Genomic DNA, 115,343 nt, shown 5'->3' on the forward strand with positions numbered 1-115,343 from the left:
ATTTCAGACGGCATTTTGTTTGATGGATGGAGAAGGTATGTCGGTTGGGCATTATGAAAATTTTCCCGTCGGTTCGCTGATTTTGCCGCGCAGGTTGAGGAAGCCGGTTCATGCGGTGTATGCGTTTGCACGGACGGCGGACGATATGGCGGACGAGGGCAGTATGCCGTCTGAAGCCAGGTTGGCGGGGTTGGATGCTTTGCGGCGCGAGTTGGACGTGTTGGCATCGGGCGGCCGGTCGGCGCATCCTTTGATTGCACGATTGGATGCCGAGGCGGTTGTGCCGTTCGGTTTGGATTTGCAGCCGTTTTATGATTTGCTTTCGGCGTTTTCGCAGGACGTGGTTAAAACGCGGTACGCGCATTTCGGCGAACTGGCCGATTACTGCCGGCGTTCCGCCAACCCTGTCGGACGCATTATGCTGGCTTTGTACGGGAAAACGGATGCGGTGTGCGTGGCGCAAAGCGACGGCATCTGTACGGCTTTGCAACTGGTGAATTTTTGGCAGGATGTGGCTGTGGATTGGCAAAAGGGCAGGGTTTATATTCCGCAGGACGATTTGTTGAAATTCGGTGTTTCCGAAGGACAGATTGCGGAGGGTAGGGCGGATGCGGCGTTTCAGCGGCTGATGGCGTATGAGTGCCGGCGCGCATTTCGTATGCTGAAGGCGGGTTCGCCTTTGGCGCGCGAATTGAAAGGGCGTATCGGTTTGGAACTCCGTATGATTGTGTTGGGGGCGCAGTTGATTTTGCAGAAACTGGACGCGTGCCGATACGATGTGTTTGCACAACGCCCCGTTTTGGATAAGAAGGATTGGTTGATTATGCTGAAACGCGCGTTGTGGAAATGATGGGGGAAATGCATGCCGTCTGAAAGGGGTTGTTCCGCTTCAGACGGCATTTTGCAGGCGGTTGGTATGGTCAGGCGATTTCATGCGGGTTCAATCTGGCTTGATCTTCTGCACCCAAGCCGATGAGTTTGCGCAGTCGGGTCATGTAGAAATTGACATCCAAACCGGTGCCGTAGCGTTGCGCCGTCCACAGTGTTTCCGCCAGTGCCTCCATCATTTCGTGTTCGGCTTCCAGCCAGCCGCGTTTGGCGCACAGGGTGTCGTGGATTGCGCGTATGCCGTGCGGCTGGTCTATGCCCGCCTGTTCTTGGACGGACAAATGCAGCGACATATGCAGGAAGGGGTTGCTTTCGCCGTTTTCGGGTAGCCAGTCGGTGTCCAGATGGTCTTCGATGCGTTCGAGATAACGGTGGTATTCGGGATGGGCTTCGATAATGCGGAGGGCTTTCTGTTCCAGTGCGCTCAGTTGCAGCGGATTGAGCCGCTGCTGCCACACGCGGGCGAAAAAGCGGCGGACATCGTGGGTATTGACATCGTACATGGCGGGTTCGATAAGATGTTTATGGAAATAGGTTCGGATAATGGCGGGTTTTACATAAATTAAATCCCACCGTCAACCTTACCATTTATAATGCAGACAAATTATTTGTCTGAAACGGATTCGATTATGAAAAAACTGATTTGCCTGTTCGCCGTATTTTTGATGTTGTGCGGACGAGCTTTCGCGCTGGATGCGAACGATCTGCTGCCGCCGGAAAAGGCATTCGTGCCGGAGCTTGCCGTTGCCGACGACGGTGTGAACGTCCGTTTCAGGATTGCCGACGGATACTATATGTATCAGGCGAAAATCGTCGGCAAGACCGATCCGGCGGATTTGTTGGGACAGCCTTCTTTCAGCAAGGGCGAAGAGAAGGAAGACGAGTTTTTCGGCAGGCAGACGGTTTACCATCACGAAGCGCAGGTTGCCTTTCCTTATGCAAAGGCTGTCGGCGAACCGTATAAATTGGTTTTGACCTATCAGGGCTGTGCCGAAGCCGGCGTGTGCTATCCGCCCGTGGATACCGAGTTTGATATTTCCGGCAACGGCACTTACCATCCGCAAACCGACGAACCGGCATCCGCCAAAGACCGCTTTTTGCAGCCTTCCTCTCAAAACGGCAGCGGGGCGCTGCCGCCCCCGAAGGGGGATGAGGGCGGCGACAGCCGTTTCAAGCTGTCTTGGGATACGCTCAACGCCAATCTTTTGGCGTTTTTTCTCGCCGGTTTGGGTCTGAGTTTTACCGCCTGTATGTATCCCCTGTTGCCGATTGTTTCCAGTATTGTGGTCGGTGACAAAAAGGCGGGCAAGGCGCGGGCGTTTGTGCTGTCCGTCGTTTATGTTCAGGGTTTGTCTCTGACTTATACGCTGGTCGGCATTGTTGCCGGACTGACGGGCGCGCTGCTGACCGTATGGTTGCAGCAGGCTTGGGTGGTGTTGGCGGCATCGGCTTTAATGGTCGTCTTGGCACTGTCTATGTTCGGGCTGTTCAACATCCAGCTTCCCAACGCCGTGCAGTCGTATTTTCAGAATCAAAGCAGCAGGCTTTCAGGCGGTAAAATCGTTTCCGTCTTTATTATGGGCATATTGTCCGCGCTGATTGTCGGGCCGTGTGTCGCCCCGCCGCTGGCATTTGCTTTGGGCTACATCGGTCAGACGGGCGATGCGGTTTTAGGCGGTTTGGCACTTTACACTTTGGCGTTGGGCACTGGCGTTCCGCTGATTGCCATCGGCACGTTCGGCGGGCATATCCTGCCTAGGGCAGGCGATTGGATGAATGCCGTCAAATACGCTTTCGGCTTTATCCTGCTTGCCGTCGCCGTTTACCTCGCCACGCCGCACTTGCCCTATTATCTCGTCGTCGCGCTGTACACGCTGCTGATGCTGGTTCCTGCCTGTATGCTGCTGGTCAACGGACGCAGGCAGAAACGCCGTCCGAAAGCTGTGGCATTCGCATTGGGCGGCATATTGCTGATAGGCGGCGCGTGGTTCGGCTGGCAGGGCGCAAACGGCAAAACGACCGCGCTGCACCATTTCCTGACCCTCAATCCGCCGGCCGAAGCAGGCAAATCTTCGGAACACGGAAAAATGTTTGCCGATACTGCCGCGCTGAAGGCAGCGATGGATACGGCGTTGAAAGAACATCCCGACAAACCCGTCGTTTTGGATTTTTATGCCGACTGGTGCATTTCCTGCAAAGAAATGGCGGCTTACACGCTCAATCAGCCGGAAGTGCATCAGGCAGTCGATATGGAACGCTTTTTCCAAATCGACGTAACCGCCAACACGCCCGAACATCAGGCGTTGTTGAAAGAATACGGTCTGTTCGGGCCGCCGGGCGTGTTTGTCGTCCGCTCCGACGGCAGCCGCAGCGAGCCGCTGCTGGGTTTTGTCAAAGCAGACAAGTTTATCGAGTGGTATGAACAAAACCGCTGATTCCGATGTTTCAAATGCCGTCTGAAGTTCTCAGACGGCATTTTTGTCAGAAAGGAAAACGGCAATATCCACTATACACACGGAAGCAGTCTAAAGATGTGAAAACCGTGTGTATAAGTTAGTTTGCGTATTGAAATTAAAAGATAAAAATACGATGATTAAAAAATAGGCATAAGAAAAGATAAACACAGCCGGTGTTTGCCGGTGTGTGTATCTTTTGTGGAAAAACATCTTAATGTCATGTATTTTATGGAAAATAATAACATGATTAAAAAATAGTCAATCATTAAGGTTCAGGTAGTCGGCTGCAACCGTCAATGTCTGAAAAGAGGCAGTGCTGTTTAAGCATGGAAAGCCGGATAAAAAACTGCCTCCATTTCCGGAGGCAGTTCGTGTGCGGATAAAACCTTACAGACCGCTCAAACGGGCAGTGTCGTGGGCAATCATCAGCTCTTCGTTGGTCGGAATGACCACGGCAACGGCTTTGCTGTCGGCAGTGGTAATCACGCCGGCGTTGCCGAAGCGGGCTTTCAGGTTGGCTTCTTGGTCGATGTTCAGACCGAGGAAGCCCAAGTAGCCGATCACGCGTTCGCGGATGATGTCGGAGTTTTCGCCGATGCCGCCGGTAAAGACCAGTGCGTCCAAACCGCCTGCGGCAACCGCCATACTGCCGATGTATTTGGCAAGGCGGTAGATAAACATATCCAAGGCCAATTTCGCGCCTTTATGCCCCTTGGCGGCTTCTTCTTCAATGGTGCGGCAGTCGTTGGACAGGCCGGAAATGCCGAGCAGACCGGATTTTTTGTTCAGCATTTCAGTGATTTGGGCGATGGTCATATTGGCGTTTTCGGCGAGGAAGCCGAATACGGAAGGATCGATGTCGCCGCTGCGCGTACCCATTACCAGCCCTTCCAGCGGGGTCAGGCCCATACTGGTGTCGCGCGATTCGCCGTTGGCGACGGCGGTAATGGACGCGCCGTTGCCCAAGTGGGCAATGACCATACGCAGGTCTTTTTTGTCTTTGCCGAGGAAGCGCGCGGTTTCGTCGGCGACGAAGCGGTAGCTGGTACCGTGCGCGCCGTAACGGCGCAGGCCGTATTTTTCATACAACTCCTGCGGAACGGCGTATTTGTAGGCGACTTCGGGCATGGTTTGGTGGAAGGAGGTATCGAATACGACGACGTTGGGCAGGTCTTTGAAAATGCTTTGCGCGGCACGCAGGCCCAAGAGGTGGGCGGGGTTGTGCAGGGGGGCGAGCGGGATGCATTTTTCGATGCCGGCAATGACTTCGTCGTCAACGAGGATGGATTCGCTGTACAGTTCGCCGCCGCTGACGACGCGGTGGCCGATGGCGCCGATGCGGCTGTCGAGGCCGTGGGCTTTGAGTTCTTCCATCAGGGCTTCGACCGCGCCGGTGTGGTCGGGATGTGCGGACAGATCGACTTTGTGTTTTTCGCCGTTTACTTTGAATGTGATGTAGGCATCGGGCAGGTTGAGTTTTTCGGCAAGGCAGCTGAGCAGGACTTCGCCGCTGCCGTTATCCAGGACCGCGCCTTTGAGGGACGAGCTGCCGCAGTTCAAAACCAAGATCAATTTTTGGGACATTTTCTTACTCCGGAAAGTTTCAGACGGCATTGGAATCGGACACGGATACTAACCGGATTCGTGCCGAATCCGTTTTGCCTTCCTGGGCGGGAAAGTAGTGGGGCCGTCTGAAAAGGTTGATAAAAGAAGCAGGCTATTCTAGCAAAAAATCTTTGCAATTGCTTGGCTTAATCGGGCGTTTGCGTGAAAATGGCGGAAGTCGGGCATTTTGACGGAAAAAAGGGGGATATGCGGTTTGCCGGTGTTTTCGGCTGGGGGAGGGAGAATTTCTTTGCATTCTTCCCGTCCAAACTGGTACATTCGCCCTGTTTTTAGTTGGTGTCGTCTGAAAAAAGGCGGGTGGGAAATTTATGCATTATTTCAGTATTCATGACCAATCGGGACGGCATATAGGCTTTTTCATCCTGCTTGCCGACGACGAATCGGAAGCACGGCCGCAAAGCGGGCGTTTTGCCGTCAAACTTGAAGGCGGAATGGAAAATCATGTCCTGTCGCCGTTCGGTCAGACGGAAATCCCCCAATATTGGCGCGTGGTCAAAGACCGTATCGAGCTGTTTTTTGACGAAGCTCCCGTCGGAACTTTGCGTAACGAATATCTGACCGTGTCGGGGCAGACTTTTGTTTTGAACGATTTGACAGGGAATATGTGATGGAAAGCATGTTTATATTGGTGCCCATCAGCATTATTTTGGCGTTTGTCATCGGCTGGTTTTTTTGGTGGTCGGGCAAAAACGGGCAGTTTGACGACTTGGAAGGGCCGGCGCACCGCATCCTGATGGATGATGATTCGACAAGTAAACTGATTGAAAAAGAGAGGGAAAACGATGTACGCTAAAAAAGGCGGTTTGGGACTGGTTAAAAGCCGCCGTTTCGCACCTCTTTTCGCTACGCAGTTTCTCGGCGCGTTCAACGACAATGTGTTCAAAACCGCGCTGTTTGTGATGATTGGGTTTTACGGTTTGGGGCAAAACGGCTTCCTGCCTGCCGGACAGATGTTGAACTTGGGCGCGTTGCTGTTTATTTTGCCGTATTTCCTGTTTTCCTCGCTGTCGGGGCAGTTGGGTAACAAATTCGACAAGGCCGTTTTGGCGCGTTGGGCCAAGGTGCTGGAAATGATCATTATGGCGGTGGCGGCATACGGGTTTTATATCCGGTCTGCCCCGCTGCTTTTGGCGTGTCTGTTTTGCATGGGCGCGCAATCGACGCTGTTCGGGCCGCTGAAATACGCCATCCTGCCCGATTATCTCGACGACAAAGAGTTGATGATGGGCAACAGCCTGATTGAATCGGGTACGTTTGTCGCCATCCTGTTCGGTCAGATACTGGGGACTGCGGTGGCAGGTGTACCGCCTTATATTGTCGGGATACTGGTTTTGCTGGTCGCCGTAGGAGGCACGGTCGGCAGCCTGTTTATGCCGTCCGTACCCGCCAAGGCTGCCGATACACAAATTGAGTGGAATATTGTCCGGGGTACAAAATCCCTGCTGCGTGAAACGGTGCGGCACAAGCCCGTTTTTACCGCCATTATCGGTATTTCGTGGTTTTGGTTTGTCGGCGCGGTTTATACCACGCAACTGCCGACCTTTACCCAAATCCATCTAGGCGGCAACGACAATGTTTTCAACCTGATGCTTGCCCTGTTTTCCATCGGTATTGCCGCCGGTTCGGTACTGTGTGCCAAGTTCAGCAGGGAACGGCTGAGGTTGGCTTGGGTAACGGTTGGTGCGTTGGGTTTGACGGTTTGCGGCTTGGTTTTGGTGTGGCTGACGCACGGACACCGTTTTGAAGGGCTGAACGGCATTTTTTGGTTTTTATCGCAAGGATGGGCATATCCCGTGATGGCGGTGATGACGCTGATCGGCTTTTTCGGCGGATTTTTCTCCGTTCCGCTCTATACCTAGCTGCAAACCGCCAGTAGCGAGACTTTCCGCGCCCGCGCCGTTGCCGCCAACAATATCGTTAACGGTATTTTTATGGTTTCCGCTGCCGTTTTGAGCGCGGTGTTGCTGTTTTTGTTTGACAGCATTTCCTTGTTGTATCTGATTGTCGCTTTGGGCAATATTCCGTTGTCGGTATTTTTGATTAAGCGCGAAAGGCGGTTTTTAGGCGCGGCGGCAATCAGGAAAAAACCTTGAATGCCGTCTGAAAAAATTGTCCCCAAAATACACAATCCGCCTGCCCAATGTTGTGAACACACTGTGAATAAGTGGGTTTGTGCATTGAAATGAAAACAGAAAAATACATTGCTTAAAAAATAAGCAATTTACGAAGATAGAAGAAAGACACCGATATGACGACACGCCAAATCATCCTCGATACCGAAACCACCGGTCTGTATGCCGACGGCGGCGACCGCTTGGTCGAGTTTGCCGGTCTGGAAATGGTCAACCGCCAAATGACCGACAAAAACCTGCACCTCTATGTCCACCCCGAGCGCGATATGCCCGAAGAGGCGGCGAGGGTGCACGGTCTGACGATAGAGGTTTTGGAAGGGAAAAACGCGCCGCCGTTTGCAGAGGTCGGCAGGCAGATTGCCGATTTCCTGCGCGGTGCGGAACTGATTATCCACAATGCCAAATTCGACGTGGGCTTCCTCAATATGGAGTTCCGCCGGATGGGGTTGCCGACCGTTGAGGAACTCGGCTGTACCGTTACCGATACCCTGGCGATGGCGCGCGAAATGTTCCCCGGGCAGAAAGCCAGTCTAGATGCCCTGTGCAACCGTTTTTCCGTCGACCGCAGCAAGCGCGTCCTGCACGGCGCATTGATCGACTGCGAACTTTTGGGCGAAGTCTATCTTGCTATGACGCGGCGGCAGTTCGACCTGATGGGGGAGGCCGAGGAGGAAGAGCCGGCAGCCAAACCTGTTGCATCTGCCGAAATGAAACTCGGTGCCAAACTGAAAGTGATTAAGGCGGATGAAGCCGAACTGGCGGCGCACGGGCAATATTTGGACGGCTTGGGCGAAGCCTGTATCTGGCGCAAGGAAGTCGTGCCGTCTGAAAACGGCGGGACGGACGCATGAAGCGCAAAAATATCGCGCTGATTCCCGCCGCCGGCATCGGGGCGCGTTTCGGTGCGGACAAACCCAAGCAATATGTCGAAATCGGAAGCAAAACCGTTTTAGAACATACGATTGGGATTTTTGAACGGCATGAGGCCGTCGATTTGACCGTCGTTGTCGTCTCGCCCGAAGACACGTTTGCCGATAAGGTTCAGACGGCATTTCCACAGGTTCGGGTGTGGAAAAACGGCGGACAGACCCGCGCCGAAACTGTCCGCAACGGTGTGGCAAAATTGTTGGAAACCGGTTTGGCGGCGGAAACCGACAATATTCTGGTACACGATGCCGCGCGTTGCTGCCTGCCGTCTGAAGCTTTGACGCGGTTGATAGAACAGGCGGGCAACGCTGCCGAAGGTGGGATTTTGGCAATTCCCGTTGCCGATACGCTCAAGTGCGCGGACGGTGGGAACATTAGTGCAACCGTCGAGCGGACGAGCCTTTGGCAGGCGCAAACGCCGCAGCTTTTCCGCGCCGGGCTGCTGCACCGCGCATTGGCTGCGGAAAACTTGGACGGCATTACCGATGAAGCGTCCGCCGTGGAAAAATTGGGCATCCGCCCTTTGCTGGTGCAGGGCGACGCGCGCAATTTGAAACTGACGCAGCCGCAGGACGCATACATCGTCAGGCTGCTGCTCGATGCCGTCTGAACTTCAATTCAAACCATCAGGAACACAAACGATGACGAACATCCGTATCGGACAGGGCTACGATGTCCACCAACTGACCGAAGGCAGAAAGCTGATACTTGGCGGAGTTGAAATCCCATTTGAAAAAGGGCTGCTCGGACACTCCGATGCCGATGCGCTGCTGCACGCCGTTACCGACGCGCTGCTCGGTGCGGCAGGTTTGGGCGATATCGGCAGCCATTTCCCCGACACCGCCGCAGAGTTCAAAGATGCGGACAGCCGCGTCCTTTTGCGTGCGGCGTATCAAAGCGTTCAGGCGCAGGGTTGGCAGGCGGTCAATGTCGATACGACCGTGATTGCACAGAAACCCAAACTCGCGCCGCATATTCCGCAAATGCGTGCCAACATCGCCGCCGATTTGGGCATAGACATTTCGTGCGTCAACATCAAAGGCAAAACCAACGAAAAACTCGGTTATCTCGGGCGCATGGAAGGCATAGAGTCGCAGGCGGCGGTATTGCTGGTAAGGATTTGAACGCGGCGGGCAGGACGTGCAAAAAAATGTTAAGATGGCGGCTGTTTGTTGATACGGTTTCCCAAAGGACAAAAATATGACGACACAAGACGAACTCAAGCGCATCGCCGCCGAAAAAGCAGTCGAATTCGTACCCGAAAACGAATACATCGGCATCGGTACCGGTTCGACCATCAACTTTTTCATCGAAGCCTTGGGTAAGAGCGGCAAAAAAATCAAAGGCGCGGTATCTACTTCCAAAAAATCCAGTGAACTGCTTGCCCAATATGATATTCCCGTCGTTTCCCTGAACGAAGTATCGGGGTTGGCGGTCTATATTGACGGTGCGGATGAAGTGAACCACGCCCTGCAAATGATTAAAGGCGGCGGCGGCGCACACCTCAACGAAAAAATCGTCGCCAGCGCATCCGAAAAATTCGTCTGCATTGCGGATGAAAGCAAATATGTTTCACGTTTGGGCAAATTCCCTCTGCCTGTGGAAGTCGTCGAAAGCGCGCGCTCTCTTGTTTCGCGCAAACTGCTCGCTATGGGCGGACAGCCCGAACTGCGTATCGGCTACACCACGTTTTACGGCAACCAAATCGTCGATGTCCACGGCTTGAATATCGATCAGCCGCTGACGATGGAAGACGAAATCAACAAAATCACCGGCGTGCTCGAAAACGGCATATTCGCCCGCGATGCCGCCGATGTGTTGATTTTGGGGACGGAAGAGGGTGCGAAAGTCATCTATCCCTGCCAAGGGTAATCCTGACGTTAAGATGCCGTCTGAAATCCGATTCCGATATGTTCAGACGGCATCGGCATTTGAAAAATATGCAGATTAAAAAAATCATGAAATGGCTTCCCGTCGCCTTGTCGCTTTTGGGTGCGTTGGGTTATACGGGGTACGGCAGCGAGGCGGTGCGGACGGCGGTTGCCGTACTCGACGTACTCGGCGCGGCAGGGGACGCGGGTTCCGACGCGCCCGCCCGCCGCCGAGCATCGGCGAAATCCGGCCACCGCTACACAGGCACGGTGTCCAAAGTCTATGACGGCGACACCCTTCACGTTATCGACGGCGACGGCGCGAAACACAAAATCCGGATGGCGTATATCGACGCGCCGGAGATGAAACAGGCTTACGGCACGCGTTCGCGCGACAACCTGCGCGCGGCGGCGGAAGGCAGGAAAGTCAGCGTCCGCGTGTTCGACACCGACCGCTACCAGCGCGAAGTGGCGCAGGTTTCTGTCGGCAAAACCGATTTGAACCTGATGCAGGTGCAGGACGGGGCGGCGTGGCATTATAAAAGTTATGCTAAAGAACAGCAGGATAAGGCGGATTTTGCCGATTATGCCGACGCTCAAATTCAGGCGGAAAGGGAACGCAAAGGATTGTGGAAAGCTAAAAATCCGCAAGCGCCGTGGGCGTACCGCCGGGCAGGCAGGAGCGGCGGGGGCAATAAGGATTGGATGGATGCCGTGGGCGAATGGTTGGGCATTTGGTAAAGACACCGCACGGCTTTGAACGGCAAATGCCGTCTGAAAACCGCGCGCCCTGCATTTTTGCGGAGACGCGCAACCGCCGTCTGCCGCGATAAAAAAGTTCAGGCGGCGGTTTTTACGGTAAAATGGCGGATTATTTTGCAACGGCGGCAGTTCCGCCGGTTTTTGATACGGACGGTTTATGGATTTTCGTTTTGACATTATTTACGAATACCGCTGGATGTTTCTTTACGGCGCACTGACGACCTTGGGGCTGACGGTCGTGGCGACGGCGGGCGGTTCGGTATTGGGTCTGTTGTTGGCGTTGGCGCGCCTGATTCACTTGGAAAAAGCCGGTGCGCCGATGCGCGTGCTGGCGTGGGCGTTGCGTAAGGTTTCGCTGCTGTATGTTACGCTGTTCCGGGGTACGCCGCTGTTTGTGCAGATTGTGATTTGGGCGTATGTGTGGTTTCCGTTTTTCGTCCATCCTTCAGACGGCATTTTGGTTAGCGGCGAGGCGGCAATCGCGCTGCGTCGCGGATACGGGCCGCTGATTGCCGGTTCTTTGGCACTGATCGCCAACTCGGGGGCGTATATCTGTGAGATTTTCCGCGCGGGCATCCAGTCTATAGACAAAGGACAGATGGAGGCGGCGCGTTCTTTGGGGCTGACCTATCCGCAGGCGATGCGCTATGTGATTCTGCCGCAGGCATTGCGCCGTATGCTGCCGCCTTTGGCGAGCGAGTTCATCACGCTCTTGAAAGACAGCTCGCTGCTGTCGGTCATTGCTGTGGCGGAGTTGGCGTATGTTCAGAATACGATTACGGGCCGGTATTCGGTTTATGAAGAACCGCTTTACACCGTCGCCCTGATTTATCTGTTGATGACGACTTTCTTAGGCTGGATATTCCTGCGTTTGGAAAAACGTTACAATCCGCAACACCGCTGATTGGAGTCATATCAACAAAAAGCTGCCCGGGTATTCATTTGAGGCAGCTTTTTTGTGGTAAATTTATCGTGGATTAACAAAAACCAGTACGGCGTTGCCTCGCCTTAGCTCAAAGAGAACGATTCTCTAAGGTGCTGAAGCACCAAGTGAATCGGTTCCGTACTATTTGTACTGTCTGCGGCTTCGTCGCCTGTCCTGATTTTTGTTAATCCACTATAAATTCAAAGAGAAAAAGCTATGCCGTCTGAAAGTCTTTCAGACGGCATCTGTCAGCCTCACGCAAGAGGGAATCCCATCTGTTTGGTTTCAATTTTTTGGGTGATGTATGAGCCGTCATTCCCGCGCAGGCGGGAATCCTGTCCGTTCGGTTTCCGTTGTTTTTGAGTTTCGGTTTTCCCGATAAATTTTTGTGGTTTCCGGTTCCGGATTCCCGCTTTCGCGGGAACGACGAATCCATCCATACGGAAACCTGCACCACGTCATTCCTACGAACCTACATCCCGTCATTCCCACAAGGACAGAAAACCAAAATCAGAAACCTAAAATCCCGTCATTCCCGCGCAGGCGGGAATCTAGGTCTGTCGGTGCGGAAACTTATCGGGTAAAACGGTTTCTTTAGATTCCACGTTCTAGATTCCCGCCTGCGCGGGAATGACGGCTGCAGATGCCCGACGGTCTTTATAGTGGATTAACAAAAATCAGGACAAGGCGACGAAGCCGCAGACAGTACAAATAGTACGGAACCGATTCACTTGGTGCTTCAGCACCTTAGAGAATCGTTCTCTTTGAGCTAAGGCGAGGCAACGCCGTACTGGTTTTTGTTAATCCACTATACAAAGCAATTTATCGGAGATGATGAAAAAAGTGGGCTTGAAGGGTCGGTCTGTCTGCAAAATGCCGTCTGAAGGCTGTTGGTGCGTTCAGACGGCATTGTTGTTATTTGATTTTGAAGTTCAGCCAGGCGACGTGCCCCTGTTTGAGGTAGCGGAAGGTTTCATTGAGGTTGCCGACGGGCGGCGGATGGTCGCCGACGATGATGACTTCCACGCCTTTCATTTCGGGGCGTTGGATTAAATCCGCCAGTTGGTCGAAGAATTGGGTGTGCAGGCTGAAGTTGCGGCAGAGGTCGGTTTCGGCGGGTAGGCCGTATTCGGTGCATTTGAGCCTGTGGTTGAAAATGTCGGATTCGGGATAGTCGGCGTGGCTGGTCAGCGTCATCCAGTAAAACAGTCCCTTGTCGTGTTTTTTGAAAAATGCCGACACTTCGCCGAACAGCTCGCTGTCGCACACGCCGCCGAAAATGGCACAGGTTTTTTTACCGATCAGGTTTTCGGCGGTTTTGATTTCTTGAAAGCCCGCCCTCGGATACCAGCTGAAGCGGTCGTAAAGCGAACTGCCCGCGCCGTGCATCGCAAAGGTGGCATAACCTTCTTGTTTCAAACGGTTGGGGAGGCAGCGGGCAAATTTTTCGTCGGGCGCGCGGCGCAGTGCGAACCCGCGCAAACCGCCGTAGGCGCACAATTCGCGCATTTCGCCTTCGACCGTCGCGCCGATGAAGGGAAAACTGCCGCTTTCCCAAACCGAAAAACGGTCTTTTTGCGCCAGCAGTTTGGCAAAAGTGGCGTTTTGAAGTTCGGGATTGGCCGGCAGCCCCCAAGATTCGGCGACGATAAAGAGGATTTTTTGAGATTTCGGCTCGTTCAGATGCGTGGCGGCACGCTGCTGATTGCCCAAGGGGAGGAAGACGGGATCGACCAGGCCGGCGGTAATAAAGTCGGCATTCTGGCTAACGGTGTAGAGCATCGCCTGACTTTTGGCGTAATAGAAGTTGTTTGCGCCGAAGATATTGGCCATCCGCCCCCGGTCGTAGTAACTCAAATGGCCGGTGAAATAGCCGGCTGCCGCCACAACGGCGGCGCAGACGGCAATGTGCCGGAAGTCGGTTTTGGCGGCGGCTTTCTGCAACACAAACGGCATCGCCAGCATATACAGCAGCAACAGCCCGGTCATTATCTGATAAGGGGTGGGGGCGGTCAGGATGAAGGGGACGAGGTTGATGGCGCCGATGAGGTCCATAAAAGGGAAAAGCTGGATCACCATCATCAGCCCGTCAAACAAAACCGCCAGCCAAAACGCCAATACGCCGGCAATTTTGACGAAACGCCAAGGCAGGGCGATCAGCAGCGCGGCGGGAAGGTAGTCCAAATTGACAATCGGGCGGGCGGTGGCGGTCAGCAGTGCCAAAACCCAAAACACCGCATTGGGGGCAAGCAGTATCAGCAGGGACAGCAGCAGCCGTTTCGGCAGGAATGGCGGCAGCGTCCATTGTTTGGAGAGCAGGGCGTGAATATTCATCGTATTTCCTTTTCGGTTGAAACCCCGCCACTCGGACATCTGTCCTTCGGGGCGGCAGGATCAGGCTTTATTTGGGAGGCGTAACCCCTTCCAAATCAGGGCAACATATAGGGCGGTGCTTTATGTGTCGTCCTGTGTGTTGAAACATCTGCAATTTCTTTCTGAAACAGGGGTATTTAAAACAGAGAACCGGATGACAGACCGATGCCGTCCGAGCGCGAAAGTGCGGCACGGTGCGGCAGGGGGTGCGCACGCGTGTTGAGGGAAGGAAAACAGGGAAAGGAGGCGGGCTGAAACCCTGCCTGGAGAAAAGGCGGGTTTGAGGGGCGGAAAAAGGGGAATGCGCCGCGCGGAAAGTGCGTGCGTCGGCAGAAAGGGGGTTATAATTTTTGCTTGCTTGCTTGCTTGCTTGCTTGCTTGCTTGCTTGCTTGCTTGGCGTTTGTCTGTTTCGCATTTTGGGAGGGGCGGCGGATACGGTGTATCGCGCCGCTTTTTTCAGATTCGGATAAGGATGGCGAGGCTGTTGTCCGCAATCGGGCGGTGCGGTTTTACATTACGTCCAACACATCGATGCCCAGCAAATCCAAGCCTTGTTTCAGCGTGTCGCCGGTGAGTTTTGCCAGTTGCAGGCGGCTGTTGCGGCTTGCGCCTTCGGCTTTGAGTATCGGACAGGCTTCGTAGAAGCGGCTGAACAGGGTCGCAATTTGATAGAGGTAGGCGGCGAGGTAGTGCGGATACGCCGTGTCCGCCACGCTTTGCAGTACGTCTTCAAATTTCAGCAGCTCGGCGGCAAGCTGTTTTTCCAGCGGTTCGGTCAAAACGGTTGGCGCATTTGCATCCCATTCGCCTGCTTTGCGGAACACGCTTTGCACGCGGGTGTAGGCGTATTGCAGATAGGGGGCGGTGTTGCCTTCAAACGAGAGCATGGCGTCCCAGTCGAACACATAATCGCTGGTGCGGTTTTTGCTCAAATCGGCGTATTTGATTGAGCCGATGCCGACGGTTTTACCGATTTTGGTGGCTTCGTCCGCGCCCAATTCGGGATTTTTCTCTTTCACCAAAGCGGTGGCGCGCTCGACGGCTTCGGTCAGCAAATCAACCAGTTTCACGGTGTCGCCGCTGCGCGTTTTAAACGGCTTGCCGTCTTTGCCCATCATCGTGCCGAAGCCGACAAATGCCGCGCCGACGTTTTCCGGCAGATAGCCGGCTTTGCGTGAAGTGGTAAAGAGTTGCTCAAAGTGCAGGGCTTGGCGGTGGTCGACGACGTACAGCAGGCGGTCGGCTTTCAGACGGCCTATGCGGTAGCGCAGGCACGCCAAATCGGTGGAGGCGTAGAGGAAGCCGCCGCCTTGTTTTTGCACGATAAATGCGGCGGGTTCGCCTTCTTTGTTTTTAAACTCGTCCAAGAACACGACTTTCGCGCTGTCGTCTTCGACCGCCAGACCTTTTTGAACCAAATCATCGACCACAGGCTGCAAATCGTCGTTGTATTTCGATTCGCCCGCCACATCTTCGGGGCGCAGTTTCAAGCCCAGCGTGTCATAAACGGCTTGGGCGTGCGAGAGCGAAATATCAACAAACTGTTTCCACAACGCTAACACGGTTTCATCGCCGCCTTGCAGCTTCACAACGTATTCACGCGCGGTGTCGGCAAAGGCGGCATCTTCGTCAAAGCGCACTTTGGCGGCGCGGTAAAACTGCTCCAAATCCGCCAGTTCAAACGCGGCATTGTCTTTTTGCTGCTCGACCAAATAAGCGACCAACATGCCAAACTGGGTACCCCAGTCGCCGACGTGGTTTTGACGGATGACGGTGTTGCCCATAAATGCCAACACGCGCGAAATGCTGTCGCCGATAATGCTGGAACGCAGGTGGCCGACGTGCATTTCTTTTGCCAGATTGGGCGAAGAATAGTCGATAACGACGGTTTGCGGTTTGTCGGTTTTTGCCACGCCGAAACGCGCGTCGTTCAAGGCCGTCTGAATGTTTTGCGCGAGAAATTCGGGGCGCAGGCGCAGGTTGATGAAGCCCGGGCCGGCGACTTCTGCGCTTTCGATGACGGCGTTGCCTGCCAATGCGTCGGCGACCTTTTGCGCCAGTTCGCGCGGGTTTTGTTTGGCTTTTTTCGCCGCACCCATCACGCCGTTGATTTGGAAATCGCCGTGTTCGGCATTTTTGGTCGGCTGCAAAACAACGGGACTGTCGGCGATGCCTGCGGCGGCAAAGGCGGCGGCGGCTTCGTGTTCGACGGTTTGATGTAGGTTCATGAAGTTCGGTCTTTCGGTTAAATTCAAATCAGGCGGTATTTTAAAAGATTTTATGCGGCAGAAACAGGAATTGTGCGCTTTTTCTGCCGGTTTACGGCGTTTCGGGTTCGGGTACGTCGAACACTTGGCGCAGGTAGGCGAGGAAGGTGCTGTTGTTGGTCATGGTTTTGCCCGGAGAGTCGGACAGCTTGGCGACGGACTGCCCGTTGCATTCGACCAGTTTCAAGACGATATTCAAGGGCGTATGCCCCATATCGTTGGTGAGGTTGGTGCCGATGCCGAAGCCGGTTTTGAAGCGGTCTTTGAAATATTGGTGCAATGCCCAAGAGCGTTCGATGTCCAGCCCGTCGGAGAAGGTCAGCATTTTGGTGCGGCTGTCGATTTTGAGCTTTTGATAGTGGGCGTAGGCTTTGTCGCCCCAAACGTAAGGGTCGCCGCTGTCGTGGCGCAGCCCGTCGAAAAGTTTGGCGAAATAGAGGTCGAAATCGCGCAGGAAGGCATCCATACCGACAACGTCGGTCAGGGCAACGCCCAAATCGCCCCGGTATTCGTGCACCCAGCTTTCGAGCGCGGCCTTTTGGAAATTCCGCAGGCGTACGTCGAGGGCCTGGAAGGCTTGGAGGAATTCGTGCGCCATGGTGCCGATGGGGGTAATGCCGAGTTTTTTGGCGAGAAAGACATTGCTGGTGCCGCGCACGATGCTTGGGGCGGCTTCGAGCAGGGTGCGGATGACGTGTTCCTGCCACGCGAGCTTGTAGCGGCGGCGCGTGCCGAAGTCGGAAATCAGGAAGGGCGGATCGTCGGGGTTTTGTGCGGCGGCGATTTCTTTGAGGCGCGCGGCTTTGGCTTGAAGCCGGCGTTCACCTTCTTCGATAACGGCAGGGGTTTCCAGCCGGCGGAAGTAAAGTTCGTTGACAATGGCGAGGATGAAGATTTCAAAGAACATCGCCTGTATCATCGGGCCTTCGATACGGATGTTCAGACGGCCTTTATCGTCTGTGCCGACTTCGACAAAGCGGCGTTGGAGCTGGAAGAGTTCGAGATAATCGACAAAGTCGCTTTTGATGAAACGCAGGGAGCGCAGATAGCCGAGTTCGTCGTGGGTGAAGCGCAGCCGGCAGAGCGCGTCGAGTTCGGCTTCCAAGTCTTCCTTGATGTCGGCAAGCGGATAGACGGTCGAGGCGTTGCGGCAGCGGAATTCGTAAAGGCTGTGCGTCTGCGGAAACTGGTGCAGAACCACTTGCAGCATAGTGAATTTGTAGAGGTCGGTGTCAAGCAGCGAATGTATGATGCCGGTCATATGGCGTGTCTCCCGATTTTTGGTGGCGGCTTGGGGCGTATTAGAACACATCGCGCCCGCCTCGTGTGCCGGAAATGCCGTCTGAATGCGCCCCCTCATGATTGAGGCTGATTCGGATTTCTCCGAAACCGACTTCCTGCACGATTCTGACCAATCCTTCTTTGGCAAGCTCCAACAGTGAGATGAAGTTGACGACCACGTAAGCCGCGCCCTGTTCGGGATTGAACAGGTCGTGAAACCTGCATATCCCGTGTCCGTTCAAACGGCGCAGGATTGCCGTCATTTGCGCGCGCACGGAGATGGTTTCTTTGATAACTTCGTGGCTGCGCGTATGTTTTGCCCGAGACAAAATACCCAGCCACGCTTGCGTCAAGTCGGTAATATAGACTTCGGGCAGCTTGGCTTCGACGGCAATTTCCAGAGGTAGGTACGCCCATGCGAAATCCCGGCCCGCACGAGGAAGCGCATCCAACCCTTGTGCCGCCAGCTTCATCTGCTCGTAAGCCAGCAGGCGGCGCACCAACTCGGCACGCGGGTCGGCTTCTTCGTCTTCGACGGCTTCGGTACGCGGCAGCAGCAGGCGCGATTTGATTTCAATCAGCATTGCTGCCATCAAAAGATATTCCGCCGCCAAATCAAACTGATAGGTTTCTATTTGGGCGATGTAGTGCAGATACTGCTCGGTAATCTTCACCATCGGAATATCGAGAACATCGATGTTCTGCTTGCGGATCAGATACAGCAGTAGATCCAAAGGGCCTTGAAAACTGCCCAATACGACTTTCAGCGCGTCGGGTGGGATAAACAAATCCTGCGGCAAATCGGTAACGGGTTGGCCGAATACCCATGCGACAGTGTGCTCGGATGGTGCGGATGGGGCAGGGATGGGCGGCATGGCGTGAATCGGTAAGTGGATTTTAATATAAGTTTACAAAAGAAAACAATCTGCCGACATTCACGTATAATGTGGTCGGGCAAATGTTCAGACGGCATTATAACGGCTTTTAAATGCAAATGTTTTGAAAAGGAGCAGGTTGTGAATACGGTTTTAGGCGTGCCGATGTTGGTTTTTCTGAACCGACAGCTTGATTGCCGCGTTTGTTCAAATGCCGTCTGAATCCTGTTTCAGACGGCATTGCTTATTTTTTGCCTGCGATGTGTTCCACCGCTGCTTGTGCACAATATAGCCCGAACGAAGCGGTAACGAGCATGCTTGCACCGTAGCCGGCGCACGACAAGCCCTGCGGTGCGGCATCGGCAGAACACGCCACGCCCGATTGCGGCGGCGTGATGTTTTCGGTTGAGAACACGCACGGCACGCGCATATTTGCTTTCGTATCGCGGCTGAATCCGTAGCGTTTCCGCAAGGTGTAGCGCAGGTTGGCAAGCAGCGGGTCGTGGGTTACGCGGCTCAAATCGGCGGTTTGGATTAACGCCGGATTTTTTTGTCCGCCCGCGCCGCCGCTGAGGACAAACGGTTGTTTACGTTCCACAAAATAAGCCGCCATTGCTGCTTTGACGCGCACTTGGTCGATCGCGTCGATGACGAAATCAAAACCTTTTCCGAAGTATTCCGGCAAATTGTCTTCGGTAACGAAATCTTCAATTTCAAACACTTCGCATTGCGGATTGATTTGTGTAATGCGTTCGCGCAAGGCGGTAACTTTTGCTTTGCCGAAGTCTCCGGTCAGGGCGTGCAGCTGGCGGTTGACATTGGATTCGGCAACGTTGTCCAAATCAATCAAAGTCAAACGTCCGATGCCCGTCCGCGCCAAAGCCTCGACCGCCCACGAGCCGACACCGCCCACGCCGACTACGCAGACGTGTGCCTGTGAAAAGTGCGCCAAGGCGGAGTCTCCGTAGAGTCTGGCGATGCCGCCGAAGCGTCGCGAAGAGGTCAAAGCGTTGTCGGACATGGTCGAATCCTGCAAGATTGCGTCAAATCAAAAAGTGAACGAAAGCCGGCAAAAAATGCCTGACTGCACGGAAGCGGCATATTATACTGGAAAGCGGTCGGGCTGTTCGGCTGTTGTATAAAGCCCGACGGCGGGTCTATAATGAAACGGCGCAAACTGTCCCTGCGCCCATCCGACAAGAGGGCACCGCGAGGCGGTGCAAAAGGAGAATACGATATGTACAAACATCTGGTTGTTGCCGTTGACGGCAGTGAAACGTCCATCAATGCCCTGAAACATGCCGCCGAGCTTGCCGGGGTCAACGGTGCGCGTCTGACTTTGGTACACGTTGCCAATCCTGCCGAATATATGGCGCTCGCCCCCGAATTTTTGCAACACGAGAGTTACGAGGCAGCCGCCATTGCACAAGGTAACGAGGTTTTGGATGCCGCCGAGCGCACCGCCCGGGAACTGGGTGTGGAAAATACCGTCAAACACCTGCTGGTTGCCAATAAGGGTGCGCGCGAAATGGCGCAGGATTTGGTTGATTATGCCGATGAAAACGGTGCCGACCTGCTGGTGTTGGGTACGCACGGACGTACCGGGCTGATGCACCTTTTAATGGGCAGTTTTGCCGAAACGGTAATGCGCCAAAGCCACCTGCCGCTTTTGATTATCCGCAGCAAAGCCGAAGAGGCGTAGAAATTTTCAGTTTGAAGGCCTTAAATGTGATTTTTCATATTTAAGGCTTTTTAATTTATCTGTTTTTAACGGGAGGGCAGTATGCCTGATTACATCCGCATCTCGCGCGCCGCCGACAGCCTGCGCGATATCAAAATCACCCCTCATTTCCTGCCGCATACGGACGGTTCGTGCCTTATTGAATGCGGCAATACCAAAGTGATTTGTACCGCTTCCATAGATGAAAACGTCCCGCCGTTTCTGCGCGGTAAAAACCAAGGCTGGGTAACGGCGGAATACGGGATGCTGCCTGCCTCAACTGCTTCCCGGATGCGCCGCGAAGCTTCGGCGGGCAAACAGTCCGGGCGCACACAAGAAATCCAACGCCTTATCGGGCGTTCGCTGCGCGCGGTCGTGGATATGGAAAAACTCGGCGAACGCCAAATCTTGATTGACTGCGACGTGATTCAGGCAGACGGCGGTACGCGCACGGCTTCGATTACCGGTGCGTTTGTCGCGCTGCAAATCGCCGTCGGCAAACTGGTTTCAGACGGCATTTTGAGTGAAAACCCCATCCGCGAAGCCGTTGCCGCTGTGTCAGTAGGCGTAGTGAACGGCGTGCCGCTTTTGGATTTGGATTATCCCGAAGACTCCGGTTGCGACAGTGATGTGAATATCGTCATGACCGCATCGGGAAAAATCATCGAAATCCAAGGTACGGCGGAAGACGCGCCGTTCAGTTTGGACGAATTGGGCAAACTGGTTGCACTGGCGCAAAAAGGCATAGGCGAACTGCTGCAACACCAGCAAAATGCGTTGTCCGCCGCCTGATTGTCGTCCGGATGCCGTCTGAAAACCGTTCAGACGGCATTTTGTCAACAATCTGAAAGAACAGGTTTTTCGCTGACCGCTGTCAAACGGCAGGCGGGAAAGCGCAGTCCGTTCTTGAACTTCATGTAAAAAATAGTAATAATAGCCGCTTTTCCAGCAAACCATGCTGCCCGACCAATCCCACACAAGAAAGCACGAAACATGGCGTTAATCGTACACAAATACGGCGGCACATCCGTAGGCTCGCCCGAACGCATTAAAAACGTGGCCAAACGTGTCGCCAAAGCCCGCGCCGAAGGACACGACATCGTCGTCGTCGTATCCGCCATGAGCGGTGAAACCAACCGCCTGGTCGCGTTGGCGCACGAAATGCAGGAGCATCCCGATCCGCGCGAATTGGACGTGGTTTTGTCCACCGGCGAACAAGTAACCATCGGCCTTTTGGCGATGGCATTGAAAGACATCGGCGTGGATGCCAAAAGCTACACAGGCTGGCAGGTCGCCCTCAAAACCGATACCGCCCACACCAAAGCCCGCATCGAAAGCATTGATGACGAAAAAATGCGTGCCGACCTTACCGCCGGCAAAGTCGTCATCGTTGCCGGCTTCCAAGGCATCAGCAGTGAAGGCGATATTTCCACGCTCGGACGCGGCGGTTCCGACACTTCCGCCGTTGCGCTTGCCGCAGCCCTCAAAGCGGACGAATGCCAAATCTATACCGACGTGGACGGCGTGTACACCACCGATCCGCGCGTCGTACCCGAAGCGCGCCGCATGGATACGGTTACATTTGAAGAAATGATCGAATTGGCAAGCCTCGGCTCGAAAGTCTTGCAAATCCGTTCAGTAGAATTCGCCGGAAAGTACAAAGTGCGCCTGCGCGTACTGAGCAGCCTGCAAGACGGCGGCAATGGCACCTTAATTACCTTTGAAGAGGACGACAACATGGAAAGAGCTGCCGTAACCGGTATCGCATTCGACAAAAACCAAGCCCGCATCAACGTGCGCGGCGTACCCGACAAACCCGGTGTCGCCTATCAGATTTTGGGCGCGGTCGCCGATGCCAACATCGAAGTCGATATGATTATCCAAAATGTCGGCAGCGAAGGCACAACCGATTTTTCCTTTACCGTACCGCGCGGCGATTACAAGCAGACTTTGGAAATCCTGTCGGAACGCCAAGACAGTATCGGCGCGGCTTCTATTGATGGCGACGACACCGTGTGCAAAGTCTCCGCAGTCGGTTTGGGTATGCGTTCGCACGTCGGCGTAGCCGCCAAAATCTTCCGCACGCTCGCCGAAGAGGGTATCAACATCCAAATGATTTCCACCTCCGAAATCAAAGTTTCCGTATTGATTGATGAAAAATACATGGAACTGGCAACCAGGGTATTGCATAAAGCCTTTAATTTGGGCTGATGTTTCACGGTTTGAAACGGACAACGGCACTGCCTTTATCGGGCAGTGCCGTTTTGTCTGCCGCCCGAATGTTCGGACGGCATATTTTGACTTTGGAACAAAAAATATAGTGGATTAAATTTATAGTGGATTAACAAAAATCAGGACAAGGCGACGAAGCCGCAGACAGTACAAATAGTACGGAACCGATTCACTTGGTGCAGCACCTTAGAGAATCGTTCTCTTTGAGCTAAGGCGAGGCAACGCTGTACTGGTTTTTGTTAATCCACTATACATCCCGTCATTCCCACGAAAGTGGGAATCTAGAAATTTAATGTTGCGGCACTAGCCAAAAAAACCGAAACTGAATGGACTAGATTCCCGCCTGCGCGGGAATGACGAATTTTAGGTTGGGGGGCATTTATTGGGAAAAACAGCAACCGCTCCGCCGTCATTCCCACGAAAGAGGGAATCCAGTTTTTTGAGTTTCAGTCATTTCCGATAAATTGCCTTAGCATTGAATGTCTAGATTCCCGCCTGCGCGGGAATGACGAATCCATCCATACGGAAACCTGCACCACGTCATTCCCACGAAAGTGGGAATCCAGTTTTTTGAGTTTCAGTCATTTCCGATAAATTGCCTTAGCGTTGAATGTCTAGATTCCCGCCTGCGCGGGAATGACGAATCCATCCGTACGGAAACCTGCACTACGTCATTCCCACGAAAGTGGGAATCCAGTTTTTTGAGTTTCAGTCATTTCCGATAAATTGCCTTAGCATTGAATGGACTAGATTCCCGCCTGCGCGGGAATGACGGATTTTAGGTTGGGGGCATTTATTGGGAAAAGCAGAAACCGCTCCGCCGTCATTCCCACGAAAGTGGGAATCTAGAAATTTAATGTTGCGGCACTAGCCAAAACAACCGAAACCGAACGGACTAGATTCCCGCCTGCGCGGGAATGACGAATCCATCCGTACGGAAACCTGCACCACGTCATTCCCACGAAAGCGGGAATCCAGTTTTTTGAGTTTCAGTCACTCCCGATAAATTGCCTTAGCATTGAATGTCTAGATTCCCGCCTGCGCGGGAATGACGGATTTTAGGTTGGGGGCATTTATTGGGAAAAGCAGAAACCGCTCCGCCGTCATTCCCACGAAAGTGGGAATCTAGAAATTTAATGTTGCGGCACTAGCCAAAAAAACCGAAACCGAACGGACTAGATTCCCGCCTGCGCGGGAATGACGGGATTTGAGATTGCGGCATTTATCGGGAGCAACAGAAGCCGCTCTGCCGTCATTCCCACGAAAGTGGGAATCCAGTTTTTTGAGTTTCAGTCATTTCCGATAAATTGCCTTAGCGTTGAATGTCTAGATTCCCGCCTGCGCGGGAATGACGAATCCATCCATACGGAAACCTGCACCGCGTCATTCCCACGAAAGTGGGAATCCAGTTTTTTGAGTTTCAGTCATTCCCGATAAATTGCCTTAGCATTGAATGTCTAGATTCCCGCCTGCGCGGGAATGACGAATCTATCCGTACGGAAACCTGCACCGCGTCATTCCCACGAAAGAGGGAATCCAGTTTTTTGAGTTTCAGTCATTTCCGATAAATTGCCTTAGCGTTGAATGTCTAGATTCCCGCCTGCGCGGGAATGACGACTCATAAATTACCCGAAACAACCAAAAATAACCGAAATCAAAAACCGGCTTCCCTGCGTGGGAATGAAATGGATTTTTCTTTGAGTTGCCGATGCGATAAAACGGATTGGCATAGGCTTGCGGCAGGATGATGCGTTTGGGGAAACAAATGCCGTCTGAAGGGCTTTCAGACGGCATTGCGGTTTTCTACAAAACGCGGGCTGCCTTTAAAACTTGTAGCTCATCGTCATCAAAAAGGTGCGTCCGCGTGCAAAATTGGTCAATACGCTTTTGCTTGTGCCACCATATTTGCCGTTGCACAAGCCATCATCATTACACGTTACGTCTTCGTCCTTGTCTTTCGGGTCGAACGAGCTGTAATAACGCTGCGTTGCCGCATCATTGCCCGCATCGAGCGGATCGATATAACGCCTGTCGAACAGATTTTTGACTTCGGCGCGGAAAATAAGGTTTTTCTTCGGCTCGTAAGCGGCGTAAAAATCAAAAATCAAAGGCTGGCGGGCAAGGGTTTCGGTTTGTTTGATGGAACGCTTGCCCAGTTGCCGGACATTGCTGGTATTTCCCCCGTTGGTGCCGTCGATATAGCGTTCTTCAGCCGTCGCGCGGATGCTCTTGCCGAAATAGCGCATCGCGCCGCCCAAAGTCAGTTTGTTGCCCAACCAGCGCGTACCGACTTCCAAACGTCCGTAATCTCGCGGCAGGGCGGAAACCCTGCTCAACCCATAACCTTGTTTGAGTTGGTCTTCTTTGGACGCATTGTTGGGCGATTCGCTCGCATCGCTGAAGTTGGTCGGTTGCGTGCTTTTTTGATAGGCGTAAGAAAGGTTGGTGAAAAAACGCCCATAATCGTAATTCAGCTCCAACTCAAAACCGTGTTTGTGCACTTTGTCTTTGAAATTGCGATGTTGGATGGTGTAGGCAAGCCCGGTGCTGCTGACCCAGCTCGGAATATTCCCGTTCAAATCCCACCATTTCCCGTAAACGTTGTGGATGTAGTTGTCGATGCGGCTGCGGTAGCCGACCAGTTTTAATCCTAATGTATCATCTTGTTTTAACAGTCCTTTTTTATAGGTATTGAAGCCAAATTGCCAAGTGTTTGCGCGCTCTGGTTTTAAGGCGGTGTGAACGCCGGAGTCGCCGATTTGGGAAAAATACATTTCTTGGATGTTGGGCATACGGTGTGTGCGCGAATAGCTGGCGAACGGCATGAAATAATCGCCGAAGTCCGCACTAATGCTGACCGAATGGTTGTTGGCGCGCTTTTTGCCGTATTTTTTCAATACGGGTTCATAAATCCCGCAGCTCCTGTTGCAATGTTCCCTGTATGTCGGCGAGTTTTCTCCGAATGCCCGCTTAAATTCGTCATCCGAGCCGTAATAGCCCGTATATTCGCCGCCGAAACGGTAGCCGACGGTATTGGTGCTGTAGTTTAAGCGGTAAATGTCTTTTTTGAGCGCGGCATCGAAGTAGAACGTGTTGAAATATTGGCTGCCGGCCGGTTGGACGATGGTTGATTTTTGGGGCAGCAGCCCTTTATCGCCCTTAAACCGCCCCAAATAGGAATAAAGCCCGTTGTCCTGATCAGGACCGTCGAAAAACAGCCCCAATTCTTCAGGAAAGCGGTTTTTGCCGTATTCGTTGTGGAAATAATTGAAGCCCAAAGTGGTTTGCAACTCGGTTTCACGGGGCAGCCGGAAGGTGGAGGTGTTGTTGAGGTCGAGGATTTTTGCGTTGTTGTAGGTTTCAAAATCTTTTAAAAGCCCCCAGCCTGTAAACTTCGACCCTTTCGGATATTTCTGCCTGCCCGAATTGTAGGCTGCGGTCAGATTGAGGTTGGTATACGGGTTCAAAGACAAACCGTAATTGAATTGATAATTGCGGTTGATGATTTTGCGGCTGCCGATTTTGGTGTTTAAATCGCGAAATTGCGCCGTGTATTTATTGAATACGCCGTCGTATTCCAATTTAAACAGGTTGCCTGCCGACTGCTGCTTCAGGCTGGACGGATCGATGGGGGTGATGTCGTATTGCGGCGCCAGGTTTTCCCGCCAGCTTTTATCATGACCTTCGATGTATTTTTGCAGTTCTTGGGGGGCATCGTATTTTTGATACCACTTGGTTTTCCAGTACGACTTTTGGAAATCCCGCTCCCATTTTCCGCTGTTGGAATTGAATTTCAACCCGCCTTCTTGCTCAAAATATCGTTGCTTGCGTCGTTCCAGATATTCCGCGCCAAAATTTCCGATGTGCTGCCCGCCGCCGCCCACGCGGTAATTTTGCGCCACGCTGCGCCTGCTGTGCCCGTAAAGCACACCGACAGATGCTCCGCTTTCCAGCCATTTGCGCGCACCTATCGCCGCCATCGCATTACCTTTGGTTGAATTGGTGCCGGTCAGACCTTTTAGCAGCAGGCCGTAGGTATTATTGCCCTGAACGACATCATCCACGCCTAAAGTCCGCAGATTCGCCGAACCGGCAAGGCTGTTGATGCCTGCCGAGCCGCTGAAGCTGCCTTTGACGACATCCAGTCCGGCAATAAAATTGCTGTCGACAGATGCACCGAATTGAGATGAACCGCCTGCCCTGCCCGCATCGGTAGAAGTCGAATAAAAGGTCTGCGTGATGCCGTCCACCATCGTATTGACCCGCCCGAACCCGCTGTCGCCGCGAATATTCAAAGACACAATGCCCGAGCTTTTATCTTGCTGTGTAAACGCACCGGGGATGCTGCGTACGATGTTGTCGAGGTTTTCGCTGGATTTGAATATATCCTGACGGGTCGATACGGCACGCGCATCGGTAAACACTTTTTTGTCTTTCGGTACGCGCTTCGCCTTGACGTGCACATCTTCCAAAACCTGTATCTGCGCCTCGCTGCCCGCGCGCCCTGCATCTTCGGCATAACTATGATGATATAGCATAACACCCATAAGATAAAAACAAATCGGCTTCAACCGGAAAGAAGATCTCATATTTTCCTCAACAATAAACAGTCAGACAATTAGGAAATATATTAGCATTTTTTTCAGGCGGCATAAACATTAAAAAAGTGTAAATTTGATATACCGTCTGAAGATTTCAATTGGATATTTATAGTGGATTAACAAAAACTGGTACGGCGTTGCCTCGCCTTAGCTCAAAGAGAACGATTCTCTAAGGTGCTGAAGCACCAAGTGAATCGGTTCCGTACTATTTGTACTGTCTGCGGCTTCGTCGCCTTGTCCTGATTTTTGTTAATCTACTATAAAGACCGTCGGGCATCTGCAGCCGTCATTCCCGCGCAGGCGGGAATCTAGTCGGTTCGGTTTCAGTTATTTCCGATAAATGCCTGTTGCTTTTCATTTCTAGATTCCCACTTTCGTGGGAATGACGGTTCAGTTGCTACGGTTACTGTCAAGTTTCGGTTATGTTGGAATTTCGGGAAACTTATGAATCGTCATTCCCGCGCAGGCGGGAATCTAGTCTGTTCGGTACGGAAACTTATCGGATAAAACGGTTTCTTCAGATTTTACGTTCTGGATTCCCACTTTCGTGGGAATGACGGGATGTAGGTTCGTAGGAATGACGTGGTGCAGGTTTCCGTGCGGATGGATTCGTCATTCCCGCGCAGGCGGGAATCTAGACCTTAGAACAACAGCAATATTCAAAGATTGAGACCTTTGCAATAACATAGGTTACTAAAATTTTATGCTCAATCTCATTTTCAAAATGCAAAACTTTTCTGATTTTTCCTACTTTTTGCTCAATATTAGGAAAGTTTTAGGCAATTGAAAATTTTTTGGCGCATTTTTATGCGTCAAATTTCGTTAACAGACTATTTTTGCAAAGGTCTCAGATTATCTGAAAGTCCGAGATTCTAGATTCCCGCGTTCGCGGGAATGACGGAAAGTGGCGGGAATGACGGTTCGGGCATTCCTTAAATTACCCGTGTATCGCTGTAAATCTTAGAGATGGCGGAATATAGCGGATTAACAAAAACCAGTACGGCGTTGTCTCGCCTTAGCTCAAAGAGAACGATTCTCTGTTGCTACGGTTACTGTCAGGTTTCGGTTATGTTGGAATTTCGGGAAACTTATGAATCGTCATTCCCGCGCACGCGGGAATCTAGACCTTAGAACAACAGCAATATTCAAAGATTATCTGAAAGTCCGAGATTCTAGATTCCCGCCTGCGCGGGAATGACGAAAAGTGGCGGGAATGACGAAAAGTTGCGGGAATGACGAAAAGTTGCGGGAATGACGGTTCGGGCATTCCTTAAATCACCCGTGTATCGCTGTAAATCTTAGAGATGGCGGAATATAGCGGATTAACAAAAACCAGTACGGCGTTGTCTCGCCTTAGCTCAAAGAGAACGATTCTCTAAGGTGCTGAAGCACCAAGTGAATCGGTTCCGTACTATTTGTACTGTCTGCGGCTTCGTCGCCTTGTCCTGATTTTTGTTAATCCACTATATTATAAAAATTCCGTCTGAAGCGGCGTTCAGACGGAATTTGTTTCAAGCAGGCTTAACAGCAGCGTCCGCCGTTTGCGCCGCAGCGGCGTTTGCGGCAATAGTCTTGAAACTGCAGCTTGGTCATCACGGGGGCGTTGGGATTATGTTTGCGCTGCTGTGCAACGTAGTTTTCATAATCGGGCACGCCCGCCATCAAGTTTGCCGTCAGCTTGATGGTTTTCCACCAAGACGCGAGCTTATGCTTCACTTTGTGCCTCCGGCTGTTTGCCGTCGCGGTACACCGCCGGGATTTCTTTGGCGGTCGGCCAGCCGACTTTGCGTGCTTTGAGGGCGGTACGCAAACCGTACGCGGCGACAATCACGACAACCGACAAGAAGAGGATGGTCAGACCGGCATTAATCTTGTCGTTGAAGATGATTTGCGCCATTTCGCCGATGTCTTTGGCAGGCGCAAGGACTTCGTTTTTAGCCAATGCGTCGCTGTATTTGCCGGTGTGGGCAAGGAAGCTGATGCGCGGATCGCTGTGGAACAGTTTTTGCAGGCCGGCGTAGCAGGTTACGAACAGTACGCCGACGGCGGGAACGAGTACCACCCAAACATAACGGTCGCGTTTCATCTTAATCAGCACCACGGCACACATAATCAAGGCCACGCCCGCCAGCATTTGGTTGGCGATGCCGAACAAAGGCCAGAGCGAGTTGATGCCGCCCAGCGGGTCGGTTACGCCGGTGTAGAGAAAGTAGCCCCACAATGCCACGGCGAAGAAGGTCGCAATCAGGTTGGCGGGGATGGAGTCGGTGTTGCCGAAAGGTTTGTAGAAGATGCTGCCCAAGTCTTGAATCATAAAACGTGCGACGCGCGTACCGGCATCGACGGCGGTCAGGATGAACAAGGCTTCAAACAATAGGGCGAAGTGATACCAGAACGCCATCATCGCCTCGCCCGGAATCAGGCGGCTCATAATGTGCGCCATACCGACTGCGAGGGTTGGCGCACCGCCTGCACGGGAAAGGATGGTGTTTTCGCCCACTTCCTTAGCGGTATGCAACAGGGTTGCCGCATCGACAGGGAATTGCAGCTTGGTGGTAATCACTTCGGCGGCGGTGTTGGCATCCGTACCGATCAGGGCGGCAGGGCTGTTCATGGCGAAGTACACGCCGGGATCAAGCGATGCGGCGGCGGCAAGCGCCATAATGGCTACGAAACTTTCCATCAACATACCACCGTAACCAACCATACGGACGTGGGTTTCGTTTTCCAGCATTTTCGGCGTGGTGCCGGAGGAAATCAGCGCGTGGAAGCCCGAAACCGCACCGCAGGCGATGGTGATGAAGAGGAACGGGAACAATGCGCCTGAGAATACCGGACCCGAACCGTCGATAAAGTGGGTTACGGCAGGCATTTGCAAAGTGGGATTGACGATGACGATGCCCAAAGCCAAGGCCGCAATCGTACCGATTTTCAGGAAGGTGGAGAGATAGTCGCGCGGAGTGAGCAGCAACCATACGGGCAATACGGAGGCGACAAAGCCGTAAATCATAATCGCCCAAGTGAGCTGGATGCCGTCAAGGTCGAACCAATGTCCGATGGAACTTTTCGCCACATCTTCGCCGTAAATTACCGCCAGCATCAGCAAAATAAAGCCGACGATGGAAATCTCGCCGATTTTGCCCGGACGGATATAGCGCGTGTAAATACCCATAAACAGGGCAATCGGCATAGTGGCGGCGATGGTAAACGTACCCCAAGGGCTGTGAACAAGTGCTTTTACGACAATCAACGCCAACACCGCCATAATGATGACCATAATCATCAAAATACCGATGGAGGCAATCACGCCGGGGACAGTGCCGAGTTCCTGTTTCACAATATCGCCCAAAGACTTACCGTCGCGGCGCATAGAGACGAACAAGACTATCATATCCTGTACCGCGCCGGCAAACACCACGCCGAAGATAATCCACAAAGTACCGGGCAGGTAACCCATTTGCGCCGCCAAAACCGGGCCGACCAAGGGGCCCGCGCCGGCAATCGCGGCAAAGTGGTGTCCGAACAATACGCCCTTGTGCGTCGGAACGTAGTCCAAGCCGTCGTTGTGGCGTTCTGCCGGAGTCAGGCGGTTAGGATCGAGCCGCATTACGCGGTTGGCGATGTAGAGGCTGTAAAAACGGTAGGCGATGCAGTAAACGGATATGGCGGCGGTAACCATCCATACCGCGCTGACCTGTTCGCCTCGGCTGAGAGCCAGAGTGGTAAAGGATGCTAAGCCGACCAGTACCACTATGCCCCAAATGAGGAAGGTTTTGAGTGATTTCATCGAATAAATCCTTATCTCACACTGTCGGAATATGCCTGAACGGCGGGAAACGGATGACCGCCTGCCGGCACGGGCACAAACCGGAGTCTGAATGATTGACGAAGTATGAAACAGTGCGCTTGTCGGGATTTGTGCCTTATGCCCGCATCAAACAGTGCAGGGATGCGGGCGCACAAAACGTTAAACGCCGAATAGGATTTTAATGCAAATTAGCACACTGATAGCGGTTTTTACTTGGAATTTGGAAAAAATTTACATTCCTTCGGGCGGACAGGCGGGTTTGGACGGCATCGTCAGGCAAAAGGCGGCGCCGGAAGACGGGTAAAGAAGGGGCGCGCAATCCGGATTATTGATTCATCGCGGGTAAATTCCGGTTATCGGGCTTGTGTGTTTGCGCGTCCGTTTATAGTATGGCGTTGCCGCAGCTTGGAATCAGGGCGGTTGTTTCATATCTTATTTTTATTGGGGAGCTTTTATGAATATCAGGTTTTTCGCGCTGACCGTACCGGTTTTGTCTTTGGCGGCCTGTGCCGTGCCGGAGGCGTATGATGACGGCGGACGAGGGCATATGCCGCCCGTTCAAAACCAAGCCGGCACGGCAGATTTTCGGGCATTTTCCTGCGAGAACGGTTTGTCTGTGCACGTCCGCCGTTTGGACGGCGGCAGAATCGCGTTGCGGTTGGACGGCAGGCGTGCCGTCCTCTCTTCCGACGTTGCCGCATCCGGCGAACGCTATACCGCCGAACACGGTTTGTTCGGAAACGGAACCGAGTGGCATCAGAAAGGCGGCGAAGCCTTTTTCGGCTTTACCGATGCCTACGGCAATTCGGTCGAAACCTCCTGCCGCGCCCGCTAAACGGGGCAGCCTGTTTGAACCGCCGTCCGGATTTTTCGGGCGGTTTTTTGTACCGGTTTTGTTTTGGCCGTCGGCTGGTTCCGGCGGTTTTCGGGCGTGGCGGATTATTTTTCGTTTTGTTCCGGGTTTATTCTATCGGCAGCGGCTCAATGCCAACTTTAAACCTGCTCCGATTTCTTCAGGGCTGTTATCCAATGATAAAATATAGTGGATTAACAAAAATCAGGACAAGGCGACGAAGCCGCAGACAGTACAGATAGTACGGAACCGATTCACTTGGTGCTTCAGCACCTTAGAGAATCGTTCTCTTTGAGCTAAGGCGAGGCAACGCTGTACTGGTTTTTGTTAATCCACTATAATGTTCGGATTTTTGCCATACTCTACCACACGTTGCAACTGCAATCTTTGCTCCTTATATATTGCACCCCATCAAAGGGCTGCATTACTTTTCTTTCTAAAGATTACTATCGTATAAAAAATATTTTTCTTAAACGACAGGGATTGCGCCCGCGCCATATTCAGACACCGCCCGGATGTTGCGCTGCCCGATCGGATGCTTCAGACGGCATCGGAAGGGTTTGCAGTTTTGGAATATGAAGATGATAATGTCCGCGAGATTGACGGCATTTGAAAGCGGTTATTCCGCATACCGGAGGATACGAAATGAACGAATATTCCCAATTAATCAAGCATCCCGATATTTCCCTTTCCCCGATTTCAGACGGCATCGGGGTCGGCAATCCGGCAACGGGCGAAATTTTGGCGTATGTCCGCAATACGGGTTCGGACAAACTGAAAAACCTGATTCAAAAGGCGGCGGCAGCGCAAAAATTATGGGCGGCGAAAACTGCTTTGGAACGCGCCGACATATTGTGGCGTTGGTATTTTTTAGTTAAAGAAAACAAAGAAGCACTGGCGCGCCTGATGACGATGGAGCAGGGCAAAAGCCTGACCGAGTCGCGCGGCGAAATCGATTATGCGGCTTCGTTTGTGCGCTGGTTTGCCGAAGAAGCGCGGCGGATTGACGGCGATGTGTTAACGAGTGTAAAAGCGTCGCAAAAACTGATTGTGTTGAAACAGCCTGTCGGCGTTACCGCCGCGATTACGCCGTGGAACTTCCCATCTGCAATGATTGCGCGCAAGGCTGCGCCTGCTTTGGCGGTGGGCTGCGCGATGATCGTCAAACCCGCATCGCTCACGCCTTTGAGTGCGTATGCGTTGGTCGTGCTGGCTTATGAAGCGGGCGTACCACAGGATTTGTTGCCCGTCGTCAGCGGTCGCGCATCGGAAATCGGCCGTGAATTTGCCACGAACCCGATTATCCGCAAAATCAGCTTCACCGGCTCTACCGAAGTCGGTGCGAAAATTTTTGCCGACAGCGCGGCGGACATTAAAAAACTCAGTTTGGAGCTGGGCGGCAACGCGCCGTTTATCGTGTTTGACGATGCCGATTTGGACAAAGCCGTCGAAGGTGCGCTCGCCAGCAAGTTCCGCAACAGCGGTCAGACCTGCGTCTGCACCAACCGCGTTTACGCCCAATCGGGCATTTACGACGCATTTTGCCGCAAATTGAGTGAAAAAGCAGCCGCGCTCAAATTGGGCAACGGCTTGGAGGATGGCGTAAACCAAGGGCCGCTGATTGAGGAAAAAGCGGTAGAAAAAGTCGAGCAGCACATCGCCGACGCGCTCTCAAAAGGCGCGGTCTGTCTGACCGGCGGCAAACGCAGCGCGTTGGGCGGAACGTTTTTTGAGCCGACTGTTTTAAGCGGCGTAACGGCGCAAATGGCGGTGGCACGCGAAGAAACCTTCGGGCCGTTGTGTCCGGTATTCCGTTTTGAAACCGAAGCCGAGGTCATCGAGGCTGCGAACAATACGGAATACGGTTTGGCAGCTTACCTTTTCACCGCCGACACCGCCCGCCAATGGCGCGTCGGCGAAGCCTTGGAATACGGTATGGTCGGCATCAATACGGGCTTAATCAGCAATGAAGCGGCACCGTTCGGCGGCGTGAAACGTAGCGGTTTGGGACGTGAAGGCAGCAAATACGGTGCGGACGAATATCTAGAATTGAAATATCTGTGTATGGATGTCGGGTGACGGATGCCGTCTGAACGGCAGGATTTCAGACGGCGCCGCATTTTAAGCAGTCTCTATCTGTTGTACAATGCGCCCTGTTTTTACGGTTATTTTTGATTTGAACAAGATATGATGGAAAACGGAAAAACAGTCCCGAGATGGCGTTTTGCCTTGAAAAGTGCGGGCTGGCACCTCTTAATCAGCCTGTCGGTTGCAGGGCTGGCGGCATTGCTGGTTTTTAAGGTTTGGTATCCTTATCCTTATGCCGAGCTGACGGGAGGGCTGTCGCTTTATCAGCTGGTGGTGGCTGTCGATATTGTATGTGGTCCGCTGCTGACTTTAATTTTGGCAAGCCCGAAGAAAAAGACAAAGGCACGCATGGTCGATTTTTCCATGGTCGGCATCATCCAGCTGGCGGCTTTGGTGTACGGTCTGCACAGCGTTTCGCTGGCGCGTCCTGTGGTGGAAGCGTTTGAACAGGATCGTATGACCATTGTTACGGCGGCGGAAGTCGTGGTCGAAGATTTGCACAAAGCCCCCGAAGGGCTGCAAAGCCTGTCGTGGTTCGGCATCCGCCGCATTGCATTGAAAGAACCTGAGGATGCGGATGAGAAGAACAAGACGCTGGATTTGTCCCTGAAAGGTATCGAGCCGAGTATGCGTCCCGACCAGTGGCTGCCGTATTCCGACAAGGAAGCAGAAGAAATCCGCAAACATCTGAAACCGCTGAAAGTCTTGGCGGATGCGAGAAAAACGACGGTTGCGGACATTCTGAAACAGGCAGGTCTCGCCGAAGGGGAGGAGCTGTATTACCTGCCGTTTACCAGCAGCAGGCAGAAAGAGTGGATAGTCATTACCGATAAAGAGGGCAACACCAAAGGCTACGCGCCGATAGACGGCTTCATCATCACCCCTTAAGCGTTGGGACTCCGTCCGCACTCGAACATCCGTTCTTCGCGGCGGTAGAATCAGACTGTATTTGAGAGGGGCGCAACCCCTCAATCAGGGCAACACATAGGGGAAGGCTTTATGTGCCGTCCGTGTGTTGAAACATTTCAAAATAAGCTCATGCCGTCCGAACATCCTTTCAGACGGTATGGCATTTTGCCATTGCCCCGATAAGCTGTTAAACTATTTAAATTATTTCGACCGAAGGTACACGCACATGCAAGACCCCGAGCAGAGCAGCAAGCCCGCCCGCCGTTTTTTGTGCGTACCGTCTGTTCAGGCAGCTTGAGCGCTTCAGGCTGCCTTTTCGCGTTTGAACTTGAGGAATACGAAAATCATGGATTTCAGTTGGTTGGCAGAACCGCATACCTGGATAGGTTTTGCCACGCTTTTGGTGTTGGAAGTTGTATTGGGGATAGACAATCTTGTCTTTGTGGCGATTTTGGCAAACAAGGTCCAGCCCGCACGGCGCGACCGCGCACGGATTATCGGGCTGGGGCTGGCAGTCGTCATCCGCATCATTATGCTTGCTTTTATGGCGCACATCATCACGCTGACCGAGCCGCTGTTCCAAATCGGCGGCCTCGCCGTTTCCGGCAAGGACATGATTATGCTCGCGGGCGGTATTTTCCTGCTTTACAAAGCCACCACCGAACTGCATGAACGCCTCGAAGGGCACAACCGTTTTACCGTTGCCGACAACCAAAAAAAACACGCGCCGTTTTGGGGCGTGGTCGCGCAAATCCTGATACTGGATGCCGTGTTTTCCATCGATTCGGTCATTACTGCGGTGGCGATGGTCGATCATATCGTCGTGGCGATGGGTGCGGTCGTCGTCGCGATGGCGGTGATGATTTCCGCCAGCAAACTCTTGACCGAATTTGTAGACAGACACCCTACCGTCGTGATGCTCTGCCTTGGTTTTTTGTTGATGATCGGTTTCAGCCTGATTGCCGAAGCCTTCCATTTCCACATTCCCAAAGGCTACCTCTACGCCGCCATCGGCTTCTCGATTTTAATCGAACTGTTTAACCAGATTTCCCAGCGCAACAGCCGCAAAAACGACTACATCGGCAGCTCGTGGCGCAAGCGCACCGCCGAAAACGTTTTGGGTATGATGGGCATACGCGAAAGCGTGCTTGCCGATGCGGGCGGCGAATCCGGGGACGACGCGCATTTTGAAGAAAACGAAAAATCGATGATACGCAGCGTGCTGACGCTTGCCGAACGCCCGATTATGGGGGTGATGATCCCACGCCGCGACATCGAACGGCTGGACATTTCCCAAAGCCGCGAAGAACAGTGTGCCCAACTGCAAAACACGCCTTACAGCCGCCTGCTCGTTGTCGGTAAGGCGGGCGTGGACGAACCTTTGGGCTACATCAACAAAAAAGACCTGCTGTCCCAACTGCTGGAAACAGGCGGTCTCGACATTCAGACGGCATTGCGCCAGCCACTCGTCCTGCCCGACAGCACCACCGCGCTGGGCGCAATCGAACTCTTCCGCCAAAGCAGCGCGGATTATGCTTTGGTGGTGGACGAGTTCGGCGCGGTATTGGGCATGGTAACCATGAAAGACCTGCTCGAAACCATCGCAGGCGAGTTCCCCGAAGAATTTGAGCGCGAAGAAGAACCAGCCGTTCAGGGGAATCCCGATGAAAGCCTGACGGTGGAAGGCGCGTTGGAATATGTGGAACTCGCACCGCAACTCAACCTGCCGCAGCAGGAGGAAGATGCCGATTTCCATACGGTTGCCGGGCTGATTATGGAAGAATTGCAAACCATCCCCGATGTCGGCGATTTTGCCGATTTCCACGGCTGGCGGTTTGAAGTGGTCGAAAAAGAAGGGCAGCGCATCGAGCGGGTCAAAATCACCAAATTGCCCGAAGAATAAGCATTCAGGATAGAAAATGAACGTTTTGATTTCCAACGACGACGGCTACCTCTCCGAAGGTATTGCCGTTTTGGCGCGCGTTACGGCGGAATTTGCCAACGTCAGGGTGGTTGCGCCCGAACGCGACAGGAGCGGGGTCAGCAATTCGCTGACGCTGGAACGCCCTTTGCAGTTGAAACAGGCGCAAAACGGGTTCTACTATGTCAACGGCACGCCGACCGACTGTATCCACATCGGGCAGTCTGTATTTTCGGATTTTCAGGCCGATTTTGTCTTTTCGGGCATCAACCGGGGCGCGAATATGGGGGACGACACGCTTTATTCGGGGACGGTTGCGGCGGCAACCGAAGCCTACCTTATGGGCATACCCGCTGTGGCGTTTTCCTTAAACGACGCTTCCGGACGCTATTGGGCAACCGCAGAAAAGGCACTGTGGACATTGTTGGCGCATTTTTTCAAAAACCCCCCGCAGTCCCCTATTTTGTGGAACATCAATATCCCCGCCGTCGAGCCGGAAGATGTGCGGGGCATTAAAATCGCCCGTTTGGGCAGGAGGCATCACGGTCAGAACGTCATCCCCGCGCGCAATCCGCGCGGCGAACAGATTTATTGGATAGGCCCGGTAGGCAGGGTTTCCGACAAAGAAGAGGGAACGGATTTCGGTGAATGCGGCGCAGGTTTCATTACCGTAACGCCGCTGCAAATCGACCTGACCGCCTATCCGGACATGGCGGAAACAGCGGCGTTCTGGCATGCGGACTGACCGTTTCATCAAATATAGTGGATTAACAAAAACCAGTACGGCGTTGCCTCGCCTTAGCTCAAAGAGAACGATTCTCTAAGGTGCTGAAGCACCAAGTGAATCGGTTCCGTACTATTTGTACTGTCTGCGGCTTCGTCGCCTTGTCCTGATTTTTGTTAATCCACTATACCGTCGGGCTTTGCGCTTGAGAAGAACGCGCATTTTTATTATGATATACCGCATTCAGGCTATATATCGGAACATGAAGGTTATCTTATGTTGAAACAAACGACACTTTTGGCGGCTTGCGCCTCCTTTGCCGCACTGTTGGGCGGTTGTGCTACCCAGCAGCCTGCCCCCGTCATTGCAGGCAATTCAGGTATGCAGGACGCGCCGTCTTCGGCAGTTTACAACAACCCCTATGGAGCAACGCCGTACAGCCCGGCTCCTGCCGGCGATGCGCCTTATGTGCCGCCGGTGCAAAGCGCGCCGGTTTATACGCCTCCTGCTTATGTTCCGCCGTCTGCACCTGCCGTTTCGGGTACATACGTTCCTTCTTACGCACCCGTCGACATCAACGCGGCGACGCATACTATTGTGCGCGGCGACACGGTGTACAACATTTCCAAACGCTACCATATCTCTCAAGACGATTTCCGTGCGTGGAACGGCATGACCGACAATACGTTGAGCATCGGTCAGATTGTTAAAGTCAAACCGGCAGGATATGCCGCACCGAAAGCCGCAGCCGTAAAAAGCAGGCCCGCCGTACCGGCTGCCGCGCAACCGCCCGTACAGTCCGCACCCGTCGACATCAACGCGGCGACGCATACTATTGTGCGCGGCGACACGGTGTACAACATTTCCAAACGCTACCATATCTCTCAAGACGATTTCCGTGCGTGGAACGGCATGACCGACAATACGTTGAGCATCGGTCAGATTGTTAAAGTCAAACCGGCAGGATATGCCGCACCGAAAACCTCAGCCGTAGAAAGCAGGCCCGCCGTACCGGCTGCCGTGCAAACCCCTGTGAAACCCGCCGCGCAACCGCCTGTGCAGTCCGCGCCGCAACCTGCCGCGCCCGCTGCGGAAAATAAAGCGGTTCCCGCGCCCGCCCCGCAATCTCCTGCCGCTTCGCCTTCCGGCACGCGTTCGGTCGGCGGCATTGTTTGGCAGCGTCCGACGCAAGGTAAAGTGGTTGCCGATTTCGGCGGCAACAACAAGGGTGTCGATATTGCCGGTAATGCGGGACAGCCCGTTTTGGCGGCGGCTGACGGCAAAGTGGTTTATGCAGGTTCCGGTTTGAGGGGATACGGCAATCTGGTCATCATCCAGCATAATTCTTCCTTCCTGACCGCATACGGGCACAACCAAAAATTGCTGGTCGGTGAAGGCCAGCAGGTCAAACGCGGGCAGCAGGTCGCTTTGATGGGCAATACCGACGCTTCCAGAACGCAGCTTCATTTCGAGGTGCGGCAAAACGGCAAACCGGTTAACCCGAACAGCTATATCGCGTTCTGACTTTCTGCCTGAAATCAAATTGGAAATGCCGTCTGAAAGGTTTTCAGACGGCATTTTTGTTTTTGGCGGCTGTGTTTTCAAATTATTCGGAAGGGATGGGGCATATAAATTTGTTTGACTGTGTTTGGGTATAGTGGATTAACAAAAATCAGGACAAGGCGACGAAGCCGCAGACAGTACAGATAGTACGGAACCGATTCACTTGGTGCTTCAGCACCTTAGAGAATCGTTCTCTTTGAGCTAAGGCGAGGCAACGCCGTACTGGTTTGAATTTAATCCACTATATTTGCTTGATTTCATCCGTTTGCAATGGAAACGGATGGCGCGATGTGCCTGTCTTTCAGACGGCATAGTCCGCCGTCAGCAGCCGCAGGACATGTCTTCAGAGGCTTGCAGGCTGATGTCTCTGCGTTTTTTGGCTTTTTCGTAGCGGCAGCGTTGGCGGTCGGTCAGGATTTCCAGCGGAGGGACAGGGACGGGTTTGCCGTCTTTGACCGCAACCATCGTGAAGTAGCAGCTGTTGGTATGGCGGATTTCGCCGGTGCGGATGTTTTGTGCTTCGACACGGATGCCGATTTCCATCGAGGTGCGTCCCGTGTAGTTGACAGCGGCGTAAAAGGTAACCAAATCGCCGATGTGGATGGGTTCTTTAAACAGGACTTTGTCAACCGACAGGGTAACGCAATAATTGCCGCTGTAACGGCTGGCGCAGGAATAGGCGACTTGGTCGAGCAGGAGCAGGAGTTCGCCGCCGTGTACGTTGCCGCTGAAATTGGCGGTGTCCGGCATCATCAGTTCGGACATAATGAGTTCGTGGGAAGGCAGTTGGCGTTGTTGTGTCATAGTGTACCTGTTTTAAGAAAGGGTGTTTTGAAATGGGTGCGGGGAAATTTTAGGGAATGGGGAAGTGGAATTCAAGCTAAAAAAAGCTATGATGGGATAGTCTGCCGAAATGGACCGCCGATGCCGTCTGAAGCCTTCAGACGGCATTTTGTTTAGGAAAGCCAAAAACGGAAGACCAGGAAAAACACGAGTGCCAATACGCCCGCCCAAACGACGAGCATGAATCCAGCAACTGCCCGTCCCATACGGTAAACCGGGTTTTTGCGTTCGTCTTCGATGGGGGAGGTGTGGTGTTTTTCGGGTTGTCCGGACATTTTGTTCTCAATCGGAAAAGTTGGAAACGGGCGTAAGGTTATGTTGCCGTGCAAAAAGATTCAAGAAGGAAGGTCAGCAGCCGTCTTCCCAATTTTCGTCCCAAGCGTGTTTCAATGCCGTCTGAACGGTATCGGCATCGAATCCGCGATAGGCGAGGAAACGCGCCTGTTTTTGTTTTTCTTTGAGGTCGGCGGCGGGGTGTTTGAATTTTTTACGCAACACGGCTATGGCGGCCAGTTTTTCGCTTGAGCGGTCGGGAAGCAGGTTGCGGCTGGTTTCTTCATCTATGCCCTGTTGCGCCAAAGCCTGTTTCAGCCTCAATGAACCGTGTTTGCGGCTTTTGCTGCGGATATAGGCTTCGGCATAGCGCAAATCCGACTGCCAGTTGCGTTCGGCAAATTCGTTTAACACGTTTTCCAACTCCTCTTCGCTTTCGGCGTGCGGTGCAAGTTTGCGTTTCAGACCGATGCGGCTGAGTTCTTGGCGCGAGAGGATGTCCATCGCGCGGGCGCGTAGGGATTTTTGCGGTTTCATGGCGGCGGTTTCGGCGTGGGGCAGGTTTCAGACGGCATAGCGGCGCAAACCGGAGCCGTCCGAATGCCTACTCTTCTTTGTTTTTCTGAGGTTGCAGGTTTTCGTAAATTTCGGGCAGCGAGCCGATAATCCAGTCGGGGCGGGTCGCATCGTCTTGCGAGAGCAGCGTCATATCGCCGTAACCGAAGGTAACGCCGACGCTCAGGCAGCCGGCGGCTTTGGCGGCGATGATGTCGTTGCGCGAGTCGCCGACCATAACCATGTTTGCAACATCGATACCCAAAACTTCGGCGGCGTGCCGCAGCGGCAGGGGGCTGGGTTTTTTCTCGGGCAGGCTGTCGCCGCCGAGTATCAGGCTGAAGTAGTCGGCAAGTCCGAGCTGTTTCAACAGTTCGACGGCAAGGATTTCGTTTTTATTGGTAATGACTGCCAGCGGGATGCCCAAAGATTTGAGCAATGCCAGCCCGGTTGCGGTTTCGGGATAGGGGCGGGTGAAGACGCTCAAATGGTCGCGGTAGTATTTCATATAGGATACGAAACCTTTTTCCCACAGTTCGGAATCGGCTTCGCGGTCGCGGTCGTTGGTGAGGACGCGGTGAACCAGTTTGCCGATGCCGTCGCCCACATAGCTTTCGACCACTTTGGCGGGCAGCGGTTTCATACCGAGTTGTTCCAACATCGCTTCTGCGGCGGCGGCAAGGTCGGGGACGGAATCGCACAGTGTGCCGTCCAAATCGAAGGCGACGGCTTGGACGTGTTCGATGGCTGCATTCATAATCTGATTTCCTGTCGGGTTGAAAGGGTTTATTTTAACATCGTTTGCACAGGGCTTCTAATGTATAGATTGTTAACAATCGCAACAGGTTTTGCAGGCGGTGTTTTCGGATTTCGGGGCGGAATCGGGCAAGGGTTTGAAATCCCAGCGATGTTCCAATTAAATTTTTAAAAAATAAAAGGATGCCTATATCTTTATTTAATTGGACATTTATTTTTCGGATGCGCGCGCTGCTTTTTCAGGCGGAGTCCGGGCTGATTCCGTGCGGCTTGAAAAATAAAATCATATATAGATTAATCAAATCGGGCTTATGCCGACTACACGCTATTACATTTTGTCGGGAAATTGGTTATAGTAATGAGCGAAATGCACGCCCCTGAAAATCTTTTTGTGAAAAGGAAGCAAAATGTCTGAAGCCCTTGCAAAAGAAACCCTCAATCCGTTTGAAATCGCGCGCAAACAGGTCAAAACCGCCTGCGACCGGCTGAAAACCGATCCGGCCGTTTATGAAATCCTGAAGAGTCCGACCCGCGTGTTGGAAGTCAATTTCCCCGTCAAACTCGACGACGGCACGGTCAAAACCTTCACGGGCTACCGTTCGCAACACAACAACGCCGTCGGCCCCTATAAAGGCGGCGTGCGCTTCCATCCCGGTGTGAATCTGGACGAAGTCAAAGCCTTGTCAATTTGGATGACCATCAAATGCTGCGTTGCGGGTATTCCTTATGGCGGCGGCAAAGGCGGCATTACCTTGGATCCGCGCGATTATTCCGAGGCGGAACTGGAACGCATCGCCCGCGCTTATTCCGAAGCCATTTCTCCGCTGATCGGCGAGAAAATCGATATTCCCGCCCCCGATGTGAACACCAACGGCAAAATCATGTCTTGGATGGTTGATGCCTATGAAAACGTGGTGAAACATTCTGCACCGGGCGTATTTACCGGTAAACCGGTTGAGTTCGGCGGCTCTTTGGCGCGTACCGAAGCCACGGGTTACGGCGTGAACCTCGCCGCCGTCCAAGCCTTGGAAAAACTGGGCAAAGACGTGAAGGGTGCCACTTACGCCATTCAAGGTTTCGGTAATGTCGGTTACCACACAGGTTATTACGCGCATCAATCCGGCGCGAAAGTCGTTGCGGTTTCTACTGTTGACGTTGCCATTTACAACGAAAACGGCTTGGATATGGAAGCTTTGTTTAAAGAGTTCCAAGAAAAAGGCTTCATCACCAACGAAGCCGGTTACGGCAAGGAAATTACCAACGCCGAACTTTTGGCTTTGGATGTGGACGTACTCGCCCCTTGCGCGCTGGAAAATCAACTGACTTCTGAAAACGCCGGTAAAGTCCGCGCGAAAATCGTGGTCGAAGGCGCGAACGGCCCGACTACGCCCGAAGCCGACGTTATCCTGCGTCAAAACGGCGTATTGGTCGTGCCCGATATTTTGGCGAACTGCGGCGGCGTGGTGGTATCTTATTTTGAATGGGTACAAAATCTGCAAGGCTATTATTGGGAGTTTGACGAAGTTCAGGAAAAAGAAACCGTCGTCCTGCGCCGTGCGTTCCGCGATATATGGAACTTGGCGCAAGAGTATGATGTCGATTTGCGAACCGCGTCTTACATGATGAGTATCCGCCGTGTTGAAAAAGCGATGAAACTGCGCGGTTGGTATTGATGTTTGAACAAAAAATGCCGTCTGAAGCCTTCAGGCGGCATTTTTGTGCGGGCGGGATTAATGGTGAGAATGGCCGATTTGGAAGGTTAAAGTTGAGTAGTTCGCCTGTTTTTGGCACACGCTTTGATCGGGGAAGTCGGCTTTGTGTTCGACACTGGCTTTCCAAAAGCCTTGGCGCAAGGGGATGATGTCCACTTCGCCTTTGCCGTCGGTGGTGTCGGAGAAAGCCTGTGCTTCGGTTTTGTGCGTTTTGCTGCGGTCGCTGGTGTCGAAGCCGTCAAAGGTGGCGGTAACGGTGGCATTGGGCAGCGGTTCGCCACGGAACAGAACGCGGACTTTGAAGCGTTCGCCTACGTGAATGTTGGCGGGATTGTCCAGCGGGACGATTTCCAAGTTTTGTCCGACCGGTTTGGTGATGATGGCGGTGTCCGCGCTTTCGTGTCCGACGTTGACGATGTTTTTGCCGAACATTCGGGTTTGTTCGCAATAGCTTGCGTCAGGCATTTGTTTGATGCCCGCCTGTTTCCAGCCTGCTTTGTTTTTTGACCAGAAAGTAGGCTGATATTCGGCGATGACGAGGTAACTGCCGTCCTTAACGGGACGGTTGCTTCGGTACTGGTAGTTGTATGTGCCGCGTTGAATCATGTTTTCCTTGCCTTTTTCGGTAACCAGCTGCATCGGTTTGCTGAAGATGTGCAGGCGGTCTTTGGCGATGGGTTCGAGTTCGGGAAATTCGCCGTAGCCCAAGTCGGCTTTAAGGTATTCGCCGCCGTGCGTGTGGGCGGTTTCGACCCAGACGCGGTGGGCGTGGGCGGATGCGGCAAATAGGGCGGAAACGGCGAGCAGTGTCAATGTTTTCTTCATGGTGCAGCCTTTGTCTCGTGTGGGTTAAAGATTTTGTTATGTTATAACAAAATAGGTATCGTGTGAAGACGGATTTGCTGTCTGAAAACTGTCTTTTTGTATAGTGGATTAACAAAAACCGGTACGGCGTTGCCTCGCCTTAGCTCAAAGAGAACGATTCTCTAAGGTGCTGAAGCACCAAGTGAATCGGTTCCGTACTGTTTGTACTGTCTGCGGCTTCGTCGCCTTGTCCTGATTTTTGTTAATCCACTATATCGATTTGAATTTTTCAGAAAATGAAGCGGACGTTTGGGCGGAGGCAACTTGTTTGATAAGATAGCAATATTTCAAAACGGAGAAAGATCATGCCTTATGTCAATATTAAAGTAACCGGCGGCAAGGAAGCACCGACTGCCGCGCAAAAAGCGGAACTGATCGGCGGCGTAACCGAATTGCTGGCACGCGTGCTGGGCAAAAATCCCGAAACAACGGTTGTCGTGATTGACGAAGTGGATACCGATAACTGGGGAATAGGCGGCAAAAGCGTCAGCGAACGGCGCAAAGAGGGCAGGTAAAAAGCCTGAAAATCTCGGTTTGATGCTTTAAATTCCGCGTGAAAAAGAGTACATTCCCACCCATTGCCCAAAATTTACGGAACACATCATGGATAAATTTCCCAAGTCTGCAAAGCTCGATCACGTCTGTTACGACATACGCGGGCCGGTTCACAAAAAAGCCCTTCAGTTGGAAGAGGAGGGCAATAAAATCCTTAAACTCAATATCGGCAACCCTGCGCCGTTCGGCTTTGAAGCCCCTGATGAAATCTTGGTCGATGTCATCCGCAACCTGCCGACTTCGCAAGGCTATTGCGATTCTAAAGGGCTGTATTCCGCCCGCAAAGCCATTGTTCACTACTATCAGACCAAAGGTTTGCGCGATATTACGGTTGATGATGTCTATATCGGCAACGGCGTGTCCGAGCTGATTACGATGTCTATGCAGGCATTGCTCGACGACGGCGACGAAATCCTGATTCCCGCGCCCGACTACCCTTTGTGGACGGCGGCGGCAACGCTTGCGGGCGGTACGGTACGCCATTATCTGTGCGACGAAGAAAACGGCTGGTTCCCCAACCTTGCCGATATGGAAGCCAAAATCACGCCCAAAACCAAAGCCATCGTCGTCATCAATCCCAATAATCCGACAGGCGCGGTGTACAGCAGGGAAATCCTGTTGGAAATCGCCGAACTGGCGCGCAAGCACGGTTTGATTATTTTCGCCGACGAGATTTACGATAAAATCCTTTATGACGGAGCGGTTCACCACCACATCGCCGCGCTTGCCCCCGACCTTTTGACGGTAACGTTCAACGGTTTGTCCAAATCCTACCGCGTCGCCGGCTTCCGCCAAGGCTGGATGGTGCTCAACGGGCCGAAACATCACGCAAAAGGTTACATCGAGGGTTTGGATATGCTCTCGTCCATGCGCTTGTGTGCCAATACGCCGATGCAGCACGCGATTCAGACGGCATTGGGCGGCTATCAGAGCATTAACGAATTTATCCTGCCGGGCGGGCGGCTTTTGGAACAGCGCAACAGGGCGTGGGAACTGGTCAGCCAAATCCCCGGCGTGTCCTGCGTCAAACCGATGGGCGCGATGTATATGTTCCCGAAAATCGATACCGAAATGTACCGCATCCGCGATGACATGAAATTCGTTTACGATTTGCTGGTGCGCGAAAAAGTCTTGCTGGTACAGGGAACGGGGTTTAATTGGATCAAGCCCGACCATTTCCGCATTGTTACGCTGCCTTACGTCCATCAGATTGAAGAGGCGATGGGCAGGCTGGCAAGATTCCTGCAAACCTACCGCCAATAAGGGGACGGTTTGTCTGCCGAGGATAAAAAATGCCGTCTGAAACGGAGATTCCCGTTTCAGACGGCATTTTCAACAGCAGGAACGAATCAGGCAAATTTCAGTCTGTCGCCGTCGGCTTCCACCCTGATTTCGCTTTCGGGCGCATAGTTTCCGGCAAGCAGGGCTTTTGCCAGCGGGTTTTCGATTTCCGACTGGATGGCGCGTTTGAGCGGACGTGCGCCGTAAATCGGGTCGAAACCGGCTTTGGCGATGATGTCCAGTGCGGCATCGGAAACAGCCAGGCGCAGGTTTTGTTTTTCCAAACGTTTTTCCAAACCTTTGAGCTGGATTTTCGCAATGCTGCGGATGTTTGCCTGATCCAAACCGTGGAACACGACCACTTCGTCGATGCGGTTGATCATTTCAGGACGGAAATGTTCTTTCACATCCTCCATCACAACTTCTTTTACCGCTTCGTAATCCTGAATGCCCATTTGTTGGATGTGCTGGCTGCCGATGTTGGAAGTCATCACAATCACGGTATTTTTAAAATCTACCGTCCTGCCTTGCCCGTCGGTCAAACGACCGTCATCCAATACTTGCAGCAGGATGTTGAACACATCGGGATGGGCTTTTTCCACTTCGTCCAGCAGAATCACGCTGTACGGTTTGCGGCGCACTTGTTCGGTCAGGTAGCCGCCTTCTTCGTAGCCGACATAACCCGGAGGCGCGCCGATTAAGCGGGCAACGGCGTGTTTTTCCATATATTCGGACATATCGATGCGAATCAGATGATCTTCGCTGTCGAACAGAAAGCCTGCCAGGGCTTTACACAACTCGGTTTTACCCACGCCGGTCGGGCCCAAGAACAGGAAGCTGCCGTAAGGCTTGTTCGGATCGGCAAGACCGGAGCGGCTGCGGCGGATAGCGTCGGACACGGCACGCACGGCTTCGTCCTGTCCGACCACGCGGCGGTGCAATACTTCTTCCATTTTCAGCAGTTTGTCGCGTTCGCCTTCCATCATTTTGGATACGGGAATGCCGGTCATACGGGAAACCACCTCTGCGATTTCCTCTGCGCCGACATTATTACGCAAGAGTTTGTTTGCCGGTTTTGTGCTGTCCGTATCTGCCCGTTCGGCGGCTGCACGCTGTTTTTCCAAATGCTCCAAATCTTCATACATCAATTTTGAAGCCAGTGCCAAATCGCCTTGCCGTTTTGCCTGTTCGATTTTAATTTTGACTTCGTCAATTTGTTTCTTAATATTAGCAGCACCGTCTGAAATTGCTTTTTCGGCTTTCCAGATTTCGTCTAAATCGGCGTATTCTTTTTGCAGACCGTTGATTTCCTCGTCTATCAGTTCCAAACGTTTTTTGCTGGCATCGTCTTTTTCTTTTTCAACGTGCGCCTTTTCCATCCGAAGCTGAATTAGACGGCGGTCGATTTTGTCCATTGCTTCCGGCTTGGTTTCTTTTTCCATCTTGACACGGCTGGCGGCTTCGTCAATCAAATCAATCGCTTTATCAGGCAGGAAGCGGTCGGTAATGTAGCGGTCGCTCAACTCCGCTGCGGCAACGATAGCAGGGTCGGTAATATCGATACCGTGGTGGATTTCATAACGCTCCTGTAAACCGCGCAAGATAGCGATGGTGTCTTCTACACTTGGCTCGCCGACCAATACTTTTTGGAAGCGGCGTTCGAGTGCCGCGTCTTTTTCGATGTATTGGCGGTATTCGTCCAAGGTGGTCGCGCCGATACAGTGCAATTCGCCACGTGCCAAAGCCGGTTTCAGCATATTGCCCGCATCCATCGCACCGTCGGTTTTGCCTGCGCCGACCAAAGTATGGATTTCGTCGATGAAAATCAGAGTGTTGCCATCGTCTTTCGCCAAATCGTTCAATACGCCTTTCAAGCGTTCTTCAAATTCGCCGCGGTATTTCGCGCCGGCAATCAAAGCCGCCAAGTCCAGAACCAAAAGGCGTTTGTTGCGCAGGGATTCAGGCACTTCGCCGTTGACGATACGTTGCGCCAAGCCTTCAACAATGGCGGTTTTACCCACGCCCGGTTCGCCAATCAGCACGGGGTTGTTTTTGGTGCGGCGTTGCAATACCTGAATTGCACGGCGGATTTCGTCGTCACGACCGATAACGGGGTCGAGCTTACCGTCTCGGGCGCGTTGGGTCAGATCGAGCGTGTATTTTTTCAGCGCATCGCGTTGGTCTTCGGCATTGGCATCGTTCACGTTTTGTCCTCCTCGTACCGCGTCAATCGCGGCATTGATGTTTTGTTCGGTCGCGCCGGCTTCTTTCAAGATTTTGCCGGTCGCATCGTTCTGCTGCACCAAGGCGAGCAGGAAAAGTTCGCTGGCGATATAGGCATCGCCGCGTTTGGTTGCGGCTTTGTCCATCAGGTTCAACACCGCCTGCAATTCGCGGCTGGGCAGAATGTCGCCGCCCTGGCCGGACACTTTCGGCAGGCTGTTCAAATGCTGCTGCAAACGCTGTTTCACCTGCGGCACGTTCACGCCCGAATGCGCCAGCAACGCGGCGGCTCCGCTGTTTTGGTCGTCAAGCAGGGCTTTTAACACAAAGCCTGCTTCCAGATAGCTGCCGTCCGCAGCCAACGCCAAACTCTGAGCTTCTGCAAGGGCTTGTTGGAATTTGGCGGTTAATTTGTCGTATCGCATTTTTGTTTCCTTTTCAAAATGTCCGCTGTCGAAGCCTATATGTGCATAATTGTGGATAACTCAAGTTCTGGTTTCTGTTTTTCTATATTTAATTCGATATATCATTGAATTTAAAGTATATAAAAATGTATAATAATGTGTATAACTATATCTTCTTAATATGGAAAAGTCTGTTGTCGGCTGGATGTAGGTGGCAAATCGGGTATAATCGGCACATCTTTTTCCCTTTCAGACGGCATTGATGCCGCAAGGACATTTTATGAGCAAAAAACGAGTTCTGACCGGCGTAACCACCACCGGCATCCCGCATCTGGGCAACTACGTCGGTGCCATTCGCCCCGCCGTCCGCGCGGCGCAAAACCCCGATACCGAATCCTTCCTCTTCCTCGCCGATTACCACGGCATCATCAAATGCCACGAGCCGGAGATGATTCACCAATCCACCCAAGCCGTTGCCGCCACTTGGCTTGCCTGCGGACTCGACCCCGAGCGCACCACCTTCTACCGTCAAAGCGACATTCCCGAAGTGATGGAATTGAACTGGATTCTGACCTGCATTACCGCCAAAGGCCTGATGAACCGCGCCCACGCTTACAAAGCCGCAGTACAGGCAAATACCGAAAACGGTCAAGAGGATCCGGATCACGGCGTGGAAATGGGTCTGTACAGCTACCCTATCCTCATGACTGCCGACATTCTCATGTTCAATGCCCATGAAGTTCCAGTCGGTCGCGACCAAATCCAACACGTTGAAATGGCACGCGATATTGCCGGCCGCTTCAACCACCGCTTCCGGGAACTCTTCACACTGCCCGAAGTGAAAATCGACGAAAACGTCGAACTCTTGGTTGGTTTGGACGGACGCAAAATGTCCAAATCCTACGGCAACACCATTCCGCTTTGGGAAAACGACAAAAAAACCCAAAAATCGGTCAACAAAATCATCACCAATATGAAAGAGCCGGGCGAGCCGAAGAAGCCCGACGAAAGCCCTCTGTTTGAAATCTACAAAGCTTTCTCCACGCCGTCTGAAACGGCAGAATTTACGAAAATGCTTGCCGACGGCTTGGCTTGGGGCGAGGCAAAAAAACTTTTGGCGGCGAAAATCAACGCCGAACTCGCCGAACCGCGCGAACGCTACAACGAGCTGACCGCCGACCCTTCGCAAATCGAAGAGATTTTGCAGGCAGGCGCGCAAAAAGCGCGTAAAGAAGCACGCGAATTATTGGGCAAAGTACGTGATGCGGTCGGTATCCGCCCGTTGAAATAAACCCAATGCCGTCCGAACCTCTTAAAGGCTTGCCGGAACAAAACGTCGTCCGGCTGACCGGCAAGCATCCCAACGACTTGGAAGCCGTCGTCGGCAAATGTATGGAAACCGACGGAAAGGGCGCGCCTTCGGGCTGGGCGGCAAACGGCGTGTGCCATACCTTGTTTGCCAAACTGGTGGGCAATATCGCCGAAGACGGCGGCAAACTGACGGATTACCTGATTTCGCATTCCGCCCTGCAACCCTATCAGGCAGGCAAAAGCGGCTATGCCGCCGTGCAGAACGGACGCTATGTGCTGGAAATCGACAGCGAGGGGGCGTTTTATTTCCGCCGCCGCCATTATTGAGGTATTCGGACATCCCGGAATATATTTGGTTTTTTCAAACCCTGCAGGAAAAAGTCCGCACCGTCGGGAAACTCAAAAGGAGGGGGATATGTGTTACAATTTTCCGAACTGTTTTCATAAAATAGTTTTCGGACGTGTTTCAATATGGCATTGATGCCGCCTTATTGTTCGAGAAAAAAAACCTTTATATTTAAATATAATGGGTTTTAACTAAACGGGAAACCGTTTTCTCTCCGGCCGATGGGCAAAATCAGCCGATTGATGGAACACGATCCGATTTTTAAGCAAAACCTTAATCAACAACTCAAGAAGGATAAGACATGAAAAAATTATTGATTGCCGCAATGATGGCGGCTGCCTTGGCAGCTTGTTCGCAAGAAGCCAAACAGGAGGTTAAGGAAGCGGTTCAAGCCGTTGAGTCCGATGTTAAAGACACTGCGGCTTCTGCCGCCGAGTCTGCCGCTTCTGCCGTCGAAGAAGCGAAAGACCAAGTCAAAGATGCTGCGGCTGATGCAAAGGCAAGTGCCGAGGAAGCTGTAACTGAAGCCAAAGAAGCTGTAACTGAAGCAGCTAAAGATACTTTGAACAAAGCTGCCGACGCGACTCAGGAAGCGGCAGACAAAATGAAAGATGCCGCCAAATAATTTGTTGCCTTGGCAAAAATGATGGGATGCCGCCTGCCGGCAACCCAAACGAAACCGCCTGAAGATTTTCAGGCGGTTTTTGAGTTGTATGCCCCTTGTTTTTTACGCCTGCATGACCGTTCCGAGCAGATGTGCCGCGCATATCGGGATGTTGCGGACAGGCAAATGCCGTCTGGACAGGGTTTGGACGGCATTTGTTCCGCAAGGTTCAGACGGCCTCGACTTTAAACGGCATATTGATTTTTTGCCATTGGACGCTTTCATATTCCAATGCGTCGGCAATCAGGGGATGGCGTTCCAGCCATTCCCTGTCAATACGCAGGATGAAGCCGCAGCTTTCCGTATCCGTGCGCAACTGCATATTTTTCGGGAAAGACAGGTCTTGGCGCGAACGGCAGAACAGGGCAGCAAGGCGCAGGGACAAAACGGCATACCACAACATTTCGTTGGTGCCGATGATGCCGCTCATTTTTTTCATATCGCCGCGATGACCGATGACCAGTTGGGCAAGTATGGTCTGTTCTTTGCGTGAGAAACCCGGCATATCGGCGTTTTCGAGGATGTAGGCGGAATGCTTGTGATAGCCGGTGTGGGCGATGTCCAAACCGATTTCGTGCAGCGCGGCGGCGCGTCCGAGATACTGTTGCCACAAGGCAAGCTCTTGAACTGTAACGTTTTTAGCGTGGCAGAGGCTGTCCATAAAGGTTTGCGCGGTCTCGGCGGTGCGTTTCGCCTGATTGAGGCTGACGTGGTAGCGGTGTTGGAACTCGGCAACCGTTTGTCCGCGCATATCTTCGTTTAAACCGCGCCCGATCAAATCGTAAAACACGCCGTCGCGCAGGGCGGCTTCGGTTACGGTCATCCTGTCGAGTTTCATTTCCTCAAACGCCGCCATCATCACGGCAAGTCCGCCGGCAAAAACTTCGATGCGTTCCGGTTTCAGGTTTTCAAATTTGGCTTTTTTGACCGAACCGGCTTCGATGATGCGTTCGGCGAGGGCGCGCATTCCTTTGTAGGTAATGTCCGCCTCTTGGGGCATTTCGGCGGCAAGCACGTCGCGGATGGATTTTGCCGAACCCGATGTGCCGACGGCGAAATCCCAACCTTCGCGCCTCATATTTTTGCTGATGCGCTGGATTTCGTTGCGGGCGGCGGAAATGGCGGCTTGGAAGTCTTTGGCGGTGATTTTGTTTTGGAAGAAGCGCAGGCTGTAGGTAACGCAGCCCAAGGGCAGGCTTTCGGTAATGTCGGGATTCAGCGTCGAGCCGATGACAAATTCTGTCGAACCGCCCCCGATGTCGATAACCAGCATTTTGCCGCCGCCCGGGGGGGGGGTGTGGATCACGCCGGTATAAATCAGCCGCGCCTCTTCGCGCCCGGCGATGATTTCGATGGGGAAACCCAGTGCCGCTTCGGCCTTGGGAAGGAAATCTGCGATGTTTTTGGCAACGCGGAATGTGTTGGTTGCCACGGCGCGCACCTGTTCGGGGCGGAAGCCGCGCAGGCGTTCGCCGAATTTTGCCAGACAGTCCAAAGCCTGTTCTTGGGAGGCGGCACTCAGGTTTTTCTGTTCGTCCAGTCCGGCGGCGAAGCGCACCATCTGTTTGAACGAATCGATAACTTTCAACTGTCCGTTGTTGTTTTCGCAAATCTGGAGGCGGAAACTGTTGGAACCCAAATCGACGGAGGCGAGGACGTTTGCGGGATGGGTGGTCATGGTGGATACCGGTGGGGGAAAAACGCAATGTTACTCTGACGGCGCAGGCGTTGACAATAAATGATGCGGCTGTTTTTGATTCTGCCCACGGATGTTGCCGACGGCATTTTTTGCGCTTATTTGAAATCCTTTTCCACGCTCATGAAAATCTGCATGTTTTTGCGTGTGTAAAAACTTTTCATATTGCTGTCGATTTTCAGGTAGCGGAAATTGAGTTGCGGCGTAAAGCCCTTCCAAGAGATTTTGTCGTGCCACAACGACAGGTTTGCCTGATATTCGTGGTCTTTGCGCGGGAAGCGGTACACAATGGTCCCGGGTGCGTCAAACATCCTGCGGGTGTAGCGCAGGTTTGCCCGCAGACCCAAGCCGCCGTCGAACGTTTTGACCGCGCCGACACGCAAACCCTTGCGGATGGAAGCCTGTTCCGCCTCTTTCGTTATGTTGTGCGACCAGTCCGCACCGCCGTAAAGCAGCCAGTCTTTCGGCGCGGAATACATCAGCGTCGCGCCCGCCAGCGGCATATGGCTGTCGTATCGGGCGGCGGTGCGGTCTTCCTGATAACGCTTCCACATATTGCCCACGTTCAGCGTCAGCCGCCAGTTCGCTCAAGCGTCGGGAGAAATCGGCATTGAAGCCGCCGACGAAATTGTATCGGCTGCCGCCTAAGAGGTTTTGCTCGATAAACGGCACGATGCCGAATGAGCGCGTTACTGAACGGTTTTTATAGCCGAGCGACAGGCGCAGGCTCTGTTCGCTGAAATCTTTGTTATCCTAATAGTGCACGCCGCCGCCGCTGATGTCTCCGTAGAGGAAATGATGCCCGCCCGCATTGATTTCGCGCGACACGCCCAAGCCGTAGCGCAAACCGTGTGCCTTTTGCGGCAGGCTGTCGGCGGTTTTCGTCCAGCTTCTGCCTGCAAATTCAATCGTTTTTTCGGACGAAGCGTTGTTTATAGCGGATTAACAAAAATCAGGACAAGGCGACGAAGCTGCAGACAGTACAGATAGTACGGAACCGATTCACTTGGTGCTTCAGCACCTTAGAGAATCGTTCTCTTTGAGCTAAGGCGAGGCAACGCCGTACTGGTTTTTGTTCATCCACTATAACAGCAACCCTGTCGCCGTCATTCCCGCAAAAGCGGGAATCTAGAAATGAAAAGCAACAGGCATTTATCGGAAATAACTGAAACCGAACAGACTAGATTCCCGCCTGCGCGGGAATGACGGCTGCAGATGCCCGACGGTCTTTATAGCGGATTAACAAAAATCAGGACAAGGCGGCGAAGCTGCAGACAGTACAGATAGTACGGAACCGATTCACTCGGTGCTTCAGCACCTTAGAGAATCGTTCTCTTTTTTGTTCATCCGCTATATTGTGTTGAAACATCGCCCCAAACCTGATATAGTCCGCTCCTGCAACATCATTGAAAATCGTTCTTTTTAATCAGTTAAAACCGAATACGGAGTCGAAAATGAATCCAGCCCCCAAAAAACCTTCTCTTCTCTTCTCTTCTCTTCTCTTCTCTTCTCTTCTCTTCTCTTCTCTTCTCTTCCGCAGCGCAGGCGGCAAGTGAAGACGGCAGCCGCAGCCCGTATTATGTGCAGGCGGATTTAGCCTACGCCGCCGAACGCATTACCCACGATTATCCGCAAGCAACCGGTGCAAACAACACAAGCACAGTAAGCGATTATTTCAGAAACATCCGTACGCATTCCATCCACCCTCGGGTGTCGGTCGGCTACGATTTCGGCGACTGGAGGATAGCGGCAGATTATGCCAGTTACAGAAAATGGAAAGAAAGTAATTATTCTAAAAAAGTTACTGAATTTAAACACCAAAACGGCAACAAACAAGAAGACAAAACAGAACATCAGGGAAACGGCAGCTTCCACGCCACTTCTTCTCTCGGCTTATCCGCCATTTACGATTTCAAACTCAACGATAAATTCAAACCCTATATCGGCGTGCGCGTCGCCTACGGACACGTTAAACATCAGGTTCATTCAGTGGAAAGCAAAACCACGACTGTTACCACTAACAATGGAGGCCCTGTCCCACAAGGTCCGACCCCCAAACCTGCCTATCACGAAAGCCACAGCATCAGCAGCGTGGGTCTTGGTGTCATCGCCGGTGTCGGTTTCGACATCACGCCCAAGCTGACCTTGGACACCGGATACCGTTACCACAACTGGGGACGCTTGGAAAACACCCGCTTCAAAACCCACGAAGTCTCATTGGGCATGCGCTACCACTTCTGATTCCCCGACACCGATGCCGTCTGAACCTTCAGACGGCATTTTTTACACAATTCCCACCGTTTCCCATCATTCCCGATACACCGTAATCTCGAAACCCGTCATTCCCGCGCAGGCGGGAATCCAGACCTGTCCGCACAGAAACTTATCGGATAAAACGGTTTCTTTAGATTTTACGTCCTAGATTCCCACTTCCGTGGGAATGACGGTTCAGTTGCATTCCCGACAACAACGCAATCTCGAAACCCGTCATTCCTGCGCAGGCGGGAATCCAGACCTCCGACGCGGCGGGAATCTATCGGAAATGACTGAAACCCCGAGATTCTAGATTCCCACTTCCGTGGGAATGACGATTCAGTTGCGTTCCGACAACACCGCAATCTCGAAACCCGTCATTCCCGCGCAGGCGGGAATCCAGACCCCTGACGCGGCGGGAATCTATCGGAAATGACTGAAACCCCGAGATTCTAGATTCCCACTTTCGTGGGAATGACGGTTCAGCAAGCGTAGGTCGGATACTTGTATCCGACAAAACCTTTAACATTCCCATCATTGCAATCCATTGCAGCAATGCCCAAAATGTCGAATTCAAGAATCCGACCTACAAAATCATTCCGAGCATAATACTATGAAATACCGTCGTTTTACCGCAATGGCGGCACTTACTTTTTTACGGTTGTAACCAATAAACGGCAGAAGATTTTGACCGATGATGCGGTGCGTTTGGCTTTACGGCAGGCGGTAATGGCGGTGCGCGAACGGTATCCGTTTGAAATTTTGGCATGGGTGTTGATGCCCGACCATCTGCATACCATATGGCGGCTGCCGGACAATGATTCTGCTTATTCGGAACGCTGGCGGCAGATCAAGCGGCACAGCCAATATTTAATCGGCGGCAATCTCAGGCTTTGGCAAAAACGCTTTTGGGAACATACTATCCGCGATGAGGCCGATTTTGCCTGCCATTTTGATTATCTGCATTTCAATCCGGTCAAACATGGCTATGTAGGACAAATTTCCGATTGGGGGTTTTCTACGTTTCACCGTTATGTCAAACAGGGTATTTATCCGCATAATTGGGGTGGCGGCAATGCGGACTTTTCTATTGGATACGATTGAAGTAATGTCGGATTTGAGAATCCGACCTACGGAAAACTGAAAGAGCATCGGCTGCAGGACGGCATTATGCGCAAAGCCTGCCGCAACCGTCCGCTGGCGGAAGTGCAAACCAAACGTAACCGATATTTGTCGAAAACCCGTTATAGTGGATTAAATTTAAATCAGGACAAGGCGACGAAGCCGCAGACAGTACAAATAGTACGGCAAGGCGAGGCAACGCCGTACTGGTTTAAATTTAATCCACTATATGTGGTCGAACAGAGCTTCGGTACGCTGCACCGCAAATTCCGCTACGCCCGGGCAGCCTATTTCGGACTGATTAAAGTGAGTGCGCAAAGCCATCTGAAGGCGATGTGTTTGAACCTGTTGAAAGCCGCCAACAGGCTAAGTGCGCCCGCTGCCGCCTAAAAGGCAGCCCGGATGCCTGATTATCGGGTATCCGGGGAGGATTAAGGGGGTATTTGGGTAAAATTAGGAGGTATCTGGGGCGAAAACAGCTGAAAACCTGTGTTGGGGTTTCGGCTGTCGGGAGGGAAAGGAATTTTGCAAAGGCCTCAAGATATAGTGGATTAAATTTAAATTAGTACGGTAAGACGAGGCAACGCTGTACTGGTTTAAATTTAATCTACTATATTTCCGCCTGCTGCCGCCCGAAAAGCGTGATGCGCTGATGGTGCTGCTGCATAATCCGGACGACGGATAGCCGGTGAAAACGGGAAATGTCCGGGCGGTGTTGTCTGTGCCTGTTTGGACAAGCGTTCTTGAGAGCGGTAAAATCGGAGTTTGCCCGAAAAGGGCAGGGCGATATGCCGTGCTTGGATTTTGTGCGCGGTTTTTCGCGTTGGAAGCAATCATCTCTGTTTGAATATTTAATGCCGTCTGAAACGTCCGGACGCGCCCCCGTTCCCTATGAAAAAACCGACCGATACCCTACCCGTCAATCTGCAACGCCGCCGCCTATTGTGTGCTGCCGGCGCGCTGTTGCTCAGCCCGCTGGCACAAGCCGGCGCGCAACGTGAAGAAACGCTTGCCGACGATGTGGCTTCCGTGATGAGGAGCTCTGTCGGCAGCATAAATCCGCCGAGGCTGGTGTTCGACAATCCGAAAGAGGGCGAGCGTTGGCTGTCCGCGATGTCTGCTCGGTTGGCAAGGTTCGTCCCCGATGAGGAGGAGCGGCGCAGGCTGCTGGTCAATATCCAGTACGAAAGCAGCCGGGCCGGTTTGGATACGCAGATTGTGTTGGGGCTGATTGAGGTGGAAAGCGCGTTCCGCCAGTATGCAATCAGCGGTGTCGGCGCGCGCGGCCTGATGCAGGTTATGCCGTTTTGGAAAAACTACATCGGCAAACCGGCGCACAACCTGTTCGACATCCGCACCAACCTGCGTTACGGCTGTACCATCCTGCGCCATTACCGGAATCTTGAAAAAGGCAACATCGTCCGCGCACTCGCCCGTTTTAACGGTAGCCTCGGCAGCAATAAATATCCGAACGCCGTTTTGGGCGCGTGGCGCAACCGCTGGCAGTGGCGTTGATTTTGAACCCGCGCCGCAACCGAAATACGGCGAATCCTGTATAATCCGAAAATCTGTTCACTGGAAGTTCAGACGGCATTGCAACTGTTGATGCCGTCTGAAAAAATATGATGGCAAGAGATAACCGCATCCAAATGTTTCCGCACGAATGGCGCGCCAGTACGACGCTTTCCGGCGTGTACGCGCTGCGTATGCTGGGTATGTTCCTCGTGCTGCCCGTATTGGCGGTGTATGCCGCCTCGCTGCCCGGCGCGGAAGGCAACAAAACGCTGGTCGGGCTGGCAATGGGCATTTACGGGCTGACGCAGGCTCTGCTGCAACTGCCTTTGGGCATCGCTTCCGACAAGTTCGGGCGCAAGAAAACCATTTATGTCGGGCTGATTGTGTTTGCAGCGGGCAGCTTCCTTGCCGCCGCCGCCGATACGCTGCCCATGCTGGTCGCCGCACGCGCCATACAGGGTGCGGGAGCGGTCAGTGCGGCGGTTACCGCGCTGCTGGCGGATTTGACGCGCGACGGCGTACGTACCCGCGCGATGGCGATGATCGGTTTGAGTATCGGTCTGACGTTTTCGGTCAGCCTCGTCGTTGCCCCTGTGATTGCCGACGCGGTGGGCGTACGCGGCTTGTTTCTGCTGACCGGTATTTTGACCGTTGCCAGTATCGGCGTGGTGGCGTGGATGACTCCCGACCCGGAGGTTTCCAAGCTGCACGAAGATACGCAGGCGCAGCCTTCGCGCATAGGCGAAGTTTTGAAAAACCGTAGGCTGCTGACGCTCGATTTCGGCATTTTCGCCCTGCACGCCGCGCAAATGGCATTGTTTACCGCGCTGCCTTTTGCGATGACGCAGCTCGGTTTGGAAAAAATCCAGCATTGGAAAGTCTATCTGCCCTCGACCATTACGGGCTTGGTGGTGATGGTTCCGCTGATTATCGTCGGCGAGACGCGCAACAAGCTCAAACAGGTTTTTATCTTGGGCATCGCCTGCATCGCGGCGGCACAGCTCGGTTTGCTGTCCGGTATGCGCTCGGTAGGCTTGATTACCGCTTATTTGGTTGTTTACTTTATCGGTTTTAATGTGTTGGAAGCGAGCCTGCCGTCTATGGTTTCCAAAATCGCGCCGTCCGACCTGAAGGGTACGGCGATGGGCGTGTACAACACGATGCAGTCGCTCGGACTGTTTGCCGGCGGCGTGGCAGGCGGTTTGCTGTTTCAAAAATACGGCTTTTCCGGCGTGTTTGCCTTTTGCAGCATATTGATGCTGCTGTGGCTGGTGATTGCCGTTTTATCGCCTGCGCCCAAGCCCGTCAAAAACCTCAGTTACCCTGTCGGCGGCGTGTGGCAGGTCAATCAGGAAGTGTTATACCGCGCCTTGTCGGAGCTTGAGGGTGTGGAAGACATCGGTTTCAGTTTCGACGGGCAGACCGTCTATCTCAAAGTGTTGCAGAAGGGTTTCGATCAGGCTGCCGCTGAAAAAATCATCACAGGAGTTTAAAAAATGTCATTGAACAAAGTTATCCTTATCGGCCGCCTCGGACGCGATCCCGAAGTGCGCTATATGCCCAACGGCGAGGCGGTGTGTAATTTCAGCGTCGCCACCAGCGAAACTTGGAACGACCGCAACGGCCAACGTGTAGAGCGTACTGAGTGGCACAACATCACGATGTACCGCAAACTGGCGGAAATTGCCGGGCAATACCTCAAAAAAGGCGGGCTGGTTTATCTGGAAGGCAGAATCCAAAGCCGCAAATACCAAGGCAAAGACGGCATCGAACGCACCGCTTACGATATTGTCGCCAACGAAATGAAAATGTTGGGCGGGCGCAATGAAAACAGCGGCGGTGCGCCTTACGAGGAAGGTTACGGTCAGAGTCAGGAGGCTTACCAACGCCCCGCACAGCAAAGCCGGCAGCCCGCCTCCGACGCGCCGTCCCATCCCCAAGAAGCACCAGCCGCGCCGCGCCGCCAACCCGTGCCTGCCGCCGCCCCGGTCGAGGATATTGACGACGACATCCCGTTCTGAATTTTACGGCCGGACATCCTCGCAGAGGGAAATCATAAAGGACGGAGAAACCTTAAACCTTACGGGGCAGGGTTTCTCTTTTTTGCATCCGAGCCGGCTTGTTGCCGCCCCTTGCGTTGGGCGGAACGTTGCGATTGCGCCGTTCGGGCGTTTTGAGGCAGTGATGCCTGCCGCACGTCCCCGCTGTTTTCAGACGGCATTTTAAAATTCAGGCGGTGTTTCCAAATAGCGCGAAGCAATAGTCGGGCTTCAGCCGGTTTGTTTGAAATCAAAGGGTTGGAATCAAACGTCAAACGCTTGAACCATCATTGCCCGATGCGGCAAACCGGCATCGTCCGGCAATACGGTTGTTTAAAAATAGGAAAATCAGGATGGAAAACCAAAGGCCGCTCCTAGGCTTCGCGTTGGCACTTTTGGCGGCGATGACGTGGGGAACGCTGCCGATTGCCGTGCGGCAGGTATTGAAGTTTGTCGATGCGCCGACGCTGGTGTGGGTGCGTTTTACCGTGGCGGCGGCGGTATTGTTTGTTTTGCTGGCATTGGGCGGGCGGCTGCCGAAGTGGCGGGATTTTTCTTGGTGCTCATTCAGGCTGCTGCTGCTCGGCGTGGCGGGCATTTCGGCAAACTTTGTGCTGATTGCCCAAGGGCTGCATTATATTTCGCCGACCACGACGCAGGTTTTGTGGCAGATTTCGCCGTTTACGATGATTGTTGTCGGTGTGTTGGTGTTTAAAGACCGGATGACTGCCGCTCAGAAAATCGGCTTGGTTTTGCTGCTTGCCGGTTTGCTTATGTTTTTTAACGATAAATTCGGCGAGTTGTCGGGTTTGGGCGCGTATGCGAAGGGCGTGTTGCTGTGTGCGGCAGGCAGTATGGCATGGGTGTGTTATGCCGTGGCGCAAAAGCTGCTGTCGGCGCAATTCGGGCCGCAACAGATTCTGCTGTTGATTTATGCGGCAAGTGCCGCCGTGTTCCTGCCGTTTGCCGAACTGGCACACATCGGAAGTTTGGACGGTACGTTGGCGTGGGTTTGTTTTGCGTATTGCTGCTTGAATACGTTAATCGGTTACGGCTCGTTCGGCGAGGCGTTGAAACATTGGGAGGCTTCCAAAGTCAGCGCGGTAACAACCTTGCTCCCCGTGTTTACCGTAATATTTTCTTTGCTCGGGCATTATGTGATGCCTGATACTTTTGCCGCGCCGGATATGAACGGTTTGGGTTATGCCGGCGCACTGGTCGTGGTCGGGGGTGCGGTTACGGCGGCGGTGGGGGACAGGCTGTTCAAACGCCGCTAGTTCGCAGGCAACGGAAAATGCCGTCCGAACGAGGTTTCAGACGGCATTTTATTTGAGGGAAAGATTAGCGCGGATGAACCATATCGGCAGGAACGACCAGTTCGTCAAATTCTTCGCCCGTCAGCAAGCCCAACTCAACGGCGGTTTCGCGCAACGATTTGTTGTTTTTGTAGGCGGTTTTGGCGACTTTGGCGGCGTTTTCGTAACCGATTTTGCGGTTTAACGCGGTAACGAGCATCAGGGAATGGTGCAGGAAATAGTCGATTTTTTCCGGTACGGGTTCAATGCCGACGGCGCAGTGTTCGTTGAAGCTGTTGCACGCGTCGCCCAACAGGCGGATGGATTGCAAGAGGTTGTAGGCGATGACGGGCATATAGACGTTCAGCTCGAAATTGCCCGACGCGCCCGCCATACCGATGGTAACGTCGTTGCCGAACACTTGGCAGCACACCATGGTCATCGCTTCGCATTGGGTCGGGTTGACTTTGCCCGGCATGATGGACGAACCCGGCTCGTTTTCGGGGATTTTGATTTCGCCCAAACCGCAGCGCGGGCCGCTTGCCAGCCAGCGGATGTCGTTGGCGATTTTATTCAGGCTTGCCGCCAGCGTTTTCAATGCGCCCGAAGCGGCAACGGCGGCATCGCGTCCGCCCAAGGCTTCAAATTTGTTCGGCGCGCTGACAAACGGCAAGCCGGACAATTCGGCGAGTTTGGCGGCGGCTTTTTCGGCGTATTCGGGATGGCTGTTCAAACCCGTGCCGACCGCCGTACCGCCCAAAGCAAGTTCATACAAGTCTTTAAGCGCGTCGTTCAGACGGCCTAAGCCGTGGTCGAGCTGGGAAACGTAGCCGGAAAATTCTTGGCCTAAAGTCAGCGGCGTCGCGTCCTGCAAGTGGGTGCGGCCGATTTTGACGATAGGGGCGAAGGCTTGGGCTTTTTTGTCCAAGGTGTCGCGCAGGGCTTTTACGGCGGGGATGAGGTGGCGGTTGATTTCAATCGCGGCGGCAACGTGGATAGCGGTCGGGAATGCGTCGTTGGTCGATTGCGCGTGGTTCACATGGTCGTTGGGATGGACGGGCTGATACGCCGCCAAACCCGTACCGGCGATTTCGTTGGCGCGGTTCGCCAGCACTTCGTTCATGTTCATATTGGACTGCGTGCCGGAGCCGGTCTGCCAAACCACTAAAGGAAACTGTCCGTCGAGCTTGCCGTTCAACACATCATCCGCCGCCTGCGTAATCAAATCCGCCTGTTCCGGCTTAATCCTGCCGAGGGAAACATTGGTCGCGGCAGCGGCTTTTTTCACCAACGCCAAAGCATAAATCAGCGGCTGCGGCAGGGTTTCGCCGCCGATTTTGAAATTGTTGCGGCTGCGCTGGGTCTGCGCGCCCCAATAGGCTTCGGACGGGACTTCGACATTGCCCATGGTGTCGTGTTCGGTGCGAGTGTTCATACGTTTCTCCTTTTGAAATGTGAATAAGAGTGATTCGCAAATATTATAATGGAGATTGGTGGAATGAGGAAGCATCAAGGCGGGAGGGCAAAAAAATGCCGTCTGAAAAGCGTTCAGACGGCATTTGTTTAGGAGTGGGGTTACAGCACTGATTTCACTGTATCGACCACATTGTCCACGGTAAAGCCGAATGCTTTGAAGAGTAAATCGGCAGGGGCGGATTCGCCGAAGCGGTTGATGCCGACGACTGCGCCGTTCAGTCCGACGTATTTGTACCAGCCGTCGGCGTGTCCGGCTTCTACGGCGATGCGCGGCAGGCTTTCGGGCAGGACGGCGGCTTGATAGGCGGTGTCTTGGCGGTCGAATACGTTGGTGGACGGCATGGAAACGACGTGCACGGCGATGTTTTGCGCGGCGAGGGCTTTTTGCGCTTCCAAAGCCAGCTCGACTTCGGAACCGGTGGCAATGATGACGGCTTGGGCGTTGCCTTGTGCTTCGCTGATGACGTAGCCGCCGCGTTTGATGTCGTTCAGTTGTTGCTCGCTGCGCGCTTGGAATTTCAGGTTTTGACGGCTGAAAATCAGGCAGGACGGGTGATCGGCGGCTTTGACGGCTTCTGCCCAAGCGACCAAGGATTCGGCGGTGTCGCACGGCCGCCATACGTCCATATTCGGAATCAGGCGCAGGGTGGCGGTTTGCTCAATCGGCTGGTGGGTCGGGCCGTCTTCGCCCAAACCGATGGAATCGTGGGTGAACACAAATACAGGGTTGATTTTCATCAACGCAGCCATACGCAGGGCGTTGCGCTCGTATTCGCTGAACATCAGGAAAGTCGCGCCGAAGGGTTTTACGCCGCCGTGCAATACCAAACCGTTCATAATCGCGCCCATACCGAACTCGCGCACGCCGTAGTGGATGTAGTTGCCGCCTTTGTCGCGGGTAACGGAAACGCTGTTTGACCAGTCGGTCAGGTTGGACGGGGTCAGGTCGGCAGAGCCGCCCACCAGTTCGGGCAGCTCTTTTGCCAAGATTTCGATGCTGTTTTGGCTGGCTTTGCGGGTGGCGATGGTTTCGGCTTTGGCGCACACTTCTTTCAATGCGGCTTGAACGTATTCATCGAAATTGTCCGGCAGCTTTTTATCCATACGGCGCACAAATTCTGCGGCTTCGGCAGGATATTTGGCTTGATATTGCGCGAACAGTTCGTTCCAGTCGGCTTCCAGTTTCGCGCCTTGTTCTTTGGCATTCCACGCATCGTAAATTTCTTGCGGGATTTCAAAGGCGGGGTAAGTCCAGCCCAAATGTTTGCGCGTGGCTTCGATTTCGTCCGCGCCCAAAGGTGCGCCGTGGGTTTTGTGGCTGCCTTCTTTGTTGGCACTGCCTTTGCCGATTAAGGTTTTGCAGCAGATGATGGACGGTTTGCCGGTTTCGGCACGTGCGGCTTCGATGGCGGCTTGAATGGCGGCGGTGTCATGACCGTTTACATTGGGAACGACGTGCCAGCCGTAGCTTTCAAAGCGTTGCGGGATGTTTTCGGTAAACCAGCCGTCCACTTTACCATCAATGGAAATATTGTTGTCATCATACAAAACAATCAGTTTGCCCAAGCCCAAGGTGCCGGCGAGCGAACAGGCTTCGTGCGATACGCCTTCCATCAGACAGCCGTCGCCCATGAAGACGTAGGTGTAATGATCGACGATGTTCAAACCATCTTTATTAAATTCGGCGGCAAGGATTTTTTCGGCTAATGCCATGCCCACCGCGTTGGCAATCCCTTGCCCCAACGGGCCGGTCGTGGTTTCCACGCCGTCGGTATAGCCGTATTCGGGATGGCCGGGGGTTTTGCTGTGCAGTTGGCGGAAGTTTTTCAAGTCTTCAATGCTCAGATTGTAGCCGGTCAGGTGCAGCAGGCTGTACAACAGCATAGACGCGTGGCCGTTGGAGAGGACGAAGCGGTCGCGGTTGTAGAATTTGGGGTTGGCGGGATTGTGATTGAGGAATTTCGTCCACAATGTTTCCGCCATTTCCGCCATACCCATAGGCGCGCCGGGGTGGCCGGAATTGGCTTTTTGAACGGCATCGGCCGAGAGGAAGCGGATTGCGTTTGCCAGTTGAGACATTTTGTATTTTCCTTGCTGGTGTTTCGGATAAGTGGATAATCGGAAAGCGTTGATTATCGCCCGATTCGCTTATGCTTTCAAGAAAAGGGCGGACGCGGGGGAAGGCGGCGGCAGGAGACCGGTGGGGAAGGATTTTCGATTTGCGGGCGAAGCCTGCCATTATTCCTTTTGAAATAAAAAGTTATAGATTGTGTGCCGGATTGTCGATAGCGTTTGTTTATGAGCTTGCACCGTCGGTTCTGCCGATATGGGGGTGTCGGTTTTTTTAGTCTTTTTTTTTAACCGTATTCGGATTTTGTTCGGGCGGTAAGGTAAAATCCAGGCGTTTTGATGCGGATGGGAAATGTATCCGCCCCATACATCCGGACGGCGCATAAAGTTGTACAATAGCGGAAATATATTTTGGGAAAAACGGATTTTCTCAAAACTTGAAACACAACGCCTTAAAAAACAAGAAAAATGACGTCTGAAAAGCAAACGGCGGCGGTAACGGGCAAACCATCAATCAAAAATCTAAGGAATGCAGAATGACCACGGAAAACCAAGCCGGCAGTCCGGCATCCGGAATCGGCACGTCCGAACAAACAAAAGCCGCGCCGAAAGCAAAAAAAACATTCGATCCGCGAGCCAGCGTGATTCAAATCCATCCCGAAGGCGAACGCATCCATCCGAAAAAGGCGGAAGGACGGTTCGCCAAACTCCGTATCGCCGCCGTATTGGCGACGCAGTTTGTGTTTTACGTCATTCCGTGGTTCAACTGGAGCGGCAGGCAGGCCGTCGTTTTCAATATCCCCGAACGGCATTTCTTCATTTTCGGATTGTCGTTGGGGGTGGGCGATTTGATTTACCTTGCCTTGCTGCTGATGATTTGCGCCTTCGGGCTGTTTTGGTGGACGACGATTGCTGGGCGACTGTGGTGCGGCTATTCCTGCCCGCAAACGGTTTACACCGAAATTATGCTGTGGATCGACAACCTGGTCGAAGGCGATAGAAACAAACGGCTGAAACTGGAAAAATCGCCGTGGAATTTCACTAAAATCCGCATCAAAGCCACCAAATACCTGCTGATTTTCCTTGTCTGCGCGTGGACGGGCATCACGTTTGCAGGCTGGTTTGTCCCTATCCGCCAGTTCGTTCCCGATTTATTCACTGGAGCAGCAGGCGGCGGCGCGATGTTTGCCACAGCGTTTTACGGCTTTATGACCTTCTTCTTCGCCCACATTATGCGCGAAAAAGTATGCCTGCATATGTGTCCGTATGCACGTTTCCAAAGCGCGATGTTCGACAAGGACACGCTGATTGTTTCTTATGACGCGGAACGCGGCGAACCGCGCGGCGCGCGCAAGAAAACGGTCAATAAGGAAGAGGCGGGTTTGGGCGACTGCATCAACTGTGCGATGTGCGTCCAAGTCTGCCCCGTCGGCATCGACATCCGCAACGGTCTGCAATACCAATGTATCGGCTGCGCCGCCTGTATCGACGCGTGCGATGAGATTATGGACAAAATGGGCTATCCGCGCGGATTAATCCGTTATACGACCGAAAGCGCGTTGGAACACGAATATTCCGAAAAAGACATTAAAAAACGGCTGCTCAGACCGCGCGTGGCAGGTTACGGCGCGGTGTTGGCAGTGGTTATCGCCGCCTTTTTGGTCGGTTTGTCCACGCGCAAAATGGTCGAAGTCGATATTTTGAAAGACCGTGGCGTACTGGTGCGCGAAAACGCCAAAGGCTGGCTGGAAAACGCATACAGCCTGCGTATCATCAACAACAGCGAAAAAGAACAGCTGATTACCGCAAGTGTCAAAGGCTTTGACGAAATCGCCCTGACCGGGCTGCCCGAAGGCGGTATCAAGGTTGCCCCGCGCGAAACGGTAACCCTTCCCGTCCAAGTGTCCACCATTCCGGAATACGCGGACAAAGGCAGCCACCCTATCGAATTTACCTTCCAATACCGCGAAAGCGGCGCGCCCGACGGCAAGCCGGTCGTCTTGGAAGAAGATGCAACCTTTATCGGAGAATAACCGTGTCTCAAAACACTCCAATCAAACCTTGGTACAAACACGTCTGGCCGTGGATCTTGATGGCGGGGCCGATTTTTGTCGTCATCGCCAGCGTCGCTATGTTTTTTGTCGCGCAGCAGCACGCGACAGATTTGGTTACGGACGATTATTATAAAGACGGCAAACATATCGACATCCAGCTTCATCGGGATGAAGAAGCCGTCAGACGGCATATCGGGGTGCAGGTTCTCATTTCCCCCGATATGAATGCGGCAAAAGTGTTTGTCGGCGGCGAGTTTGACGGCAAACAGCCTTTGAACCTGCTGCTGATGCACCCGACCCGCAAGGCGGACGATCAAACCGTCGCCCTCAAGCCCGTCGGCAGCGCGCAGAACGGCAGGGCGGAATATGAGGCGGTGTTCAAAACCCTTTCGCCGACCAACCACTGGTATGTGCGCGTGGAGGACGCGGCAGGCGTGTGGCGCGTCGAGAACAAATGGATTACCAGCCAAGGCAATGCGGTGGATCTGACCCCGATGGATAAACTTTTCAATAATGCCGGAAGCAAATAAAAAAGCCGTGTTTTCATTGCATTGGTTTGCCAGATGCAATGTCGGGCAGGCATTGTTTGATTATTCGGCGTGATGGTCTGATTTATCGGACGAAAATAAATGTATCTTATCCCGTTTATTTTTTAACACCATTCCGAAATGCAGCCTGAAAAATGCCGTCTGAAGGGCTTCAGACGGCATTTGTGTTGTATGCCCGACACAATGCGGAAGGCGTTTTGTTTACATAAAAACGTTTTTATTTCTCTCCGTTTTTTCGACACTATTCCGAAACGCAGCCTGAAAAATGCCGTCTGAAAGGCTTCAGACGGCATTTTGTTTGCAAATCAAATCCTACCTGATGTCAGCGTCCGAGCGTTGCAACAGGTTCGCTCCCCGTCAGCAGATATTGTATCGTCTCGCGGACGGTGCGGATGGCATTGCCGAAGGGCAGCGGGTCTTTACCTCTGAAGAACAGGCCTTTATCTACTTCTCCACGGAATGCGGCGGCAAGCTGGATATCAATGCAGAATTGTCCGGCTTTGGAAAGCCCGTCGCGCAGACCGCAACTGGTTAGGCAGTTTAAACCTTGGGTACAGCGGCGCGGGTCGGCTTTGGCGTTTGTCTGAAGTTTGCTTTCACGCTTGATGTAGCTGTCTAGGAATTTGGTGCGGACACCGCGCGCCGGCAAACCGGCAACAGACATAAATTCGACTACTTTTTCAGTTTCCGCACCGGCGAGCGTTTTTTTGAAGTTAAGGTGTGCATCTCCTTCTTCGGTAACGGCAAAAGCCGTACCGATTTGAACGGCGGATGCTCCCCAGTTCTTTAGGGCGGTTTTGACTTTTTCAAAATTTGCCATGCCTCCCGCAAGAATAAGCGGGATTTTTTCGCTTTCCAGCCCTAAACTTTTGAAAACTTCAAACGTTTCCTCAATCACGCGTTTGAAGTCGAACTTGGCATCGTTTACGCCTTCAACGGTTGATGCACCCAAATGTCCGGCCGCGTGGGCAGGATGTTCGACTACAATCGCATCGGGCAATATGCCTTTTTTCATCCAACGTTTCAAGACGATATTAATACCGCGCGATTCGGACAGAATCGGCAGCAGCGCGACATCTTTATGATAGCCCTCGGTCATTTCCGGCAGGTCTAAAGGCAGACCGGCACCCATTACAACCGCATCCGCCCCTGATTCGCAAGCCTGGCGGACATACGCGGCGTGGTCTTTGACCGCCTTCATCACGTTGACCGCAATCAGTCCTTTTCCCTCTGAAGCGCTTTTGGCTTTTTGGATTTCCCTGTCTAATGCGGTACAGTTCAAAGATGTATATTTCTCTTCACTCGGATTGATTTGTGATTCGGCGAGTAGGTCTTCGTGAAGGTGGCGCAAATCCACACTGGCAATCGTTCCGATACCGTTTTCACGTGCCACCGCGCTGGATAAACCCGATGCGGAAACACCGACCCCCATACCGCCTTGCACGATGGGGGTAAGGGATTTTCCACGAATAACCAAAGGGTCAAAAATATTCTGCATCAGTTTCTCCGAGTGTACGAATCAGTCAGGCTCATGAAAAATGGTTCTAACTGTTTTAGAACTATTGCTCAAATTTGGTATTATACTCTAAATATCGCGGCGGTAAACAAGAAAGCAGCCGGAGCTTCGGGCATATTCTGTTACGCCTGTTTCAATCGGGAGAGAAAATATTATAGTGAATTAACAAAAATCAGGACAAGGCGACGAAGCCGCAGACAGTACAAATAGTACGGAAAGGCGAGGCAACGCCGTACTGGTTTAAAGTTAATCCACTATAAATTTGATGATGGCATAAAAAAGCCCTAGTCAGTTGCTGTCAAAGGGGATTGTTAAGAAAAGTAATGCCACGTTGATGGGGTGCAATATATCAGGCGTTTCAATCGGGTAAAATGTTGGACGGACACCGCATCCGGTTACGTGATATCGGTTTGCACGGCAAAGGTTTGAATATGATTCGATTACGTCTGAGAGTCTGATGAAGGGGGGTAAAGATATGGTAACGAGTTGTCGAGGTAATAAGAAATCCCCGAGGGATAATCTCAGGGATTGGGAATTTGGCACGCCCACGGGGAATCGAACCCCGGTTACCGCCGTGAAAGGGCGATGTCCTAACCGCTAGACGATGGGCGCATATTGTATTTTCTTACTGGCGCACCCGGAGCGATTCGAACGCCCGACCCTCTGGTTCGTAGCCAGATACTCTATCCAACTGAGCTACGGGTGCACTGCAAGAAAGATTTGAATTTTAGGGTAATCATCGGATTCTGTCAATTGTTTTGTTGGATGAAATGCCTTAAAAGTGTAAAATATCGGTTTGTTGTTTGAATTTAAAGAGAATAAAATGATTGTTGCTTCCCGCTGGCCCTTGCTGGAAAAGGTATTTTTACGGTTTGGAATGCCTGTTGCCGTGGTCGATTTGGAATCGACGGGCGGCAATCTGTATGAAGACAGGGTAACCGAAGTGGCTTTGGTCAAGTTTGAGCAGGGAAGGGTGGTGAGGCATGAGTGGTTGGTTAATCCTCAAAAACCGATTCCGCAGTTTGTGGCGGGGCTGACGGGGATTTCAGACGGCATGGTTGCCGATGCGCCTGTTTTTGCAGAGATTGCCGGCGAGTTGTTTTCGGTATTGAAGGGTTGTGTGCTGGTTGCACATAACAGCCGTTTCGACTATACGTTTTTAAAGCATGAGTTTCATCGTGCGGGCATCGGGTTTTCATCGCCTGCTTTGTGCAGTGTGCAACTGTCCCGGTGTCTGTATCCGCAATTTTACAAGCACAGCCTGGACAGTATCATCGAAAGGTTGGGGATTGTTGTAGAAGACAGGCATCGTGCGATGGCGGATGTGTCGGCATTGTGTGATTATTTGGAATACAGTTTGTCGGAACATGGGGTTGAGGCATGGATCAGGCAGTGTTTCCGTTTGATGAATCCGAAACCGCTGCCTGCCGCGCTGCCCGAACGGTTGAGGGAACAGTTGTACGGTTTGCCTGACGGTATGGGGGTGCTGGCTTGTTTCGACGGCGGAGGGAAAGTAAATTACATCGGTACGTTTGAACGGGTATATAGCGAGGTTTCGGCTTTATTGGATTCCGGAAAAGCCCCGTTTGATTGGTGCAATACGGAGGAAGTCCGTTTTTTTCCTGCATTGGGCAGCCTGCATGCATATAAGATTAAAGCGGAATTGGTCGGACGTTATCATTCGGGTTGTTATGTATCTGCCAAAAATCTGCTTAAAACATTTACGACCGTCAGGTTTGAAAAAGGTTCAGACGGCATGTTGAATGCGAAAACAGCGGCTTTGAAAAACGGTGTGACGGATAATCCGCCTACCGGATTATTTGCCAATAAAAAGGCGGCGAGACGGGCTTTGTCGTCGTGGGCGGAAACATACGGATTGTGTCCTGCCTCAGCCGGTATCCTTCCGGACGGTTATGCAGAGGATGAGCCTTGTCCCGTATATGTTTCAGGCCGATGCGATAAGGCGTGCGGCCGTTCTGACGAACAGGTTTTGGCGTTTGCACACAAGTTGCCTATTTTGGATTGGGGAAAAATGCATGAGGTAGAAATTACCGAAACTGATCCTTTAACGGGGGAAAAAGTTGTTCTGCATGGAATGGGCGGCGCATTGGAAATGGGTGACGGGCTTTGGTATTTCGATAAAGATTTACCGGATGCGTTTAAGGCGAAGTTTAAAACGGACAGGAAAAATATTAAGGAAATCGGTTAAATCGATACCGGTTGATGAAAGCCGGTAAGTATGTAAACAGCCGTTCGTATTGATTGCCTAATCGGTTTGGGTTGGAATGTGTTGCCGTTTGCAGGTAATGTGTCCGAAGATGCCGTCTGAATTTTTTCAGACGGCATTTTTGCCGACGCGGTTTTCGTGCCGTGTCGGTTTGACCGTCCATCCGAAGGCATCGGACAAGCAGGGTGGTTTTTAGAAGCCGTTTTCCATCATGATTTGACCGGGAATGCGGTTGCGGTGCATGGCGTAACCCATGTCAAGCAGCGTTTGGAAAGTATCTTTGACCATTTCCGGGTTGCCGCAAATCATAAACCGTGTGGATTCCGGGGTGAACTTGGTATGCAGCGCCTGTTCGATGCTGCTGTTTTTTAAGAGTTCCGGAATGCGTTTTCCGCTTAAGCCCGAGGGGTTGGCGGCACGGGTGGTAACAGGGACGAAATGGAACGAGTGTCTGTATTCGCCTACCAGGGGATGTTCGGACAATGCGGCGAGCCGGTCGTTGAAAATCAATTCTTCGGGAAAAGATACGGAATGTATCAGGTTGACGGTATCGAAACGCTGTCGGATTTCAGGTTGTTCGAGAATGGAAAGGAAGGGGGCGATGCCGGAGCCGGTGCAGAGCATCACCAAATCCTTGCCGTCGGGGAAGCGTTCGGGCAGGAGGAAGCCGGTGGCATTTTTATCGAGCAGGATGGTGTCGCCCTGTTGCATTTTGGCGAAACGGGCCGACATGGGGCCGTCTTGGATGAGTACGGCAAAATATTCGAGCGTGTCTGCATATTCTGCGGAAACGATGGAGTAGGCACGCCAAATAAAGCCTTCCCCTTCGTAGAAACCGAGTCGGGAGAACTGTCCGGCTTTAAAACGGTAGGATTCGGGACGGCTGATGGCGAAAGTGATGAGTTTCGGCGTGTGGTGTTTGACCCACAAAATCTTTTCTTCAGTGAATTTTGCTTCGGGCGAGGCTGCCATGTTGTTGTCCTTGAGTGTGTTTGTCGGGATTATAGCCAATTTGGGTGTTTTTTTCCGCATTGACGATCTGTATTTAAATTCGGATATTTTTCAATACAATATTATCGTTTTTTGAAATAAACGGTAAGGAGCAGTTTGTTTTTTGTCAAAATGGGAATACAATCCCATCTATAAATTTAATTGAGAATTACTTTTTTTCAATTAATATAAAAAATCAAAACAGTTGTGAGGGCCTTTGGACGATTTGCACACTTGCATATTACAGAGGTCTCTATGAATCAAAATCATTTTTCACTTAAAATTCTGACCGTTATGCTGTTATCGGCTTACGGTGGTTCTTTTGCAGACGGTGTTGTGCCTGTTTCAGACGGCAATACCGTCAGTTTGGATACGGTCAATGTACGCGGCTCTCATGCTCTGTCGGGCAAGACCGAGAAGACCCGTTCTTATACGATAGATCGGATGTCCACCGCCACAGGTATGAGGATTGCGGGCAAGGATACGCCGCAGTCGGTCAGCGTCATCACGCGCAGCCGCCTTGACGATAAGGCGGTGCATACGCTTGAAGAGGCAATGAAAAACACGACGGGTGTCAACGTTGTGCGCGATTCAGGCTTGCAGACGCGGTTTTTGTCACGCGGTTTCTATATTGATCAGATTGGTGAAGACGGTATTACCGTCAATGTTGCAGGCCGTTCGGGATATACGGCGAAAATCGACGTGTCTCCGAGTACCGATTTGGCGGTTTATGACCATATTGAAGTTGTACGGGGTGCAACGGGGTTGACCCAATCCAATTCAGAGCCGGGTGGAACCGTCAATTTGATCCGTAAGCGACCTACCGCTTCTTTCAAACATACCGGAGAGCTGACCGCCGACCATCGCGGCAGCCGGCGTGCAGTGTTGGATGTTTCAGGCAGCCTGAATAAGGCGAATACCTTACGCGGAAGGTTGGTGGGTGCGGAAGAGTATAAAAAATCGTTTAAAGACCGCGTTTGGGGCAGGAAACATATGGTTTACGGCATTGCCGAAGCCGATGCGGGCGACAGCAGTGTGCTTACTTTGGGCGGCATGTATCAGAAGAGTAGGGAGGTTCCTGATTTTTCGGGCATTATTTTGTCCTGTGAAAATCAGAAAACTGCCCCGTTCAGTTCAACGCCTGCCTGCAACCGGCCTTTGCAACTGCCGCGCAACACTTATTTGGGGGAGGATTGGTCGCGGTTGAGTGCTGACAAATACAACCTTTTCTCAGGTTTCAAACATGTGTTTGACAACGGTTGGCAGCTCAATGCCGAAGTGTCTTATACCAAGAATGAATCCGATGCGAAGGTGGGGCAGTTTTTTCTGAAAAACGAACATGCGGCGGGTTTGTCAGATGAGGATGCGGTAGGCTTTTTGACCGAAAAAAACGAAGTCATCCCGTTCGAGCCGAAAGATAAGGCATTGGAGAAACTGAAAGCATATCGTGACGAAACCGCCAAGGAATACCGTGAGCGCAAAGACGATTTTGTTAAAAACCGTTTCGATAATACTGCTTTCGAGCAGTACCGCAGCCGCCGTGCCGCAGAACGCAAAGCCGGTTTTGACGAGTGTATGAGTGCCCCTTTTGCGCTGGACTTTATCTGTCAAGGTTCTTGGGGGGATCCGGGTGTTGATGCCGACAAGTCGGAATTTGTCGATAAAGCCCTTGCGAAGGAAGGCATCTTTAATAATGCGGCACAACGTTTTCCAAACAGCCTGTATGACTCTTCCTTTAATCGGAAGGCTACCGCCAACCGACGATACAGTTATATGCCGTTGCGGCATACCAAAGACGACCGCCAATGGGGAATTAAACTTGACCTGACCGGCACATATGGGCTGTTCGGGCGGGAGCATGATTTCTTTGTCGGCTATGCCTACGGCGATGAAAAGATACGTTCCGAATATCTGGAAATCTACGAACGCCGCCACAGAGTACGTCCGAATACAGGGGCAACGCACGGCGTGTATGCGGGAAGTTGTCAGGGGAGCCGGACGGTGATTTGTCTTCTCCTTTGGTCAGGGGGCATAAAGAACCCGATTGGCAGGCGTACGATGAAAAAGGCAACCGTACCGTTTATGCCGAAGAATGCAGGAATGCCAAGAAAATAAAAACCGAGCCCAAGCTCGATGCCGAAGGCAAGCAGGTGTATTACTATGACGAATACAGCGGCAGCCGGACGCCAGTATATGTCGATGTATATGAGCTGGACGAAAAAGGCAACAAGATTCAGGAGACCAATCCCGACGGCTCGCCTGTCTTTACCGGTTTTTCCGGTACGGTGCCGGTTTGGAAAACTGTTAAAGTGGCCGATGACCATGTTCCTGCGCTGTATAACTACGCCAAATACCTCAACACCAACAAAACCCATTCGCTGACTGCCAGCACGCGTTTCAACGTAACCGGCCGACTGCACCTTTTGGGCGGGCTGCACTACACGCGCTATGAAACCTCGCAAACCAAAGATATGCCTGTCCGCTATGGGCAGCCGGCAAGCGATTTTCAGACGGCATCGAGCATTAAGGCGGATCAGGACCATTATACGGCCAAGATGCAAGGTCATAAATTGACGCCCTATGCAGGCATTACCTATGATTTGACACCGCAACAGAGTATTTACGGAAGTTATACCAAAATCTTCAAACAGCAGGATAATGTCGATGTCAGTGCCAAAACCGTTTTACCGCCTTTGGTCGGCACAAACTATGAGGTAGGCTGGAAAGGCGCGTTCTTGCAAGGACGGCTGAATGCTTCGTTCGCATTGTTTTACCTCGAACAGAAAAACCGCACGGTCGTCGATTTTGGCTATGTTCCCGGAGCAGGCGGCAAGCAGGGGTCGTTCCAAACCGTTGCCAAACCGATAGGCAAAGTGGTCAGCAGGGGTGCGGAATTCGAGTTGTCGGGTGAGTTGAACGAAGATTGGAAAGTCTTTGCGGGTTACACCTACAACAAGAGCCGCTACAAAAACGCCGCCGAAGTCAACGCCGAACGCCTCGCCAAAAACACAGGCGCAGACCCGTACAACTTCAGCAATTTCACACCCGTGCACATATTCCGTTTCGGAACGAGCTTCCATATACCGAATACGGGGCTGACCGTCGGCGGCGGCGTGTCCGCACAAAGCGGCACAAGCAGTCTGTATAACATCAGGCAGGGCGGCTACGGGCTGATAGACGGTTTCGTCCGTTACGAATTGGGCAAACACGCTAAATTGAGCCTCATCGGTACGAACTTAAACGGACGCACTTATTTTGAGAACAACTACAACCGTACGCGCGGCGCAAACAACTTCTATGGAGAGCCGCGCACTGTCAGCATGAAACTGGATTGGCAGTTTTAATTGGAAACCGTAGTTTTGCGGATGCCGTCTGAAACAGGGTATGTTTCAGACGGCATTTTTATGGAGGCAGGTCTATCGGGGCGTATATAGTGGATTAACAAAAATCAGGACAAGGCGACGAAGCCGCAGACAGTACAAATAGTACGGCAAGGCGAGGCAACGCCGTACTGGTTTAAATTTAATCCACTATATTTGGAATTTGCCCGATGCCGGCAGTAGAATATCCTTTTTATCCTCAGCAGAGCCGATGTCTTCACGCAAAATCATCCACATCGACATGGACGCATTCTACGCATCGGTAGAGCTGCGCGAACAGCCGCATTTGAAAGGGCGGCCGGTGGTCGTCGCGTGGGAGGGCGCGCGTTCGGTGATTTGCGCCGCATCGTATGAGGCACGGCAGTTCGGGCTGCATTCCGCGATGTCGGTGGCAACGGCGAAAAGGCTGTGTCCGCAAGCGGTGTATGTGCCGCCGCATTTCGATTTGTATCGTCAGGTTTCCGCGCAGATTCATGCCGTATTCAGGCGTTATACCGATTTAATCGAACCCCTGTCGCTGGACGAAGCCTATCTTGACGTTACCCGTAATTTCAAAAACATCCCTTACGCCAGCGAAGTTGCCAAAGAAATCCGTGCCGCCATTTTTGCGGAAACGGGTTTGACCGCATCCGCGGGCATCGCGCCGAACAAATTTCTGGCGAAAATCGCGTCGGACTGGCGCAAGCCGAACGGGCAGTTTGTGTTGCCGCCGCACAAAGTCATGGCATTTTTGGAAACCCTGCCTTTGGGCAAAATCCCCGGAGTGGGCAAGGTAACGCTGAAAAAAATGCAGTCGCTGGGTATGCAGACGGCGGGTGATTTGCGCCGTTTCGAGCGCGGCGAGCTCTTAAACCATTTCGGACGCTACGGCTACCGCCTCTATGATTTGGCGCGCGGTACGGACGAACGCCCCGTCAAAGCCGAACGCGAACGTCTCCAAATCTCCACAGAAATCACCCTGCCCGAAGACCTGCCGCTCGAGCAGGCTGCCGGACACTTGCCCCATCTTGCCGAAGACTTGTGGCGGCAAATCACGCGTAAAAACGTCGAAGCCCAAAGTGTAACGCTCAAGCTGAAGACCTACGATTTCCGCATCATCACGCGCACGCTGACTTATTCCTCCGTATTGCCCGACTGCACAGCTCTGCTGCAGGCTGCGCAAATGTTGATGGCGCGCGTCCCGCCGCAGACGGAAGACGCGTTCCGCCTCATCGGTATCGGCGTGGGGCATCTTGTGCCGAAAAACCAGCAGCAGGATTTGTGGGCGTAAACCGCTTTACGCGCGCCGTCCAAAAAATATGCCGTCTGAAGCCTTCAGACGGCATTGCGGCTCCGGTTTAATCCGCCGCGCCGCTTTTTTTTAGGTTGTCGAGCCTTCCGATTATATCGGCAAGGTTGCGTCTGCCTTCTTCTTTGCTGACAATCGGCTCGCCGCCTTTGCGACCCAGGATTTTCAAATCTTCCTGCGGCATTTCGTCTATGAATCGGCTGGGTTCGGGGAACTGCCATGTGCCTTGTTTTTTGCGTTTGACGCAGTGGGTCAGTGTGAGTTGGCGTTTGGCGCGGGTGATGCCGACGTACATCAGGCGGCGTTCTTCTTCGACGTTGCCTTCTTCGATGCTGTCGTTGTGCGGCAAAACGCCTTCTTCGCAACCGACAAGGAAAACATACGGATACTCCAAACCTTTGGCGGCGTGTAGCGTGGATAGCGAGACGGCATCGGTTTCTTCTTCGTCTTTTCCTTCCAAAAGCGTCATCAAGGCGACGGTTTGGGCGAGTTCGATGATGTTTTTGCCGTCTTCCCCGCCTTTTCGCGCAAACCATGATACCAAATCGCCGACGTTGCGCCATTTGATTTCGCCAGCTTTGCCTTCTTCACTGGCAAGCAGGTGGTTTTCATAGTCGATTTCTTCGAGCAGGCTGTTGATGAACTCGCCCGCTTCGCCGGTTTCGGCTTTGGCACGGTAACTGCCGAACATATCCATAAAGGCTTGCAGGTGTTGGCGGTTGGTATTGTTCAGCGTGGCGAGGGCTTCTTCGTTTTGCGCGGCTTCATACAGGCTGCATTCGTGTTCGTGCGCGTAAGTGTTGAGCTTGCCCAGCGTTACATCGCCGATGCCGCGTTTGGGCGTGGTAACGGCACGCAGAAAGGCGGGATCGTCGTTGGGGTTGGCAAGCAGCCGCACATAAGACAACACGTCTTTGATTTCGGCTTTGTCGAAAAAGCTTTGTCCGCCGGAGAGACGGTAGGGGATGCGCGCGCCGCGCAATGCTTCCTCGAAAATCCTCGCCTGATGCTTTCCGCGGTATAACACGGCGAAATCGGCATATTGGGTTTTGTCGCCGCCGATGAGTTTTTGTTTGACGATTTGGCTGACGACCCAGTCGGCTTCGTGCTGCTCGTTTTGGCAGGCAACGACTTTGACGGGCTCGCCTTCGCCCAATTTCGACCAAAGTTTTTTGGTGAACAGCTTGGGGTTGTTCTCGATGACTTTGTTGGCGATTTTGAGAATCCGCGCGGTGGAGCGGTAGTTTTGCTCCAGTTTGATGACCTTCATCTGCGGATAGTTTTCCTGCATTTTGCGCAGGTTTTCCATGTTCGCGCCGCGCCATGCGTAGATGGACTGGTCGTCGTCGCCGACGGCGGTAAACATACCTTCCGCGCCGGTCAGAAGTTTCATCAACGTAAATTGGCAGGTATTCGTATCTTGGCATTCGTCAACCAGCAGATAACGCAGCCGCCGCTGCCATTTGTTGCGCACTTCGCTGTTTTGCTGCAACAGCACGGCAGGCAGGCGGATCAAGTCGTCGAAGTCCACTGCCTGATAGCTTTGTAAGGTTTCCTGATAGCTCGCATACACGCGTGCGGTTTGTTGTTCCCAAATGTTCGATGCCGTCTGAACGACATCTTCAGGCGTTTTTAAATCGTTTTTCCACAAGGAAATCTGGTGCTGCGCCTTGAATACGGCTTCTTTGCCCGTACCGCCTAAGAGTTCGCCGATGATTTTCGCGCTGTCGGTAGAATCGAGAATGGAGAAGTTTTTTTTGTAACCGATATGGTTCGCCTCTTCGCGCAGAATCTTCATGCCCAAAGAGTGGAACGTGCAAATCGTCAGCCCGCGCGTTTGCGGTTTGGGCAGCATTTTGGCAACGCGCTCCTGCATTTCCGCAGCGGCTTTGTTGGTAAAGGTAATTGCGGCAACGGTATGCGGCAGGTAGCCGACATTGACAATCAAATGCTTAATTTTTTGAGTAATCACGCCGGTTTTGCCGCTGCCTGCACCGGCAAGGACGAGCAGTGGGCCGCCGAGGTAGCGGACGGCTTCGAGCTGTTGGGGATTGAGTTTCATCATGTTTTGATGCCGTCTGAAATCAGTCTGCGCCGCTTTCGAGACAGTCGAGTGCCGCACGGAGGGCGGATACGCCGATTTGCCCCGGCGCGGAGTTTTGCGTTCCCGAACCGAACGTGATGCTTGAGCCGAACACCTGTCCGGCAAGGCGGCTGACCGCACCCGTCTGCCCCATCGACATCGTAACAACCGGTTTGGCGGCAAGCCGTTTCGCTTCGAGCGTGGCGGAAAGCAAAGTCAGCACATCTTCCGCGCTTTGCGGCATCACCGCAATTTTGCAGATGTCCGCGCCGCAGTCCTCCATCTGTTTCAGACGGCATACGATTTCTTCTTGCGGCGGCGTGCGGTGAAACTCATGATTGCAGAGCAGGGCGGCGATGCCGTTTTTTTGAGCATTTGCCACGGCGCGCCGGACGGCGGTTTCGCCGGCAAACAGCTCGATGTCGATGATGTCGGGCAGGCGGCTTTCGATCAGCGCGTCGAGCAGTTCAAAATAATAACCGTCCGAACACGGGAACGAGCCGCCTTCGCCATGCCGTCTGAACGTAAACAGCAGCGGCTTGTCGGGCAGCGCGTCGCGGACGGTCTGCGTGTGGCGCAATACTTCGCCGATGCTGCCCGCGCATTCCAAAAAATCGGCGCGGAACTCGACGATATCGAAGGGCAGGTTTTTGATTTGGTCAAGTACGGCGGAAAGTACGGCGGCATCGCGGGCGACAAGCGGCACGGCGATTTTGGTGCGTCCGCTTCCGATAACGGTATTTTTGACAACAAGGCAGGAACACATAAAACAGGCACATACAGAAAAAACAGCCGCCATTATAACAAAGCCGGCCGCCTTTTAGACGGCATCCAGATTCCATTCCGGCACAAGCCGCCGCGTCCTGCCGCATATCGGCAAGCAAGGAAATATGCGATAATGGCAACCCCGTGAAGCAGCATTACCGATAGCCCGCACATCGGGAAAACGATACACATCCCGCGCCGCAGCCCGTGTTGCGCCGCATCCCACATACCGCATTTGTTCCGGAGTAACCCCAATGTCAGACGACAAAAGCAAAGCCCTTGCCGCCGCACTGGCGCAAATCGAAAAAAGTTTCGGCAAAGGCGCCATCATGAAAATGGACGGCAGCCAGCAGGAAGAAAACCTCGAAGTCATTTCCACCGGATCGCTCGGATTAGACCTCGCCCTCGGAGTCGGCGGTCTGCCGCGCGGGCGCATCGTCGAAATCTTCGGCCCCGAATCCTCCGGCAAAACCACCCTCTGCCTCGAAGCCGTCGCCCAATGCCAGAAAAACGGCGGCGTGTGCGCCTTTGTCGATGCCGAACACGCCTTCGATCCCGTTTACGCCCGCAAACTCGGCGTAAAAGTCGAAGAGCTTTACCTGTCCCAGCCCGATACCGGCGAACAGGCTTTGGAAATCTGCGACACACTCGTCCGTTCGGGCGGCATAGATATGGTAGTCGTCGATTCCGTAGCCGCACTCGTCCCCAAAGCCGAAATCGAAGGCGATATGGGGGACAGCCATGTCGGACTGCAGGCGCGCCTGATGAGTCAGGCTTTGCGCAAACTGACCGGACACATCAAAAAAACCAACACGCTGGTTGTGTTCATCAACCAAATCCGGATGAAGATCGGCGTAATGTTCGGCAGCCCCGAAACCACCACCGGCGGCAACGCGCTGAAATTCTATTCTTCCGTCCGCCTCGACATCCGCCGCACCGGATCCATCAAAAAAGGCGAAGAGGTATTGGGCAACGAAACCCGCGTCAAAGTCATCAAAAACAAAGTCGCCCCCCCGTTCCGTCAGGCAGAGTTTGACATCCTCTACGGAGAAGGCATCAGTTGGGAAGGCGAATTGATCGACATCGGCGTGAAAAACGACATCATCAACAAATCCGGCGCGTGGTACAGCTACAACGGCGCGAAAATCGGTCAGGGCAAAGACAACGTCCGCGTCTGGCTGAAGGAAAATCCCGAAGTCGCCAATGAAATCGACGCAAAAATCCGCGCCCTCAACGGCGTAGAAATGCACATCACCGAAGGGACGCAGGACGAAACCGACGGCGAACGCCCCGAAGAATAAAACCTGAAATCCCGATAAACGGTACTTCTGCTGCGAAGTACCGTTTTTTTGAGCCGCCTCCGAACGGCTTGATTTGAGTTTTGGTATAGTGGATTAACAAAAATCAGGACAAGGCGACGAAGCCGCAGACAGTACAGATAGTACGGAACCGATTCACTTGGTGCTTCAGTACCTTAGAGAATCGTTCTCTTTGAGCTAAGGCGAGGCAACGCCGTACTGGTTTTTGTTAATCCACTATATTTTTGCCCGACGGGGTGAAAAATACAGTTGCTACAGCCCGACCTACGCCCGCTTTGCCTCTATCCTGCGCCCTTTTATGTGCAACACTTTGCACTTGCTGAACAAAATTCAAACGACCCTTTATATCAAATGCAAAAAATATGCCGTCATTCCCGCGAACGCGGGAATCCAGACCCCTCGGCACGGAAATTTATCGAGTAAAACGGTTTCTCAGATTCTACGTTCTAGATTCCCGCGTTCGCGGGAATGACGGTCGGGGGTTTCTGTTTTTTCCGATAGATTCCCGTGGTTTTTCGGTTACTGGATTCCCGCGTTCGCGGGAATGACGGTCGAGGGTTTCTGTTTTTCCGATAGATTCCTGTGGTTTTTCGGTTACTGGATTCCCGCGTTCGCGGGAATGACGGGGTGTAAGTTTCTGCTCCCACGAGGCTGGATTCCCGTTTTCACGGGAATGACGAAGTTTCAGACGGCATTTAAGCGGTACGGATGTGTAAATAATGGTAGGGTGGGCTTCAGCCTGCCGATTCCCATCGATTCTGCCGTTTTTACCGTTTCCGCCGAATCCTGCAAACTGATGCCGTCATTCCCGCGAAGGCGGGAATCCAGACCCCTCGGCACGGAAATTTATCGAGTAAAACGGTTTCTCAGATTCTACGTTCTAGATTCCCGCGTTCGCGGGAATGACGGTCGGGGGTTTCCGTTTTTTCCGATAGATTCCCGTGGTTTTTCGGTTACTAGATTCCCGCGTTCGCGGGAATGACGGCGGCGGGGGGTTCTGTTTTTTCCGATAGATTCCTGTGGTTTTTCGGTTACTGGATTCCCGCGTTCGCGGGAATGACGGGGTGTAAGTTTCTGCTCCCACGGGGCTGGATTCCCGTTTTCATGGGAATGACGAAATTTCAGACGGCATTTAAGCGGTACGGATGTGTAAATAATGGTAGGGTGGGCTTCAGCCTGCCGATTCCCGCTATTCTTGCCGTTTTTGCGTTCTTATCATTCTCACTGTTTTTACCGTTCACGCCGAATCCTGCAAACTGATGCCGTCATTCCCGCGAAGGCGGGAATCTAGACCCGTCGGCACGGAAATTTATCGAGTAAAACGGTTTCTTAGATTCTACGTTCTAGATTCCCGCCTGCGTGGGAATGACGGTCGGGTATCAGCGGAAGAAGTCGCCCACTCCGGGGGGTAGACCTTGCGTGAATGCGCCCATTGTTTTGTTTGCGGTTTCTTCGGCTTTGTCACGGGCGGATTTGAGGGCGGCGAGGATGAGGTCTTCGAGCATTTCTTTGTCGTCGGCGGCTTCTTGAATCAAATCGGGGCTGATGTCGATTTTGCGTACTTCGTGCGCGCAGGTCATTGTGATTTTGACCAAGCCGTTGCCTGCTTCGCCTTCGATTTCGGTTTCGGCAAGTTTGGCTTGCGCTTTTTTCATATTTTCCTGCATTTGCTGCGCCTGTTTCATCAGGCCGCCTAATCCGGCTTTTCCGAACATACTGAATACTCCTGTCTGTTTTGATTGAATAAGGGAAACGGCAATGCCGTCCGAAGGGTTCGGGCGGCATTATATCTGTTTATGGCCGGTTTGCCGCCAATTCCAGTGATTCGGGCTGCCATTGCGCGCCGAATGCTTGGAGGATTTTTTGTGCGGCGGGGTCGGCTTCGAGCAATGCTTGTGCTTTTTGCCTGTCTTCGGCTTGGACGCGCTTGTCCTGCATTGCGGGGGTTTCTCTGCCGGATTCGTCGTGCCAGTCTTGGGTTTGCAGGGTGAGTTGCAGCCCGTAGGCTTGGGCAAGGGTGTCGCGGATTTTGTCGAGGCGTTTTTTGTCGGCGGTGGCGCGTGCTTCGGCGGTCATTGCCAAAACCATCAGGCCGGTGTCGGGATGGTATTCCGTCCACGCGGAGTGTTGCGCCGGCATTTGCGCCGCGCCGAGTTTGCGGGCGAAATGCCGGACGATGGCTGCCCAGTTTTCGGTGGAAAACTCGGGCGGCGGGGCGGACGGCGTGTTGTTTTCGTCGTTGCTGCCTTCGTCGGCGTTGTTTTCTTCTTCCGCATCGGCAGGGGCGGCGTGTTCCCAATCCGGCGGCGGGATTTCTGCGCCGTCTTCCGGGGGGCAGTCATTATCCGGAAAGCCGTAACCGTAGAAAGGTTCTGCAGGGGCTTCGTGCGCAAATGCTTCCGTTTCAACGGCTTCATCATTCGGTGTTGCCTGAATGGGGTTTTCAGACGGCACTTCGGACAAGGAAGTCTCGGTTTCGTTGTCGGCTGCCTTGTTCTTGGAAACTTGATTGTCAGGCGATGTTTCGGCTTCGGATGCCGTCTGAACGGGCGTTTGGGTGGTTTCCGCTTCAGGGTGCGGTTGGGGCTTTTTTGCGGCGGTTTCCTTTTCGGCGGTTTGTGCCGATGGGGATTGAAGTTCGGTATTTTCAATCACGGCGTTTGCATCACACGATGCTGCTGCCAAGGGCGCAAACGCCAGCATACGCAGCAGGGTCATCATAAAGCCGGCGTATTCGTCGGGGGCGAGGCCCAGGTCGCGTTTGCCGTGGACGGCGATTTGGTAGTAAAGCTGGATTTGTTCGCCGCTTATGGTTTGGGCGAGGCGGTGCAAAATATCGGAATCGGGGTCGTCGTGCGCCAAGGCATTCGGCACTGCCTGTATCAGGGCGAGGTGTTGCAGCAGTATGGCGAGTTCGCCCAAGGCGTTGTCAAAGCCGACGGCACACGCCGCCATTTCCTGCGCTTTGGCGAGCAGGGCTGCGCCGTCTTGGTTGATGATGCCTGTCAGCAGTTCGTAAAGGTATTGTTTGTCAACCGCGCCGATCATTTGGCGGACATCGTTTTCGGCAACTTTGCCCGAACCTAGGGCGATGGCTTGGTCGAGCAGGCTCAAGGCATCGCGCATCGATCCGGCGGCGGCGCGTCCCAAAAGTTGCAGGGCGGGGGGGGCGTAGGTGATTTTTTCGCTGTCGAGGACGTGGGCGAGGTGGTCGGCAACCTGCTGCGCGGTCATATTGCGTAAGACAAATTGCAGGCAGCGGCTCAAGACGGTAACGGGGACTTTGTGCGGATCGGTCGTGGCAAGGATGAATTTGACGTGTTCGGGTGGCTCTTCCAGCGTTTTGAGCATAGCGTTGAACGCGCTTTTGGAAAGCATATGCACTTCGTCGATGATATAGACTTTGTATTTGCCGGCGGTCGGCGCGTATTGGGCGTTTTCCAATACTTCGCGGATGTTGTCGATGCCTGTGTTGGAAGCGGCATCGATTTCCAATAAATCTACATAGCGTCCGGCATCGATTTGGGTGCAGCTTTGGCACACGCCGCAAGGTTCGCCGTGTTGCGCGTTTTCGCAGTTGAGGCTTTTGGCAAGGATGCGGGCGATGGTGGTTTTGCCCACGCCGCGCGTACCGGTCAGCAGGTAGGCGTGGTGCAGCCTGCCTTCGTCCAAGGCATTTTGCAGGGCTTTGACGACGTGTTCCTGACCGACTAAGTCGGCAAAGGTTTTGGGCCGCCATTTTCGGGCGAGAACTTGATAGGCCATATTTTTCTCTTGGTTTCGGTCGTGATGTTTCTGTCGGTGCGTCGGAATGCCGTCTGAACGGCGGTCTCGGGCGGCGTATTCTAGCACTTTCGGTTTATTGTCCGCGCAAGAACAGTGCGTCCAATTCTTTCAAAGTCAGTTTGACCCAAGTCGGCCTGCCGTGGTTGCATTGGTTGCTGCGCGGCGTGTTTTCCATATCGCGCAGCAGCGCGTTCATTTCCGGCAGGGTAAGCCGGCGGCCGGCGCGGACGGAGCCGTGGCAGGACATAGTGGCGAGGATGCGGTTTTCGTGTTCTTCGATGGTTTGGCTGCTGCCGACTTGGGCGAGTTCGCCCAATACGTCTTTGGCGAGTGAGACGACGTCGGCTTTGCCGAGCATGGCGGGAACTGTGCGGACGGCAAGGGTATTGCCGCCCATGTCGGACAGTTCCAAGCCGAAGCCTGCCAGTGCATCAGCATGGTCGGCAAGGGCGGCGCATTCTTCGTGGGACGCGGCAAAGGTTACGGGAATAAGCAGGCGTTGGCTTTGCAGCCTGCCGTTTTCCTGACGTTGGCGTTTCATTTTTTCGTAGTTGACGCGTTCGGCGGCGGCGTGCATATCGATGAGCAGCAGGCTGTCTTCGGCTTGGGCAAGAATGTAGATGCCTAATAGTTGGGCAATGGCAAAACCGAGCGGCGGCAGTTCGGATTGGGACGGGATGCCGTCTGAAAGCGGCGTATCTGTTTGGGGAGCAGGCGTTTCAGACGGCATATTGCCGAAACGTGCCTGCTCGAATCGGCTTAACTCAAGGTCGATGTCGTCGGTTTTTTTGTAAAGTTCGGCGTAAGTATTCATTGCCGCGCGGCTTTCGCGCAGGGACAGGCTGCGTTGTTGCGGCGCATATGCGGACTGATAGGGCATGGGCGCGGTTTTGCCTGATGAACCAAAGGCATTGTGTGTATCTGATTTGTTGCCTGTCGGGTAGTTGGATACGCTATCAAACAGATTTTCGCTGTCGTTTTCAGACGGCATTGGGGTGGAGACAACGCCGGTAATGTCATGCAACACTTCGCCTGCGTTGCCGACGCTTTCGGTCAGGTTGGCGCGTGTGTCGGCAAGGGCTTTGTTGAGCGTGTGGAACACAAGTTGGTGCACCTGCTGACTGTCGCGGAAGCGGATTTCGGTTTTGGTCGGGTGGACGTTGACATCCACGGCTTCGGGCGGCAGGTCGAGGAAGAGGACGAAAGCAGGGGTGAGGGCGTTGTGCAATACGTCGCGGTATGCCTGTTTGACGGCGTGGAGCATCACTTTGTCGCGCACGAAGCGATGGTTGACGAAGCAGTATTGTTTGTCGGTTTTACCTTTGGCGAAAGTCGGTTTGGCAATCGCACCATAGAGCCGCAGCGCGCCGCTGCCGCTGTCGATTTCCAATGATGCCGTCTGAAAATCATCGCCGACAATGGCGGCGATACGTTCATGCAGGCTTTGTGCAGGGAGTTTGAACACTTGTTTGCCGTCGCGTTTGAGCGAGAAGGCAATGTGCGGATGCGCCAGCGCGAGGCGTTCGAGCATGGTGGCGCAGTGGGCGTATTCGGTGTTTTCGGATTTGAGGAACTTGCGCCGCGCGGGAGTGTTGAAGAAGAGTTCGGCGGCTTCGATGGTGGTGCCGACGGGGTGGGTGGCGGCGGTGGGGCTGCTGAGTTTGCCGTCTTCGGCTTTGACTTGGGTTGCGTGCGAACTGTCTTCTTGGCGGCTGGTCAGGGTCAGGCGGCTGACGGAGGCGATGCTTGCCAAGCCTTCGCCGCGAAAGCCCATGCTGGCAACGTGTTCCAAATCGTTTAAGGTTTTGATTTTGCTGGTGGCGTGGCGGTGGAGCGCAAGTTCGATGTCGTCCGGATGGATACCGCCGCCGTTGTCGCTGACGTGAATCAGGCGGATGCCGCCGCCGTCCAGCTCGACATCAATCGCCGTTGCGCCTGCATCGATACTGTTTTCAACGATTTCTTTCAAGGCGTTGGCAGGGCGTTCGACTACTTCGCCGGCGGCGATTTGGTTGACGAGATGGTCGGGCAGGGCGGCAATGCGTGGCATAAGGTAGGCTTCCGTTGCAAAAACGCTTTATTCTATAATAAAACCCCTTACTTTTCTGCCTGTATTCTTGATAAAAGCCGTTTATCCCGTTTGGAAAATACCAGTATAATCACGCCGTATCCCGTAAAATTGGAGCGCAAAGATGTATCACTACCAATCCGAAGCCACACAATTCCTCAACCGTCTGATTGAAGAAAAACCTGAGTTGGAACAGCAGCGTTTGGAAAACCGGGGGCTTTTGTGGGATGTCGAACTCAATCCCGAAGAACAGGAAAACTTCGAGGCGGCAAAAGTAGCGAAAAAACCTTATACCTATTACCAAGACTGAACCCGCCGAAATGACGACCCATCTGTCCAATGTCGCCCCCGACCTGCAAAACTATTTGAACGCCATCGGCGAACCCGAACATCCCGTTTTGACGCGGCTGCGTGAGAAGACCGGGCATCACCGTATGGGCAAAATGGCGATTGCGCGCGAACAGGCGGCGGTTTTGGTTTGGCTGGCAAAGCTGATTCGCGCGGAAAAATATCTGGAAATCGGCGTGTTTACCGGATACAGCAGCACCGCGCTTGCATTGGCGCTGCCCGAACACGGGCGGATTACCGCCTGTGACATCAATGTAACCTTTACCGATACGGCGCGTCAGGTTTGGAACGAGGCAGGCGTGGCACATAAAATCAGCCTGCACCTGCAACCTGCATTGCTGACATTGGATGATTTGATTGCACAGGGTGAAGCCGGAAGCTACGATTTGGCACTGATAGACGCAGACAAACCGCCCACGCCGCAATATTTCGAGCGTTGCCTCAAACTTGTCCGGCAAGGCGGCATCATCGCCATCGACAATATTTTGTTGAACGGAAGGGTGATGCGCGAAGCGGCTTCCGATGCGCCGCCCAGCGTCGGCATCCTCAAAGATTTCAATCAAAACCTGCCGAACGATACGCGGATTGTCCCCATCACCCTGCCCGTCGGCGACGGTTTGACCCTGCTTCTGAAAAAATAATGAAGACCAAATTACCGCTTTTTATCATTTGGCTGTCCGTATCCGCCGCCTGTTCTTCCCCTGTTTCCCGCAATATTCAGGATATGCGGCTCGAACCGCAGGCAGAGGCAGGTAGTTCGGACGCTATTCCCTATCCCGTTCCCACTCTGCAAGACCGTTTGGATTATCTGGAAGGCACACTCGTCCGCCTGTCGAACGAAGTGGAAACCTTAAACGGCAAAGTCAAAGCACTGGAGCATGCGAAAACACACCCTTCCAGCAGGGCATACGTCCAAAAACTCGACGACCGCAAGTTGAAAGAGCATTACCTCAATACCGAAGGCGGCAGCGCATCCGCACATACCGTCGAAACCGCACAAAACCTCTACAATCAGGCACTCAAACACTATAAAAGCGGCAGGTTTTCTGCCGCTGCCTCCCTGTTGAAAGGCGCGGACGGAGGCGACGGCGGCAGCATCGCGCAACGCAGTATGTACCTGTTGCTGCAAAGCAGGGCGCGTATGGGCAACTGCGAATCCGTCATCGAAATCGGAGGGCGTTACGCCAACCGTTTCAAAGACAGCCCAACCGCGCCTGAAGCCATGTTCAAAATCGGCGAATGCCAATACAGGCTTCAGCAAAAAGACATTGCAAGGGCGACTTGGCGCAGCCTGATACAGACCTATCCCGGCAGCCCGGCGGCAAAACGCGCCGCCGCAGCCGTGCGCAAACGATAGTTTTTCCATTTTTCCGCTTTTTACCCCATCCGCACCAAGGAGGATTTATGATACAAATCGGCATCATCATGGGCAGCAACAGCGATTGGCCCGTTATGCGGCAGGCAGCGCAGTTTCTTGAAGAGTTCGGCGTAGAATATGAGGCGCGCGTTGTTTCCGCACACCGCACCCCGGATTTGATGTTCCAATACGCCGAAACCGCACGGGCGCGCGGCATCAAAGCCATCATCGCGGGTGCGGGCGGCGCGGCGCATTTACCCGGTATGGTTGCCGCCAAGACCACCGTCCCCGTTTTGGGCGTACCCGTCCCCAGCAAATACCTGCGCGGCGAAGATTCGCTTTTATCGATTGTACAAATGCCCAAAGGCGTACCCGTCGCCACATTCGCCATCGGCGAGGCAGGCGCGGCAAATGCCGCATTGTTCGCCGTTTCCATGCTCGCCAACGAAACCCCCGAACTGGCGCAAAAACTGGCAGACTTCCGAGCCAAACAGGAACAGGCTGTTTTGAGTATGGAATTGGAACAGATTTAAAACCCGCCGTCCGCGAATATATAGTGGCTTAAATTTAAACCAGTACGGCGTTCCCTCGCCTTGCCGTACTATTTGTACTGTCTGCGGCTTCGTCGCCTTGTCCTGATTTTTGTTAATCCACTATACAAATGCCGTCTGAAGCCCTGTTTCGGGTTTCAGACGGCATTTTTGCGAACAACTTTTTATGCCTGTTCTTTTTGGCGCATTTTTTCTGCCATTAGTTCGTGCAGGGTTTTCTTCGCCGGTTTCATCGGCACGCGGTTTTGCGTCCAACCCAACTGTTTGCGCGGGGTCAGGTTGCGGAACTTGGTGGCTGCCCAACCGAAGGCGCGGTAGGTTTTGCTGCCGCTGAAAATACCGTTGAATGTGCGCCACGCCATTTGTTCGCCGAAGGTATGCGATGCGCCTTGCCCTCGGATGGGGTGCGGCACGGTTTCGGTCGGCGAACGTTGCGCTTCAACGCGCAAACGCTGCATTTGTTCGGTAATCGGGATGCGTACCGGACAGACTTCCACACACGCACCGCACATGGTACAGGCGGTCGGCAGATCGCGGGTGGCATCAAGACCCAACAGGTGAGGGGAAATAATCTCGCCAATCGGGCCGGGATAGGTTGTGCCGTATGCCGCGCCGCCGATGCGGGTATAAACCGGGCAATGGTTCATACACGCGCCGCAACGGATACATTGCAGGGTGCGGCGCATTTGGTCTTCGGCATAAGCCTGGCTGCGGCCGTTGTCGAGCAGAACCAAGTGCATTTCTTGCGGACCGTCTAATTCCTCACTGCGGCGCGGACCGGTAATCATGTTGAAATAAGTGGTAATGTTCTGACCGATGGCAGAACGCGGCAGCAGACTGTACAAGGGTGGAATATCCGACAGCTTGGCAACTACTTTTTCAATGCCGGTAATGGCGATATGCACGGGCGGAACGGTGGTACTCAAGCGACCGTTGCCTTCGTTTTCCACCAGACACAGCGTACCTGTTTCAGCAACGGCGAAGTTCACGCCACTCAAACCGACATCGGCAGTGCTGTAAATATCGCGCAGTGCTTTACGGGCGAAGCCGGTCAGTTGGTCTACGTCGTCCGTTAACGGTGTGCCGAGGTTTTGGTGGAACAGTTCGCTAACCTGTTCTTTGGTTTTATGGATTGCGGGCATCACGATATGGGTCGGTTTTTCACCTGCCATTTGGACGATGAACTCGCCCAAGTCGCTTTCCACCGCTTTAATGCCTTTTGCTTCAAGATAATGGTTCAGCTCGATTTCCTCGCTGACCATCGATTTGCCTTTGACCATCAGCTTGCCGTTTTTGGCTGTGATGATGTCGTGGATGATTTCGCAGGCTTCGGCCGGTGTTTCCGCCCAGTGTACTTTTACGCCCAACTTGGTCAGGTTTTCTTCCAGCTGCTCCAGCAGGGCAGGCAATTTAGACAATGAGCGCTGACGGACGTGTTCGCACAAATCGCGCAAGCTTTGCAGCTCTTCTTCGTCGGTCAAAACAGCTTTGCGTTTGGTCATCAGCATATCCATCGCGGTACGCAGGCTTTTACGCAAAGGCTTGTCTTGAAGGGAAATTGCGGCGTTTTGCTTGAAAGTTTCCGGCTTCATGTGAAATTTGATGGTTTGCGTAGTCATGCGTTTTCCTCCAAATCGGTAGGGGAAATGTGGTCGGGCAGGATGGCGAGGATAACCAAATCACGCGGACCGTGCGCGCCGTAAGCAAGCGTCAGTTGGATGTCTGCGGTTTTGGACGGACCGGAAATCAGGAATACATTGGTCGGCATACCGTTTTCCACCAGTTTTTCGCCTTCGACGGCATTATGAAACTCGTTGTACATCTTGGACGTATCGAACAGGCAGAAATGCACGGGCGGAACGAGACTCAAAGTACGCGGTTCTTCGGGGCTGGAAAACAGCATCAGCGTGCCGGTGCGGGCGATGCCGCATTGCGCGCCGCTGAAGCCCGCATTGATGTTCGTGAAAAACTCGGTTTTCCAAGTATCGATTTCGCGCTCGAAGACAATCGGTTCGATATTGCTGCCCGCCAATGCGGCACGGGCAATTTGTCCGTGTTCGGTCGCCAAGGGCAGCAGGATGTTTTTCAAACCCTTGCCTTCTGCCGCTTCGCGGAAAACCTGCATCCAATTGCTTTTCGTCACCCAATAAATTTCGGTTTTGACCGCGCGCATTGCGGCAGCCCAATGTTTCAGACGCTCGGCTTCGCTGTCCCAAGAAACGCCCTTTTCGCGGTAATAATCGAAAACCGCAGGCTCTTCCATCGGCAAGGCATCGGCTTTTTTCAGTTTTGCCAAAATATTTTCGCGCGCGCTCATGCTTTGCCTCCGGTGCGTTCCAACAAGAAGGATGCGATATGTTTCGGACGCGGCATATCCGGCTCGTCCTTGGCGATTTTGCCGCCGATGTTCATCATACAGCCGCAGTCCGCGCTGATGATTTCGGTTGCGCCGGTTTCTTTCAGCGCGGCGACTTTGTCTGTTACCATTGCGCCGGAAATATCGGCTTGTTTGACGGAGAATGTGCCGCCGAAGCCGCAACATTCGCTTTCGTGGTCGTGGACGATGCGTTCGACGTTTTCCATACCGTCAATCAGTTGCCAGCCTGAAAGATGGACATTCATTTCGCGGCGGGCGGCGCAGGAAGTGTGAACGGCGACTTTGAGCGGTTCGCCCTTGTCTTCGGGTTTGAAACCGATGGCAAGCAGGAAATGGGTAAACTCGATGATGCGGCCGGCGCAATCCACAGCCCTTTCCTCGTACTCGCTGCCTTTAAACAGCGTCGGCCAATGGTGTTTCATCATACCGCCGCACGAACCGGACGGTACGACAATCGGCCAGTTTTCGGGGAAAAGGTCAAGTTGCGCTTTGGCGACATCGAAGGCTTCGGTCGGATGGCCGGATGAATAGGCAGGCTGGCCGCAGCAGCTTTGCGCCATCGGGAAATGGACGCGTATGCCCTGCTGCTCGATTAGGGCAATGGCATCCATGCCTGCTTCGGGCATAAAAAGATCAAGGACGCAAGTGCCGAAAAAATAGACATCGGTCGGATTGCTGTCGTATCGGATGATTTTTGGGGGAATGGTTGCGCTCATGTTTTTTGATAACGGGAAACCCGTTTTTTTCTGTAGAAAGGTAAGCGTTTACTTTAAGTAATTGACTGTTGCGGGTCAAGTCTAATTTTAAAAAATAATCCGGTTTTTCTTACAAACTACCCCATAACGCTTACTGTACCTTAATCTGATGTTTTTCGATAATAATTATCATTACAATGCAATACCGGTTCGTTTGCTTGTGAACATTCAAGATGCCGACTCTGACGGCATTCAGACAGCGTCTGAAAACAATAACGGCACAAGGATGGGGTACAATCGCCCTATGGAAAAAAACACCCTATCCGCCCGCGCACCATCCCCTTGGCTGCCGCTTCTGCTGGCAATTGCCATTTTTATGCAGATGTTGGATGCGACCATTTTAAATACCGCACTGCCTGAAATTGCCACCGACCTGGACGAATCGCCTCTAGATATGCAACTGGCAGTCGTTGCCTATACGCTGACGGTTGCCCTGCTGATTCCTTTGAGCGGTTATTTGGCGGACAGGTTCGGAACGAAAAAAGTCTTTTTCGGTTCGATTGCCGTTTTTATGCTCGGATCGGCATTGTGCGCCGCATCGGGTTCGCTGTTTGAATTGACGCTTTCCCGTGTCGTTCAGGGCATCGGCGGTTCGATGCTGGTTCCGATACCGCGTCTGACCATCTTGCGTGTGTACGACAAGTCCAAGCTGCTCAATGCCATCAATTATGCGGTTATGCCCGCATTAATCGGGCCGGTTTTAGGGCCTTTGGCGGGCGGTTATTTGGTCGAATACGCTTCGTGGCACTGGATTTTCCTGCTCAACCTGCCCATCGGTCTGCTGGGTTTCATATTGGGACGCAACATCATGCCCGATATTAAAGGCAGTAATATCTCTTTAGACTTCAAAGGTTATCTGATTTTTTCTGCCGCCGCGTGCCTCTTGTTACTTTCGGCAGAAAGCCTGTCGCACGCGCTGCCTCCGTATTTTGCACTGTTGCCGCTGTGCGGCGGACTGCTGTTTGCACGCCGTTATTTCCGACATATGAAAACCGCGTCCAAACCGATTTATTCCGCCGACCTGTTTCTGATACGCACTTTCCGTCTGGGACTGGCGGGCAATCTGTTCAGCCGTCTCGGCATCAGCTCGATTCCTTTTCTGATGCCCCTGATGTTTCAAGTCGCTTTCGGCTTCGGCGCAAGCCTGTCGGGTTGGCTGGTCGCCCCCGTCGCCCTGTCTTCGCTGCTGGTCAAACCGCTGATTGCACCGCTCATGAAACGTTTCGGCTACCGCACGGTACTGCTTTGGAACACCAAGCTGCTTGCCGCCTTCATCATGCTGCTCGCCCTGCCTGATGGAAACTCGCCGCTGTGGATTTGGATTTTCCTCTCGCTGGCGATCGGCGCGTGCAACTCCCTACAGTTTTCTGCCATGAACACACTGACCCTCGCCGATTTGCGCCCGCAACAGACCGGCAGCGGCAACAGCCTGATGGCGGTCAACCAACAGCTTGCCATCAGCATGGGCATTGTTGTCGGCGCATTAATCCTTAAAAACTGGACATTTCTGATACCGGCTTCTTCAGGTCTGCATTCCGCCTTCCGTATGACCCTGCTCAGTATCGGCGGCATTACCCTTGCCTCGTCGTTGGTTTTCAAGCGTCTGCACGTTTCAGACGGTGCAAACCTGACACGGAACACACCGTCCTAAAGCGGTCCGCACGCAAAACTTTTACCCGTTTCAACGTTTGGATTATGATGCCGCACTTCCATGCGCGCCAACCCCAAAACACAGGCAATGCCGTCTGAAACCATATCCCTGATGAAAACACGCAGCCTAATTTCCCTTTTATGCCTCCTTCTCTGTTCATGTTCTTCATGGTTGCCCCCACTGGAAGAACGGACGGAAAGCCGTCATTTCAATACTTCCAAACCCGTCCGCCTGGACAACATCCTGCAAATCCGGCACACCCCTCATACCAACGGGCTATCCGATATCTATCTGCTGAACGACCCCCACGAAGCCTTTGCCGCCCGCGCCGCCCTTATCGAATCTGCCGAACACAGCCTCGATTTGCAATACTACATCTGGCGCAACGACATTTCCGGCCGACTGCTGTTCAACCTGATGTACCTTGCCGCAGAACGCGGTGTGCGCGTACGCCTGCTGTTGGACGACAACAACACGCGCGGATTGGACGACCTCCTGCTCGCCCTCGACAGCCATCCCAATATCGAAGTGCGCCTGTTCAACCCTTTCGTCTTCCGCAAATGGCGCGCACTCGGCTACCTGACTGACTTCCCCCGCCTCAACCGCCGCATGCACAACAAATCCTTTACCGCCGACAACCGCGCCACCATACTCGGCGGACGCAATATCGGCGACGAATACTTCAAAGTCGGTGAGGACACCGTTTTCGCCGACCTGGATATCCTCGCTACCGGCAGCGTCGTCGGCGAAGTATCGCACGACTTCGACCGCTACTGGGCAAGCCATTCCGCCCACAACGCCACGCGCATCATCCGCAGCGGCAACATCGGCAAGGGTCTTCAAGCACTCGGATACAACGACGAAACGTCCAGACACGCGCTCCTGCGCTACCGCGAAACCGTCGAACAGTCGCCCCTCTACCAAAAAATACAGGCAGGACGCATCGACTGGCAGAGCGTCCAAACCCGCCTCATCAGCGACGACCCTGCAAAAGGACTCGACCGCAACCGCCGTAAACCGCCGATTGCCGGGCGGCTGCAAGACGCGCTCAAACAGCCCGAAAAAAGCGTCTATCTGGTTTCACCCTATTTCGTCCCCACAAAATCCGGCACAGACGCACTGGCAAAACTGGTGCAGGACGGCATAGACGTTACCGTTCTGACCAACTCGCTACAGGCGACCGACGTTGCCGCCGTCCATTCCGGCTATGTCAAATACCGAAAACCGCTGCTCAAAGCCGGCATCAAACTCTACGAGCTGCAACCCAACCATGCCGTCCCTGCCACAAAAGACAAAGGCCTGACCGGCAGCTCCGTAACCAGCCTGCATGCCAAAACCTTCATTGTGGACGGCAAACGCATCTTCATCGGCTCATTCAACCTCGACCCCCGTTCCGCACGGCTCAATACTGAAATGGGCGTTGTTATCGAAAGCCCCAAAATCGCAGAACAGATGGAGCGCACCCTTGCCGATACCACACCCGAATACGCCTACCGCGTTACTCTCGACAGGCACAACCGCCTGCAATGGCACGATCCCGCCACCCGAAAAACCTACCCGAACGAACCCGAAGCCAAACTTTGGAAACGCATCGCCGCAAAAATCCTATCCCTGCTGCCCATAGAAAGTTTATTATAGAAATATAGTGGATTAATAAAAACCAGTACGGCGTTGCCTCGCCTTAGCTCAAAGAGAACGATTCTCTAAGGTGCTGAAGCACCAAGTGAATCGGTTCCGTACTATTTGTACTGTCTGCGGCTTCGTCGCCTTGTCCTGATTTTTATTAATCCACTATACCGTCTGAAACACCTTCAGACGGCATATCCGAACCCGCAAAGGAAAAACCATGTTTCCCCCCGACAAAACCCTTTTCCTCTGTCTCAGCGCACTGCTCCTCGCCTCATGCGGCACGACCTCCGGCAAACACCGCCAACCGAAACCCAAACAGACAGTCCGGCAAATCCAAGCCGTCCGCATCAGCCACATCGACCGCACACAAGGCTCGCAGGAACTCATGCTCCACAGCCTCGGACTCATCGGCACGCCCTACAAATGGGGCGGCAGCAGCACCGCAACCGGCTTCGATTGCAGCGGCATGATTCAATTCGTTTACAAAAACGCCCTCAACGTCAAGCTGCCGCGCACCGCCCGCGACATGGCGGCGGCAAGCCGCAAAATCCCCGACAGCCGCCTTAAGGCCGGCGACCTCGTATTCTTCAACACCGGCGGCGCACACCGCTACTCACACGTCGGACTCTATATCGGCAACGGCGAATTCATCCATGCCCCCAGCAGCGGCAAAACCATCAAAACCGAAAAACTCTCCACACCGTTTTACGCCAAAAACTACCTCGGCGCACATACTTTCTTTACAGAATGAGCCGCCCGCCGCGCCGCGCCGGAATCGCGGCAAAATGCCGCCTTATTCCGCTGTTTCGGTCAGCGATGAGAACACGTCGAAATAAGTCGGGAAGGTTTTGTGGGTGCATTTCGGATCGTTGATGACGACGGGTACGTCCAACAGCGAAACCAGCGAGAAACACATTGCCATGCGGTGGTCGTCGTAAGTGTCGATGACGGCGTCGGGTGTCGGCGTTTCGGGCGGGGTGATGTGAATTGCTTCGGCTTCTTCGGCGACTTTTGCACCGAGTTTGCGCAACTCGTTCGCCATTGCGGCAATGCGGTCGGTCTCTTTGACGCGCCACGAACCGATGTTGCGAAGCGTGCAGGTTTGCCCTGTAGCAAGCGCGACGACGGCGAGGGTCATGGCGGCATCGGGGATATGGTTTGCATCCAAATCAAAGGCTTGGACGGCACGTTCTTTCGGGCGCGAGACTTCGACGAAGTTTTCGCCCCAAACCACGTCCGCACCGATTTTTTCCAGCTCGCAGGCAAAGGCGACATCGCCCTGTATGCTGTTTGCGCCGATACCGGTAACGCGGACGGGCGTGGCGGCAATCAAACCGGCTGCGAGGAAGTAGGACGCGCTGGAGGCATCGCCTTCGACGTGCAAGTGTTCGGGCGCGTGGTAGTGCGCATCGGCGGGAATTTTGAAGACGCGGTAGCCTTCATTGATAACCTGTACGCCGAATTGCGCCATCAGTTTTAAAGTAATGTCGATATAGGGCTTGGAAATTAACTCGCCGACCATACGGATTTCAAACGCCTGCCCGGTCAGCGGCAACGCCATTAAAAGGGCGGTCAGAAACTGGCTGGATACATTGCCTTTAATCGGAATCACGCGCTCGCCGTTGTCTTGGCGTTCGCCGATATGAAGCGGCGGATAGTGTTCCTTGCCGAGATATTCGACATCGGCGCCGGCAATCCGCAGTGCATCGGCCAAATCGCCGATGGGGCGTTCGTGCATACGCGCAACGCCGTGCAGGCGATAATCGCCGCCCAAAACGGCAAGCGCGGCGGTCAGCGGGCGGAACGCCGTGCCCGCGTTGCCCAAAAACAAATCGGCAGTGCGGTTGGGGAAGCGTCCGCCTGTGCCGTGCACTTTCAGACGGTCTTCGGCAAGATATTCGATTTCAACGCCGAGTTTATCGAGTGCTTCGAGCATACGGTCGGTATCGTCGGATTTGAGCAGGGAATGGATTTCGCAAGCATTGTCGGACAAGGCGGCAAGCAGCAGGGTGCGGTTGCTGATGCTTTTGGAGCCGGGCAGGGCGACAGTGGAAGGTTTGAGCGAGGCGGCAGGGAGGCGGAGGGATTCGGTCATGGCAAAACGTAAATATAAAGATAAAAACAGCCTGCATTATACTGGTGCAAATGCCGTCTGAAAAATCTCAGGTTTGGCATTTTCGGTTTTAAAGTCCGTGAATATGGTTTTTTGTGCCGAAAATTGATTATTTTTAAATTTTTTGTTTCTAAAATTTTTTTGCCGGCATATTTTCGGCTTTTGTTGCGGACATAGCGTGTTTGCGGACGGCACGGCACGATTGCCAATTTCATAGAATTTGGTAGAATAGCCGCTGTTCAACGACAGACAAGCCGCCGATTTTCCGGGCGGCTTGTGTTTTTATTTTAATATCCGGACGCACAAAACAAGACGGTATGCGGTATGTTTGCTGCCGCAAACCGGTGTGCCGGAATATGGAGAAAAAAGACCGATGCAAAAAATCCCCCTGACCGTACGCGGTGCGGAATTGCTGAAACAGGAATTGCAGCAGCTTAAAAGCGTGGCGCGCCCCGAAGTGATCGAAGCGATTGCTGAAGCCAGATCGCACGGCGATTTGTCCGAAAACGCCGAATATGAAGCCGCCAAAGAACGCCAAGGCTTTATCGAAGGCCGCATTTCCGAGCTGGAACACAAACTTTCCGTTGCCCACATCATCAATCCGACCGAAATCCACGCCGAAGGCAAAATCGTGTTCGGTACGACGGTTACGCTGGAAGATTTGGAAACGGAAGAACACGTTACCTACCAAATTGTCGGCGAAGACGAAGCGGATATCAAACAGGGCAAAATCTATGTCGGCTCACCGATTGCCCGCGCCTTAATCGGCAAGGAAGAGGGCGATACGGCGGAAGTCCAAGCCCCGGGCGGCGTGCGCGAATACGACATTATCGAAGTCCGATATATTTGATTCGGCTTGATTTCGATACACCCGACACACGCAGGAAATTATAGTGGATTAATAAAAATCAGGACAAGGCGACGAAGCCGAAGACAGTACAGATAGTACGGAATCGATTCACTTGGTGCTTGAGCACCTTAGAGAATCGTTCTCTTTGAGCTAAGGCGAGGCAACGCCGTACCGGTTTTTGTTCATCCACTATAACAGCAACCCTGTCGCCGTCATTCCCGCAAAAGCGGGAATCTAGGACGCAGGGTTAAGAAAACCTGCATCCCGTCATTCCTCAAAAACAGAAAACCAAAATCAGAAACCTAAAATCCCGTCATTCCCGCAAAAGCGGGAATCCAAACTTGTCCGCACGGAAACTTATCGGATAAAACGGTTTCTTAGATTCCACGTTCTAGATTCCCGCCTGCGCGGGAATGACGGCAGAACGGTTTCTGTTTTTTCCGATAAATTCTTGAGGCATTGAAATTCTAGATTCCCGCCTGCGCGGGAATGACGATTCATAAGTTTCCCGAAATTCCAACATAACCGAAACCTGACAGTAACCGTAGCAACTGAACCGTCATTCCCACCACTTTTCGTCATTCCCGCAAAAGCGGGAATCCAGTCCGTTCAGTTTCGGTCATTTCCGATAAATTCCTGCTGCTTTTCATTTCTAGATTCCCACTTTCGTGGGAATGACGGCGGAAGGGTTTTGGTTTTTTCCGATAAATTCTTGAGGCATTGAAATTCTAGATTCCCGCCTGCGCGGGAATGACGATTCATAAGTTTCCCGAAATTCCAACATAACCGAAACCTGACAGTAACCGTAGCAACTGAACCGTCATTCCCGCCACTTTTCGTCATTCCCGCGAAAGCGGGAATCTAGAATCTCGGACTTTCAGATAATCTTTGAATATTGCTGTTGTTCTAAGGTCTAGATTCCCGCCTGCGCGGGAATGACGAATCCATCCGTACGGAAACCTGCACCGCGTCATTCCCACGAACCCACATCCCGTCATTACCACGCAGGCGGGAATCTAGGACGCAGGGTTAAGAAAACCTACATCCCGTCATTCCTCAAAAACAGAAAACCAAAATCAGAAACCTAAAATCCCGTCATTCCCGCGCAGGCGGGAATCCAGTCCGTTCAGTTTCGGTCGTTTCCGATAAATTCCTGCTGCTTTTCATTTCTAGATTCCCACTTTCGTGGGAATGACGGCGGAAGGGTTTTGGTTTTTTCCGATAAATTCTTGAGGCATTGAAATTCTAGATTCCCGCCTGCGCGGGAATGACGATTCATAAGTTTCCCGAAATTCCAACATAACCGAAACCTGACAGTAACCGTAGCAACTGAACCGTCATTCCCACCACTTTTCGTCATTCCCGCGAAAGCGGGAATCTAGAATCTCGGACTTTCAGATAATCTTTGAATATTGCTGTTGTTCTAAGGTCTAGATTCCCGCCTGCGCGGGAATGACGAATCCATCCGCACGGAAACCTGCACCGCGTCATTCCCACGAACCCACATCCCGTCATTACCACGAAAGCGGGAATCTAGGACGCAGGGTTAAGAAAACCTACATCCCGTCATTCCTCAAAAACAGAAAACCAAAATCAGAAACCTAAAATCCCGTCATTCCCGCAAAAGCGGGAATCCAGTCCGTTCAGTTTCGGTCATTTCCGATAAATTCCTGTTGCTTTTCATTTCTAGATTCCCACTTTCGTGGGAATGACGGCGGAAGGGTTTTGGTTTTTTCCGATAAATTCTTGAGGCATTGAAATTCCAAATTCCCGCCTGCGCGGGAATGACGAATCCATCCGCACGGAAACCTGCACCACGTCATTCCCACGAACCCACATCCCGTCATTCCCGCAAAAGCGGGAATCCAGTCCGTTCAGTTTCGGTCATTTCCGATAAATTCCTGCTGCTTTTCATTTCTAGATTCCCACTTTCGTGGGAATGACGGCGGAAAGGTTTTGGTTTTTTCCGATAAATTCTTGAGGCATTGAAATTCTAGATTCCCGCCTGCGCGGGAATGACGATTCATAAGTTTCCCGAAATTCCAACATAACCGAAACCTGACAGTAACCGTAGCAACTGAACCGTCATTCCCACCACTTTTCGTCATTCCCGCGAAAGCGGGAATCCAGAATCTCGGACTTTCAGATAATCTTTGAATATTGCTGTTGTTCTAAGGTCTAGATTCCCGCCTGCGCGGGAATGACGAATCCATCCGCACGGAAACCTGCACCGCGTCATTCCCACGAACCCACATCCCGTCATTACCACGAAAGCGGGAATCTAGGACGCAGGGTTAAGAAAACCTGCATCCCGTCATTCCTCAAAAACAGAAAACCAAAATCAGAAACCTAAAATCCCGTCATTCCCGCGAAAGAGGGAATCCAGTCCGTTCAGTTTCGGTCATTTCCGATAAATTCCTGTTGCTTTTCATTTCTAGATTCCCACTTTCGTGGGAATGACGGCGGAAGGGTTTTGGTTTTTTCCGATAAATTCTTGAGGCATTGAAATTCCAGATTCCCGCCTACGCGGGAATGACGGCTGCAGATGCCCGACGGTCTTTATAGCGGATTAACAAAAATCAGGACAAGACGACGAAGCCGCAGACAGTACAAATAGTACGGAACCGATTCACTTGGTGCTTCAGCACCTTAGAGAATCGTTCTCTTTGAGCTAAGGCGAGGCAACGCCGTACTTGTTTTTGTTAATCCACTATAAAGTGCCGCGTGTGTTTTTTTATGGCGTTTTAAAAAGCCGAGACTGCATCCGGGCAGCAGCGCATCGGCCCGCACGAGGTCTGCGCTTGAATTGTGTTGTAGAAACACAACGTTTTTTGAAAAATAAGCTATTGTTTTATATCAAAATATAATCATTTTTAAAATAAAGGTTGCGGCATTTATCAGATATTTGTTCTGAAAAATGGTTTTTTGCGGGGGGGGTATAATTGATGACATATCGGGTGTTTGCCCGATGTTTTTAGGTTTTTATCAAATTTACAAAAGGAAGCCGATATGCGAAAAAAACTTACCGCCCTCGTATTGTCCGCACTGCCGCTTGCGGCCGTTGCCGATGTCAGCCTGTACGGCGAAATCAAAGCCGGCGTGGAAGGCAGGAACATCCAGCTGCAGTTGACCGAACCGCTCCCAAATATTCAACCTCAGGTTACTAAGCGCAAAAGCCGCATCAGGACGAAAATCAGCGATTTCGGCTCGTTTATCGGCTTTAAGGGGAGTGAGGATTTGGGCGAAGGGCTGAAGGCTGTTTGGCAGCTTGAGCAAGACGTATCCGTTGCCGGCGGCGGCGCGTCCCAGTGGGGCAACAGGGAATCCTTTATCGGCTTGGCAGGCGAATTCGGCACGCTGCGCGCCGGTCGCGTTGCAAATCAGTTTGACGATGCCAGCCAAGCCATTGATCCTTGGGACAGCAATAATGATGTGGCTTCGCAATTGGGTATTTTCAAACGCCACGACGATATGTCGGTTTCCGTACGCTACGATTCCCCCGAATTTTCCGGTTTTAGCGGCAGCGTCCAATTCGTTCCGGCCCAAAACAGCAAGTCCGCCTATACGCCGGCTCATTTTGTTCAGAATAAGCAAAATCAGCGGCCTACTCTCGTTCCGGCTGTTGTCGGCAAGCCGGGGTCGGATGTGTATTATGCCGGTCTGAATTACAAAAATGGCGGTTTTGCCGGGAACTATGCCTTTAAATACGCGAAACACGCCAATGTGGGCCGTGATGCTTTTGAGTTGTTCTTGATCGGCAGCGCGACGAGTGATGAAGCCAAAGGTACCGATCCCTTGAAAAACCATCAGGTACACCGCCTGACGGGCGGCTATGAGGAAGGCGGCTTGAATCTCGCCTTGGCGGCCCAGTTGGATTTGTCTGAAAATGGCGACAAAGCCAAAACCAAAAACAGTACGACCGAAATTGCCGCGACTGCTTCCTACCGCTTCGGTAATGCAGTTCCACGCATCAGCTATGCCCATGGTTTCGACTTGATCGAACGCGGTAAAAAAGGCGAAAATACCAGCTACGATCAAATCATCGCCGGCGTTGATTATGATTTTTCCAAACGCACTTCCGCCATCGTGTCTGGCGCTTGGCTGAAACGCAATACCGGCATCGGCAACTACACTCAAATTAATGCCGCCTCCGTCGGTTTGCGCCACAAATTCTAAATATCGGGGCGGTGAAGCGGATAGCTTTGTTTTTGACGGCTTGCATTCATTCTTCGATTGCAATCTGACTGCCAATCTGCTTCAGCCCCAAACAAAAATCCGGATACGGAAGAAAAACGGCAATTAAAGACAGCAAATACCGTCTGAAAGATTTTCAGACGGTATTTCGCATTTTCGGTTTGGTTTGCACATATAGTGGGGGACTGTTAGTTTTTGCACAAGGAACAAATAGAGTAAAAAAAACGCTGAAATCTCGGAAAGACGTGGATTTCGGCGTTTTTTTGCATCCGGAAAAGTTACGCCAGCTTTTTCACGAAACCGCGCCGGAATGCGCGGTTTTCTGTTTAAAGCTGACGAGATTAGGGAATTTTTAAAACTGTTTTAAGAGGTTTTTAAAATGGATTTAATCAATACTCCGGCCATACCACTCAACCTGTGTTGCCGCTTTGACGAACTGAGCATCCCCGATTACAGTATAGTGGATTAACAAAAACCAGTACGGCGTTGCCTCGCCTTAGCTCAAAGAGAACGATTCTCTAAGGTGCTGAAGCACCGAGTGAATCGGTTCCGTACTATTTGTACTGTCTTCGGCTTCGTCGCCTTGTCCTGATTTTTGTTAATCCACTATACTTTATGCCGCTACCGCAACTGGCTGGCGAAAGACGACACCCTGTCCGAACTGTTGGAACTGATCAACCGCCAACTGACCGAAAAAGGTTTAAAAATAGAGAAAGCATCCGCCGCCGTCGTTGATGCCACCATTATCCAGACCGCCGGCAGCAAACAGCGTCAGGCTATAGAAGTCGATAACAAAGGACAAGTCAGCGGCCAAACCACACCGAGTAAGGACAGCGATGCCCGTTGGATCAAGAAAAACGGCCTCTACAAACTCGGTTACAAACAACATACCCGTACCGATGCGGAAGGCTATATCGAGAAACTGCACATCACCCCGCCAATGCCCATGAGTGCAAACACCTGTCGCCGTTGTTGGAAGGGATAGCTGAAGGTACGACCGTCTATGCCGACAAAGGCTACGACAGTGCGGAAAACCGGCAACATCTGGAAGAACATCAGTTGCAGGACGGCATTATGCGCAAAGCCTGCCGCAACCGTCCGCTGTCGGAAACGCAAACCAAACGCAACCAGTATTTATCGAAGACCCGTTATAGTGGATTAAATTTAAATCAGGACAAGGCGACGAAGCCGCAGACAGTACAAATAGTACGGCAAGGCGAGGCAACGCCGTACTGGTTTAAATTTAATCCACTATATGTGGTCGAACAGAGCTTCGGTACGCTGCACCGTAAATTCCGCTACGCTCGGGCAGCCTATTTCGGGCTGATTAAAGTGAGTGCGCAAAGCCATCTGAAGGCGATGTGTTTGAACCTGTTGAAAGCGGCCAACAGGCTAAGTGCGCCTGTTGCCGCCTAAAAGGCGGCCCGGATGCCTGATTATCGGGTATCCGGGGATTAAGGGGGTATTTGGGTAGAATTAGGGAGTGATTGGTAGCGAAAACAGCTGAAAACCTGTGTTTGGGTTTCGGCTGTCGGGAGGGAAAGGAATGTTGCAAAGGTCTCTTTTCGTCATTCCCGCCACTTTTCGTCATTCCCGCGAACGCGGGAATCTAGAATCTCGGACTTTCAGATAATCTTTGAATATTGCTGTTGTTCTAAGGTCTAGATTCCCGCGTTCGCGGGAATGACGGTTCAGTTGCTACGGTTATTGTCAGGTTTTGGTTATGTTGGAATTTCGGGAAACTTATGAATTGAGACCTTTGCAAAAATAGTCTGTTAACGAAATTTGACGCATAAAAATGCGCCAAAAAATTTTCAATTGCCTAAAACCTTCCTAATATTGAGCAAAAAGTAGGAAAAATCAGAAAAGTTTTGCATTTTGAAAATGAGATTGAGCATAAAATTTTAGTAACCTATGTTATTGCAAAGGTCTCGAATTGTCATTCCCACGCAGGCGGGAATCTAGTCTGTTCGGTTTCAGTTATTTCCGATAAATTCCTGCTGCTTTTTATTTCTAGATTCCCACTTTCGTGGGAATGACGAAAAGTTGCGGGAATGACGGTTCGGGCATTCCTTAAATCACCCGTGTATCGCTGTAAATCTTAGAGATGACGGAATATAGCGGATTAACAAAAACCAGTACGGCGTTGTCGCGCCTTAGCTCAAAGAGAACGATTCTCTCAGGTGCTGAAGCACCGAGTGAATCGGTTCCGTACTATTCGTACTGTCTGCGGCTTCGTCGCCTTGTCCTGATTTTTGTTAATCCACTATATTTGCTTGCGGCAAGATGAAAACGGTGCGGGATGTTTTGGGAAACCAATGCCGTCTGAAGGGCTTTCAGACGGCATTTTTTGCGCCGTGCTGTTTAACGCGCCAGCGGTTCGGTGCGTTTGATCAGCCACGCTTTTGCCGCGCCTTCGGTCAGCGGCTCGAGGCGGCGGCGGACTTCGGCGTGGTAGCGGTTGACCCAGTCGATTTCGCCGTCGGTCATGAGGGCGGTGTCCATCAGGCGGGTGTCGATGGGGCAGAGGGTCAGGGTTTCAAAACAGAGGAAGCTGCCGAATTCGGTTTCTTGAGGGGCGGCGACGGCTTGGTTGGCGGCAAGGTTTTCAATGCGGATGCCCCATTTTCCCGGGCGGTAGAGTCCGGGTTCGATGGAGGTAACCATGCCTTTTTTCATGGCGGTTTCGGGCGTGGCGGGGGCGGCGAAGGCGATGCGCTGCGGGCCTTCGTGGACGTTGAGGAAATAGCCTACGCCGTGTCCGGTGCCGTGGCCGTAGTCGCATTGCGCCTGCCACAGGGGTTTGCGGCAAATCGCATCAATCAGCGGCGAGGGGATGTTTTCGGGGAACACGGCTTCGGCAAGCGCGATATGGGCTTTGAGAACGAGGGTGTTGTCGCGTTTTTGTTCGGCGGTGGGTGTGCCGACAGGGACGACGCGGGTGATGTCGGTCGTGCCGCCTTTGTATTGCGCGCCGGAGTCGATGAGCAAAAGCCCGTTGCCGCTGATGGTGCTGTGGCTTTCGGGCGTTGCGCTGTAATGCGGCAGTGCGCCGTTGGCGTTGAAGCCTGCGATGGTGTCGAAACTCAATGAAATGAAGCCTGGGCGCACGCTGCGGTGGCGATAAAGCATGGTGTCCACGTCGATTTCGGTCAGGCTGCCGCCGTTGCCGATGATGTCTTCAAACTCGGCGAAGAAACCGCACAACGCCGCGCCGTCGTGTTCCATCGCTTCGCGGATGCGGGCGATGTCGGCTTCGGATTTGCAGGATTTGAACAGCGTGGACGGGTTGATTCCCTCGATAAGGCGCACGCTTTCGGGCAGGCGCACAAGCGTGCTGACGGCGGTTTTGTTCGGTTCGATAAGCAACGCGCCGCCGATTTGCGCGAGTTTGTCGGCAACTTGGGCGTAAGGCTCGACCGTGATGCCTGCGGTTTGCAGCGCGGCGGCGGCTTCGGCATTCAGACGGCATCGGTCGGTAAACAGGACGGCGTTGTCTTTGCCAATCAATAGATAGGACACGAAAACGGGATTGAAAGGCACGTCGCTGCCGCGCAGGTTGGTCAGCCAGGCGATGTCGTCGAGCGAGGAAACCAAGTGGTAATCCGCGCCTTTTTCCGCCATCACGGCGCGCACGCGGGCGAGTTTTTCGGCGGCGGTTTCGGAGACGTAGGCGGGGTCGTGGACGAACACGGTTTCGGCAGGAATGGCCGGGCGGCTTGTCCACACTTGGTCAAGCAGGCCGTCGGGGTGTTCGATGCGGATGTTTTTGGCGGCGAGCGATTGCGCTAAAGTGCGTTTGCCGGTGAGCGAGACCATATCGGAAAGGATGCCGACGGCGGCGTTTTCGGGCAGGTTTGCCGCGAGCCATTCGTTATACGGCGGCACTTGCCCGCTTTTTTGCAGTTCGATGCCGCTGCCCGCAAGCTGCTTGGCGGCTTGTTCCCAATAGCGGCTGTCCACCCATACGCCCGCTTCGTCGGCGGTAACGACGAATGTGCCGACCGAGCCGGTAAAGCCCGACAATTCGCGCCGCGCCTGCCAATGTTCGGGCAGGTATTCGGACAGGTGGGGGTCGGCGGAAGGGATGACGAGTGCATCCAAGCCTTGCGCCTTCATGGCTTCGCGCAATGCGGACAGGTAATTCGATACGGTATTCATAACAGTTCCTCCAATCGGGTTTTGCGGCTTCAGACGGCATGGACGGAAATCTGAAATGCCGTCTGAAAAACATAACCATCTTATCAAATCGCCAGCCTGCTGCAAAACGGACGGGCTGATCGGATGGTGCGTGTTTGCGCGAAAAAAGCGATGTAAGGTTGTTTGTTGTAAAATTTTAGGCATAAGATATCGTTTTATGCCTTTTTTTGGAAGTAATATGGAAAATATAGTCAAGTTTGAGCATGAAGTTCTAATAGTGTGTGTTGGCAGGTATTTGGATTACGTTACAATACGCGCTTTCATCAAAATTTCCCTACCGAGCGGTATCCTGTTTTTGAAGACGGTAGGATTTGGGTTTGTTTGGGGGAATCCCGCCCAAATTGGAGCAATAGATAGGGCTGTGTCCGAATATGCGGCTCTGTGTGTTGAAACACGGTTAAAAATACGGAAGACTTTATGTCCGAACAACATATTTCGACTTGGAAAAGTAAAATCAACGCATTGGGACCGGGGATTATGATGGCTTCGGCGGCGGTCGGCGGTTCGCACCTGATTGCCTCGACGCAGGCGGGCGCGCTTTACGGCTGGCAGATCGCGCTCATCATCATCCTGACCAACCTCTTCAAATACCCGTTTTTCCGCTTCAGCGCGCATTACACGCTGGACACGGGCAAGAGCCTGATTGAAGGTTATGCCGAGAAAAGCCGCGTTTATTTGTGGGTATTCCTGATTTTGTGCATCCTCTCCGCCACGATTAACGCGGGCGCGGTCGCCATTGTAACCGCCGCCATCGTCAAAATGGCGATTCCCTCGCTGATGTTTGATGCCGGCACGGTTGCCGCCTTGATTATGGCATCCTGCCTGATTATTTTGGTGAGCGGACGTTACCGCGCTTTGGATCGCGTTTCCAAAATCATCATCGTTACTTTGAGTATCGCCACGCTTGCCGCCGCCGGCATCGCTATGTCGCGCGGTATGCAGATGCAGTCCGATTTTATCGAGCCGACACCGTGGACGCTTGCCGGTTTGGGCTTCCTGATCGCGCTGATGGGCTGGATGCCCGCGCCGATTGAAATTTCCGCCATCAATTCTTTGTGGGTAACCGAAAAACAACGCATCAATCCTTCCGAATACCGCGACGGGATTTTTGATTTCAACGTCGGTTATATCGCCAGTGCGGTTTTGGCTTTGGTTTTCCTTGCACTGGGCGCGTTTGTGCAATACGGCAACGGCGAAGCAGTGCAGATGGCGGGCGGCAAATATATCGGGCAATTGATCAATATGTACGCCGTTACCATCGGCGGCTGGTCGCGCCCGCTGGTGGCGTTTATCGCGTTTGCCTGTATGTACGGCACGACGATTACCGTTGTGGACGGCTATGCCCGTGCCATTGCCGAACCCGTGCGCCTGCTGCGCGGAAAAGACAAAACGGGCAACGCCGAATTCTTTGCCTGGAATATTTGGGTGGCGGGCAGCGGTTTGGCGGTGATTTTCTGGTTTGACGGCGTAATGGCGAATCTGCTCAAATTTGCGATGATTGCCGCTTTTGTGTCCGCCCCTGTGTTTGCCTGGCTGAATTACCGTTTGGTCAAAGGTGATGAAAAACACAAACTCACATCAGGTATGAATGCCCTTGCATTGGCAGGCTTGATTTATCTGACCGGTTTTACCGTTTTGTTCTTATTGAATTTGGCGGGAATGTTCAAATGATAACGATGCCGTCTGAAACCGCAAACCGCTTTCAGACGGCATTGCCGCGTTTATGGAAAAAAATGCCGACATCGCGTAAAATACGCGCAAATTTTGTGATTCGGTCAGGTCGTCTGAAACAGATTGCGCCTGATTTATTTTTTCGGAAAACCCTATGAGCGAACAAAACCATCCGCAAACCGAGCCGCAGTTGGACGAAAACCAAATCATCGCCCTGCGCCGCGAAAAACTGCACAACATCCGCCAACAGCGCAACGCCTATCCCAACGACTTCAAACGCGACAGCTTCGCCGCCGATTTGCACGCCCAATACGGCGAAATCGGCAAAGAAGAACTCGATCCGCAAGGCATTCCCGTCAAAGTGGCCGGCCGCATGATGCTGAAGCGTCAAATGGGCAAGGCGAGCTTTGCCACCATTCAAGACGTGTCCGGGCAAATCCAGCTTTATCTGAACAACAAAGGCGTGAGCCAAGAAGTTTTGGACGACTTCAACCATTGGGATTTGGGCGACATCGTCGGCGCGGAAGGCACTTTGTTCAAAACCAACCACGGCGAACTGACCGTACGCGTGTCCGGCATCCGCCTGCTGTCCAAATCCCTGCGCCCTCTGCCGGACAAACATAAAGGCTTGAGCGATCAGGAAACCAAATACCGTCAACGCTACGTCGATTTGATTGCCAACGAAGAATCGCGCAATACCTTCATCAAACGCAGCCAAATCATCCAATCCGTGCGTAATTTTATGGTGGGCGAGCATTATCTCGAAGTCGAAACCCCGATGATGCACCCGATTCCCGGCGGCGCGACGGCAAAACCCTTCGTTACCCATCACAATGCCTTAGATATTCCGCTTTATTTGCGAATCGCCCCCGAGCTGTATCTGAAACGCCTGGTTGTCGGTGGTTTGGAACGCGTGTTTGAAATCAACCGCAGCTTCCGCAACGAAGGCATGTCCGTGCGCCACAACCCCGAATTCACCATGATCGAATTCTACGAAGCCTTCTCCGACTACGAACGCATGATGCAGATGGCGGAAGACATCATCCGCAACGCATCGCACACGGTAAACGGCACGGCAAACATCACTTACAACGGCAAAGAAGTCGATTTGGAAAGCCCGTTTGAACGCCTGACCATTCTCGAAGCCATCAAAAAATACAATCCGCACTACACCGACGAGCAGTTGAACGATGCGGAATGGCTGAAAAAAGAAATCGTCAAACACGGCGAAAGCCTGCCGCCGTCCCCGGGCATCGGCAGCCTGCAACTCGCGCTGTTTGAAGGTTGCGCCGAGGGCAAGCTGTGGAATCCGACCTTCATCGTCGATTACCCGGTCGAAGTTTCCCCGTTGGCGCGCGCTTCGGATACCAAACAAGGTCTGACCGAACGTTTCGAATTGTTCGTTGTCGGGCGCGAACTGGCAAACGGCTATTCCGAGTTGAACGACCCCGAAGACCAAGCCGAACGCTTCAAAGCGCAAGTGGCGCAAAAAGACGCGGGCGACGACGAAGCGATGCACTACGATGCCGACTACATCCGCGCGATGGAGTTCGGTCTGCCGCCGACCGGCGGTTGCGGTATCGGCATCGACCGCTTGGTAATGTTGCTGACCGATTCGCAAACCATCCGTGACGTGATTCTGTTCCCGCAGATGCGCCCCGAGTAATCATAAAAACAGTTGAAATGGCAATGCCGTCTGAACCCGATTGGATTCAGACGGCATTTTGTATGGCAGGATTGATAGTGAATTAACAAAAATCAGGACAAGGCGGCGAGCCGCAGACGGTACAAATAGTACGGAACCAATTCACTTGGTGCTTCAGCACCTTAGAGAATCGTTCTCTTTGAGCTAAGGCGAGCCAACGCTGTACCGGTTTAAATTTAATTCACTATATTCGGTTTCCAACTGACCGACCCATTCTGACAAGGCCGACAGGCGTTGTTCGGATTTCGCCACGAACGGGTTTTCGGTATCCCACGCGTAGCCTGCCAAAATCGAAGAAAGCATACGGCTGATTTCCGGGCTGCGGTCGGGCGCGTACACGACGTTTTGGAAGCGGAAATCGTACCAACCGTCCACACATCAGGGGCGGTAATCCGAATCAACACGCCTTCTTGCCTGTGCGGCGGACATAAACCGTTTTTTGACCTCCAGCACCACACCTAAAATCACGCTGCCTTCGGGCAGGTCGAGGGCTTCAGACGGCCTGCCCGTCTGATAAATCAGCATCCTGCCCGCAATATCGATAACAAGGTGCGCGACGACCAGCCGCTTGTCGGACAGTTCAATCAGTACGATGTCTTCGTCCGCAGGGCGCATACGCGGCTCGACCACCAGCAAATCCCCCTTTTCGATAACCGGCGACATGGACGTGTCGGGCATGGCAACGGCAAACGTATATTGTGAAGGGGCGACCACCGAAGCAAACAGGTCGAAACTGCCCGTGAGTTTGCCTGTACGGGCGAAAGCCGCCGCCTGACGGTCTGACAACAAAGGACGGGGTGTGAGCCTCATCGACAGTGCTTTGCCGTCGGCATCGCTGTGGTTGTGCGTATGCGTATGATGGTTGTTGATGGTCGTATCGCCTTGGACATCGTTAAGGATTATGCTGTTTGAACCTGCCACGGATTTGGTCATCTCATTGTAGGCTTGCGTCGTGATGCGCTCTTGCTTGGTCATACCTGTTACAGCCTGTTTCAGCATTTCTAACGCTATGTGATTCTTCCTAAGGGTCGCTATACCGGCTTTTGCAGCTTGCTCATTACCACAAGAGGGGCAACCCCAGCTACTTCCTATGAACATATTGGAGTACCTCGAACAGGTTTGGTTTCCATGTTTAGGGCAGTTGATTACACACGGCTTGGCTGTACCCTCAAACTCGACCAACTTAATGCCACGATGACCGAAACGTTCCTCAACCTCAGCAGCAGCTTCTTCAAATGTTTTTGACCTTCTTGCCATATTGACCTCCGGATTATTGATTATTTTGGCTATGCTTTAACGAGGGATTGGAATGAGGTAAAGCTGTTGCCCTCTCCCCGCAATAGTTCCATTAGGCGCGGATGAATGAATAGTTTGTCCCTGCCAATGGCGATTTCTTGCAGCACACCTATGTCTGAAAGCTCTTTCAGGTACTTAGAGGCCGTCTGCCGTTTGGCTATCCCTGCCGCTTCTAGGTTGGCAATGCGTGTATATGGCTGCTCAAACAGAAGATTTACCAGTTCGTGCGTGTAGATTCCTTGTGCGTGTGTCCGTATGTGTTGACGTGTCTGCTCGAACAGGCGGCGTATCGCATCTATTTTCGATACCGTCCAATCGGCGGTGTCGGCTACGCCGTCTAAGATGTAGATTATCCAGCTTTCCCAATCCTGCCGTTCGGTTACGCCTAAAAGCAGGCGGTAATAGTCCGCCCTGTTTTCGATGATGTAGCGGCTCAAATACAAAATAGGCAAATCCAAAAGCCCTTTTTCAATCAATAGCAGGCTGTTCAATATGCGCCCCGTCCGCCCGTTGCCGTCCGTAAACGGATGGATGGCTTCAAATTGGTAATGTGCCGCCGCCATGATGATAAGCGGGTCTAAATCGCCGCTTTCGTGAATAAACCGCTCCCAATTTGCCAGCTTGCCGCGTATGGTTTCTTCTCCTTCGGGCGGGGTATAGACAACATTTCCGCTGTTGCCTCCTTTTAGGGCTGTGCCGCCTGTTTTGCGGATGGCCATTTCGTAGGGGTGCTTGATGGCGTTGCAGACCATGATGGCGGTTTGTGTGCATAAAGGGCGGCTCGTCAGTGATTCATAGCCTGCAAACAGGGCGGTGCGGTATTGCAGGGCTTCTTTCGTGGCAGGGTCTTGCCGTTCCGTATCCATTTGCAGGGATTGAAACAGCTTATCCGTTGTGGTTACGATGTTTTCAATTTCCGAACTTGCACGGGCTTCCATAACAGGAAGGGTGTTAATCAGCATGGCTTGATTCGGTATCAGTTCTGCCGCCTGCTTTAAACGGGCAAGGGATGCACGGGCGGCTATACAACGTTTCAGGATGGTTTTGCTTTCAATATCCTGTTTTGGCGGCAGGGGTGGTAAATCGTTATAGGGAATATCGGGTTTCCAGTTGCTCATATTTAAAATTTCAAAAAATTTAAAGATGTTTCCAGTATATGTTTACGCCGTGTATATATCAAGGATATATGTTTAAAAATTTGGCTTTTGTAAATATATGGGCGGTAAAACCGCATTATTTTATGCTGTTACCTATTTTACACCTTGTCTGCACACGATTTCCAAACAACCTAAAAAGAAACCTGCCGAAAGACAGGTTTAAAGAGGTCATTTTAAATGTGAACTAAAGCTTACACCCTCGTAGGGTATCGTGTATATCAGACGTACTTAATATACACTATTAGTGGATTAAATTTAAACCAGTACGGCGTTGCCTCGCCTTAGCTCAAAGAGAACGATTCTCTAAGGTGCTGAAGCACCAAGTGAATCGGTTCCGTACTATTTGTACTGTCTGCGGCTCGCCGCCTTGTCCTAATTTTTGTTAATCCACTATATTGTACAGGCGGCAAATGCCGTCTGAAACTGTTTGCGGAAGAAATTTATCCGGTGCGGGCGGTTGCGCCCAATGCGTCAGTCCAGTTTGAAAAATGCCGTCTGAAACGGGAAATGTTCAGACGGCATTTGATTTTCAGGGCTATTTTACGCCGTAACGCGGTTGGAGCAGGGCGCACGTCCGGTGTTCCCGGCGGCTTCGGCGGCTGCGTCCGGCAATTTTTCCGCAAGCCGCGCCCGCATCGTTTGCCGCATTTTCCGGCCGGGTGTTTTTTTCGCGTTGCGCTTTGGCGGATTCGTAGCGGTTGCGTTGTCTTGGTTCGCGCATTTCGGGTTTTTCCGGTTTTGCGCCGCCCTGTTCCCACCATTGCGGCTCGAAGCCCTCGATGCGCTCGATGAGCAGCTTGTTGCCGGTCAGCTCTTTAATGGATTCAAACATTTTCTGTTCGGATTCGTCCATCAGGGAAATCGCCACGCCGTCCGCGCCCGCGCGCCCCGTGCGCCCGATGCGGTGGACGTAGTCTTCGGGCTGGGCGGGCATTTCGTAATTGATGACGAAGGGCAGTTCGGCAATATCCAGCCCCCGCGCGGCGATATCGGTGGCGACGAGGACGCGCAGGTTGCCGTCTTTGAAGGCGTTGAGTGTTTCGAGCCGGCTTTGTTGGGAACGGTCGCCGTGTATCGCCTGTGCGGACAGGTTGCGGCGCACCAGTTCGCGCGTTACGCGGTCGACGCTTTGTTTGGTTTTGCAGAACACGATGACCTGGTTCATATGCAAATCGACAATCAGCCGTTCGAGCAGGTTGCGCTTCTGAATGGTATCGACGGCGATGATGTGCTGCTCGACGTTGGCGTTGGTGGTGTTTTGCGCGGCGACTTCGACGGTTTCGGGCGCGTTCATGAAGTCTTGCGCCAGTTTGCGTATCGGGGCGGAGAAGGTGGCGGAAAAGAGCAGGGTTTGGCGTTGGCGGGGCAGCATCTGCATGATTTTGCGGATGTCGTCGATAAAACCCATATCCAGCATACGGTCGGCTTCGTCCAAAACGACGATTTCGACTTTGTTCAAATGGATGTTTTTCTGTTTCACGTGGTCGAGCAGCCGTCCGACGGTGGCGACGACGATTTCGCAGCCGGCACGCAGGTCGGCGGTCTGTTTGTCCATATTCATACCGCCGAACAAGACGGTGTGGCGCAGCGGCAGGTTTTTGATGTAGCCCTGCACGTTTTGGTCGATTTGGTCGGCAAGTTCGCGCGTGGGGGTGAGGACGAGCATACGCACGGGGTGCATCGCGGGCGAGGTGCTGGCGGTGGCGTAACGTTTGAGGCGTTCCAGACTGGGCAGCATAAAGGCGGCGGTTTTGCCTGTGCCGGTTTGCGCGGCGGCTAGCAAATCATGACCGGCGAGTGCTTTGGGAATGGCGGCGGCTTGGATGGGTGTCGGGTTTTCGTAACCTTGCGCGGTCAGTGCGGAAACGAGTTCCGTACCCAAACCTAAAGAGGAAAATGGATTACTCATAATTGTAGTCTTTCTTTCAGACCTTATGTCGTCTGAAACGGGAAACCGATAGGACGGGGAAATATAGTGGATTAACAAAAATCAGGACAAGGCGGCGAGCCGCAGACAGTACAAATAGCACGAAACCGATTCACTTGGTGCTTCAGCACCTTAGAGAATCGTTCTCTTTGAGCTAAGGCGAGGCAACGCCGTACTGGTTTTTGTTAATCCACTATAAACTGCCCGCCTGTGAGTGGCGGGGCAGGGAATCTGTGTGCGGATTATGCCATAAAACGGTGTCCGACCCAATCGCGGGCGCGTCCGGAGATTGGAAATCCTGCTTAAAAAATGTACAATGGCGTACTTTTTTGAAACGCGGATCCATTATGCACATCGGCGGCTATTTTATCGACAACCCCATCGCACTTGCGCCGATGGCGGGCATTACCGACAAACCGTTCCGCCGACTTTGCCGAGATTTTGGCGCAGGTTGGGCGGTGTGCGAAATGCTGACCAGCGACCCGACGCTCAGAAATACTAGAAAAACCTTGCACCGCAGCGATTTTGCCGATGAAGGCGGCATTGTTGCCGTGCAGATTGCCGGAAGCGATCCGCAGCAGATGGCGGATGCCGCGCGTTACAACGTCAGCCTTGGGGCGCAGCTTATCGACATCAACATGGGCTGTCCCGCTAAAAAAGTCTGCAATGTCCAAGCCGGTAGCGCGCTGATGCAGAACGAGCCGCTGGTTGCCGCCATTTTGGAGGCGGTGGTCAAAGCGGCGGGCGTACCCGTTACCCTCAAAACCCGTTTGGGTTGGCACGACGACCATCAAAACCTGCCCGTCATCGCCAAAATCGCCGAAGATTGCGGCATTGCCGCCCTTGCCGTCCACGGACGCACGCGCACGCAAATGTACAAAGGCGAAGCGGCTTACGACCTGATTGCCGAAACCAAATGCCGTCTGAACATCCCGGTCTGGGTCAACGGCGACATTACCTCGCCGCAAAAAGCCCAAGCCGTCCTCAAACAAACCGCCGCAGACGGCATTATGATAGGGCGCGGCGCGCAAGGCAGACCGTGGTTCTTCCGCGATTTGAAACATTACGCCGAACACGGTGTTTTACCGCCTGCCTTGAGTTTGGCAGAATGTACCGCCACTATTTTGAACCACATCCGAGCCATGCACGCGTTTTACGGCGACACCGCCGGTGTGCGCATCGCACGCAAACACATAGGCTGGTACATCGACGAAATGCCCGACGGCGAACAGACACGTCGTGAAATCAACCGCTTGGACAGTGCGGCGGCGCAATACGACATGTTTGCAGGTTATCTTGAAAGACTTGCCGAAAAAACCGACAGTTGGGCGTGCGCCTACCGCCCAAATGCCTTCTGAACACTTGATTATCCTTTGAAAGTGCAATCATGCCCCATACCCTTCCCGATATTTCTCAATGCATCAGACAAAATTTAGAACAATATTTCAAAGACCTGAACGGTACCGAACCTTGCGGCGTGTA

88 protein-coding genes, 2 tRNA genes, 8 pseudogenes and 1 other annotated feature (1 of these 99 only partly in view) are annotated in these 115,343 nt (G+C 52.9%); of the genes and pseudogenes, 56 read left to right on the forward strand and 42 right to left on the reverse strand.

What is annotated here, in order from left to right:
• Positions 1-37 precede the first annotated feature (37 nt).
• Entirely contained in the window at positions 38-850 is an 813-nt protein-coding gene (gene hpnC, locus IUJ45_RS10160; protein WP_002232752.1) for a squalene synthase HpnC, read from the forward strand.
• A 70-nt stretch (positions 851-920) separates the two neighbouring features.
• Here the strand turns inward: hpnC and IUJ45_RS10165 are convergent, their stop codons facing one another.
• Complete coding sequence (locus IUJ45_RS10165; protein ID WP_002216842.1) at positions 921-1,391, reverse strand: DUF1841 family protein; 471 nt, start codon at positions 1,389-1,391, stop codon at positions 921-923.
• A gap of 90 nt (positions 1,392-1,481) precedes the next feature.
• Here IUJ45_RS10165 and IUJ45_RS10170 point away from each other — a divergent pair, with 90 nt between their 5' ends.
• Complete coding sequence (locus IUJ45_RS10170; RefSeq protein WP_010981226.1) at positions 1,482-3,323, forward strand: protein-disulfide reductase DsbD; 1,842 nt, start codon at positions 1,482-1,484, stop codon at positions 3,321-3,323.
• A gap of 408 nt (positions 3,324-3,731) precedes the next feature.
• Here IUJ45_RS10170 and IUJ45_RS10175 read toward each other — a convergent pair whose 3' ends face one another.
• Positions 3,732-4,928, reverse strand: coding sequence for an acetate kinase (locus IUJ45_RS10175; RefSeq protein ID WP_002226213.1), 1,197 nt, complete (start codon positions 4,926-4,928; stop codon positions 3,732-3,734).
• A gap of 350 nt (positions 4,929-5,278) precedes the next feature.
• On the opposite strand from IUJ45_RS10175, the gene IUJ45_RS10180 reads away from it, so the two are divergent.
• The 10 genes and pseudogenes from IUJ45_RS10180 to IUJ45_RS10225 all read left to right on the forward strand — a co-directional run bounded on the left by IUJ45_RS10180 (position 5,279) and on the right by IUJ45_RS10225 (position 11,566).
• Positions 5,279-5,578: an HLGFF motif protein gene (locus IUJ45_RS10180; RefSeq protein WP_002222238.1), complete on the forward strand. Its 300-nt coding sequence runs from the start codon at positions 5,279-5,281 to the stop codon at positions 5,576-5,578.
• On the forward strand, positions 5,578-5,763 hold the full coding sequence (gene ccoS, locus IUJ45_RS10185; protein WP_002212878.1) for a cbb3-type cytochrome oxidase assembly protein CcoS: 186 nt from the start codon (positions 5,578-5,580) through the stop codon (positions 5,761-5,763). The genes IUJ45_RS10180 and ccoS overlap by 1 nt, the downstream gene beginning before the upstream one ends.
• Positions 5,753-7,063: pseudogene (locus tag IUJ45_RS10190) on the forward strand (MFS transporter). The gene ccoS and the pseudogene IUJ45_RS10190 overlap by 11 nt, the downstream one beginning before the upstream one ends.
• Positions 7,064-7,218: 155 nt before the next feature.
• Positions 7,219-7,953: a DNA polymerase III subunit epsilon gene (dnaQ, locus tag IUJ45_RS10195; protein WP_197901988.1), complete on the forward strand. Its 735-nt coding sequence runs from the start codon at positions 7,219-7,221 to the stop codon at positions 7,951-7,953.
• On the forward strand, positions 7,950-8,639 hold the full coding sequence (gene ispD, locus IUJ45_RS10200; RefSeq protein WP_002246293.1) for a 2-C-methyl-D-erythritol 4-phosphate cytidylyltransferase: 690 nt from the start codon (positions 7,950-7,952) through the stop codon (positions 8,637-8,639). The genes dnaQ and ispD overlap by 4 nt, the downstream gene beginning before the upstream one ends.
• A gap of 31 nt (positions 8,640-8,670) precedes the next feature.
• Positions 8,671-9,153, forward strand: a complete 483-nt coding sequence (gene ispF, locus IUJ45_RS10205) for a 2-C-methyl-D-erythritol 2,4-cyclodiphosphate synthase (RefSeq protein WP_002245122.1) — start codon at positions 8,671-8,673, stop codon at positions 9,151-9,153.
• Positions 9,154-9,229: 76 nt separating this feature from the next.
• Entirely contained in the window at positions 9,230-9,901 is a 672-nt protein-coding gene (rpiA, locus tag IUJ45_RS10210; protein ID WP_002223576.1) for a ribose-5-phosphate isomerase RpiA, read from the forward strand.
• 68 nt (positions 9,902-9,969) lie between these two features.
• Positions 9,970-10,641, forward strand: coding sequence for a thermonuclease family protein (locus tag IUJ45_RS10215; protein WP_002212884.1), 672 nt, complete (start codon positions 9,970-9,972; stop codon positions 10,639-10,641).
• A 15-nt stretch (positions 10,642-10,656) separates the two neighbouring features.
• The gene (locus tag IUJ45_RS10220; RefSeq protein WP_002212887.1) at positions 10,657-10,836 is read left to right on the forward strand and encodes a hypothetical protein; all 180 of its coding nucleotides are present in this window, start codon (positions 10,657-10,659) and stop codon (positions 10,834-10,836) included.
• On the forward strand, positions 10,820-11,566 hold the full coding sequence (locus IUJ45_RS10225; RefSeq protein ID WP_002216849.1) for an amino acid ABC transporter permease: 747 nt from the start codon (positions 10,820-10,822) through the stop codon (positions 11,564-11,566). Before IUJ45_RS10220 ends, IUJ45_RS10225 begins: the two co-directional genes overlap by 17 nt.
• A gap of 275 nt (positions 11,567-11,841) precedes the next feature.
• Here IUJ45_RS10225 and IUJ45_RS10230 read toward each other — a convergent pair whose 3' ends face one another.
• The 6 genes from IUJ45_RS10230 to IUJ45_RS10255 form a co-directional block, all read right to left on the reverse strand.
• Complete coding sequence (locus IUJ45_RS10230; RefSeq protein ID WP_025460053.1) at positions 11,842-12,027, reverse strand: hypothetical protein; 186 nt, start codon at positions 12,025-12,027, stop codon at positions 11,842-11,844.
• 475 nt (positions 12,028-12,502) lie between these two features.
• Positions 12,503-13,921, reverse strand: a complete 1,419-nt coding sequence (locus IUJ45_RS10235) for a sulfatase-like hydrolase/transferase (RefSeq protein ID WP_002246292.1) — start codon at positions 13,919-13,921, stop codon at positions 12,503-12,505.
• 549 nt (positions 13,922-14,470) lie between these two features.
• Positions 14,471-16,189 carry an arginine--tRNA ligase gene (argS, locus tag IUJ45_RS10240; RefSeq protein WP_082308699.1) on the reverse strand — a complete coding sequence of 573 codons (1,719 nt, stop codon included), beginning with the start codon at positions 16,187-16,189 and terminating at the stop codon, positions 14,471-14,473.
• A 91-nt stretch (positions 16,190-16,280) separates the two neighbouring features.
• The gene (pncB, locus tag IUJ45_RS10245; RefSeq protein ID WP_002242872.1) at positions 16,281-17,489 is read right to left on the reverse strand and encodes a nicotinate phosphoribosyltransferase; all 1,209 of its coding nucleotides are present in this window, start codon (positions 17,487-17,489) and stop codon (positions 16,281-16,283) included.
• A gap of 40 nt (positions 17,490-17,529) precedes the next feature.
• Positions 17,530-18,384, reverse strand: a complete 855-nt coding sequence (locus IUJ45_RS10250) for a segregation and condensation protein A (RefSeq protein ID WP_002232740.1) — start codon at positions 18,382-18,384, stop codon at positions 17,530-17,532.
• 244 nt (positions 18,385-18,628) lie between these two features.
• The gene (locus IUJ45_RS10255; RefSeq protein ID WP_002238122.1) at positions 18,629-19,405 is read right to left on the reverse strand and encodes a tRNA threonylcarbamoyladenosine dehydratase; all 777 of its coding nucleotides are present in this window, start codon (positions 19,403-19,405) and stop codon (positions 18,629-18,631) included.
• A gap of 216 nt (positions 19,406-19,621) precedes the next feature.
• Between IUJ45_RS10255 and IUJ45_RS10260 the strand changes: the two genes are divergently transcribed.
• The 3 genes from IUJ45_RS10260 to IUJ45_RS10270 all read left to right on the forward strand — a co-directional run bounded on the left by IUJ45_RS10260 (position 19,622) and on the right by IUJ45_RS10270 (position 22,315).
• Positions 19,622-20,086 carry a universal stress protein gene (locus IUJ45_RS10260; RefSeq protein ID WP_002243301.1) on the forward strand — a complete coding sequence of 155 codons (465 nt, stop codon included), beginning with the start codon at positions 19,622-19,624 and terminating at the stop codon, positions 20,084-20,086.
• A gap of 81 nt (positions 20,087-20,167) precedes the next feature.
• Positions 20,168-20,896: a ribonuclease PH gene (rph, locus tag IUJ45_RS10265; protein WP_002212901.1), complete on the forward strand. Its 729-nt coding sequence runs from the start codon at positions 20,168-20,170 to the stop codon at positions 20,894-20,896.
• A gap of 201 nt (positions 20,897-21,097) precedes the next feature.
• The gene (locus IUJ45_RS10270) at positions 21,098-22,315 is read left to right on the forward strand and encodes an aspartate kinase (protein WP_002219034.1); all 1,218 of its coding nucleotides are present in this window, start codon (positions 21,098-21,100) and stop codon (positions 22,313-22,315) included.
• 1,572 nt (positions 22,316-23,887) lie between these two features.
• Here IUJ45_RS10270 and IUJ45_RS10275 read toward each other — a convergent pair.
• The 4 genes from IUJ45_RS10275 to IUJ45_RS10290 all read right to left on the reverse strand — a co-directional run bounded on the left by IUJ45_RS10275 (position 23,888) and on the right by IUJ45_RS10290 (position 30,724).
• Complete coding sequence (locus IUJ45_RS10275) at positions 23,888-24,130, reverse strand: hypothetical protein (protein ID WP_033912038.1); 243 nt, start codon at positions 24,128-24,130, stop codon at positions 23,888-23,890.
• Positions 24,131-24,159: 29 nt separating this feature from the next.
• A complete protein-coding gene (tdfH, locus tag IUJ45_RS10280) occupies positions 24,160-26,925 on the reverse strand; it encodes a TonB-dependent zinc piracy receptor TdfH (RefSeq protein ID WP_082308701.1) in 2,766 nt (921 codons plus the stop codon).
• Positions 26,926-28,458: 1,533 nt separating this feature from the next.
• Positions 28,459-28,653, reverse strand: a complete 195-nt coding sequence (locus IUJ45_RS10285) for a YbdD/YjiX family protein (protein WP_002212918.1) — start codon at positions 28,651-28,653, stop codon at positions 28,459-28,461.
• Positions 28,643-30,724: a carbon starvation CstA family protein gene (locus IUJ45_RS10290; RefSeq protein ID WP_082308702.1), complete on the reverse strand. Its 2,082-nt coding sequence runs from the start codon at positions 30,722-30,724 to the stop codon at positions 28,643-28,645. The genes IUJ45_RS10285 and IUJ45_RS10290 overlap by 11 nt, the downstream gene beginning before the upstream one ends.
• A gap of 202 nt (positions 30,725-30,926) precedes the next feature.
• Between IUJ45_RS10290 and IUJ45_RS11020 the strand changes: the two genes are divergently transcribed.
• Positions 30,927-31,049, forward strand: a complete 123-nt coding sequence (locus IUJ45_RS11020) for a hypothetical protein (RefSeq protein WP_002249407.1) — start codon at positions 30,927-30,929, stop codon at positions 31,047-31,049.
• 150 nt (positions 31,050-31,199) lie between these two features.
• A complete protein-coding gene (locus tag IUJ45_RS10295) occupies positions 31,200-31,580 on the forward strand; it encodes an MliC family protein (protein WP_002246286.1) in 381 nt (126 codons plus the stop codon).
• A gap of 132 nt (positions 31,581-31,712) precedes the next feature.
• On the opposite strand, the pseudogene IUJ45_RS11090 reads toward IUJ45_RS10295, so the two are convergent.
• Positions 31,713-31,784: pseudogene (locus tag IUJ45_RS11090) on the reverse strand (contact-dependent growth inhibition system immunity protein); the annotation flags it as partial.
• Between the two features lie 459 nt (positions 31,785-32,243).
• Between IUJ45_RS11090 and IUJ45_RS10300 the strand changes: the two are divergent.
• The 5 genes from IUJ45_RS10300 to IUJ45_RS10320 all read left to right on the forward strand — a co-directional run bounded on the left by IUJ45_RS10300 (position 32,244) and on the right by IUJ45_RS10320 (position 38,764).
• Entirely contained in the window at positions 32,244-33,677 is a 1,434-nt protein-coding gene (locus IUJ45_RS10300) for an NAD-dependent succinate-semialdehyde dehydrogenase (protein WP_002245642.1), read from the forward strand.
• 108 nt (positions 33,678-33,785) lie between these two features.
• Positions 33,786-34,574 carry a fimb protein gene (locus tag IUJ45_RS10305; RefSeq protein WP_002224433.1) on the forward strand — a complete coding sequence of 263 codons (789 nt, stop codon included), beginning with the start codon at positions 33,786-33,788 and terminating at the stop codon, positions 34,572-34,574.
• Positions 34,575-34,941: 367 nt separating this feature from the next.
• Positions 34,942-36,498, forward strand: a complete 1,557-nt coding sequence (locus tag IUJ45_RS10310; RefSeq protein WP_002220608.1) for a TerC family protein — start codon at positions 34,942-34,944, stop codon at positions 36,496-36,498.
• Positions 36,499-36,514: 16 nt separating this feature from the next.
• Entirely contained in the window at positions 36,515-37,261 is a 747-nt protein-coding gene (gene surE / locus IUJ45_RS10315) for a 5'/3'-nucleotidase SurE (RefSeq protein ID WP_002220609.1), read from the forward strand.
• Positions 37,262-37,516: 255 nt separating this feature from the next.
• Positions 37,517-38,764, forward strand: a complete 1,248-nt coding sequence (locus IUJ45_RS10320; protein ID WP_002239875.1) for a M23 family metallopeptidase — start codon at positions 37,517-37,519, stop codon at positions 38,762-38,764.
• A gap of 360 nt (positions 38,765-39,124) precedes the next feature.
• Here the strand turns inward: IUJ45_RS10320 and IUJ45_RS10325 are convergent, their stop codons facing one another.
• The 4 genes from IUJ45_RS10325 to IUJ45_RS10340 all read right to left on the reverse strand — a co-directional run bounded on the left by IUJ45_RS10325 (position 39,125) and on the right by IUJ45_RS10340 (position 41,231).
• The gene (locus IUJ45_RS10325; protein WP_002216871.1) at positions 39,125-39,607 is read right to left on the reverse strand and encodes an acyl-CoA thioesterase; all 483 of its coding nucleotides are present in this window, start codon (positions 39,605-39,607) and stop codon (positions 39,125-39,127) included.
• A gap of 152 nt (positions 39,608-39,759) precedes the next feature.
• Positions 39,760-39,921 carry a hypothetical protein gene (locus IUJ45_RS10330; RefSeq protein WP_002239941.1) on the reverse strand — a complete coding sequence of 54 codons (162 nt, stop codon included), beginning with the start codon at positions 39,919-39,921 and terminating at the stop codon, positions 39,760-39,762.
• A 73-nt stretch (positions 39,922-39,994) separates the two neighbouring features.
• Positions 39,995-40,456: a recombination regulator RecX gene (gene recX, locus IUJ45_RS10335; protein WP_002235024.1), complete on the reverse strand. Its 462-nt coding sequence runs from the start codon at positions 40,454-40,456 to the stop codon at positions 39,995-39,997.
• 67 nt (positions 40,457-40,523) lie between these two features.
• On the reverse strand, positions 40,524-41,231 hold the full coding sequence (locus IUJ45_RS10340; RefSeq protein ID WP_002235023.1) for a phosphoglycolate phosphatase: 708 nt from the start codon (positions 41,229-41,231) through the stop codon (positions 40,524-40,526).
• Between the two features lie 406 nt (positions 41,232-41,637).
• Here IUJ45_RS10340 and IUJ45_RS10345 point away from each other — a divergent pair, with 406 nt between their 5' ends.
• Complete coding sequence (locus IUJ45_RS10345; protein ID WP_002222259.1) at positions 41,638-42,903, forward strand: Glu/Leu/Phe/Val family dehydrogenase; 1,266 nt, start codon at positions 41,638-41,640, stop codon at positions 42,901-42,903.
• Positions 42,904-42,960: 57 nt separating this feature from the next.
• On the opposite strand, the gene IUJ45_RS10350 is transcribed toward IUJ45_RS10345, so the two are convergent.
• Positions 42,961-43,767, reverse strand: a complete 807-nt coding sequence (locus tag IUJ45_RS10350; protein WP_002246280.1) for a DUF4198 domain-containing protein — start codon at positions 43,765-43,767, stop codon at positions 42,961-42,963.
• Between the two features lie 344 nt (positions 43,768-44,111).
• On the opposite strand from IUJ45_RS10350, the gene IUJ45_RS10355 reads away from it, so the two are divergent.
• Together IUJ45_RS10355 and IUJ45_RS10360 are read left to right on the forward strand one after the other, a co-directional pair.
• The gene (locus tag IUJ45_RS10355) at positions 44,112-44,321 is read left to right on the forward strand and encodes a tautomerase family protein (protein ID WP_002212949.1); all 210 of its coding nucleotides are present in this window, start codon (positions 44,112-44,114) and stop codon (positions 44,319-44,321) included.
• Positions 44,322-44,409: 88 nt separating this feature from the next.
• Complete coding sequence (locus IUJ45_RS10360) at positions 44,410-45,624, forward strand: pyridoxal phosphate-dependent aminotransferase (protein ID WP_002247004.1); 1,215 nt, start codon at positions 44,410-44,412, stop codon at positions 45,622-45,624.
• Between the two features lie 86 nt (positions 45,625-45,710).
• Here IUJ45_RS10360 and clpB read toward each other — a convergent pair whose 3' ends face one another.
• The gene (gene clpB / locus IUJ45_RS10365) at positions 45,711-48,290 is read right to left on the reverse strand and encodes an ATP-dependent chaperone ClpB (protein ID WP_002249403.1); all 2,580 of its coding nucleotides are present in this window, start codon (positions 48,288-48,290) and stop codon (positions 45,711-45,713) included.
• 259 nt (positions 48,291-48,549) lie between these two features.
• On the opposite strand from clpB, the gene trpS reads away from it, so the two are divergent.
• From trpS to IUJ45_RS10380, 3 genes are all read left to right on the forward strand, one after another.
• Positions 48,550-49,560: a tryptophan--tRNA ligase gene (gene trpS, locus IUJ45_RS10370; protein ID WP_002249402.1), complete on the forward strand. Its 1,011-nt coding sequence runs from the start codon at positions 48,550-48,552 to the stop codon at positions 49,558-49,560.
• A 5-nt stretch (positions 49,561-49,565) separates the two neighbouring features.
• A complete protein-coding gene (locus IUJ45_RS10375) occupies positions 49,566-49,907 on the forward strand; it encodes a hypothetical protein (protein WP_002247016.1) in 342 nt (113 codons plus the stop codon).
• A 320-nt stretch (positions 49,908-50,227) separates the two neighbouring features.
• Positions 50,228-50,551 carry an Ag473 family lipoprotein gene (locus IUJ45_RS10380; RefSeq protein WP_002225099.1) on the forward strand — a complete coding sequence of 108 codons (324 nt, stop codon included), beginning with the start codon at positions 50,228-50,230 and terminating at the stop codon, positions 50,549-50,551.
• A 208-nt stretch (positions 50,552-50,759) separates the two neighbouring features.
• On the opposite strand, the gene IUJ45_RS10385 is transcribed toward IUJ45_RS10380, so the two are convergent.
• Together IUJ45_RS10385 and IUJ45_RS10390 are read right to left on the reverse strand one after the other, a co-directional pair.
• Entirely contained in the window at positions 50,760-52,268 is a 1,509-nt protein-coding gene (locus IUJ45_RS10385) for a Ppx/GppA phosphatase family protein (protein WP_244706058.1), read from the reverse strand.
• A gap of 116 nt (positions 52,269-52,384) precedes the next feature.
• Positions 52,385-53,222 (reverse strand): annotated as a pseudogene (locus IUJ45_RS10390) (surface lipoprotein assembly modifier); the annotation flags it as partial.
• A gap of 522 nt (positions 53,223-53,744) precedes the next feature.
• Between IUJ45_RS10390 and IUJ45_RS10395 the strand changes: the two are divergent.
• From IUJ45_RS10395 to IUJ45_RS10420, 6 genes and pseudogenes are all read left to right on the forward strand, one after another.
• Positions 53,745-54,527 carry an opacity family porin gene (locus IUJ45_RS10395; RefSeq protein ID WP_197901991.1) on the forward strand — a complete coding sequence of 261 codons (783 nt, stop codon included), beginning with the start codon at positions 53,745-53,747 and terminating at the stop codon, positions 54,525-54,527.
• Positions 54,528-55,152: 625 nt separating this feature from the next.
• Positions 55,153-55,643: pseudogene (locus IUJ45_RS10400) on the forward strand (REP-associated tyrosine transposase).
• 36 nt (positions 55,644-55,679) lie between these two features.
• Positions 55,680-56,051 (forward strand): annotated as a pseudogene (locus IUJ45_RS10405) (transposase); the annotation flags it as partial.
• A gap of 501 nt (positions 56,052-56,552) precedes the next feature.
• Positions 56,553-57,176, forward strand: a complete 624-nt coding sequence (locus tag IUJ45_RS10410; protein ID WP_002223610.1) for a lytic transglycosylase domain-containing protein — start codon at positions 56,553-56,555, stop codon at positions 57,174-57,176.
• Between the two features lie 110 nt (positions 57,177-57,286).
• Positions 57,287-58,669 (forward strand): MFS transporter, encoded by a 1,383-nt coding sequence (locus tag IUJ45_RS10415; protein WP_002245350.1) that lies wholly within the window; start codon positions 57,287-57,289, stop codon positions 58,667-58,669.
• Positions 58,670-58,672: 3 nt separating this feature from the next.
• Positions 58,673-59,197, forward strand: coding sequence for a single-stranded DNA-binding protein (locus IUJ45_RS10420; protein ID WP_002212976.1), 525 nt, complete (start codon positions 58,673-58,675; stop codon positions 59,195-59,197).
• Between the two features lie 59 nt (positions 59,198-59,256).
• Here IUJ45_RS10420 and IUJ45_RS10425 read toward each other — a convergent pair whose 3' ends face one another.
• A complete protein-coding gene (locus tag IUJ45_RS10425) occupies positions 59,257-59,397 on the reverse strand; it encodes a hypothetical protein (protein ID WP_153312944.1) in 141 nt (46 codons plus the stop codon).
• A gap of 171 nt (positions 59,398-59,568) precedes the next feature.
• Between IUJ45_RS10425 and IUJ45_RS10430 the strand changes: the two genes are divergently transcribed.
• Positions 59,569-60,492: a DMT family transporter gene (locus tag IUJ45_RS10430; protein WP_002242827.1), complete on the forward strand. Its 924-nt coding sequence runs from the start codon at positions 59,569-59,571 to the stop codon at positions 60,490-60,492.
• 64 nt (positions 60,493-60,556) lie between these two features.
• On the opposite strand, the gene fumC is transcribed toward IUJ45_RS10430, so the two are convergent.
• Positions 60,557-61,945 carry a class II fumarate hydratase gene (gene fumC / locus IUJ45_RS10435; RefSeq protein ID WP_002241750.1) on the reverse strand — a complete coding sequence of 463 codons (1,389 nt, stop codon included), beginning with the start codon at positions 61,943-61,945 and terminating at the stop codon, positions 60,557-60,559.
• Positions 61,946-62,085: 140 nt separating this feature from the next.
• Complete coding sequence (tkt, locus tag IUJ45_RS10440) at positions 62,086-64,065, reverse strand: transketolase (protein WP_002246274.1); 1,980 nt, start codon at positions 64,063-64,065, stop codon at positions 62,086-62,088.
• A gap of 527 nt (positions 64,066-64,592) precedes the next feature.
• Here tkt and ccoG point away from each other — a divergent pair.
• Positions 64,593-66,089, forward strand: coding sequence for a cytochrome c oxidase accessory protein CcoG (gene ccoG, locus IUJ45_RS10445; protein ID WP_002246273.1), 1,497 nt, complete (start codon positions 64,593-64,595; stop codon positions 66,087-66,089).
• 2 nt (positions 66,090-66,091) lie between these two features.
• Positions 66,092-66,640: a FixH family protein gene (locus IUJ45_RS10450; RefSeq protein WP_002229645.1), complete on the forward strand. Its 549-nt coding sequence runs from the start codon at positions 66,092-66,094 to the stop codon at positions 66,638-66,640.
• 340 nt (positions 66,641-66,980) lie between these two features.
• Here the strand turns inward: IUJ45_RS10450 and IUJ45_RS10455 are convergent, their stop codons facing one another.
• From IUJ45_RS10455 to IUJ45_RS10465, 3 genes are all read right to left on the reverse strand, one after another.
• Complete coding sequence (locus IUJ45_RS10455; RefSeq protein WP_002216908.1) at positions 66,981-68,156, reverse strand: NAD(P)H-dependent flavin oxidoreductase; 1,176 nt, start codon at positions 68,154-68,156, stop codon at positions 66,981-66,983.
• 555 nt (positions 68,157-68,711) lie between these two features.
• Positions 68,712-68,786 (reverse strand) — tRNA-Glu (locus tag IUJ45_RS10460).
• Positions 68,787-68,803: 17 nt separating this feature from the next.
• A tRNA-Arg gene (locus tag IUJ45_RS10465) sits at positions 68,804-68,880 on the reverse strand.
• A 117-nt stretch (positions 68,881-68,997) separates the two neighbouring features.
• Here IUJ45_RS10465 and IUJ45_RS10470 point away from each other — a divergent pair.
• Positions 68,998-70,383, forward strand: a complete 1,386-nt coding sequence (locus tag IUJ45_RS10470; RefSeq protein ID WP_002237173.1) for a 3'-5' exonuclease — start codon at positions 68,998-69,000, stop codon at positions 70,381-70,383.
• A gap of 210 nt (positions 70,384-70,593) precedes the next feature.
• Here the strand turns inward: IUJ45_RS10470 and IUJ45_RS10475 are convergent, their stop codons facing one another.
• Positions 70,594-71,373: a ferredoxin--NADP reductase gene (locus IUJ45_RS10475; protein WP_002234046.1), complete on the reverse strand. Its 780-nt coding sequence runs from the start codon at positions 71,371-71,373 to the stop codon at positions 70,594-70,596.
• Positions 71,374-71,646: 273 nt separating this feature from the next.
• Here IUJ45_RS10475 and IUJ45_RS11095 point away from each other — a divergent pair.
• Both IUJ45_RS11095 and dinB read left to right on the forward strand, forming a co-directional pair.
• Positions 71,647-74,735, forward strand: a pseudogene (locus IUJ45_RS11095) (TonB-dependent siderophore receptor).
• A gap of 247 nt (positions 74,736-74,982) precedes the next feature.
• On the forward strand, positions 74,983-76,041 hold the full coding sequence (gene dinB, locus IUJ45_RS10490) for a DNA polymerase IV (protein ID WP_002246272.1): 1,059 nt from the start codon (positions 74,983-74,985) through the stop codon (positions 76,039-76,041).
• Between the two features lie 67 nt (positions 76,042-76,108).
• Here the strand turns inward: dinB and rep are convergent, their stop codons facing one another.
• Positions 76,109-78,124 (reverse strand): DNA helicase Rep, encoded by a 2,016-nt coding sequence (gene rep / locus IUJ45_RS10495; RefSeq protein ID WP_002216921.1) that lies wholly within the window; start codon positions 78,122-78,124, stop codon positions 76,109-76,111.
• Positions 78,125-78,143: 19 nt separating this feature from the next.
• Complete coding sequence (gene aroD, locus IUJ45_RS10500) at positions 78,144-78,908, reverse strand: type I 3-dehydroquinate dehydratase (protein WP_002249398.1); 765 nt, start codon at positions 78,906-78,908, stop codon at positions 78,144-78,146.
• 253 nt (positions 78,909-79,161) lie between these two features.
• Here aroD and recA point away from each other — a divergent pair, with 253 nt between their 5' ends.
• Positions 79,162-80,208: a recombinase RecA gene (gene recA, locus IUJ45_RS10505; RefSeq protein ID WP_002213013.1), complete on the forward strand. Its 1,047-nt coding sequence runs from the start codon at positions 79,162-79,164 to the stop codon at positions 80,206-80,208.
• Between the two features lie 1,397 nt (positions 80,209-81,605).
• Here recA and IUJ45_RS10510 read toward each other — a convergent pair.
• The 3 genes from IUJ45_RS10510 to mutL all read right to left on the reverse strand — a co-directional run bounded on the left by IUJ45_RS10510 (position 81,606) and on the right by mutL (position 86,062).
• Complete coding sequence (locus tag IUJ45_RS10510) at positions 81,606-81,941, reverse strand: YbaB/EbfC family nucleoid-associated protein (RefSeq protein WP_002213018.1); 336 nt, start codon at positions 81,939-81,941, stop codon at positions 81,606-81,608.
• A gap of 79 nt (positions 81,942-82,020) precedes the next feature.
• Positions 82,021-83,991 carry a DNA polymerase III subunit gamma/tau gene (dnaX, locus tag IUJ45_RS10515; RefSeq protein ID WP_002249397.1) on the reverse strand — a complete coding sequence of 657 codons (1,971 nt, stop codon included), beginning with the start codon at positions 83,989-83,991 and terminating at the stop codon, positions 82,021-82,023.
• Positions 82,763-82,802: a sequence feature (This ribosomal frameshift element is known only in the genus Neisseria.), on the reverse strand. (Overlaps the previous gene by 40 nt.)
• Positions 83,992-84,085: 94 nt before the next feature.
• Positions 84,086-86,062: a DNA mismatch repair endonuclease MutL gene (gene mutL / locus IUJ45_RS10520; RefSeq protein ID WP_002239880.1), complete on the reverse strand. Its 1,977-nt coding sequence runs from the start codon at positions 86,060-86,062 to the stop codon at positions 84,086-84,088.
• 142 nt (positions 86,063-86,204) lie between these two features.
• Here mutL and IUJ45_RS10525 point away from each other — a divergent pair, with 142 nt between their 5' ends.
• The 4 genes from IUJ45_RS10525 to purE are packed head-to-tail and all read left to right on the forward strand — an operon-like array spanning position 86,205 to position 88,318.
• On the forward strand, positions 86,205-86,390 hold the full coding sequence (locus tag IUJ45_RS10525) for a DUF3460 family protein (RefSeq protein ID WP_002216929.1): 186 nt from the start codon (positions 86,205-86,207) through the stop codon (positions 86,388-86,390).
• 10 nt (positions 86,391-86,400) lie between these two features.
• Positions 86,401-87,069 (forward strand): class I SAM-dependent methyltransferase, encoded by a 669-nt coding sequence (locus IUJ45_RS10530; RefSeq protein WP_002239889.1) that lies wholly within the window; start codon positions 86,401-86,403, stop codon positions 87,067-87,069.
• Complete coding sequence (locus IUJ45_RS10535) at positions 87,069-87,785, forward strand: tetratricopeptide repeat protein (protein WP_002246266.1); 717 nt, start codon at positions 87,069-87,071, stop codon at positions 87,783-87,785. The genes IUJ45_RS10530 and IUJ45_RS10535 overlap by 1 nt, the downstream gene beginning before the upstream one ends.
• A gap of 47 nt (positions 87,786-87,832) precedes the next feature.
• On the forward strand, positions 87,833-88,318 hold the full coding sequence (gene purE / locus IUJ45_RS10540) for a 5-(carboxyamino)imidazole ribonucleotide mutase (protein WP_002234037.1): 486 nt from the start codon (positions 87,833-87,835) through the stop codon (positions 88,316-88,318).
• A 182-nt stretch (positions 88,319-88,500) separates the two neighbouring features.
• Here purE and IUJ45_RS10545 read toward each other — a convergent pair whose 3' ends face one another.
• From IUJ45_RS10545 to IUJ45_RS10555, 3 genes are read right to left on the reverse strand one after another with little or no spacing between them, the layout of a single operon-like run.
• Positions 88,501-89,955, reverse strand: coding sequence for a LutB/LldF family L-lactate oxidation iron-sulfur protein (locus tag IUJ45_RS10545; RefSeq protein ID WP_002219079.1), 1,455 nt, complete (start codon positions 89,953-89,955; stop codon positions 88,501-88,503).
• Positions 89,952-90,653: a LutC/YkgG family protein gene (locus tag IUJ45_RS10550; RefSeq protein ID WP_002246265.1), complete on the reverse strand. Its 702-nt coding sequence runs from the start codon at positions 90,651-90,653 to the stop codon at positions 89,952-89,954. Before IUJ45_RS10550 ends, IUJ45_RS10545 begins: the two co-directional genes overlap by 4 nt.
• Complete coding sequence (locus IUJ45_RS10555; RefSeq protein ID WP_002213040.1) at positions 90,650-91,429, reverse strand: (Fe-S)-binding protein; 780 nt, start codon at positions 91,427-91,429, stop codon at positions 90,650-90,652. Before IUJ45_RS10555 ends, IUJ45_RS10550 begins: the two co-directional genes overlap by 4 nt.
• Positions 91,430-91,712: 283 nt before the next feature.
• Between IUJ45_RS10555 and IUJ45_RS10560 the strand changes: the two genes are divergently transcribed.
• The 3 genes from IUJ45_RS10560 (at position 91,713) to IUJ45_RS10570 (ending at position 95,499) form a co-directional block, all read left to right on the forward strand.
• Complete coding sequence (locus tag IUJ45_RS10560; RefSeq protein ID WP_002246263.1) at positions 91,713-93,119, forward strand: MFS transporter; 1,407 nt, start codon at positions 91,713-91,715, stop codon at positions 93,117-93,119.
• Between the two features lie 111 nt (positions 93,120-93,230).
• Entirely contained in the window at positions 93,231-94,757 is a 1,527-nt protein-coding gene (locus IUJ45_RS10565) for a phospholipase D family protein (RefSeq protein WP_082308705.1), read from the forward strand.
• 208 nt (positions 94,758-94,965) lie between these two features.
• Positions 94,966-95,499: a C40 family peptidase gene (locus tag IUJ45_RS10570; protein WP_002219084.1), complete on the forward strand. Its 534-nt coding sequence runs from the start codon at positions 94,966-94,968 to the stop codon at positions 95,497-95,499.
• 42 nt (positions 95,500-95,541) lie between these two features.
• On the opposite strand, the gene aroA is transcribed toward IUJ45_RS10570, so the two are convergent.
• Positions 95,542-96,843, reverse strand: coding sequence for a 3-phosphoshikimate 1-carboxyvinyltransferase (aroA, locus tag IUJ45_RS10575; RefSeq protein ID WP_002235006.1), 1,302 nt, complete (start codon positions 96,841-96,843; stop codon positions 95,542-95,544).
• 391 nt (positions 96,844-97,234) lie between these two features.
• Between aroA and greA the strand changes: the two genes are divergently transcribed.
• The 3 genes and pseudogenes from greA to IUJ45_RS10590 all read left to right on the forward strand — a co-directional run.
• Complete coding sequence (gene greA, locus IUJ45_RS10580) at positions 97,235-97,711, forward strand: transcription elongation factor GreA (protein ID WP_002216944.1); 477 nt, start codon at positions 97,235-97,237, stop codon at positions 97,709-97,711.
• 3,009 nt (positions 97,712-100,720) lie between these two features.
• Entirely contained in the window at positions 100,721-101,887 is a 1,167-nt protein-coding gene (locus IUJ45_RS10585; RefSeq protein WP_002245347.1) for a porin, read from the forward strand.
• A gap of 628 nt (positions 101,888-102,515) precedes the next feature.
• Positions 102,516-103,321: pseudogene (locus IUJ45_RS10590) on the forward strand (IS5 family transposase); the annotation flags it as partial.
• A gap of 948 nt (positions 103,322-104,269) precedes the next feature.
• On the opposite strand, the gene IUJ45_RS10595 reads toward IUJ45_RS10590, so the two are convergent.
• Positions 104,270-106,066, reverse strand: a complete 1,797-nt coding sequence (locus IUJ45_RS10595; RefSeq protein WP_002246260.1) for an aminopeptidase P family protein — start codon at positions 106,064-106,066, stop codon at positions 104,270-104,272.
• A gap of 456 nt (positions 106,067-106,522) precedes the next feature.
• Between IUJ45_RS10595 and IUJ45_RS10600 the strand changes: the two genes are divergently transcribed.
• Genes IUJ45_RS10600 through lysS form a run of 3 tightly spaced genes read left to right on the forward strand, consistent with a single transcriptional unit; the run spans position 106,523 to position 109,442 of the window.
• Positions 106,523-107,776 carry an NRAMP family divalent metal transporter gene (locus IUJ45_RS10600; RefSeq protein ID WP_002225119.1) on the forward strand — a complete coding sequence of 418 codons (1,254 nt, stop codon included), beginning with the start codon at positions 106,523-106,525 and terminating at the stop codon, positions 107,774-107,776.
• Between the two features lie 5 nt (positions 107,777-107,781).
• The gene (locus IUJ45_RS10605) at positions 107,782-107,934 is read left to right on the forward strand and encodes a hypothetical protein (protein WP_153308328.1); all 153 of its coding nucleotides are present in this window, start codon (positions 107,782-107,784) and stop codon (positions 107,932-107,934) included.
• The gene (gene lysS, locus IUJ45_RS10610; protein WP_002246258.1) at positions 107,931-109,442 is read left to right on the forward strand and encodes a lysine--tRNA ligase; all 1,512 of its coding nucleotides are present in this window, start codon (positions 107,931-107,933) and stop codon (positions 109,440-109,442) included. Before IUJ45_RS10605 ends, lysS begins: the two co-directional genes overlap by 4 nt.
• Before the next feature lie 183 nt (positions 109,443-109,625).
• On the opposite strand, the pseudogene IUJ45_RS10615 reads toward lysS, so the two are convergent.
• The 4 genes and pseudogenes from IUJ45_RS10615 to IUJ45_RS10635 form a co-directional block, all read right to left on the reverse strand.
• Positions 109,626-109,856, reverse strand: a pseudogene (locus IUJ45_RS10615) (hypothetical protein); the annotation flags it as partial.
• A 3-nt stretch (positions 109,857-109,859) separates the two neighbouring features.
• A complete protein-coding gene (locus IUJ45_RS10620) occupies positions 109,860-110,738 on the reverse strand; it encodes a DUF723 domain-containing protein (protein ID WP_002246257.1) in 879 nt (292 codons plus the stop codon).
• A gap of 29 nt (positions 110,739-110,767) precedes the next feature.
• Complete coding sequence (fic, locus tag IUJ45_RS10630) at positions 110,768-111,895, reverse strand: protein adenylyltransferase Fic (RefSeq protein ID WP_002245104.1); 1,128 nt, start codon at positions 111,893-111,895, stop codon at positions 110,768-110,770.
• A gap of 574 nt (positions 111,896-112,469) precedes the next feature.
• Positions 112,470-113,843, reverse strand: coding sequence for a DEAD/DEAH box helicase (locus tag IUJ45_RS10635; protein ID WP_002216952.1), 1,374 nt, complete (start codon positions 113,841-113,843; stop codon positions 112,470-112,472).
• 365 nt (positions 113,844-114,208) lie between these two features.
• On the opposite strand from IUJ45_RS10635, the gene dusB reads away from it, so the two are divergent.
• Positions 114,209-115,219 carry a tRNA dihydrouridine synthase DusB gene (gene dusB / locus IUJ45_RS10640; RefSeq protein ID WP_002246985.1) on the forward strand — a complete coding sequence of 337 codons (1,011 nt, stop codon included), beginning with the start codon at positions 114,209-114,211 and terminating at the stop codon, positions 115,217-115,219.
• A gap of 29 nt (positions 115,220-115,248) precedes the next feature.
• On the forward strand, positions 115,249-115,343 hold the 5' end (the start) of the coding sequence (locus tag IUJ45_RS10645) for a Fis family transcriptional regulator (RefSeq protein ID WP_002213092.1). 145 nt of this gene lie beyond the right edge of the window; only the first 95 of its 240 coding nucleotides appear in the window; it begins with the start codon at positions 115,249-115,251; its stop codon lies off the right edge, out of view.

The organism is Neisseria meningitidis (assembly GCF_022869645.1).
GTDB classification, from domain to species: domain Bacteria; phylum Pseudomonadota; class Gammaproteobacteria; order Burkholderiales; family Neisseriaceae; genus Neisseria; species Neisseria meningitidis.

Coding starts and splice junctions, on each gene's coding strand:
- hpnC (WP_002232752.1), top strand. CDS start 38: ATGTCGGTTGGGCATTATGAAAATTTTCCCGTCGGTTCGCTGATTTTG.
- IUJ45_RS10165 (WP_002216842.1), bottom strand. CDS start 1,391: ATGTACGATGTCAATACCCACGATGTCCGCCGCTTTTTCGCCCGCGTG.
- IUJ45_RS10170 (WP_010981226.1), top strand. CDS start 1,482: ATGCAGACAAATTATTTGTCTGAAACGGATTCGATTATGAAAAAACTG.
- IUJ45_RS10175 (WP_002226213.1), bottom strand. CDS start 4,928: ATGTCCCAAAAATTGATCTTGGTTTTGAACTGCGGCAGCTCGTCCCTC.
- IUJ45_RS10180 (WP_002222238.1), top strand. CDS start 5,279: ATGCATTATTTCAGTATTCATGACCAATCGGGACGGCATATAGGCTTT.
- ccoS (WP_002212878.1), top strand. CDS start 5,578: ATGGAAAGCATGTTTATATTGGTGCCCATCAGCATTATTTTGGCGTTT.
- dnaQ (WP_197901988.1), top strand. CDS start 7,219: ATGACGACACGCCAAATCATCCTCGATACCGAAACCACCGGTCTGTAT.
- ispD (WP_002246293.1), top strand. CDS start 7,950: ATGAAGCGCAAAAATATCGCGCTGATTCCCGCCGCCGGCATCGGGGCG.
- ispF (WP_002245122.1), top strand. CDS start 8,671: ATGACGAACATCCGTATCGGACAGGGCTACGATGTCCACCAACTGACC.
- rpiA (WP_002223576.1), top strand. CDS start 9,230: ATGACGACACAAGACGAACTCAAGCGCATCGCCGCCGAAAAAGCAGTC.
- IUJ45_RS10215 (WP_002212884.1), top strand. CDS start 9,970: ATGCAGATTAAAAAAATCATGAAATGGCTTCCCGTCGCCTTGTCGCTT.
- IUJ45_RS10225 (WP_002216849.1), top strand. CDS start 10,820: ATGGATTTTCGTTTTGACATTATTTACGAATACCGCTGGATGTTTCTT.
- IUJ45_RS10230 (WP_025460053.1), bottom strand. CDS start 12,027: ATGGATGGATTCGTCGTTCCCGCGAAAGCGGGAATCCGGAACCGGAAA.
- IUJ45_RS10235 (WP_002246292.1), bottom strand. CDS start 13,921: ATGAATATTCACGCCCTGCTCTCCAAACAATGGACGCTGCCGCCATTC.
- argS (WP_082308699.1), bottom strand. CDS start 16,189: ATGAACCTACATCAAACCGTCGAACACGAAGCCGCCGCCGCCTTTGCC.
- pncB (WP_002242872.1), bottom strand. CDS start 17,489: ATGACCGGCATCATACATTCGCTGCTTGACACCGACCTCTACAAATTC.
- IUJ45_RS10250 (WP_002232740.1), bottom strand. CDS start 18,384: ATGCCGCCCATCCCTGCCCCATCCGCACCATCCGAGCACACTGTCGCA.
- IUJ45_RS10255 (WP_002238122.1), bottom strand. CDS start 19,405: ATGTCCGACAACGCTTTGACCTCTTCGCGACGCTTCGGCGGCATCGCC.
- IUJ45_RS10260 (WP_002243301.1), top strand. CDS start 19,622: ATGTACAAACATCTGGTTGTTGCCGTTGACGGCAGTGAAACGTCCATC.
- rph (WP_002212901.1), top strand. CDS start 20,168: ATGCCTGATTACATCCGCATCTCGCGCGCCGCCGACAGCCTGCGCGAT.
- IUJ45_RS10270 (WP_002219034.1), top strand. CDS start 21,098: ATGGCGTTAATCGTACACAAATACGGCGGCACATCCGTAGGCTCGCCC.
- IUJ45_RS10275 (WP_033912038.1), bottom strand. CDS start 24,130: ATGCCGTCTGAAAGCCCTTCAGACGGCATTTGTTTCCCCAAACGCATC.
- tdfH (WP_082308701.1), bottom strand. CDS start 26,925: ATGAGATCTTCTTTCCGGTTGAAGCCGATTTGTTTTTATCTTATGGGT.
- IUJ45_RS10290 (WP_082308702.1), bottom strand. CDS start 30,724: ATGAAATCACTCAAAACCTTCCTCATTTGGGGCATAGTGGTACTGGTC.
- IUJ45_RS11020 (WP_002249407.1), top strand. CDS start 30,927: ATGCAAATTAGCACACTGATAGCGGTTTTTACTTGGAATTTGGAAAAA.
- IUJ45_RS10295 (WP_002246286.1), top strand. CDS start 31,200: ATGAATATCAGGTTTTTCGCGCTGACCGTACCGGTTTTGTCTTTGGCG.
- IUJ45_RS10300 (WP_002245642.1), top strand. CDS start 32,244: ATGAACGAATATTCCCAATTAATCAAGCATCCCGATATTTCCCTTTCC.
- IUJ45_RS10305 (WP_002224433.1), top strand. CDS start 33,786: ATGATGGAAAACGGAAAAACAGTCCCGAGATGGCGTTTTGCCTTGAAA.
- IUJ45_RS10310 (WP_002220608.1), top strand. CDS start 34,942: ATGGATTTCAGTTGGTTGGCAGAACCGCATACCTGGATAGGTTTTGCC.
- surE (WP_002220609.1), top strand. CDS start 36,515: ATGAACGTTTTGATTTCCAACGACGACGGCTACCTCTCCGAAGGTATT.
- IUJ45_RS10320 (WP_002239875.1), top strand. CDS start 37,517: ATGTTGAAACAAACGACACTTTTGGCGGCTTGCGCCTCCTTTGCCGCA.
- IUJ45_RS10325 (WP_002216871.1), bottom strand. CDS start 39,607: ATGACACAACAACGCCAACTGCCTTCCCACGAACTCATTATGTCCGAA.
- IUJ45_RS10330 (WP_002239941.1), bottom strand. CDS start 39,921: ATGTCCGGACAACCCGAAAAACACCACACCTCCCCCATCGAAGACGAA.
- recX (WP_002235024.1), bottom strand. CDS start 40,456: ATGAAACCGCAAAAATCCCTACGCGCCCGCGCGATGGACATCCTCTCG.
- IUJ45_RS10340 (WP_002235023.1), bottom strand. CDS start 41,231: ATGAATGCAGCCATCGAACACGTCCAAGCCGTCGCCTTCGATTTGGAC.
- IUJ45_RS10345 (WP_002222259.1), top strand. CDS start 41,638: ATGTCTGAAGCCCTTGCAAAAGAAACCCTCAATCCGTTTGAAATCGCG.
- IUJ45_RS10350 (WP_002246280.1), bottom strand. CDS start 43,767: ATGAAGAAAACATTGACACTGCTCGCCGTTTCCGCCCTATTTGCCGCA.
- IUJ45_RS10355 (WP_002212949.1), top strand. CDS start 44,112: ATGCCTTATGTCAATATTAAAGTAACCGGCGGCAAGGAAGCACCGACT.
- IUJ45_RS10360 (WP_002247004.1), top strand. CDS start 44,410: ATGGATAAATTTCCCAAGTCTGCAAAGCTCGATCACGTCTGTTACGAC.
- clpB (WP_002249403.1), bottom strand. CDS start 48,290: ATGCGATACGACAAATTAACCGCCAAATTCCAACAAGCCCTTGCAGAA.
- trpS (WP_002249402.1), top strand. CDS start 48,550: ATGAGCAAAAAACGAGTTCTGACCGGCGTAACCACCACCGGCATCCCG.
- IUJ45_RS10375 (WP_002247016.1), top strand. CDS start 49,566: ATGCCGTCCGAACCTCTTAAAGGCTTGCCGGAACAAAACGTCGTCCGG.
- IUJ45_RS10380 (WP_002225099.1), top strand. CDS start 50,228: ATGAAAAAATTATTGATTGCCGCAATGATGGCGGCTGCCTTGGCAGCT.
- IUJ45_RS10385 (WP_244706058.1), bottom strand. CDS start 52,268: ATGACCACCCATCCCGCAAACGTCCTCGCCTCCGTCGATTTGGGTTCC.
- IUJ45_RS10410 (WP_002223610.1), top strand. CDS start 56,553: ATGAAAAAACCGACCGATACCCTACCCGTCAATCTGCAACGCCGCCGC.
- IUJ45_RS10415 (WP_002245350.1), top strand. CDS start 57,287: ATGGCAAGAGATAACCGCATCCAAATGTTTCCGCACGAATGGCGCGCC.
- IUJ45_RS10420 (WP_002212976.1), top strand. CDS start 58,673: ATGTCATTGAACAAAGTTATCCTTATCGGCCGCCTCGGACGCGATCCC.
- IUJ45_RS10425 (WP_153312944.1), bottom strand. CDS start 59,397: ATGCCGTCTGAAAACAGCGGGGACGTGCGGCAGGCATCACTGCCTCAA.
- IUJ45_RS10430 (WP_002242827.1), top strand. CDS start 59,569: ATGGAAAACCAAAGGCCGCTCCTAGGCTTCGCGTTGGCACTTTTGGCG.
- fumC (WP_002241750.1), bottom strand. CDS start 61,945: ATGAACACTCGCACCGAACACGACACCATGGGCAATGTCGAAGTCCCG.
- tkt (WP_002246274.1), bottom strand. CDS start 64,065: ATGTCTCAACTGGCAAACGCAATCCGCTTCCTCTCGGCCGATGCCGTT.
- ccoG (WP_002246273.1), top strand. CDS start 64,593: ATGACCACGGAAAACCAAGCCGGCAGTCCGGCATCCGGAATCGGCACG.
- IUJ45_RS10455 (WP_002216908.1), bottom strand. CDS start 68,156: ATGCAGAATATTTTTGACCCTTTGGTTATTCGTGGAAAATCCCTTACC.
- IUJ45_RS10470 (WP_002237173.1), top strand. CDS start 68,998: ATGATTGTTGCTTCCCGCTGGCCCTTGCTGGAAAAGGTATTTTTACGG.
- IUJ45_RS10475 (WP_002234046.1), bottom strand. CDS start 71,373: ATGGCAGCCTCGCCCGAAGCAAAATTCACTGAAGAAAAGATTTTGTGG.
- dinB (WP_002246272.1), top strand. CDS start 74,983: ATGTCTTCACGCAAAATCATCCACATCGACATGGACGCATTCTACGCA.
- rep (WP_002216921.1), bottom strand. CDS start 78,124: ATGATGAAACTCAATCCCCAACAGCTCGAAGCCGTCCGCTACCTCGGC.
- aroD (WP_002249398.1), bottom strand. CDS start 78,908: ATGTGTTCCTGCCTTGTTGTCAAAAATACCGTTATCGGAAGCGGACGC.
- recA (WP_002213013.1), top strand. CDS start 79,162: ATGTCAGACGACAAAAGCAAAGCCCTTGCCGCCGCACTGGCGCAAATC.
- IUJ45_RS10510 (WP_002213018.1), bottom strand. CDS start 81,941: ATGTTCGGAAAAGCCGGATTAGGCGGCCTGATGAAACAGGCGCAGCAA.
- dnaX (WP_002249397.1), bottom strand. CDS start 83,991: ATGGCCTATCAAGTTCTCGCCCGAAAATGGCGGCCCAAAACCTTTGCC.
- mutL (WP_002239880.1), bottom strand. CDS start 86,062: ATGCCACGCATTGCCGCCCTGCCCGACCATCTCGTCAACCAAATCGCC.
- IUJ45_RS10525 (WP_002216929.1), top strand. CDS start 86,205: ATGTATCACTACCAATCCGAAGCCACACAATTCCTCAACCGTCTGATT.
- IUJ45_RS10530 (WP_002239889.1), top strand. CDS start 86,401: ATGACGACCCATCTGTCCAATGTCGCCCCCGACCTGCAAAACTATTTG.
- IUJ45_RS10535 (WP_002246266.1), top strand. CDS start 87,069: ATGAAGACCAAATTACCGCTTTTTATCATTTGGCTGTCCGTATCCGCC.
- purE (WP_002234037.1), top strand. CDS start 87,833: ATGATACAAATCGGCATCATCATGGGCAGCAACAGCGATTGGCCCGTT.
- IUJ45_RS10545 (WP_002219079.1), bottom strand. CDS start 89,955: ATGACTACGCAAACCATCAAATTTCACATGAAGCCGGAAACTTTCAAG.
- IUJ45_RS10550 (WP_002246265.1), bottom strand. CDS start 90,653: ATGAGCGCGCGCGAAAATATTTTGGCAAAACTGAAAAAAGCCGATGCC.
- IUJ45_RS10555 (WP_002213040.1), bottom strand. CDS start 91,429: ATGAGCGCAACCATTCCCCCAAAAATCATCCGATACGACAGCAATCCG.
- IUJ45_RS10560 (WP_002246263.1), top strand. CDS start 91,713: ATGGAAAAAAACACCCTATCCGCCCGCGCACCATCCCCTTGGCTGCCG.
- IUJ45_RS10565 (WP_082308705.1), top strand. CDS start 93,231: ATGAAAACACGCAGCCTAATTTCCCTTTTATGCCTCCTTCTCTGTTCA.
- IUJ45_RS10570 (WP_002219084.1), top strand. CDS start 94,966: ATGTTTCCCCCCGACAAAACCCTTTTCCTCTGTCTCAGCGCACTGCTC.
- aroA (WP_002235006.1), bottom strand. CDS start 96,843: ATGACCGAATCCCTCCGCCTCCCTGCCGCCTCGCTCAAACCTTCCACT.
- greA (WP_002216944.1), top strand. CDS start 97,235: ATGCAAAAAATCCCCCTGACCGTACGCGGTGCGGAATTGCTGAAACAG.
- IUJ45_RS10585 (WP_002245347.1), top strand. CDS start 100,721: ATGCGAAAAAAACTTACCGCCCTCGTATTGTCCGCACTGCCGCTTGCG.
- IUJ45_RS10595 (WP_002246260.1), bottom strand. CDS start 106,066: ATGAATACCGTATCGAATTACCTGTCCGCATTGCGCGAAGCCATGAAG.
- IUJ45_RS10600 (WP_002225119.1), top strand. CDS start 106,523: ATGTCCGAACAACATATTTCGACTTGGAAAAGTAAAATCAACGCATTG.
- IUJ45_RS10605 (WP_153308328.1), top strand. CDS start 107,782: ATGCCGTCTGAAACCGCAAACCGCTTTCAGACGGCATTGCCGCGTTTA.
- lysS (WP_002246258.1), top strand. CDS start 107,931: ATGAGCGAACAAAACCATCCGCAAACCGAGCCGCAGTTGGACGAAAAC.
- IUJ45_RS10620 (WP_002246257.1), bottom strand. CDS start 110,738: ATGGCAAGAAGGTCAAAAACATTTGAAGAAGCTGCTGCTGAGGTTGAG.
- fic (WP_002245104.1), bottom strand. CDS start 111,895: ATGAGCAACTGGAAACCCGATATTCCCTATAACGATTTACCACCCCTG.
- IUJ45_RS10635 (WP_002216952.1), bottom strand. CDS start 113,843: ATGAGTAATCCATTTTCCTCTTTAGGTTTGGGTACGGAACTCGTTTCC.
- dusB (WP_002246985.1), top strand. CDS start 114,209: ATGCACATCGGCGGCTATTTTATCGACAACCCCATCGCACTTGCGCCG.